The 115,343-nt window shown below is 38.2% G+C and carries 113 protein-coding genes and 3 riboswitches (2 of these 116 cut by a window edge); of the genes, 31 read left to right on the plus strand and 82 right to left on the minus strand.

Annotated features, from left to right (window positions below; genetic code table 11):
* Nucleotides 1-479 carry the 5' end (the start) of a Gfo/Idh/MocA family protein gene (locus AC0KUU_RS15365; RefSeq protein ID WP_162213700.1) on the minus strand. Its footprint begins 508 nt before the window's first position, so the window shows 479 of its 987 coding nt (coding positions 1-479); its start codon is at nucleotides 477-479; the stop codon falls past the left edge of the window.
* Between the two features lie 171 nt (nucleotides 480-650).
* Nucleotides 651-1,283: an NAD(P)-dependent oxidoreductase gene (locus tag AC0KUU_RS15370; protein WP_237074563.1), complete on the minus strand. Its 633-nt coding sequence runs from the start codon at nucleotides 1,281-1,283 to the stop codon at nucleotides 651-653.
* A gap of 424 nt (nucleotides 1,284-1,707) precedes the next feature.
* On the opposite strand from AC0KUU_RS15370, the gene AC0KUU_RS15375 reads away from it, so the two are divergent.
* The 4 genes from AC0KUU_RS15375 (at nucleotide 1,708) to AC0KUU_RS15390 (ending at nucleotide 4,827) form a co-directional block, all read left to right on the plus strand.
* Complete coding sequence (locus AC0KUU_RS15375; protein WP_013055689.1) at nucleotides 1,708-1,905, plus strand: cold-shock protein; 198 nt, start codon at nucleotides 1,708-1,710, stop codon at nucleotides 1,903-1,905.
* A gap of 131 nt (nucleotides 1,906-2,036) precedes the next feature.
* Complete coding sequence (locus tag AC0KUU_RS15380; RefSeq protein WP_237074562.1) at nucleotides 2,037-2,816, plus strand: ABC transporter ATP-binding protein; 780 nt, start codon at nucleotides 2,037-2,039, stop codon at nucleotides 2,814-2,816.
* Nucleotides 2,813-4,540 carry a putative ABC transporter permease subunit gene (locus tag AC0KUU_RS15385; RefSeq protein ID WP_322551771.1) on the plus strand — a complete coding sequence of 576 codons (1,728 nt, stop codon included), beginning with the start codon at nucleotides 2,813-2,815 and terminating at the stop codon, nucleotides 4,538-4,540. The genes AC0KUU_RS15380 and AC0KUU_RS15385 overlap by 4 nt, the downstream gene beginning before the upstream one ends.
* Before the next feature lie 152 nt (nucleotides 4,541-4,692).
* Nucleotides 4,693-4,827 carry a hypothetical protein gene (locus AC0KUU_RS15390; protein WP_255255743.1) on the plus strand — a complete coding sequence of 45 codons (135 nt, stop codon included), beginning with the start codon at nucleotides 4,693-4,695 and terminating at the stop codon, nucleotides 4,825-4,827.
* Nucleotides 4,828-4,909: 82 nt separating this feature from the next.
* Here AC0KUU_RS15390 and AC0KUU_RS15395 read toward each other — a convergent pair whose 3' ends face one another.
* The 3 genes from AC0KUU_RS15395 to AC0KUU_RS15405 form a co-directional block, all read right to left on the minus strand.
* On the minus strand, nucleotides 4,910-6,238 hold the full coding sequence (locus AC0KUU_RS15395; protein ID WP_322551770.1) for an amidohydrolase family protein: 1,329 nt from the start codon (nucleotides 6,236-6,238) through the stop codon (nucleotides 4,910-4,912).
* Nucleotides 6,239-6,743: 505 nt separating this feature from the next.
* Nucleotides 6,744-6,845: riboswitch (purine riboswitch) on the minus strand.
* 416 nt (nucleotides 6,846-7,261) lie between these two features.
* On the minus strand, nucleotides 7,262-7,828 hold the full coding sequence (locus AC0KUU_RS15400) for a DedA family protein (RefSeq protein ID WP_230183675.1): 567 nt from the start codon (nucleotides 7,826-7,828) through the stop codon (nucleotides 7,262-7,264).
* A gap of 235 nt (nucleotides 7,829-8,063) precedes the next feature.
* A complete protein-coding gene (locus AC0KUU_RS15405) occupies nucleotides 8,064-9,044 on the minus strand; it encodes a zinc-binding dehydrogenase (RefSeq protein ID WP_322551769.1) in 981 nt (326 codons plus the stop codon).
* A 161-nt stretch (nucleotides 9,045-9,205) separates the two neighbouring features.
* Between AC0KUU_RS15405 and AC0KUU_RS15410 the strand changes: the two genes are divergently transcribed.
* On the plus strand, nucleotides 9,206-10,084 hold the full coding sequence (locus AC0KUU_RS15410; RefSeq protein ID WP_322551768.1) for a LysR family transcriptional regulator: 879 nt from the start codon (nucleotides 9,206-9,208) through the stop codon (nucleotides 10,082-10,084).
* On the opposite strand, the gene AC0KUU_RS15415 is transcribed toward AC0KUU_RS15410, so the two are convergent.
* The 4 genes from AC0KUU_RS15415 to AC0KUU_RS15430 all read right to left on the minus strand — a co-directional run bounded on the left by AC0KUU_RS15415 (nucleotide 10,081) and on the right by AC0KUU_RS15430 (nucleotide 13,557).
* Nucleotides 10,081-11,112 (minus strand): AI-2E family transporter, encoded by a 1,032-nt coding sequence (locus tag AC0KUU_RS15415; RefSeq protein ID WP_028407669.1) that lies wholly within the window; start codon nucleotides 11,110-11,112, stop codon nucleotides 10,081-10,083. The genes AC0KUU_RS15410 and AC0KUU_RS15415 overlap by 4 nt on opposite strands.
* Nucleotides 11,113-11,280: 168 nt before the next feature.
* Complete coding sequence (gene bluB, locus AC0KUU_RS15420; RefSeq protein ID WP_013055676.1) at nucleotides 11,281-11,934, minus strand: 5,6-dimethylbenzimidazole synthase; 654 nt, start codon at nucleotides 11,932-11,934, stop codon at nucleotides 11,281-11,283.
* A gap of 463 nt (nucleotides 11,935-12,397) precedes the next feature.
* Nucleotides 12,398-12,817, minus strand: a complete 420-nt coding sequence (locus tag AC0KUU_RS15425; protein ID WP_043980102.1) for a hypothetical protein — start codon at nucleotides 12,815-12,817, stop codon at nucleotides 12,398-12,400.
* Between the two features lie 101 nt (nucleotides 12,818-12,918).
* A complete protein-coding gene (locus AC0KUU_RS15430; RefSeq protein WP_230183673.1) occupies nucleotides 12,919-13,557 on the minus strand; it encodes a DUF1643 domain-containing protein in 639 nt (212 codons plus the stop codon).
* A 382-nt stretch (nucleotides 13,558-13,939) separates the two neighbouring features.
* Between AC0KUU_RS15430 and trhA the strand changes: the two genes are divergently transcribed.
* Nucleotides 13,940-14,590 carry a PAQR family membrane homeostasis protein TrhA gene (gene trhA, locus AC0KUU_RS15435; protein ID WP_013055671.1) on the plus strand — a complete coding sequence of 217 codons (651 nt, stop codon included), beginning with the start codon at nucleotides 13,940-13,942 and terminating at the stop codon, nucleotides 14,588-14,590.
* A gap of 42 nt (nucleotides 14,591-14,632) precedes the next feature.
* Here trhA and AC0KUU_RS15440 read toward each other — a convergent pair whose 3' ends face one another.
* The 7 genes from AC0KUU_RS15440 to treP all read right to left on the minus strand — a co-directional run bounded on the left by AC0KUU_RS15440 (nucleotide 14,633) and on the right by treP (nucleotide 22,633).
* Nucleotides 14,633-15,820, minus strand: coding sequence for an NRAMP family divalent metal transporter (locus AC0KUU_RS15440; RefSeq protein WP_162213694.1), 1,188 nt, complete (start codon nucleotides 15,818-15,820; stop codon nucleotides 14,633-14,635).
* Nucleotides 15,821-15,829: 9 nt separating this feature from the next.
* Nucleotides 15,830-16,585 (minus strand): LamB/YcsF family protein, encoded by a 756-nt coding sequence (locus AC0KUU_RS15445; protein ID WP_097824201.1) that lies wholly within the window; start codon nucleotides 16,583-16,585, stop codon nucleotides 15,830-15,832.
* Between the two features lie 11 nt (nucleotides 16,586-16,596).
* Nucleotides 16,597-17,595 carry a 5-oxoprolinase subunit C family protein gene (locus AC0KUU_RS15450; protein ID WP_322551767.1) on the minus strand — a complete coding sequence of 333 codons (999 nt, stop codon included), beginning with the start codon at nucleotides 17,593-17,595 and terminating at the stop codon, nucleotides 16,597-16,599.
* Nucleotides 17,585-18,307, minus strand: a complete 723-nt coding sequence (pxpB, locus tag AC0KUU_RS15455) for a 5-oxoprolinase subunit PxpB (protein WP_322551766.1) — start codon at nucleotides 18,305-18,307, stop codon at nucleotides 17,585-17,587. The genes AC0KUU_RS15450 and pxpB overlap by 11 nt, the downstream gene beginning before the upstream one ends.
* Before the next feature lie 357 nt (nucleotides 18,308-18,664).
* Nucleotides 18,665-19,381 (minus strand): trehalose operon repressor, encoded by a 717-nt coding sequence (gene treR, locus AC0KUU_RS15460; RefSeq protein WP_162213692.1) that lies wholly within the window; start codon nucleotides 19,379-19,381, stop codon nucleotides 18,665-18,667.
* Nucleotides 19,382-19,468: 87 nt separating this feature from the next.
* Nucleotides 19,469-21,154 carry an alpha,alpha-phosphotrehalase gene (gene treC / locus AC0KUU_RS15465; RefSeq protein ID WP_322551765.1) on the minus strand — a complete coding sequence of 562 codons (1,686 nt, stop codon included), beginning with the start codon at nucleotides 21,152-21,154 and terminating at the stop codon, nucleotides 19,469-19,471.
* Nucleotides 21,155-21,169: 15 nt separating this feature from the next.
* Nucleotides 21,170-22,633, minus strand: coding sequence for a PTS system trehalose-specific EIIBC component (treP, locus tag AC0KUU_RS15470; protein WP_322551764.1), 1,464 nt, complete (start codon nucleotides 22,631-22,633; stop codon nucleotides 21,170-21,172).
* A 199-nt stretch (nucleotides 22,634-22,832) separates the two neighbouring features.
* On the opposite strand from treP, the gene AC0KUU_RS15475 reads away from it, so the two are divergent.
* Both AC0KUU_RS15475 and AC0KUU_RS15480 read left to right on the plus strand, forming a co-directional pair.
* The gene (locus AC0KUU_RS15475; RefSeq protein WP_080781634.1) at nucleotides 22,833-23,006 is read left to right on the plus strand and encodes a YvzF family protein; all 174 of its coding nucleotides are present in this window, start codon (nucleotides 22,833-22,835) and stop codon (nucleotides 23,004-23,006) included.
* Nucleotides 23,007-23,123: 117 nt separating this feature from the next.
* Nucleotides 23,124-23,675 (plus strand): shikimate kinase, encoded by a 552-nt coding sequence (locus AC0KUU_RS15480; RefSeq protein WP_025749688.1) that lies wholly within the window; start codon nucleotides 23,124-23,126, stop codon nucleotides 23,673-23,675.
* 74 nt (nucleotides 23,676-23,749) lie between these two features.
* On the opposite strand, the gene AC0KUU_RS15485 is transcribed toward AC0KUU_RS15480, so the two are convergent.
* Nucleotides 23,750-25,075, minus strand: a complete 1,326-nt coding sequence (locus tag AC0KUU_RS15485) for an NCS2 family permease (protein WP_028407655.1) — start codon at nucleotides 25,073-25,075, stop codon at nucleotides 23,750-23,752.
* Between the two features lie 433 nt (nucleotides 25,076-25,508).
* Complete coding sequence (locus AC0KUU_RS15490) at nucleotides 25,509-26,852, minus strand: 5'-deoxyadenosine deaminase (protein WP_043980115.1); 1,344 nt, start codon at nucleotides 26,850-26,852, stop codon at nucleotides 25,509-25,511.
* A 513-nt stretch (nucleotides 26,853-27,365) separates the two neighbouring features.
* On the opposite strand from AC0KUU_RS15490, the gene AC0KUU_RS15495 reads away from it, so the two are divergent.
* On the plus strand, nucleotides 27,366-27,944 hold the full coding sequence (locus tag AC0KUU_RS15495; RefSeq protein ID WP_255255764.1) for a YkoF family thiamine/hydroxymethylpyrimidine-binding protein: 579 nt from the start codon (nucleotides 27,366-27,368) through the stop codon (nucleotides 27,942-27,944).
* 53 nt (nucleotides 27,945-27,997) lie between these two features.
* Nucleotides 27,998-28,627: a hypothetical protein gene (locus AC0KUU_RS15500; RefSeq protein ID WP_097824209.1), complete on the plus strand. Its 630-nt coding sequence runs from the start codon at nucleotides 27,998-28,000 to the stop codon at nucleotides 28,625-28,627.
* 243 nt (nucleotides 28,628-28,870) lie between these two features.
* Nucleotides 28,871-28,970, minus strand: a riboswitch (SAM riboswitch).
* Nucleotides 28,971-29,139: 169 nt separating this feature from the next.
* On the opposite strand, the gene AC0KUU_RS15505 is transcribed toward AC0KUU_RS15500, so the two are convergent.
* From AC0KUU_RS15505 to AC0KUU_RS15555, 11 genes are all read right to left on the minus strand, one after another.
* Nucleotides 29,140-30,459 (minus strand): aspartate aminotransferase family protein, encoded by a 1,320-nt coding sequence (locus AC0KUU_RS15505; protein ID WP_322551763.1) that lies wholly within the window; start codon nucleotides 30,457-30,459, stop codon nucleotides 29,140-29,142.
* 360 nt (nucleotides 30,460-30,819) lie between these two features.
* Nucleotides 30,820-31,407, minus strand: coding sequence for a histidine phosphatase family protein (locus AC0KUU_RS15510; RefSeq protein WP_043980122.1), 588 nt, complete (start codon nucleotides 31,405-31,407; stop codon nucleotides 30,820-30,822).
* A 12-nt stretch (nucleotides 31,408-31,419) separates the two neighbouring features.
* Nucleotides 31,420-32,226, minus strand: coding sequence for an alpha/beta fold hydrolase (locus AC0KUU_RS15515; protein WP_043980124.1), 807 nt, complete (start codon nucleotides 32,224-32,226; stop codon nucleotides 31,420-31,422).
* Nucleotides 32,227-32,262: 36 nt separating this feature from the next.
* Complete coding sequence (locus AC0KUU_RS15520; protein ID WP_043980127.1) at nucleotides 32,263-32,637, minus strand: DnaJ family domain-containing protein; 375 nt, start codon at nucleotides 32,635-32,637, stop codon at nucleotides 32,263-32,265.
* 456 nt (nucleotides 32,638-33,093) lie between these two features.
* Entirely contained in the window at nucleotides 33,094-35,967 is a 2,874-nt protein-coding gene (locus AC0KUU_RS15525; RefSeq protein WP_323618481.1) for an ATP-binding protein, read from the minus strand.
* A complete protein-coding gene (locus tag AC0KUU_RS15530; RefSeq protein ID WP_025749698.1) occupies nucleotides 35,957-36,325 on the minus strand; it encodes a response regulator transcription factor in 369 nt (122 codons plus the stop codon). The genes AC0KUU_RS15525 and AC0KUU_RS15530 overlap by 11 nt, the downstream gene beginning before the upstream one ends.
* A 2-nt stretch (nucleotides 36,326-36,327) precedes the next feature.
* Nucleotides 36,328-39,576 (minus strand): hypothetical protein, encoded by a 3,249-nt coding sequence (locus AC0KUU_RS15535; RefSeq protein ID WP_322551761.1) that lies wholly within the window; start codon nucleotides 39,574-39,576, stop codon nucleotides 36,328-36,330.
* Complete coding sequence (locus tag AC0KUU_RS15540) at nucleotides 39,573-40,982, minus strand: glycosyltransferase family 2 protein (RefSeq protein WP_043980132.1); 1,410 nt, start codon at nucleotides 40,980-40,982, stop codon at nucleotides 39,573-39,575. The genes AC0KUU_RS15535 and AC0KUU_RS15540 overlap by 4 nt, the downstream gene beginning before the upstream one ends.
* Nucleotides 40,972-41,511: a HEAT repeat domain-containing protein gene (locus AC0KUU_RS15545; RefSeq protein ID WP_425203501.1), complete on the minus strand. Its 540-nt coding sequence runs from the start codon at nucleotides 41,509-41,511 to the stop codon at nucleotides 40,972-40,974. The genes AC0KUU_RS15540 and AC0KUU_RS15545 overlap by 11 nt, the downstream gene beginning before the upstream one ends.
* A gap of 41 nt (nucleotides 41,512-41,552) precedes the next feature.
* Nucleotides 41,553-42,020, minus strand: a complete 468-nt coding sequence (locus tag AC0KUU_RS15550; RefSeq protein WP_473452589.1) for a hypothetical protein — start codon at nucleotides 42,018-42,020, stop codon at nucleotides 41,553-41,555.
* Nucleotides 42,021-43,628: a GGDEF domain-containing response regulator gene (locus AC0KUU_RS15555; RefSeq protein WP_043980135.1), complete on the minus strand. Its 1,608-nt coding sequence runs from the start codon at nucleotides 43,626-43,628 to the stop codon at nucleotides 42,021-42,023.
* Nucleotides 43,629-44,114: 486 nt separating this feature from the next.
* On the opposite strand from AC0KUU_RS15555, the gene AC0KUU_RS15560 reads away from it, so the two are divergent.
* A complete protein-coding gene (locus tag AC0KUU_RS15560) occupies nucleotides 44,115-44,630 on the plus strand; it encodes a GNAT family protein (protein ID WP_013055642.1) in 516 nt (171 codons plus the stop codon).
* A 29-nt stretch (nucleotides 44,631-44,659) separates the two neighbouring features.
* On the opposite strand, the gene AC0KUU_RS15565 is transcribed toward AC0KUU_RS15560, so the two are convergent.
* From AC0KUU_RS15565 to AC0KUU_RS15645, 17 genes are all read right to left on the minus strand, one after another.
* Nucleotides 44,660-45,394 carry a sugar phosphate isomerase/epimerase family protein gene (locus tag AC0KUU_RS15565; RefSeq protein ID WP_043980137.1) on the minus strand — a complete coding sequence of 245 codons (735 nt, stop codon included), beginning with the start codon at nucleotides 45,392-45,394 and terminating at the stop codon, nucleotides 44,660-44,662.
* A 51-nt stretch (nucleotides 45,395-45,445) separates the two neighbouring features.
* Nucleotides 45,446-46,252: a carbohydrate ABC transporter permease gene (locus AC0KUU_RS15570; protein ID WP_026106517.1), complete on the minus strand. Its 807-nt coding sequence runs from the start codon at nucleotides 46,250-46,252 to the stop codon at nucleotides 45,446-45,448.
* 68 nt (nucleotides 46,253-46,320) lie between these two features.
* Nucleotides 46,321-47,175 (minus strand): carbohydrate ABC transporter permease, encoded by an 855-nt coding sequence (locus tag AC0KUU_RS15575; protein WP_013055639.1) that lies wholly within the window; start codon nucleotides 47,173-47,175, stop codon nucleotides 46,321-46,323.
* Between the two features lie 72 nt (nucleotides 47,176-47,247).
* Entirely contained in the window at nucleotides 47,248-48,525 is a 1,278-nt protein-coding gene (locus AC0KUU_RS15580; RefSeq protein ID WP_043980141.1) for an ABC transporter substrate-binding protein, read from the minus strand.
* Nucleotides 48,526-48,876: 351 nt separating this feature from the next.
* Nucleotides 48,877-49,488 (minus strand): flavin reductase family protein, encoded by a 612-nt coding sequence (locus AC0KUU_RS15585; RefSeq protein ID WP_043980143.1) that lies wholly within the window; start codon nucleotides 49,486-49,488, stop codon nucleotides 48,877-48,879.
* A gap of 413 nt (nucleotides 49,489-49,901) precedes the next feature.
* Complete coding sequence (locus AC0KUU_RS15590; protein ID WP_043980145.1) at nucleotides 49,902-51,170, minus strand: 3D domain-containing protein; 1,269 nt, start codon at nucleotides 51,168-51,170, stop codon at nucleotides 49,902-49,904.
* Nucleotides 51,171-51,609: 439 nt separating this feature from the next.
* On the minus strand, nucleotides 51,610-52,530 hold the full coding sequence (gene rbsB, locus AC0KUU_RS15595; protein ID WP_013055634.1) for a ribose ABC transporter substrate-binding protein RbsB: 921 nt from the start codon (nucleotides 52,528-52,530) through the stop codon (nucleotides 51,610-51,612).
* Nucleotides 52,531-52,541: 11 nt separating this feature from the next.
* Complete coding sequence (gene rbsC, locus AC0KUU_RS15600; protein WP_025749709.1) at nucleotides 52,542-53,501, minus strand: ribose ABC transporter permease RbsC; 960 nt, start codon at nucleotides 53,499-53,501, stop codon at nucleotides 52,542-52,544.
* A 1-nt stretch (nucleotide 53,502) separates the two neighbouring features.
* Nucleotides 53,503-54,984, minus strand: a complete 1,482-nt coding sequence (locus AC0KUU_RS15605) for a sugar ABC transporter ATP-binding protein (protein ID WP_013081941.1) — start codon at nucleotides 54,982-54,984, stop codon at nucleotides 53,503-53,505.
* Nucleotides 54,985-54,998: 14 nt separating this feature from the next.
* A complete protein-coding gene (gene rbsD, locus AC0KUU_RS15610; RefSeq protein ID WP_097824224.1) occupies nucleotides 54,999-55,388 on the minus strand; it encodes a D-ribose pyranase in 390 nt (129 codons plus the stop codon).
* Nucleotides 55,389-56,267: a ribokinase gene (rbsK, locus tag AC0KUU_RS15615; RefSeq protein ID WP_043980153.1), complete on the minus strand. Its 879-nt coding sequence runs from the start codon at nucleotides 56,265-56,267 to the stop codon at nucleotides 55,389-55,391.
* Nucleotides 56,260-57,249, minus strand: coding sequence for a LacI family DNA-binding transcriptional regulator (locus tag AC0KUU_RS15620; RefSeq protein WP_162213680.1), 990 nt, complete (start codon nucleotides 57,247-57,249; stop codon nucleotides 56,260-56,262). The genes rbsK and AC0KUU_RS15620 overlap by 8 nt, the downstream gene beginning before the upstream one ends.
* A gap of 116 nt (nucleotides 57,250-57,365) precedes the next feature.
* Nucleotides 57,366-57,791: a MarR family winged helix-turn-helix transcriptional regulator gene (locus AC0KUU_RS15625; protein ID WP_013055628.1), complete on the minus strand. Its 426-nt coding sequence runs from the start codon at nucleotides 57,789-57,791 to the stop codon at nucleotides 57,366-57,368.
* A 162-nt stretch (nucleotides 57,792-57,953) separates the two neighbouring features.
* Nucleotides 57,954-58,364, minus strand: coding sequence for a hypothetical protein (locus AC0KUU_RS15630; RefSeq protein ID WP_162213679.1), 411 nt, complete (start codon nucleotides 58,362-58,364; stop codon nucleotides 57,954-57,956).
* 8 nt (nucleotides 58,365-58,372) lie between these two features.
* Nucleotides 58,373-58,903, minus strand: coding sequence for an NAD(P)H-dependent oxidoreductase (locus AC0KUU_RS15635; protein ID WP_014461382.1), 531 nt, complete (start codon nucleotides 58,901-58,903; stop codon nucleotides 58,373-58,375).
* An 18-nt stretch (nucleotides 58,904-58,921) separates the two neighbouring features.
* The gene (locus AC0KUU_RS15640) at nucleotides 58,922-60,547 is read right to left on the minus strand and encodes a DHA2 family efflux MFS transporter permease subunit (RefSeq protein WP_013081936.1); all 1,626 of its coding nucleotides are present in this window, start codon (nucleotides 60,545-60,547) and stop codon (nucleotides 58,922-58,924) included.
* A gap of 42 nt (nucleotides 60,548-60,589) precedes the next feature.
* Nucleotides 60,590-61,228 carry a biotin/lipoyl-containing protein gene (locus AC0KUU_RS15645; RefSeq protein ID WP_013055624.1) on the minus strand — a complete coding sequence of 213 codons (639 nt, stop codon included), beginning with the start codon at nucleotides 61,226-61,228 and terminating at the stop codon, nucleotides 60,590-60,592.
* Nucleotides 61,229-61,580: 352 nt separating this feature from the next.
* Here AC0KUU_RS15645 and AC0KUU_RS15650 point away from each other — a divergent pair, with 352 nt between their 5' ends.
* Entirely contained in the window at nucleotides 61,581-62,036 is a 456-nt protein-coding gene (locus tag AC0KUU_RS15650) for a MarR family winged helix-turn-helix transcriptional regulator (RefSeq protein WP_043980161.1), read from the plus strand.
* A gap of 93 nt (nucleotides 62,037-62,129) precedes the next feature.
* Here the strand turns inward: AC0KUU_RS15650 and AC0KUU_RS15655 are convergent, their stop codons facing one another.
* The 4 genes from AC0KUU_RS15655 to AC0KUU_RS15670 all read right to left on the minus strand — a co-directional run bounded on the left by AC0KUU_RS15655 (nucleotide 62,130) and on the right by AC0KUU_RS15670 (nucleotide 65,153).
* Nucleotides 62,130-62,891 carry an SDR family oxidoreductase gene (locus tag AC0KUU_RS15655; protein WP_322551759.1) on the minus strand — a complete coding sequence of 254 codons (762 nt, stop codon included), beginning with the start codon at nucleotides 62,889-62,891 and terminating at the stop codon, nucleotides 62,130-62,132.
* A 121-nt stretch (nucleotides 62,892-63,012) separates the two neighbouring features.
* Entirely contained in the window at nucleotides 63,013-63,840 is an 828-nt protein-coding gene (locus AC0KUU_RS15660) for an aldo/keto reductase (RefSeq protein ID WP_075421316.1), read from the minus strand.
* Between the two features lie 32 nt (nucleotides 63,841-63,872).
* Complete coding sequence (locus AC0KUU_RS15665) at nucleotides 63,873-64,628, minus strand: IclR family transcriptional regulator (RefSeq protein WP_013081930.1); 756 nt, start codon at nucleotides 64,626-64,628, stop codon at nucleotides 63,873-63,875.
* 216 nt (nucleotides 64,629-64,844) lie between these two features.
* Nucleotides 64,845-65,153 (minus strand): hypothetical protein, encoded by a 309-nt coding sequence (locus AC0KUU_RS15670; protein ID WP_013055618.1) that lies wholly within the window; start codon nucleotides 65,151-65,153, stop codon nucleotides 64,845-64,847.
* 498 nt (nucleotides 65,154-65,651) lie between these two features.
* On the opposite strand from AC0KUU_RS15670, the gene AC0KUU_RS15675 reads away from it, so the two are divergent.
* Both AC0KUU_RS15675 and AC0KUU_RS15680 read left to right on the plus strand, forming a co-directional pair.
* The gene (locus AC0KUU_RS15675; protein WP_034275644.1) at nucleotides 65,652-65,987 is read left to right on the plus strand and encodes a DUF485 domain-containing protein; all 336 of its coding nucleotides are present in this window, start codon (nucleotides 65,652-65,654) and stop codon (nucleotides 65,985-65,987) included.
* Nucleotides 65,988-66,003: 16 nt separating this feature from the next.
* Nucleotides 66,004-67,554, plus strand: coding sequence for a solute symporter family protein (locus AC0KUU_RS15680; RefSeq protein ID WP_013081928.1), 1,551 nt, complete (start codon nucleotides 66,004-66,006; stop codon nucleotides 67,552-67,554).
* A 40-nt stretch (nucleotides 67,555-67,594) separates the two neighbouring features.
* Here the strand turns inward: AC0KUU_RS15680 and AC0KUU_RS15685 are convergent, their stop codons facing one another.
* Nucleotides 67,595-68,080, minus strand: coding sequence for a DUF6985 domain-containing protein (locus AC0KUU_RS15685; RefSeq protein ID WP_013055615.1), 486 nt, complete (start codon nucleotides 68,078-68,080; stop codon nucleotides 67,595-67,597).
* A gap of 125 nt (nucleotides 68,081-68,205) precedes the next feature.
* Between AC0KUU_RS15685 and AC0KUU_RS15690 the strand changes: the two genes are divergently transcribed.
* Both AC0KUU_RS15690 and AC0KUU_RS15695 read left to right on the plus strand, forming a co-directional pair.
* The gene (locus AC0KUU_RS15690; protein ID WP_322551758.1) at nucleotides 68,206-69,948 is read left to right on the plus strand and encodes an ABC transporter ATP-binding protein; all 1,743 of its coding nucleotides are present in this window, start codon (nucleotides 68,206-68,208) and stop codon (nucleotides 69,946-69,948) included.
* Nucleotides 69,949-69,964: 16 nt separating this feature from the next.
* Nucleotides 69,965-71,749 (plus strand): ABC transporter ATP-binding protein, encoded by a 1,785-nt coding sequence (locus AC0KUU_RS15695; RefSeq protein WP_322552487.1) that lies wholly within the window; start codon nucleotides 69,965-69,967, stop codon nucleotides 71,747-71,749.
* Nucleotides 71,750-72,083: 334 nt separating this feature from the next.
* Here AC0KUU_RS15695 and AC0KUU_RS15700 read toward each other — a convergent pair whose 3' ends face one another.
* Nucleotides 72,084-73,067: a zinc-binding dehydrogenase gene (locus tag AC0KUU_RS15700; protein WP_322551757.1), complete on the minus strand. Its 984-nt coding sequence runs from the start codon at nucleotides 73,065-73,067 to the stop codon at nucleotides 72,084-72,086.
* A 163-nt stretch (nucleotides 73,068-73,230) separates the two neighbouring features.
* Here AC0KUU_RS15700 and AC0KUU_RS15705 point away from each other — a divergent pair, with 163 nt between their 5' ends.
* Together AC0KUU_RS15705 and rpoN are read left to right on the plus strand one after the other, a co-directional pair.
* Entirely contained in the window at nucleotides 73,231-73,578 is a 348-nt protein-coding gene (locus AC0KUU_RS15705) for a winged helix-turn-helix transcriptional regulator (protein WP_034668472.1), read from the plus strand.
* Between the two features lie 212 nt (nucleotides 73,579-73,790).
* Nucleotides 73,791-75,128, plus strand: coding sequence for an RNA polymerase factor sigma-54 (gene rpoN / locus AC0KUU_RS15710; RefSeq protein ID WP_241771363.1), 1,338 nt, complete (start codon nucleotides 73,791-73,793; stop codon nucleotides 75,126-75,128).
* A 57-nt stretch (nucleotides 75,129-75,185) separates the two neighbouring features.
* Here rpoN and AC0KUU_RS15715 read toward each other — a convergent pair whose 3' ends face one another.
* The 3 genes from AC0KUU_RS15715 to AC0KUU_RS15725 form a co-directional block, all read right to left on the minus strand.
* Nucleotides 75,186-76,037: a class I SAM-dependent methyltransferase gene (locus tag AC0KUU_RS15715; protein WP_322551756.1), complete on the minus strand. Its 852-nt coding sequence runs from the start codon at nucleotides 76,035-76,037 to the stop codon at nucleotides 75,186-75,188.
* 97 nt (nucleotides 76,038-76,134) lie between these two features.
* Nucleotides 76,135-78,510: a YhgE/Pip domain-containing protein gene (locus AC0KUU_RS15720; protein WP_322551755.1), complete on the minus strand. Its 2,376-nt coding sequence runs from the start codon at nucleotides 78,508-78,510 to the stop codon at nucleotides 76,135-76,137.
* Nucleotides 78,511-78,697: 187 nt separating this feature from the next.
* Nucleotides 78,698-79,183, minus strand: coding sequence for a GNAT family N-acetyltransferase (locus AC0KUU_RS15725; protein WP_322551754.1), 486 nt, complete (start codon nucleotides 79,181-79,183; stop codon nucleotides 78,698-78,700).
* A 175-nt stretch (nucleotides 79,184-79,358) separates the two neighbouring features.
* Here AC0KUU_RS15725 and AC0KUU_RS15730 point away from each other — a divergent pair, with 175 nt between their 5' ends.
* Genes AC0KUU_RS15730 through AC0KUU_RS15740 form a run of 3 tightly spaced genes read left to right on the plus strand, consistent with a single transcriptional unit; the run spans nucleotide 79,359 to nucleotide 81,757 of the window.
* Entirely contained in the window at nucleotides 79,359-79,589 is a 231-nt protein-coding gene (locus tag AC0KUU_RS15730) for a FeoA family protein (protein ID WP_013055605.1), read from the plus strand.
* Entirely contained in the window at nucleotides 79,586-81,556 is a 1,971-nt protein-coding gene (gene feoB / locus AC0KUU_RS15735) for a ferrous iron transport protein B (RefSeq protein WP_043980190.1), read from the plus strand. The genes AC0KUU_RS15730 and feoB overlap by 4 nt, the downstream gene beginning before the upstream one ends.
* A gap of 15 nt (nucleotides 81,557-81,571) precedes the next feature.
* Nucleotides 81,572-81,757, plus strand: coding sequence for a FeoB-associated Cys-rich membrane protein (locus AC0KUU_RS15740; RefSeq protein WP_013081918.1), 186 nt, complete (start codon nucleotides 81,572-81,574; stop codon nucleotides 81,755-81,757).
* A gap of 43 nt (nucleotides 81,758-81,800) precedes the next feature.
* Here the strand turns inward: AC0KUU_RS15740 and AC0KUU_RS15745 are convergent, their stop codons facing one another.
* Both AC0KUU_RS15745 and AC0KUU_RS15750 read right to left on the minus strand, forming a co-directional pair.
* Nucleotides 81,801-82,124, minus strand: a complete 324-nt coding sequence (locus AC0KUU_RS15745) for a DUF3243 domain-containing protein (RefSeq protein WP_013055602.1) — start codon at nucleotides 82,122-82,124, stop codon at nucleotides 81,801-81,803.
* A gap of 16 nt (nucleotides 82,125-82,140) precedes the next feature.
* Nucleotides 82,141-82,722: a hypothetical protein gene (locus AC0KUU_RS15750; protein WP_043980198.1), complete on the minus strand. Its 582-nt coding sequence runs from the start codon at nucleotides 82,720-82,722 to the stop codon at nucleotides 82,141-82,143.
* Nucleotides 82,723-82,974: 252 nt separating this feature from the next.
* Between AC0KUU_RS15750 and AC0KUU_RS15755 the strand changes: the two genes are divergently transcribed.
* The 3 genes from AC0KUU_RS15755 (at nucleotide 82,975) to hxlB (ending at nucleotide 84,806) form a co-directional block, all read left to right on the plus strand.
* Nucleotides 82,975-83,340: a winged helix-turn-helix transcriptional regulator gene (locus AC0KUU_RS15755; protein WP_013055600.1), complete on the plus strand. Its 366-nt coding sequence runs from the start codon at nucleotides 82,975-82,977 to the stop codon at nucleotides 83,338-83,340.
* Nucleotides 83,341-83,608: 268 nt separating this feature from the next.
* Nucleotides 83,609-84,238, plus strand: coding sequence for a 3-hexulose-6-phosphate synthase (gene hxlA, locus AC0KUU_RS15760; protein WP_013055599.1), 630 nt, complete (start codon nucleotides 83,609-83,611; stop codon nucleotides 84,236-84,238).
* A gap of 10 nt (nucleotides 84,239-84,248) precedes the next feature.
* Nucleotides 84,249-84,806: a 6-phospho-3-hexuloisomerase gene (gene hxlB / locus AC0KUU_RS15765; protein ID WP_013055598.1), complete on the plus strand. Its 558-nt coding sequence runs from the start codon at nucleotides 84,249-84,251 to the stop codon at nucleotides 84,804-84,806.
* Nucleotides 84,807-84,918: 112 nt separating this feature from the next.
* On the opposite strand, the gene AC0KUU_RS15770 is transcribed toward hxlB, so the two are convergent.
* The 13 genes from AC0KUU_RS15770 to nei form a co-directional block, all read right to left on the minus strand.
* Nucleotides 84,919-85,164 carry a ferredoxin gene (locus AC0KUU_RS15770; protein ID WP_043980201.1) on the minus strand — a complete coding sequence of 82 codons (246 nt, stop codon included), beginning with the start codon at nucleotides 85,162-85,164 and terminating at the stop codon, nucleotides 84,919-84,921.
* A gap of 86 nt (nucleotides 85,165-85,250) precedes the next feature.
* The gene (locus AC0KUU_RS15775) at nucleotides 85,251-86,261 is read right to left on the minus strand and encodes an ABC transporter substrate-binding protein (RefSeq protein WP_016763180.1); all 1,011 of its coding nucleotides are present in this window, start codon (nucleotides 86,259-86,261) and stop codon (nucleotides 85,251-85,253) included.
* Nucleotides 86,258-87,001 carry an ABC transporter permease gene (locus tag AC0KUU_RS15780; RefSeq protein ID WP_322551753.1) on the minus strand — a complete coding sequence of 248 codons (744 nt, stop codon included), beginning with the start codon at nucleotides 86,999-87,001 and terminating at the stop codon, nucleotides 86,258-86,260. Before AC0KUU_RS15780 ends, AC0KUU_RS15775 begins: the two co-directional genes overlap by 4 nt.
* Complete coding sequence (locus tag AC0KUU_RS15785; RefSeq protein WP_013081911.1) at nucleotides 86,998-87,762, minus strand: ABC transporter ATP-binding protein; 765 nt, start codon at nucleotides 87,760-87,762, stop codon at nucleotides 86,998-87,000. Before AC0KUU_RS15785 ends, AC0KUU_RS15780 begins: the two co-directional genes overlap by 4 nt.
* Entirely contained in the window at nucleotides 87,755-88,426 is a 672-nt protein-coding gene (gene tenA, locus AC0KUU_RS15790) for a thiaminase II (protein ID WP_043980210.1), read from the minus strand. The genes AC0KUU_RS15785 and tenA overlap by 8 nt, the downstream gene beginning before the upstream one ends.
* A 5-nt stretch (nucleotides 88,427-88,431) precedes the next feature.
* Complete coding sequence (locus AC0KUU_RS15795) at nucleotides 88,432-89,709, minus strand: acetylornithine deacetylase (protein WP_043980211.1); 1,278 nt, start codon at nucleotides 89,707-89,709, stop codon at nucleotides 88,432-88,434.
* A 114-nt stretch (nucleotides 89,710-89,823) separates the two neighbouring features.
* Nucleotides 89,824-89,926, minus strand: a riboswitch (TPP riboswitch).
* Between the two features lie 215 nt (nucleotides 89,927-90,141).
* Complete coding sequence (locus tag AC0KUU_RS15800; RefSeq protein WP_322551752.1) at nucleotides 90,142-91,152, minus strand: MupG family TIM beta-alpha barrel fold protein; 1,011 nt, start codon at nucleotides 91,150-91,152, stop codon at nucleotides 90,142-90,144.
* Nucleotides 91,149-92,510, minus strand: coding sequence for a PTS transporter subunit EIIC (locus tag AC0KUU_RS15805; protein WP_165575519.1), 1,362 nt, complete (start codon nucleotides 92,508-92,510; stop codon nucleotides 91,149-91,151). Before AC0KUU_RS15805 ends, AC0KUU_RS15800 begins: the two co-directional genes overlap by 4 nt.
* 88 nt (nucleotides 92,511-92,598) lie before the next feature.
* On the minus strand, nucleotides 92,599-93,453 hold the full coding sequence (locus tag AC0KUU_RS15810) for a MurR/RpiR family transcriptional regulator (RefSeq protein WP_013081906.1): 855 nt from the start codon (nucleotides 93,451-93,453) through the stop codon (nucleotides 92,599-92,601).
* 12 nt (nucleotides 93,454-93,465) lie between these two features.
* Nucleotides 93,466-94,371: an N-acetylmuramic acid 6-phosphate etherase gene (murQ, locus tag AC0KUU_RS15815; RefSeq protein ID WP_043980220.1), complete on the minus strand. Its 906-nt coding sequence runs from the start codon at nucleotides 94,369-94,371 to the stop codon at nucleotides 93,466-93,468.
* Nucleotides 94,372-94,526: 155 nt separating this feature from the next.
* On the minus strand, nucleotides 94,527-95,906 hold the full coding sequence (locus tag AC0KUU_RS15820; RefSeq protein ID WP_322551751.1) for a DUF6612 family protein: 1,380 nt from the start codon (nucleotides 95,904-95,906) through the stop codon (nucleotides 94,527-94,529).
* A gap of 215 nt (nucleotides 95,907-96,121) precedes the next feature.
* Nucleotides 96,122-96,499: an FAS1-like dehydratase domain-containing protein gene (locus AC0KUU_RS15825; RefSeq protein WP_043980224.1), complete on the minus strand. Its 378-nt coding sequence runs from the start codon at nucleotides 96,497-96,499 to the stop codon at nucleotides 96,122-96,124.
* A gap of 105 nt (nucleotides 96,500-96,604) precedes the next feature.
* Nucleotides 96,605-97,423: an endonuclease VIII gene (gene nei / locus AC0KUU_RS15830; RefSeq protein WP_043980226.1), complete on the minus strand. Its 819-nt coding sequence runs from the start codon at nucleotides 97,421-97,423 to the stop codon at nucleotides 96,605-96,607.
* Between the two features lie 248 nt (nucleotides 97,424-97,671).
* Here nei and AC0KUU_RS15835 point away from each other — a divergent pair, with 248 nt between their 5' ends.
* Genes AC0KUU_RS15835 through AC0KUU_RS15845 form a run of 3 tightly spaced genes read left to right on the plus strand, consistent with a single transcriptional unit; the run spans nucleotide 97,672 to nucleotide 98,693 of the window.
* Nucleotides 97,672-97,806, plus strand: coding sequence for a DUF3231 family protein (locus AC0KUU_RS15835; RefSeq protein WP_237074541.1), 135 nt, complete (start codon nucleotides 97,672-97,674; stop codon nucleotides 97,804-97,806).
* Nucleotides 97,779-98,312, plus strand: a complete 534-nt coding sequence (locus AC0KUU_RS15840; RefSeq protein ID WP_237074540.1) for a DUF3231 family protein — start codon at nucleotides 97,779-97,781, stop codon at nucleotides 98,310-98,312. Before AC0KUU_RS15835 ends, AC0KUU_RS15840 begins: the two co-directional genes overlap by 28 nt.
* Before the next feature lie 30 nt (nucleotides 98,313-98,342).
* Nucleotides 98,343-98,693 carry a DUF3231 family protein gene (locus AC0KUU_RS15845; RefSeq protein WP_230183638.1) on the plus strand — a complete coding sequence of 117 codons (351 nt, stop codon included), beginning with the start codon at nucleotides 98,343-98,345 and terminating at the stop codon, nucleotides 98,691-98,693.
* 34 nt (nucleotides 98,694-98,727) lie between these two features.
* On the opposite strand, the gene AC0KUU_RS15850 is transcribed toward AC0KUU_RS15845, so the two are convergent.
* From AC0KUU_RS15850 to AC0KUU_RS15895, 10 genes are all read right to left on the minus strand, one after another.
* Complete coding sequence (locus tag AC0KUU_RS15850) at nucleotides 98,728-98,892, minus strand: hypothetical protein (RefSeq protein ID WP_237074539.1); 165 nt, start codon at nucleotides 98,890-98,892, stop codon at nucleotides 98,728-98,730.
* 124 nt (nucleotides 98,893-99,016) lie between these two features.
* Entirely contained in the window at nucleotides 99,017-100,033 is a 1,017-nt protein-coding gene (locus AC0KUU_RS15855) for a FecCD family ABC transporter permease (RefSeq protein WP_043980228.1), read from the minus strand.
* 5 nt (nucleotides 100,034-100,038) lie between these two features.
* A complete protein-coding gene (locus tag AC0KUU_RS15860; RefSeq protein WP_043980230.1) occupies nucleotides 100,039-101,073 on the minus strand; it encodes a FecCD family ABC transporter permease in 1,035 nt (344 codons plus the stop codon).
* Between the two features lie 80 nt (nucleotides 101,074-101,153).
* Nucleotides 101,154-102,098 carry an ABC transporter substrate-binding protein gene (locus AC0KUU_RS15865; protein ID WP_016763165.1) on the minus strand — a complete coding sequence of 315 codons (945 nt, stop codon included), beginning with the start codon at nucleotides 102,096-102,098 and terminating at the stop codon, nucleotides 101,154-101,156.
* 173 nt (nucleotides 102,099-102,271) lie between these two features.
* Nucleotides 102,272-102,931, minus strand: a complete 660-nt coding sequence (locus AC0KUU_RS15870; RefSeq protein WP_043980233.1) for an HAD family hydrolase — start codon at nucleotides 102,929-102,931, stop codon at nucleotides 102,272-102,274.
* Nucleotides 102,932-103,044: 113 nt separating this feature from the next.
* Entirely contained in the window at nucleotides 103,045-104,424 is a 1,380-nt protein-coding gene (locus tag AC0KUU_RS15875; protein WP_043980235.1) for an APC family permease, read from the minus strand.
* Nucleotides 104,425-104,723: 299 nt separating this feature from the next.
* Entirely contained in the window at nucleotides 104,724-105,680 is a 957-nt protein-coding gene (gene speB, locus AC0KUU_RS15880; protein ID WP_043980238.1) for an agmatinase, read from the minus strand.
* Between the two features lie 122 nt (nucleotides 105,681-105,802).
* Nucleotides 105,803-107,179 carry a putrescine aminotransferase gene (locus tag AC0KUU_RS15885; RefSeq protein ID WP_043980240.1) on the minus strand — a complete coding sequence of 459 codons (1,377 nt, stop codon included), beginning with the start codon at nucleotides 107,177-107,179 and terminating at the stop codon, nucleotides 105,803-105,805.
* 25 nt (nucleotides 107,180-107,204) lie between these two features.
* Complete coding sequence (locus AC0KUU_RS15890; RefSeq protein ID WP_043980243.1) at nucleotides 107,205-108,692, minus strand: aldehyde dehydrogenase family protein; 1,488 nt, start codon at nucleotides 108,690-108,692, stop codon at nucleotides 107,205-107,207.
* 135 nt (nucleotides 108,693-108,827) lie between these two features.
* Nucleotides 108,828-109,415, minus strand: a complete 588-nt coding sequence (locus tag AC0KUU_RS15895) for a TetR/AcrR family transcriptional regulator (protein WP_080781636.1) — start codon at nucleotides 109,413-109,415, stop codon at nucleotides 108,828-108,830.
* Nucleotides 109,416-110,009: 594 nt separating this feature from the next.
* Here AC0KUU_RS15895 and AC0KUU_RS15900 point away from each other — a divergent pair.
* Genes AC0KUU_RS15900 through AC0KUU_RS15910 form a run of 3 tightly spaced genes read left to right on the plus strand, consistent with a single transcriptional unit; the run spans nucleotide 110,010 to nucleotide 112,952 of the window.
* Nucleotides 110,010-110,873 carry a glycine betaine ABC transporter substrate-binding protein gene (locus AC0KUU_RS15900; RefSeq protein ID WP_043980248.1) on the plus strand — a complete coding sequence of 288 codons (864 nt, stop codon included), beginning with the start codon at nucleotides 110,010-110,012 and terminating at the stop codon, nucleotides 110,871-110,873.
* 35 nt (nucleotides 110,874-110,908) lie between these two features.
* The gene (locus AC0KUU_RS15905) at nucleotides 110,909-112,114 is read left to right on the plus strand and encodes a quaternary amine ABC transporter ATP-binding protein (RefSeq protein ID WP_043980250.1); all 1,206 of its coding nucleotides are present in this window, start codon (nucleotides 110,909-110,911) and stop codon (nucleotides 112,112-112,114) included.
* A complete protein-coding gene (locus tag AC0KUU_RS15910) occupies nucleotides 112,107-112,952 on the plus strand; it encodes an ABC transporter permease (RefSeq protein ID WP_013081885.1) in 846 nt (281 codons plus the stop codon). The genes AC0KUU_RS15905 and AC0KUU_RS15910 overlap by 8 nt, the downstream gene beginning before the upstream one ends.
* A 38-nt stretch (nucleotides 112,953-112,990) precedes the next feature.
* On the opposite strand, the gene AC0KUU_RS15915 is transcribed toward AC0KUU_RS15910, so the two are convergent.
* A complete protein-coding gene (locus AC0KUU_RS15915; protein WP_043980252.1) occupies nucleotides 112,991-113,764 on the minus strand; it encodes a class I SAM-dependent methyltransferase in 774 nt (257 codons plus the stop codon).
* Nucleotides 113,765-113,829: 65 nt separating this feature from the next.
* Nucleotides 113,830-114,948: an AbrB family transcriptional regulator gene (locus tag AC0KUU_RS15920; RefSeq protein ID WP_043980254.1), complete on the minus strand. Its 1,119-nt coding sequence runs from the start codon at nucleotides 114,946-114,948 to the stop codon at nucleotides 113,830-113,832.
* Between the two features lie 140 nt (nucleotides 114,949-115,088).
* Here AC0KUU_RS15920 and AC0KUU_RS15925 point away from each other — a divergent pair, with 140 nt between their 5' ends.
* Nucleotides 115,089-115,343: the beginning of a LysR family transcriptional regulator gene (locus tag AC0KUU_RS15925; RefSeq protein WP_043980256.1), read on the plus strand. 618 nt of this gene lie beyond the right edge of the window; only the first 255 of its 873 coding nucleotides appear in the window; it begins with the start codon at nucleotides 115,089-115,091; the stop codon falls past the right edge of the window.

The raw sequence follows: 115,343 nt of genomic DNA on the forward strand, positions 1-115,343 counted from the left end.
TTATATTTATCGTAACGAGAAGAATACTGACAGTAAGATGCAACGTATTTCCGAATTGGACCAATTTTATGTAAGTTCTCTTGAATCACTTTGAAGTTAGGAAGAAGGGTTGATTTCATCGCTTCCATTAGTAACACCTTGTGATTTTTGGCTGTTTGAATCATGCGAGTTACTTCTGTTGCATTGGCTGCGAGCGGTTTTTCACACAATACATGCTTGTTATTTTTCAAAAATAAGATAGCTTGTTCCGCATGATAAGCATTTGGAGTAGCAATATACACTGCATCAATTTCAGCACTCGCTGCCATTTCCTCTAAATCAGTAAATATATGAGGAATATCATATTTACCTGCAAATTCTTCTGCTTTTTCAATCGTTCGAGAATAAACAGCTGCCAGCTGAAAGTCGTCTACATACTGAGCTGATTCTAACAGTCGATCTGTTATCCAGTTTGTTCCTATTACACCAAAACGAATCATCTTTTCATCTCCTTTTTATCATCTATGTTGTATTGTATCGTTTTTAAAAAGAAAAACGAAGAAATAATAAAAAATCTATACCATTTTCCATTGCTTTATATTTATTTTGTTCCATAAAAAAACAGCTCACATCAAATGCAAGCTGTTTTTCAATATGACTCAAACGTAAGCTTATGCTTTTTCACCCACTACAGCAAAGCGTTCATTCACATGGTTTTTATTCTCTAACTCATCTATTAAAGCAATCGCGTAATCCGCATAGCTAATATAACTTTCATTTTGACTATTTGTGATCACATGATCTTTTCCTAATTGATAGGCTCCCGTGCGAGCACCTTCTGCATCAAAAAAGGCTGCTGGGCTTAAATAAGTCCAATTTATAGTCGACTTTTCAAGTTCTTTTAAACCTTTGCCCATGTTTGAAGCAGTTGGATAATAAGCTGCTGGAAAACCGTCTGTGCTCATTAAAGGCGCTGTTTTTTCTGCATCTACAAATAAACTTCCCGCTCCGCCCACTACTGCGAGTCGCGTTTGCACACCTTGAAATACTTTAATAAGTGATTGTATAGACTCAACGTGAAGCTGTTCGCTTCCAGGAGGTGCATTAAATGCATCTACCACAGCATCAAACTGTTCAATATCTTTTGAAGTGATGGCAAAAATATCTTTTTCCATTACGTTTGTTTGATTTTTTAGTTTAGAAGCATTTCGAACAATGGCTGTTACTTCATGTCCTCTCTGTTTTGCTTCTTCCATAATTAATTGACCTGCTTTTCCTGTTGCTCCAATAACACCAATTTTCATTTTTATTCTCTCCTTTTATTTTCGTTGTAACCAATATAGTTACATACAACACAAAAAAATTTGAGCTTTTTATAGGACTACTAATTCTTCTTAGCTCGTTGTAACCATTATAGTTACAATTCGCTCAATTTGTCAACCTCGGTATTCATTTTTTTTACGAGATAAAAGATTTTAGTGATTGCTAAAGATCCATAAAAAAATAGCTTATTTACCATTTCAAAATATATCCATATTTTCAACTTATTTTTATCTCAGAGTACTTTTTTATGAAAAAAGGTTTCTTTTTTATGAAAAAGTGTTATACTAGGTATATTATTTCTTGTTCGGTGTTAACAAATAGAAAGACTTTCTTTAAAGTGATTCTTATTGAAATTGAGCAGAGATAGTAATATATTCGTGGATTTTCCACACAGGAGGTACTACAATGGTACAAGGTAAAGTAAAATGGTTTAATGCAGAAAAAGGTTTTGGATTCATCGAAGTAGAAGGACAAGACGACGTATTCGTACACTTCTCAGCTATCCAAGGCGAAGGTTTCAAATCACTTGAAGAAGGTCAAGAAGTTACATTTGAAATCGAAGATGGAGCTCGTGGACCACAAGCTGCTAACGTTCAAAAGTAATTGATTAAGAAGCTGTCACTAATGTGACAGCTTCTTTTTATGCTCTTTTTTGGATTTTTTATTACATTTTATGAAACTTTATCCTTTTTCAGTCGTATATGATAGTAGAAAAACAAATGAGGAGGATAAAGATGCACTCTATTTCACTATTAAATGTATCTAAAAGTTACGGTTCGTACAAAGCGGTAAAAAACATTAATTTAACCGTAGAAACTGGCGAACTATTCGGCTTTTTAGGCCCTAACGGTGCAGGAAAAACAACGACTATTAAAATGATGACAGGACTATTAGAACCTTCTTCCGGCTCTATTAATGTGTGCGGAATTAATGTGTGGGAGTCCCCTGTTGAAGCAAAACAAAAAATCGCCTACGTTCCTGATCAACCTACACTTTACTTAAAACTCACCGGCATGGAATACTTACAGTTTGTCGCCTCGATTTTTAAATTATCTGCTGACGAATTCGAGAAACGCTCCACTAAATGGTTACATCTTTTTCAGCTAGAAGAACGAGCACATGAACTCATTGAAGGCTACTCACACGGCATGAAACAAAAAATCGCCTTATGCGGAGCGCTTTTACATAACCCTAAAATTATTTTTTTGGACGAACCAACTGTAGGACTTGACCCCAAAAGTGCACGAACGCTAAAGAATCTATTACGTAGGCTTTGCGATAATGGCGTAACGGTCTTTATCACTACTCATATTTTAGAAATTGCTGAACAGCTTTGTGATCGAATTGGCATTATTTTAGATGGAGAAGTTATTGCTTTAGGTTCTATGAAAGAGCTTAGAGAGCAAGCGAACAATAATCAGTCCAGTCTTGAAGACATCTTCCTCGATTTAATAGGAAATGAAGAGCAGCAAAACATTATAGAAGAACTTGCAAAAGCTGGTGAAAATCAATGATGAAACTCTTGCTCCAAACAGAAGGAAAACTACTTCTTAACCATGTTAAATCTTCTAAAAAACAAGCTTACGCCACGATTGGATTTTCTACTTTATTTATTGCTCTTATTGTGTATTTTCTGTCAAAAGGCGTATGGAGCGTGGCACCCTCTCTCTCTTTTGAGACGGTGAGCAGCTTATTTTCTTATAGCTGTTTATTGTTAATGGGCATGCTTGTCTTAATGGGAATCCCGCAGGTATTTAAAAACTTGTATTCCTCTTTAGATTTATCCTTTTTATTTACAATGCCCATTCCAACAAAACAGCTTTTTTGGGTGAAATATATTAAGAGTTTCCTTTCTACACCATTAATCATGTTTTTTCTATTTTATATACCGTTGATCGTCTACGGTATTCGAGTTCACGCTCATTTTTTATTCTATATTATTTCCTTAGCCGTTTTATTAAGTACAGCCGTGATAGGCCTTTCTATTTGTTATTTACTTAATCTCCTGTTGGTTCAACTTATTCCTGCACAAAGAGCAAACGAGCTTATGACAGCCATGAGTGCTTTATCAGGTGTTATTGTATATGTATTATTTCAACTTCCCAATTTTAGCTCTAATGGAGCACCTTTTGAAAAAGCAATAACAGCCCTTCCCTTATTTCCTAACTGGACACCTTTTTACTGGGCGAGCACAGCAATAACCTCAAGTGCTAAAGGATCTGTTCATGCTTTTTTACCCGCATTAAGTATTATGGGTTTGGCTTTTCTTAGTGTACTTTTATCTTCTTTTTTAGTAGAAAAAGGATTTAGAACTGGATGGGTTCGTTTAAGTGAAGGAAAAGCCAAAAAAAGAGCTAAAATTTCATTTAGCAAAAAATATCGAGTTCACCATCCAGTTATGGTTATTGGGTTGACAGATTGGAAAAATATAAAAAGAGATTTGCGAGAATGGCTCGTTTTTATGCCTTTTGTATTCTTTCTGATATTTCCTACCATTGGCTTTTTAAAAAGTGGAGCTACTTTAGAGAATATTATTTCTTATAAAGATAATGTATGGCTCGGTGTACAAGTTTTCTTTTTATTTTTTTACGCTCTCTTTAATGGGTCAATGTCTGCTTCTTCAATTGCACGTGAAGCAGAGACAGCATCACTTATAAAAAGTCTGCCGATTTCCAGTTGGCAACTTGCACTAGGTAAGCTGTGGATGAGCTGGTTGCTCCCTTTCATCCTGCTATCAACTATTGAAATTGTTTTAGGCTTGTTCATTCATTGGTCTGCTGTGCAAATAATCAGTGGTATTTTGCTAAAAGGAATTTTAACTATTGGGATTAGCAGTATGGGAATTTGGTTAGGTACCATTGGTGCTAAGCACAACCCTAACAACCCTCAGAACCGTCTTACATTTGGTGTGTCGATTCTCTTAGCAATTTTAGCCTATGTGTATTTATTTATTGCCCTTATTCCATTTGCTTTACTAAACCTCCCTTCTTCATTTAAAGTATTTGCAGACGAACTTGCAGGAAGTGGATTCATTGGTTTCATAGCTGGTCTAGTTTCTGAATTGCTTTCATTTAAAATGGCACATCCTACTATAACTTATCTAATAGGCATTGCTCTTATAATTATCTTTTCAATAGGCATTGCTTTTCTGATGTTAAAACTTAGTACAATACGCTTAAACAAAGGTATTCGAGTGGCAAAAGTACAATCACGTTCCACTTTGGGAAGCCAGAGCTAAACAAAACATTTATAGAGATGAGGCACATACAAGAGTATATTCGTCGAAGGAAGTTCCGAACGAAGTGGATTTTTGATGGAGAATCCACTTCGTTCGGATCTTTTCATTAGGATGATGCACGTAGGATTCATGTATATAATTGCTTCTAGCTGTTGATTGGAGGGCAAGACGCAGACTCCTGCGGGAAAAGCGAAATAGGTGAGACCCCGCAGGAGTGCAAGCGACGAGGAGGCTCACCGGCCGCCCGCGGAAAGCGAAGTCTTGAACGGAAATCAACAGCGGTGTAACAAGTAGTGATATCTATTAGATGATTTATACCATTTGTTCGTCTTTAGATTAAATTGATATAGTTATGTCTCAACCTCGTTTTTAACCAATTAAAATTTGGTTTTCCTGCCAAAGATTGGTCAAGTTCGCATCAGCGAGCCGCTGATGCGTCTCTTTTACGCTAAGCCAGCGATGCTTGTTGAAAACAAAGCGAGTTTCGGGAAGTTCAGTCCATATTTCCTGTACAGACTGCACATTTAATAGAACAAAGTTTGCTTCGTTTCCTTCTTCCACTCCATACTTTTCTTTTCCAATCAGCCGGGCTGGTATACTTGTAATCATTCGGAGCAACTGCCGCTGATCATCCGGACTTCCCATATGTGCAGCATAGGCAGTTAGTAACCCTACTTGCAGCAAGTCTGCTTTTCCAAACGGATGAAAGGGGTCGTTCACGTTATCAGATGCAGTAGCAATTGGAATCGCTGCTTTTTGTATGTCGCGAATACGCGTTACGCCTCGTCTTACAATTCCTTTATCTTCTCTTCCCTGTAAATATAAATTAGAAGCAGGTAATGTGACAACTCCAATTTTCGCCTGTTTTAAAAGATTTAAGATTTCTTTCACTTTTGCATCAGTCATTCCTGCAAGCGAGCAAAGATGCCCCACTACCACTTTTCCTTCCATATTTAATTCAATTGTTCTGTGAGCAATATTAATTATTGTATCAACAGACGGATCATCGCTTTCATCCACATGTAAGTCAAGAGATTTATTATAGGCTTGAGCCAGCGAAAATAGAGCATCAATCTCTTTTTCTGGATTTCTAGCTAAATGAGGACAGCCTCCAATCGCATCAATTTCAAGGTCGAATGCTCGTTCAATTTTATTCATCTTATGCATATCATCAATGTCTAGGTTAGAGAATAGCGGAACAACCTGCACGTCCATATACGGGCTTAATTCATCTCTCACTTCGACAGCCGCTTGTAAACTTCGAAATAAACTATCTTCTTCCATGCTGCAGTCAAAATCAATATGCGTTCGAATCGTAGTCGTACCGTTAGCTAATGCCTGTAAAGCAGTTTTTAACATTCGCTGCTTAATTTCTTCTTCTGGAAATGCCGGCAGGCTGCTGCTGTAATTTTTAATGGCTTCTTGAAGAGTTCCAGATATATTGGGCACTTGAGGAAGCGAATGAGCTTTGTCTAAATGCATATGCATATCTACAAATCCTGGTAATAGCACACGACCCTGTGCATCAAGTGACGTTTCTTTTCCTAACACGGCCGCGTGCAGCGGAAAAAACTCGTCACCTTCAAGATAGCCGTTTTGTAAAACGATAGAAGTATACATTCCATTTGAAATTTTCACTTCAAAAAGAGCGTGGTCGTGCATAATTGGCAAACGAACATTAATTAAGTGAAGCAACATAATTCCCTCCTCAATTTTTCAACTTCTTCATTTTTCATAGACCGCTTTATCTTCTCTATCATTTATTGTTTAAAGCATTAATTCGCCAAATTTCGCAAATCACCTTCTCTTTAGAGACCTTTATTTACAGAGAAAAAAGCAAGAACAAAAAAAGGAGCAGCGTCCCCACGCTGCTCATCAAAGAAAAAATGCTAGAAAATAGATAGAATATACTTCCCATGGTTAAATGAGGGCTTACAGATAAAGCTTCAGTGAGTGATTTCATGCTTTGCATCGCTATTCTCCCCAGAAAGCAATGCAGATACAAACAAGAAATTTTCATCACTCGCTCATACTGTAAATAGACACATAAGAAAAAGCCCAAACAAAGGCAGGTCTCTCAAATACAATGAGCAAAAACCTACCCGCCTGGGCTTTTATCCCTTCGGTGTCATATCCACTTCTTTTCAAAAATGAATATGTGAATCGCTTGGACCAAACTTTCTACTGACGTAAAAATGGGAACCTAGATTCACTTTTTACTCATAGTCCTATCATTTACGGTGATAAGGTAGAAACGTCTGAGCCATATTCTCAAACATATATGAGTGAACCGTATTTAGCTTTTTCTTGTCTACAAATATACTATAGGTCTTTCTGTAAGTCAACTATAAACGAATAATCTTTTTAATAAAATTATATATAGTTCGCCTTTTACAAAAGTTTACTTTTTCAAAAAGTTTGTTAAACTATCTAACACAGTAGTTGCATCTTCCTATAATCCTGCTTATACTTCGAACTACTTACATTACCTATAAAGGTCTTCGCTCTGTTGAAGACAAAAAAGCGATCTAGGGTTCCGTTTAACACATGTTAAAGGCTGGTCCGAGAGAGAGCGTACGGAGCGGTTCCGTATACATAAGGGGATAAAAGAGCCGCCTCTAAGTCGAAAACTCGGCTCAGAGGCGGCTCTTTTGAATTATGAAAACCTTAATTTAAAAACTCTCTTATTTTAAGGTAGTGCTTATTTAGGCAGATCCTTTTTTATGTATCTTTTCTCTTTTTCATCCACCAGCCTGCACCAACTATCACTCCGATTACGAGAATAACAAATATTAAACGATCAACATCATGCAAATATTTTTGGATTTTTTCAATATCTCCAAGTCCTCCTACATAGAGCAAAAAAACAAACCACGGAAAAATACCTAAGGTGCTGTATAAAACAAAGTCCCTAGATTTGATTTTACTAAGACCTGCCAAATAGGTTATATAGTTTGCGATACTGATGGGACGGGAAATCGTAATACTCCATTTTCCATATTTATGAAACCATTTTTGGGCACGTTTTATATTTTTTTCACCAAACCAGCGCTTGGTAATAGATTCAAACCTGTATCCCATAACGAACGGAATATAGTTGAATGCGATATAAATAACGGTATTAACAGCTGAAACAATAAGGATTTTCCATATTGAGAGCTGCAGCACCGAGCCAATAAGCAAAATCGATAACGTACACGGAAAAGGAATTGCCGCAGCTTCGATTGCTGTCGCAATAAAGATGCCCACTATGCCTAAATTTTGTACAAAATCAATAAACCCTTGCACCTTTTTTCTCCTTTCAATCATACAAATTTCACGTTCTTTCATCATAACTCAAACTATTCAAAATTTCACGATTTCAAAGCAATTTTACTAGTAAAAAAAGCTCATACGCACCCGTTTGCTATATTTGATTATCTTCTATCATATGCAGTTCATAAGTGAAGTAACGAAAAAAAAGAAAATAGCAGAAAAAGACTCTTTTATTAGTCGTAATAAAAGAGTCTTTTCTGTCCTGCTATTATTTAACTTTAGCAATGATTTTCCCTTTCACATGACGTTTTGAAAGCTCTTCTAATGCACTTGGCACTTCTTTTAACGAGATGATGCGCTCAATCATCGGAGCTACTTTCTTCTCTGCTACTAATGCTAAAAGCTCATCGCCCATTTTTGCTAAATCCGCTTGCGCAATCATGTCATCAATGTGGTGTGCAGCATTTAAAGCTACTTCATGATAAGAAATCACCTTTGTAAAAGGCTTTACTTTTGTATAATCAGGTGCACCAGCAATATGTGCTAAATGTCCTCTATAGGCAATCATATCTAAAGAATCCGTTGCGTTCTTTGCGCTCACCGTGTCAAGCACAGCATCTACGCCGCGGCCATTTGTCAGCTCCAATACTTTTTCCGCGACGTTTTCCTCGCGATAATCAATTACATAATCAGCTCCTAACGACTTCACATACTCATGATTATGTGCTGAAGCTGTTGAGAAAACGGTTTTTCCAGCGTTTTTAGCAAGCTGCACGCCAAAGCCTCCTACGCCTCCAGCTCCTCCATGAATTAAGATGGTTTGAATATGGTTCATTGGAAGTTTACGAAATAGTGCTTCATACGCTGTGTAACCTGCCGTAGGCAAAGCAGCAGCTTCTTCAAATGTAACAGCATCAGGAATGCGCGAAATTGAATGAGCAGTTGTAACCGCATATTCAGCATATCCGCCTTTTTTCATAAAGTCCCCGTGATAGACAACGCGGTCTCCTTTTTTCCAGTCAACTACTCCTTCTCCAACTTCCTCAATTGTCCCAGCTACATCTAAACCTAGAATGTGAGGATATGTCCAATAAGGATTTCCATTAGTAGCCGTTTTATAATCTACGGGATTAAGTCCCACTGCGTGCACTTCAACTACTACTTCCCCTTTATTTGGAAGAGGTTTTTCTATTTCTTCTACTTTCATTTCTGTCCATTTATTTTTATCTTGCAATAATAATGCTTTCACAGTCTAACTCTCCTTTTTAAATCATTTGCCTAGCGTTGCTTTTATTATTTTATCTAAAAATGATTTGCTTACTATTTTTATTTTAAAGAGAGCTTGTCTATAATACAAATTAGAAAATAAATAGATATCCATAAATAAATTTATAAGAAAGGATAGCATAAATGATTGATTTTGAATGGTATCGCAGCTTTATTAGCATTTACAAATATCGATCCGTTTCTGAAGCAGCCAGAGCGAGGATCTTAACGCAGCCGGCCATGAGTCAGCACTTAGCTGCTTTAGAAGCTGAAATAGGGGAAGCTTTATTTATCCGTGCACCGAGAAAAATGATTCCAACAGAAAAAGGTAAAGAACTGTACACGCGTATTGTCCCGTTAATTGAAAGTCTAGAAGCTGCTTCAATTGAATTAAAAATGACCGCTTCATCTCCCGACGCGCTGCCGGTCGTAAAAATTGGTTCTCCCGTAGAGTATTTTACCGAACAAGCTTTAGAAAGAATAAAAGATGCAGGCATCCGCTGCTACAGCCAGTTTGGTATTGCTTCTGTTTTGCTTGAAAAGATACAAAGCGACGAAATTGATATTGCGATTACAACCCAAAGATTGCAAATACCTGGAATTGAATATACGGTCATTGAAGAAGAAGAGTTTGTCTTAACCGTCCCTCCTTCTTTTGAAATGACAGCTAGTAAAGACGTAGAAGAGTTTTTATACAACCAGCGGTGGATTAGCTATGGTCTTGAACTTCCTATTATTAGACGTTTTTGGCGGCAGCATTTTAAAAAACGACCTGAAATTCAGCCTCATCACGTGATTCCAAATCTTCAAACGGTGTTAAAAGCCATTCAGCATCACATGGGAATCAGCCTGCTTCCCCGCTATTTAATTCAAGAAGCACTTCGAGAAAAAAAAGTAAAAATCGAACTTGAACATTTAGCAGTAAAAAATCAGATCTTTCTTGCTTATAAACTTAAGCATCGCGATCATCCTACTATTCAAAAAACGATACGCTGCTTAAAAAAAGAAACCTCTGCAGACTAGTCTGCGGAGGTTTCTTTTTTTGACAGTTGCTGGGCTGAATCTACGCCTACTAAATCTAAAAAGAAAATAAAAATAGGAATACCAAGAATTAGCCCCCATACGCCCAAGAAGTGTTCACCAAACACTAAAATGATAAACGTAATGAATGTTGGCAAGTTTGTTTTAGATGACATGAGCTTTGGATTTAATACATAGCTTTCAAGTGCGTGAAGTACTACCACCATAATTAACACAGATAGTACTTTTACACCGCCTCCTAAACTGTAAGCGATTGTACAAAGTGGAATGAGTGAAACAAATACCCCAAGAACCGGCACTAGCCCTAGTAGAAAGACCATAACGCCAAGTGCAAGCAAATTAGGAAACCCTAACACCCACAGCGCAATAACGGACAAAATGCTGTTCACAAAAGCGATAATAAACTGAACTTCTATTACCTTGCCGAAGGAATTAACAAATTTTCTCCCCAAATAGCCAGCTTCTTTGAAAAACCAGCCCAGCCTAGATTGTTCCAGTTGGACAAATAATCGGTGAATCCGCGACTTTTCAAGTAAAAAGAATAGGCTTAACAAGAGTGCTAAGAAAACTTGTGCACTTACTTTTCCAATATTAGATAAATAGCTGTATACTAAATCAATATTCTGCTGAATATTCTCTGGTGATTTGAATCTCTTTAGATTATCGATAATATAGGTGACGAATGTATTATCAGGGGGGTGTTTGTAAAAATACATCAGCTTCTGTACAAGCTCAGTAACTTGCGTCATAATAACCGGGATATATACATATCCTACAATACCAAGCGCCCCAATCAGTGCGATATAGATGACGATGAGTATAAGCGTTGAATTAAGCGGAAGCTTTCTTCTTAACGTTTGTTGAAGACGACCAATTAAAAAGGTGAAAATAAACGTAAATAACAGCAGCTGAAGCATACTTCTAATGCTGACAAGTAAAACTGTAATGATAATAAGCGTAATGATGCGAATAGTAAGTTTGTTGTGAAGCCAACTTCTTGCAATATTCATGAAACCTTCAATTCTCCTATCTCTCTTTTTCCCAAGTCATTTGTATACATATAAATAAAACGGATACGCTAGACGCTCATATCCGCTTTCGCTATATATAGTGTATCATTTAATATTCAAATTTTACTATATTTCGGCGCTTTTTAGTATGTCTTTATTTTCTCTCCGCTATTCTTTTTCATTTTCCCATACATTATGATAAATTAGCTTGTCTAAATCCCTTCTTTTTTCCCAGTTAGCTTGTTCTAAGATTGGTTTCTCAGGATATTTATCTGTATAGCCAATTGACATAAGCGCTACAGGATCAATATGAGGAGGAATATGTAAAATGTCACGTACATCATTTTTCTTATAAAAACTTACCCACCCCATTGCCAGTCCTTCTGCATATGAAGCAAGCCACATATTTTGAATCGCACACGCAGTTGACATCATATCGGTCTCTGGAATTGAGTTTCTTCCGAGAACATGAGAGCCCCCTCTTGTTGGATCACACGTTACGCAAATAGTTAACGGCGCTTCTTTTAATCCTTGAATCTTGAGCTCTAAAAAATCTTCTTTCTTTTCACCTTCATAATGAATAGCCAGTGCTCTTCTCTCTTTATCTGCTGCCCAGGCAAGTTTATTTTTCACTTCTGTATCAGATACTAATATAAAATTCCAAGGCTGCATAAACCCGACGGAAGGTCCGCTGTGAGCAGCCTGCAGAATGTTATAAACCGTTTCATTCGGAATCTCATCAGACAAAAATGTTCGTACATCTCTTCTTCCGTAAATCGCTTTGTACACCGCTTGCTTTTCGTCGTTTGTAAACGAATTCATCTTCTTCAACCTCCATTAAATTCTCTTTTTAACTATTTTTCTAAAAAACATTAAAAAAATGTGATCCAAACTTTATGTTTTCTCGTATTACTATATGAATCTATCATAAAGGAGGTTGCAAACATGTTCAACGACGTTTTAATGAACTTATTTAACGCGGTAAGCAGCATCATTAACACAATTGGATAATTTGATTGTACATATTTAGTAAGAGAGGGGGCATATTACATGCTAAACGAGGTACTTATGAACTTTTTTAACGCAGTAAGCAGTATCATCAACACAATCGGATAAAAAAAGCACAAAGAAAAGGGTAACTGCCATTACCACCGTCTTTATGCTTTGCTAGTTCAAAATCATATATTTTACAATAAAAAGAACTCTTTGATTAGGAGTTCTTTTTATTTATCCTAACATGTTCCCTTTTATTTGTATATATGCCTTGCCATTTCAACAGATTCATTTATATGTTGCAAGCATACACATAGGTCTGCAGCTCGTAGTGCAGTTCTTTTAAGTCTTCAGCTGCTTGAGTCAATAACTTCTTTCGCTGAGCTGTATACACATCTAGAATAGCTCTTTCTACTTTTACCTTTTCTTCATATAAAATGTCTAACTTATCTTCATTTCCTTCAAGGGAAATAGGCTTTAACATAGCAAATTGATAAATGGGTTGTCCATAATCCAATTTTGTTAAAATAGAACCTACTAATACATCCTCCGAGCATTCATATACGAAGTTTAACAGCGTACTTAATTCTTCTAGACGAGAAATATCCAGCTCTGCATTTTCGTTGATCACAGTCCCTATATATTGAAAGCACTCTTCTTCTAACTCATTATAAATAGTTGTGATGCGGTGCAATACTTCATTCAACTTCATAAAGTTCCCCCTTCACACACGCTTCTTGATACAACCATATGACAAAACTTGGTGTTTTATACTAACGAAAAAGCGAGGAATATAAACCTCGCTTCTTCTTTTTACCGATACATACTGGCAATGTCTTCAATAAACATAAGCGGTTCTTCTTCTGTTAGTTGTTTAATTGGAGAATAATCCTCTCCACCAAAACTTTGATCTATGTCTTCAATAAACGAAGAAACTTCTTCCGACTCTTCACGATTAGCCGGCATTTCGTATTTTTGTAATTCTGTGCGGTGCACCACGGATAAAATATGGCGAGGAAATTGCTGCTTCGTTTTTCCAAAACAGTATACCGGCTTGTGTTTCAAAAAGCGTTCTACTTCTTCTTGCCGGTTATAAATGCTTCCATGATCACCCCAAGCTACCACAACCAGTTCAGCATCTTCCACTGCTTTTTGAATATACTCACCTGCTCTTGTTCCAACAGCTTCTTCTTTTGAAAGCATGCGTAAAAACGAAACATGATCGGTTTGATAGCTGAATAAATAAACGATTTCTAAAACTCCAAATCCCCACTTTTGCGCCAGTTCTATGCATTTGGATACAGCTGTATCGTCGCTGTATTCATACGTATTTTCTGGAAATGACAAGATAAACGTAAGTTTACGTTCGTTTACTTCACTCCATTTGCATAATAGAGAGTATTTGTATGTGCCTGTTTCATCAAAAATAACTTCTTTTTTCACTGCTTCCATCCCCCTGCCTTCTTACAATCTTGTTACTTATCTATTGCAAATGAGCTAAGCAGTAATCGTAACCTTGACTGTTAAAAGTTTTATTTTATATGTATTTCAAAATCATGCCTTCATGACAACTTTTCTTCCATTTTTTCAAAAAGCAATTTTTTCTTCTATACATGCTTTTTACAGCTAGTGAATATTCACATATATATCTTTCCTCTTTTCGGCCCTCCAGTCAAAATAGATAAAATCAAAAGAATGGTCTATAATAAAGAAATAACCAATGACTTTTTCACTCATGTTTTTGACAGTTACGGATTTTTTCTCAGCAGGTATGTTCAAACCTGATCCTCTGAGAAAATAGAAGATAAATTTGTGTAAAGAAAGGATTTTGTAAATGGCTACTACACACACATTTACAAGAGGAGAAGAAATTGCAAATGCGATTACACACGGCGTTGGAGCCGTACTCAGCATTGTTGGATTAACGCTTTTAATCGTACTTTCTTCGTTAGAAGGAACGCCTTGGCATGTTATCAGTTTTACTATTTACGGAGTAACCATGCTGCTTCTCTATGTCTCCTCTACGCTTGTCCATAGTTTTCCGGAAGGTAAGGTAAAAGATCTTTTTGAGATATTTGACCACTCTTCTATTTATTTGTTTATTGCCGGTACGTACACTCCATTTTTATTTATCGCAGTAAAAGGAACCACCGGCTGGACACTTTTTGGAATTGTATGGGGCATCGCTCTTGCAGGAATTGTATTCAAAGCTTTTTTTGTAAAGAAATTCCTTTTTATTTCCACCATTCTTTACGTATTTATGGGATGGATGATTGTTTTTGCTTGGGATTCGTTAACTCAAAACATTGCCCATCAAGGAATTGTCCTTCTCGTAGTTGGAGGCGTGTTGTATACAATCGGGGCCGTTTTTTACGTATGGCGAGGATTTCGTTTTCATCATATGATTTGGCATATGTTTGTTCTTGGCGGAACCGTACTCCACTTTTTAGCAATCATTTTATATGTATTGCCTATAACCAATTAAAAAAGGGCCAGAAGGCCCTTTTTTAATTGGTTATAGAATTCCTTACCACAGTTTTGCCATTTGAGTCACAAGCGTATAGACTCCTAGCACAGCCATAATAACGACCACAAAACCGCCAAAAATGGTAAGCCAAGTCGGATGCTTGTAATCGCCTACTATCTTCTTTTTATACGCCGCTATAAGCATTGTTCCGAGTGTAATAGGTAAGATTAACCCATTTAATGCTCCAGCTAAAATAAGCAGAGTGACCGGCTGGCCAATCGTTAGGAAAACTAGGGTTGAAATCGTAATAAAGGCAATGATAATCCAGTTTTCATATTTCTCAATCCTTTTGCTGAAGGATTTAACAAAGGAAACCGATGTATATGCTGAACCAATAACTGAAGTGATAGCCGCTGCTGCCATGACGACACCGAATAATTTATAGCCAATATCCCCTGCGGCTAACTGAAAAACAGAGGCTGGTGGATTATCAGGATTCAGTTTTAACCCTTGACTCAACACACCTAATGTCGCTAAAAATAGAAAAATTCGAATGATCGAAGCAATCGTAATACCAGATACTGCTCCTCTTGTTACTTCAGGAATCGCGGCTTTTCCTTTAATTCCTGCATCTAATAAACGGTGACCTCCTGCAAATGTAATATATCCTCCTACCGTTCCTCCTACAAGAGTAACAATCGCCATTACGTCAATGTGCTCCGGCCAAAATGATTTAGAGACTGCTTCTCCTACTGGGGGAGCGGACGAAATAGCCACATACACCATTAAAATAATTAATATTCCGCCCATTAATTGAGCAAATCGATCCATTAATTTTCCGGCTTCTTTGACTAAAAAAATTGCGATAGAAATGATGGCTGTAATGACTGCACCGGCTTTAGGGGAAATACCAAATAGCGCATTGAAGCCAAGACCCGCTCCTCCTACATTTCCAATATTAAATGCTAAGCCTCCGATTACAATTAAAATAGCAATAAATAAGCCGAGACCTGGCAAAACACTGTTAGCGATATCCTGTGCTCTTTTTTCTGAAACGGCAATAATACGCCATACGTTTAGCTGAACGCCAATGTCTAATAAAATCGACAGTAAAATGACAAAACCAAAACTTGCGGCGAGTGCTTGTGTAAAGACCGTTGTTTGAGTTAAAAAACCTGGACCCACTGCTGAAGTAGCCATTAAAAATGCTGCTCCGAGCAGCACGCTCCAGTTGCGCTCTTTTTTCATGATGTCACCTCATTGTGGTTGAATAATGATTTGTTCTTCTTTTAGCTTGTCACAAATAGCTTTGGCAAATTCAACAGCATGTGCACCGTCTCCATGAATACAAACGGTATCTGCTTGAATGGGAATCTCTTCATTTTGCACAGTAAACACTTTCTTTTCTTTGACCATTTTAATTACTTGAGAAATAGCCGCTCCTTCATCTTGAATCACGGCGTTTTCAACGTTTCTCGGCGTCAGCATGCCGTTCTGTTGATAGGTTCGATCTGCAAATACTTCCTGAGACGTACGCAAGCCCATTTCGTTTCCGGCTTTAATCAATTCACTTCCAGCCAAACCATATAGAATAGCTTCCTCACTAACATTATAAACAGCTTCAGCAATAGCTTTAGCTATGTCTCGATCCCCTGCAGCCATATTATATAAAGCGCCATGAGGTTTCACATGATGAAGGGTCCCTCCTTCTGCACGTATAAAAGCTGAAAGAGCCCCCATTTGATACACCATTAAATCATAAGCTTCTCGAGGCGTAATTTTCATATATCTACGTCCAAATCCAGCTAAATCTTGCAATCCCGGGTGGGCGCCAATCGCCACATTTTCACTCAAAGCCAGCTTTACTGTTTCTCTCATAACCGAAGGATCTCCGGCATGAAAGCCACAAGCAATGTTTGCTGACGTTACATAGCGTAAAATTTTTTTATCATTTCCTAATCTATAGTTCCCAAAGCTCTCCCCTAAGTCACAGTTCAAATCAACGGTAGCCATCTTCTTCCCCCTTATATTTTCATTCGAAGTGCTCTTTTAATATGATTTATTTTCTTTTCCTGCTCCATATATAAATGCTGTGCTTCATCCAGTGAAATTGCTTGAAAAGAAATCTTTTTCCCTGGAGAAATTTGCGCCAGCGCTGAAAAATCTGCAGTTGCTACCTGTCCGATTCTAGGATATCCTCCTGTCGTTTGATGATCTGCTAATAAAACAATGGGCTGTCCTTCTTTTGGTACTTGAATCGTACCGAACGTCACAGCGCTAGAGAGCAGCTCTTTTTCTTGACCAAGGACTAATTTCTTCCCTTTTAGCCTATAGCCCATGCGGTCAGATTGAGGGGTAACGTCAAATTCTTGATTAAAGAAATGCTGTTGACTTTCTTTTGTAAACCAATCAAATTCTGCACCTTTCATCGTGCGGATAATAGGCGTCTCGTATGAAGGAAGAAGTTTAGGATGAATCGTCCAAAAAGCCTGCTGAAAAGAGCGGTCCGTTTGCTTTTTCACCAGTTTCTTTATAATTGCTTCCCCCGTTTCTGTAGGAGGGTGGCTTAATACTTCGTCCCCTGACTGTAATGCTTTACCGTGCAGCCCGCCTATCCGAGCGCGAAGTGAAGTAGATGTACTTCCCATAACTGCAGGAACATTAAAAGCACCGGAAACCGATAAATAAGAACGGCACCCTAAAGTCGGAACGCCAAACTGTAGCACGCTCCCTTTTTTCACATATAAAGACCGCCACATCTTTACGGCTTCATCATTAACAGTTGGCGATAAATCCCCTCCCGTCAGGGCAATCAAAGCATCTTGCTGAAATTCAATTTTTGGCCCCATTAACGTAATTTCAATAACCGGCTGATTTTCTTGATTTCCTACTAATAAGTTGGCAATCCTTAAAGCAACTTTGTCCATTGCCCCGCTGACAATCATGCCGTCCTTTTGATATCCATGTCTGCCGATATCTTGAATCGTTGTTAATAAACCGGGACGTATCACTTTAATACTCATCTTCATCCACCTCCTTTTGGGCTTCATATTCTGTTTCAGAAATGGAAACAAATCGGATACGATCACCTGCTTGAAGCAAGCTTGGCGAATCATTTTTGGGGTTAAATAGTGTAAGAGGAGTACGCCCGATTAACTGCCATCCTCCAGGTGTCTCAATTGGGTACACGCCGGTTTGCATTCCTGCTATGCCAACTGACCCTTTTGGGATGCTGTTTCTCGGTGATTCTTTTCTTGGAGTCGCAATTTCTTCGCTCATCCCTCCCAAGTAAGGAAAACCAGGAGCAAAGCCTAACATATACACCAAATATTCTCCATTTGTATGAATGGAGATAACTTCATCAGGCGTTAATGAATGAAAAGCGGCTACCCTCTCTAAGTCCGGGCCGCACTTTCCTCCGTAACACACCGGAATTTCAATTTGTCTAGCGACCGCTTCAGATTTTTCTTCCTGGCGGAAAAGCAGCTCTTCAATATATGTAGATATTGCTGTGTAAGGATTTCTTCTTCCTTTTTCACTCATTACCCAAGGGTCATAATAAATTGTAACTGTTGTAAAAGCCGGCACATATTCAATCATCCCCTTACATAATGATTGCTCTAGTACCTCAGTAAATTGCTGAATACGTTTATGTATGCCGAAATTAATTTCGTCTCCAAATGAAACGACAATGCCGCTGTCACCAAGAGGATAAAGTCGATAATCGTGACTCATTCCGTCTCCTCCTTTTTTACTTAGTATTGTTTGAGCAGCTCCCTTTAATGCTGTAGTTAGATACATTCATTAGAATTACTAATGGAATTGTTGTTTTCGAATAATAATTTCTTATATACCTAATAAAAAAAAGAACAATAAATCCCTATCCTGTATGGATAACATTATATAAATATAAAATAATCTTATGTTCTACTAAAACAAACTCCAAAGAAAAATTCAACCTTTTTAAAATTTTATCGTCAAAAGGATCACGTTTTTTCAATTTTCCCCATAAAAAAACTGCTTTGTTTTTTATACCAAAGCAGTTTTTTTGTAAACATGTACAAAAAGATAAAACTCATGGGCAGTGAACCATTATATACCTCTGCGGGCAAAATCTACAAAACGAAACTTATCCAGACGATGACGTGATTCCGTATATTGAAAAAGGCTTGCATCTTCTAAATACACATAGTTTCTTACTACCACAATATGTTCATAGTCTTTTAAATCTAAGTAGCACTTATCTTCGTCCGTCAGCTCGTCAACGGAAATTTCTTTTTTGGCAAAGCTTATTTTCAGCCCAAGATCTTTTTCTAAGTATTCATAAATAGAGCCTTTACATATGTCTTTTGTGAGGTGAGGAACATACTTTTTATGAAAAAAATCTTTATCTAAAATAATTTTCTCCCCATCGATTTCCCGCGCTCGAACCACTTTCCATATAAGATCTTTTTTCGTCGCCCCAAGCTGTGTGCACAGGTCTTGATCGGCCTTGACTAATTCAAACTCTTTTACAATAGTGGTCGATGTATGTCCCAGCTTTTCCGCCATTTCTTTGAAGCTAACAAGTCCTGATACTGGAAAATCAAAGCGTGATACGTCCAATACAAATGAGCCTTTTCCTTTCATTTTTTGAATGTACCCATTTTGTGAAAGTAAATTTAACGCTTTCCGTATCGTTTCACGAGACGTTTGATACTGTTCAACAAGTTCATTTTCAGAAGGAAGTTTTGTATTAGGACGCCAGTCACCGCGTTTAATTTTATCGACTAACTGTTCGTAAATGCTGATAAATTTATTTTCTTTCAATTGCCATCACCTATTTTACTTTCTATATATACCCAATTGTATAAAAAGAACGATAGATTGTCACCCATCGTTCTTTTTACTTTTTCTCTATTTTTTTAAATGATACACGATTGATTCATACGGCCGAAGGAAGACTTGCTTGAATTCCTTTGATGAATCTTCGTAGTTAGACAGCAATATTTCACTATGATATTCTTCAAAAGTTAGATTTTCTGGCAGTTCAAAAGTCGTTTCGCTGCCGTAGAAATTGTTTATAACCAACAGCTTTTCATCTGCTCCATTTCGGATATAAGCAAAAATCTGCTCGTCTTCTCCAAGAATCAATTCATAGTTTCCATAGGTGATAATCTCGTACTGCTTGCGCAGTGCAATAAGCTTTTGATAAAAATAAAAAATTGAATCTTCATCATCTAACGCTTTTTCCACATTAATTTCACGGTAGTTATCGGCTGGATTAATCCACGGCTTTCCTTTTGTAAAACCTGCATTTGGCTCATCGCTCCATTGCACCGGTGTACGGGAATTATCTCTTGATTTATGTTTTAAAATCTCCAAAATTTCATTTTCGTTCATTCCTTGTGCACGTTTTATCTCATACACATTTAATGACTCCACATCTCTATATTCATCAATAGAGGAAAACTTCGGGTTTGTCATCCCTATTTCTTCCCCTTGATAAATATAAGGTGTTCCCTGCATCAGATGAATCGTTGCAGCGAGCATTTTGGCAGATTTATTATGATAGAGTTCATCGTTTCCATAGCGGGAAACAACGCGAGGCTGATCATGGTTGCACCAAAATAGTGCATTCCATCCCCCTCCTTTATTCATCTCCCTTTGCCAAGTTGATAGAATCTCTTTTAATTTAATAAAATCAAAATCTGCTAGCGCCCACTTTTCTCCGTTTGGGTAATCGACTTTCAAATGATGAAAATTAAACGTCATGCTAAGCTCGCCCCGGTCCGGATGAGAATATTGAATACAGTGGTCAACAGTTGTCGACGACATTTCCCCAACGGTCATGCTATCATATTTTGAAAAAACTTCTTGATTCATTTCTCGCATATATTCGTGAACGCGAGGACCGTCGGTATAAAATTTCCGTCCATCTCCTGGCGCGATAGAACCATCATCATCTAAAAAGCGCTGATCTTTTGAAATTAAGTTAATAACGTCCAGACGAAATCCATCTACTCCTTTTTCAAACCAAAACGTCATCATATCGTACACGCTGCGGCGCACACGCTCATTTTCCCAGTTCAAATCCGCTTGCGTGACATCAAACAAATGCAGATAGGATTGTTCTGTCAGCTTATCATGCTCCCACGCCGAACCTCCAAATTTTGAAACCCAATTCGTCGGAGCACTTCCATCTTCTTTTTGATCTTTCCAAATATAAAAATCTCTGTACGGGTTATCTTTCGATTTTTTAGCTTCTTGAAACCATTTATGTTCAGTTGACGTATGGTTAACGACAATATCCATGATGATTTTAAGATCCCGCTTATGCGCTTCTGTTATTAAACGATCGAAGTCCTCCATTGTTCCGTATTCTTCTTGAATAACAAAATAATTACTTATATCATATCCATTATCCCGCTGCGGCGATTTATAAATTGGCGTTAGCCATACAACGTCTACGCCAAGCTTTTTCAAATAATCTAGCTTTTCAATAATACCAGCTATATCACCCACGCCGTTGCCAGTCGTATCGTAAAAGCTTTTAGGATAAATTTGATAGACAACCGATTTTTTCCACCAAGGTTCTTGCATCTTTAACACCACCATTTAATTCTTTGGATTATGTTGAAACGATTCTGTAGCCGCGCCAGTTGATGTAACGGTTGATTTTTTCTGAAGCTTTCCAAGCGTTAACGTTAAAAGAAACGGCACCACAATTACGATTACCATTCCAATAATAAAAGCTGGCCAGCTCTGTGGAACAATTGATAACGGAGCAGGGATACCCCCAATTCCCACCGATGCTGCTTTCACTCCTGCCACGGATATGACGACCCCTGCAATAGCTGAACCAATCACTGCAGAAATAAAAGCAAATCTAAAGCGTAAATTCACACCAAACATTGCAGGTTCCGTAATGCCAAGCCACGCTGAAATCCCTGACGTTAAAGACAGTCCTTTTAATTTCTCATCATTTTTTGAAAGAATCATTATCGCAAAAGCCGCAGAGCCTTGTGCAATATTAGATAATGCTACCATTGGCCATAAGAACGTACTTCCCACACTTCCAATCAGCTGTAAATCTACGGCTAAAAATGTATGGTGCATGCCCGTAATAACAAGGGGAGCATATAAGCCGCCGTATACAAGTCCTCCAATAAATGGAGCCGTTTCAAACAGCCATACAACTGCACCTGTAATCACATTTCCTATTGCAAATGTAATCGGACCAATCACAATAAAAGCGAGAAACCCTGTTACTAAAAGAGCTACAGGCGCTACAATTAAAAGCTGAAAACCATCCGGTATTCGTTTTCGTAAAAACAATTCGATTTTTGCTAACACAAACGAAGCAGCTAACACAGGTAAAACCTGTCCTTGATAGCCGACTTTCTCAACGTGCAGGCCAAATAAATTCCACGTATCGATGCTCCCTTTTTTTAATGCTTCTCCATAAGACCAGGCATTTAGCAAATCAGGATGGACCAGCATGAGCCCAAGAACAATTCCAAATAAAGGGCTTCCTCCAAAACGCGTAACAGCTGACCATCCAATAAGAGCCGGCAAAAAGGCAAAAGCCGTATTGGCAATTAAATTAATCATGCTCGCAAAGTCTTTCCACTGTGTATGAACATCTACGATTGATTTATCATCGTAAAAAATTCCTGCTCCTGTTAATACATTATTTATTCCCATTAATAAACCCGCGGTTACGATGGCCGGTAAAATAGGAATAAAAATGTCAGCTAATGTTTTTATTGCACGCTGCAGCGGATTTAAGTTTTTAGCCGCTTCGTTTTTCACTTCTTCTTTTGATAGTTCGCCTATCCCTGTAAGCGCCACCATTTCTTTGTATACTTTATCGACCGTGCCTTGACCAATGACAACTTGAAACTGGCCGTTTGTAGAAAAAGATCCTTTTACTAATTCGTGCTCATCTAGCATACGTTGATTGACTTTACCTTCATCTTTTAAAACAAGTCGAAGGCGCGTTACACAATGCGTTGCAGCAGAAATATTTTCTTTTCCGCCAACGGCTTCTACAATGCGTTCCACAGATTCTCGATTCATGTCTTTTCCCCCTTGTTTCCGTTTTCATTTTACTCCTGTATTTCCTATCCCCCAGATAAATCTCACCGCAAACCTGTATATACAAGTTTTATGCTTTTATTCTAACCTGTATATACAGGTTCGTCAACAAAAATAAAATTACTTCTTTTTCATTTCATGATATAGTCAAAAAGCAAAGTATATGGAAGGAGACGTTACAATGCTGCAAGTAAGATTAATGGGAAAACAAGAAGAAATTAATGAAGCAATCAAACAGTTTGAACAGAACTACCATATAGAACATCAGTCAAAAGAATATACGCGAAGCGCTAATCCAAAGTACGAGCGCAAAAAAGATACTCGGGTGTATCTTTCCATGCATCCTAAAAAATAATTTCCGGTTTATTTCAGAGAAGAATAGTAGCTTTTACAAACTAAAGGATTTATATTATAATTTCAGTATTTACTATAACATCCGATTTGTATTTAAAAATCAGAAAGAGGCTTAAAAATGGCATATAACGACATATCTCTTAGAGAGAAAAGTATTGTATTTATCGGCTTTATGGGGGTAGGAAAAACAACTATTGGAGAAATGGTTGCCAAAAAATTGTATAGAGATTTTGTTGATATAGATCAAGAAATCGAAAGAGAATTTAATATGCCTACTTCTCAGATTTTTAAAGAGCACGGTGAAACTTTCTTCAGACAAAAAGAAAAAGAAGTAATAAATCGACTTTCACAGCAGCGTTTAAAAATCATTTCTTTAGGGGGAGGCGCTTTTTTACAAGAAGAAATTCAAGAGATTTGTTTATCTAACTGCATCGTATTCTTTTTAGATTTATCTTGGGATTCTTGGAAAGAACGCATTAGTTTAATTATTGATAGCCGCCCTGTTTTACAAGGAAGAAGCTTAGAAGATATTGAAAAGCTATTTTACGATCGTCAAGCTATCTATTCCAATCACCATTCGAAAGTTGAAACTGATAATTTAGATATTGAAGAAGTAGCTAACTATATCGTTGATTCATTAAAAACAGCTTGGGACATTTATCAACCTTAATGAAATAAAAATTCGTTCCCTTAACAAGCCTTTACAAAAAAAGACGTAGCTTAATGCTACGTCTTTTTTCATCCCTAATGCGAACTCATATAAAAATTGATAAAAAAGGCAATTGTGATCACATACATCATCCAATGAATTTCGCGACGGCGTCCTGTAAACAGTTTAATCGCTGTGTATGAAATGAAGCCGAATGCTAAACCTTCTGCAATGCTGTAGGTTAACGGCATCATGACAATTGTTAAGAAAGCGGGAACAACTTCAGTAAAGTCGTCGAAGTTAACGTTTCGAATGTCACTCAGCATAAGCGAACCAATAATAATGAGTGCCGGAGCAGTAGCAACGCTTGGGATAAATTGAATGAGCGGTGCAAAAAACAAGGTAAATATAAATAAGATGGCAACCGTTAATGCCTTTAAGCCGGTACGCCCTCCTTCTGCAATACCTGTTGCATTTTCAATATACGTATTTAACGCAGTGCTTCCAAAAATAGCACTCGCCATTGTACCGATTGAATCCGCTGCAAGCGCGCGATTTAAACCTGGAATTTTACCGTTTTTATCTACCAAGTTTGCTTTTTTAGATAATCCAATCAATGTCGCTAGCGTATCAAATAATTCTACGATGGTGAAAGAAAATACAACTGAAAAAATGCCGTAGGCAACTGCACCCTTTAAATCCATTTGAAAAAATGTTTCTCCAACGCTTGGCGGCGTAGCTGAAAAGACGTCTTTCAAGGAATGAGGAACTGCTTGTACTCCTACAATCATCGCTAATATTGTCGTAGCAAAAATACTTATAATGAGAGCGCCTTTTACATTTTTAGCCATCAGTACAGCTGCTAATATCAGCCCAAAAATAGCCAGTAAGGGACCTTTATCCATGACATTTCCAAGCCCTACAAAAGTAGACTCGTTTGCCACAACTAATCCAGCGTTTTTCAAACCGATAAACGCAACAAAAAGACCAATTCCAACTGCTATGGAAGACTTTAATACGTTCGGAATGGCATCAATAATCTTTCCGCGTATTCCTGTTACCGTTAAAACAAAAAATAAGACCCCGGATATAAAAACTGCTCCAAGTGCCGTTTGCCATGACAATCCTTGCCCTAATACTACTGAATACGTAAAAAACGCATTTAAACCCATCCCTGGACCGGTTACAATCGGGAAATTTGCCCATAGAGCCATCAGTAACGTACTAAATACAATGGCATAAATGGTAGCTGCAAGCGCCGCTTCGCGGGGGATACCCGCGTCAGACATGATAATGGGGTTGACAATTACCATATAACTGACCGTCATAAAAGTTGTAAGTCCTGCTAGTATTTCTTGTTTTGGTGTTGTGTTGCGCTCTGATAGTTTAAACAAGCGCTCTAATATTCCGTTACGCTCCAACACGCGCGCCTCCCTACTTCTAAAAAAAATAAAAAATCCTACCTATTCAAATGTCCTAAAAAAGACACGATTTAGGAGGATTTTACGTTGCAAAGTAAAATCTTTTGTCCTATTATAGTCTTAATTTGTAGATATGCAAAGGTAGAAAACGCTATCATTATAAAAATTTTTATCTTCCGTTAGTTTGGAATTTTGAAAATTTATTTCTCTTATCTTTTTAGTCTGTTGCAAGAGTACTCTTTTTACTCATTTATACAAAAAAGAGATTAAGACATCACTAAATAAATCCATTCTCAAGACAAATAAACAGATGAAACCTACGTTCACCTTGACAACAAAAAAACTCGAATTATTAATCAATAACTCCGATTAATAATTCGAGTTTTACTTTTGCTAAAATACTTTTATTCCAGCCTCTTCTTTGTTTTACATCTTATGAAATCAAAAGCGGGATTCTTTTTAAAAGACGATCAATCGAATGATTTGCTTCTTTCAATACAATTCCTTGGTCAATTGTTTTTAACACGCGATTTTCCATCACAATTTCTCCATCAACCATCGTTAATTCTACATCTCCTCGCGTTGCTGAATACACAACTCTGGAAATAGGGTCTACGCCGTAAGATGGAAAAGTATGAAGCTGATTTAAATTTAAAATAGCAAGATCCGCTTTTTTCCCGACCTCTAAACTTCCAATTTCTTTTTCAAGCCCGACTGCTTTCGCTCCGCCGATTGTAGCCATTTCTAGCACGTGCTTTGCATTCATGGCCGTTGGTCCGTGCGAGGGTTTATGAATCGTAGCGGCCAGCCTCATTTCGTTGAACATATCCAAATTATTATTACAAGGAGCACCGTCAGCGCCAAGACTTAAAAATACACCTTGCTCTAATAAACCGGGCACATCTGCGATTCCCGATGCAAGTTTTAAGTTTGAGCCTGGGCAATGACTAACTTTTACTCCTTGATTCTTAATAATTTGCTTTTCTTGATCATTTAGCCACACACAGTGCGCTAAAATAAGGCGTTCATTGGCTAATCCTAAATGATCTAAGTACATGATATTTCTCATACCCGTTTCAGCTTCTACGATGCGAATTTCTTCTTGGTTCTCAGAAGCATGAGTATGTACATGGACATTATATGCAGCTGATAAATGGCTCACTTCACGCAGCAAATCTTCCGTACACGACAGCACAAATCTTGGGGAGAATGCGTATCGAATACGACTGTTATTTGAATTATGCCATTTTTCAAGCAGCTCTACACTTTCTTTGATCGAGTCAGCCGTTGTCTCCTGCAGAGCTTTTGGCAGATCATCGCCTTTTTTATCCATCATTACTTTTCCTGCAAGAGCTCGGATTCCACTTTGAGATATAGCTTGAAAAGCAGAGTCCGTATGATGAACAGTTTCCATATCTACAATTGTTGTAGTCCCGCTCTGAATGAGTTCGCCGATCCCTAACAGCGCTGAATAATAGATAGATTCTTCATCATGTGAAGCTTCAAGCGGCCATATTTTCTTCTTTAGCCAGTCTAGCAGCTCTAAATCATCTGCTTGCCCTCTAAAAAGCGTTTGACATAAATGGATATGAGTATGTATAAAGCCCGGCACAATCGTTTTATTTGCTGCGTCAATGACTTTATCTACCTTTTCCGGATGCAGGTTTTTCCCGATTGCTGCAATACGATTTCCAACAATATAAAGGTCACCGTAAATAATATCATTCTTCTCATTCATCGTAATAATCTCTGCATTTTTAATTAATGTGTGCGTCATACCTTCTTTCCCCTCTTTCGTAACATCTATCTATTTCTAGCTCAAGCCGAACACTAACATCTTCAAGCAATCTTTCTTACACTGTTCTTAAATATATATGGTGCATGCTCTGAGTTGAATAAGTGTAGGTAACCTCATGCGCGATAGAGAGTTTGGGTAAAAAAAATTCCTAGCTGATTATACAGCTAGGAGGTTGGATTTATGATAAAATCCCAAGTCCCTTTTTCAAGAGGTTATACGAAATCGCAGGAGAATAATGTGATCTTGTATTTATAATATGGTGTTTTCAGTCTATATACCAGCTTTTTGTCAGAAGTTCTAACATTGTTTTTTTATTCTTTTTTATTATGTAACTTTTCTTAACACCCTTATTTTTCATGTTATGCAATTTATTTTCGTTTCTTCTATGTAATATTTCCTAAAAATAAAGAATCTATCTTCTGTTTCTATACAAAACAGAAAAGTTATTTTATGATTTGTATGATTAAAAAACTACAAATCTATATTTTAGGGGTGATTAACTTGGAAAAAATAAATGTTGGCTGCCGTTTTACGCTTTCCGTTATGAGTGATAACTTTATCGATATTATTTTAGGCGCACTAAACGAAGTGGATATGTCTAAAGTTCAGCGAAAAACGGACCGTGTTAGTACGTTTATTGAAGGAAGTGCTAAAGACGTATTTGAAGTTGTGCAAGCCGTTTATAAAAGTGCTGGAAAATCAGGAAAGCATATTGTGCTGAATGCCACGTTTTCAACAGGGCAGCACGAAGAATATTTTGAAGAAAGAAAAATAAAACCAAAAGAAAACATATCTTCAAACCAACAGCTTTGTGCTTCGTTCCCTGTATCCACTCAATTTTCTTTGTATCCATTAGATACGCCGCATTATGTAGACATCATCAAAAGCGGAATTGGCGCAGTTAAACAACAGGGAGTATTTGCCGAAACCGTGCCTTTTGCAACAGCTTTAGAAGGAGATGTGAACAAAGTATTCGCTTCTCTATACGAATGTTTTATGAAGTCTGTACAGCAAGCTCGTGTCGTGATGACAGTTAATATGTCAGCACACAGTCCTTCTTCAAAACGATAAATTACTTCGTATCTATTTATAAAGATAGAATACTAGAAAGGATTTATATAAATATGGCTACAAAAAGAACGTTTTTTTCTTTTTTTCTGATAAGTGCGTTATTATGTCTATTAGTCGTGCCAAACTCTGTTATGGCTAGTGAAAAACCTGCACATTTAACGGTTGCTTCTTACACGCAGTTCTTGAAAGCGCAAAGTGATAAAAGTTCACTGTATGAATTTTCAAAACTGTCGCGTCAACAAAAACAAAAAGTTGTACAATCACTAAAGGATCCATCTCTGTTAAAAATGGATATTGAAGAGACTAGCGGCACGGTCGAAGCTGCAAGTACAGCAGCATACGGAGCAAGAACGGCTTCACCTTTATTCAAAACAGCAGCTTATACGGCTTCTTATAAAGCGGCTGGATTTACAACAACAAAACTAACGGTGTATGTAGACTATTACACAAAAAACTCATCGGTGACTTCAGTCAAAAGTGTACGAGGCGTTGTCACGAAAAATGTAAACCCCCTTGTGTCTATTTCAAAAAAGAGCTCAAAATCTTGGGTGCAAAATAATCGAGCCTACGGGCGAATTGACTGGCAGTGGAAAATTGCAGCTAAAAATGCCGGAATCAAAAGACAAACTGCTTACGGTACAGCTTCCGGCGCTTCAGGCGGATCAACAGCTACAGTTAATTGATAAAGAGGAATAAATAATGAAAAAAATGATGTGGTGGATTGTTGGTATTACGATTGGGGTACTTTTACTAGGAATTATGGTAGGTTATTTATCATTTTACAGCATATAAAAACAGCAGGTAATTTCGCCTGCTGTTTTTTATCTAAATGTCATCTTCTTGTCATAAAATTAAAACCTCCACTTACAGTGTCTAAGTGCCTGTAAGAAGAGGTTGGGATCACAATTGTTAGTAAGCCTGGTCTCTTCTTATCTTTCAAGCACTGCTTGTGGGAGTTGGCACGGTTCTATAAAGTCCGTTGCCGAGGTTTCACAGGGCCTATCCCTCCACCTCTCTTGATAAGAAGTTTGTCGAATTTTGTTGATAATTGTTGATAAGATAAATATTATGTTACATGCTGCACAAACAGATGTCAACTACTTTTCAGAAAATTGTTTTCCCTCTAAAACTATGATATCGCTACCATTACTATGACAACTAGGTTACAAATATATAATTTTTTTATATTTTTTTATCACGCTTTTACAGCTGACTTTTTCTCAAAGGAAGTGATAGCCTCATCTAGCATACGAATGCCGGCATCTATCTGTTCTTTTGTTACAGTAAGCGGAGGTACCATGCGAATAACTTCACTTACATTTCCGCAAAAATAAAATAACACACCTTTTTCTAAAGCTAAGTCTAAAATCTCGAATAAGGCGTCTCCATCGCCTTCTCCCGTATCCGGATTAACAATTTCAATTCCAATCATAAGTCCTAAACCACGGATATCCCCAATAATTGAATGTTTGTCCTTTAAAAGATGCAGCTTTTCTAACGCATAAGCGCCCATTTTTTTCGTGTTATCCAGCAGTTGTTCTTCTTTCATCACTTCAAGAGTTGCAAGTGCTGCTGAACATCCAATAGGATTTCCTCCAAATGTTGTACTATGTGTGCCAAGGGGCCACTGCTTCATTAATTCTTGAGAAGCTACCGTTGCACTAAGCGGAATTCCAGAAGCAATTCCTTTTGCTATAGCCATAATATCTGGCACGACATCAAACGTTTGTCCAGCAAACCATTCGCCGGTACGGCCAAATCCTGTTTGCACTTCATCGAAAATAAGTAATATTCCGTGACGATCACAAATCTCTCTTAACTTCTTCATCCAACTTTTCGGAGGAATAATATAGCCGCCTTCTCCTAATACTGGTTCCAAAATAACGGCCGCCACTTCTTCAGGCGTGACTTGGTGCTTAAAGAGTATTTCAAAATCTTTTTCAAGCTTTTCAGTAAAGTACACATCGCTGTCTAGCTCCGCAGGGCACTCTTTTGGATTCGCATATGGAATTTGATACGTCAGTCCTGAAGGCTGCTGAAATTGTCTATATTTGCTTTTCGAGGTTGTAACACTTAAAGCTCCCATCGAGCGGCCATGAAAACACCCTAAAAAAGAAATAACATACGGACGCTTTGTGACATGTCTCGCTAATTTCAAGGCTCCTTCAATTGCTTCGGTGCCACTATTTCCAAAGAAAAAGCAGTCTAAATTGCCCGGCGTTACTTTTCCTAACTCATCGGCTAACTTTAGTATCGATTCGTACATAATAACACCTGAAGGACCGTGCAATAATTGATCTGCTCCGTCTTTGATTGCTTTTACTACTTTCGGATGTCTGTGTCCTACATTAGTCGTAGCGATTCCGGAAGTAAAATCGAGATATTCTTTACCATCCAATCCATAATAATAGCATCCTTCTTCTTTCACAACGGGCAAATTCGGATGGTCTTTAGCCATCGTCGGTGCTAGCAATTCAGGCATTCTTTCAAATAAGTGACTCCAATCTTTTGACATACTACATCCTCCTTGAAATTATACAAATCAATTAATCTTATTCCGAAATATAGTTACTTATTAAACAATATTAGGAAATTCAGTTATACTAAACGCTTTAATAGAATAGTAATAAAACTTATTTTACTATGCATTTTTATTAAAATCAATTGTATAAATATTTATATATGAAATTAATATGCGGGGTCTCATCCCTTCCGCTTTTCCCGCAGGAGTCTTCGCCTTGTCCCCCAATCAACAGCTAGAAGTACTTACATATATGAAACCTACGTTCACCATCACCATAAAAAAATCCGAACGATTAATCGTTCGGATTTCCCCTTAACTAAAATACTACTGCCACAGCCTCTTTAAGTATATTTATTCAAGATGTTTGGCATCATTGATCGTTTCAAGACGCCATTTTCCACTTTCATAAGCAAAAGTTGTAATCGATGTATTTTGTAAAACAGTAGTCCCTGTTCCTTGTTCTCCGCTTGTTACATGATGAATGAATGTATTAATTGCTGCCCCGTGACTAACAACTGCTACTTTCTTTCCGATAGACTTCTTCATAATTTCCGTTAACCGCTGAACCATCCGTTCTTGAGCCGCTTCGAGTGTTTCGATATTATATAAAGGCTCTTCTCCCCAATTTGTCGCATAGTTTGGCACAAGCTCATGCAGAACTTCTACGTTCTTTGATTCTAGTTCTCCAAAAGAGCGCTCACGCAGCTGCTCACAAACTTCCATTTTCTTTACTTTAGCAGCAGCTGCAATTTCCCTAGCGGTCTCCTGCGCGCGAAGCAAATCGCTTGTATAGATTACATCAATATGGATATCTCGAAAACGTTCCGCTACGCGTTTAGCTTGTTGCTTTCCCGCTTCGTTGAGCGGAATATCAGCATGCCCTTGAATAAGTTTGTTTTTATTCCAATCTGTTTGGCCGTGTCTAATTAAATAAAGCATCGTAATCCCCCTTTAATCCCGTTTTAAAAATTGATAGACAGCTTTATCAACCTCTGAGCTTTCATGTAAATCTGAATGTGCTTCATGAAACGTGTGGAGATGAATGTGTTCGGTGAACTCTTGCAGTCCGTACGCACTTTCTACTGTTACCACTCCATCTGTCTTATCTCCCACATCTCCTGCTCCTGAAAAAACGTCGATTTCTTTTGAGAAATCTTGACGACTTTCGTACAGCTTGTTTAACGCTATAGAGTGAAAAGCTAAATCACGAGCACCCATAGATTCAATATGATTGCGTGCATGAGGATACATCTCCATTAATTCCTGATAATCTAATCCTTGAATTGGCGATCCTAACGTAACTAACTTTTGAATATACTGAGGGTTAGACAAACTAACAGCTGCTGCTGTTACTCCTCCCATACTATGTCCAACTAAATCAACAGAAGATGCTTTATATGTATCACGTACATCTTGCATAATAGCTTCAATCCATTTTTGCTGCTGTGCAATACTGGCATCTGGCTTTTTAAAGACGATATGAATAAGCGGAAGTTTTCCCTCTTTTGCTTTCATAATGTGCTTCCACTGAATAGCTCCATCTTTTTGAACAACGCAGTAAGCTACTTTAGTTCCCCATCCGTTTTGTTCAAATCGTTTAATCATTTTCCCTAAGCTTTTTTGACTGCCTAAATAGCCATGAATAAATAAAACCGGCACATTTTTCGATTGGGCACCTCGTTTTATTTGTGGGGCAAAAATATAAAAACAAAGCGAAATAAATAGTATGATACTAATCAATAAAATTAACAGCCGCAAGTTCTCACCCTCCGATCGTCTGGTTCATTACACTCATTAATAAAAAAATTTGGAGTAAATTTTATTCTGATACGTCCTGTAAGCTGCAGAACTTGTCATCTTTTTCTTGTCAACGAGCTGCTCAAAGCGCAAACGCTTTTCCGTAAGCATCTCTGTTAGCCTTTGTTCTTCATTAGCATCCGTGCATATAGAAATCAATTCTTCTATTGTAGCCATATCTCGTTTCAGCTCTTGTTCATCCGTTATCATGTTTGCATTTTTTAATATCCTATACGCTTGGCGCAGTTCTTCAGGTATATGTGATAAATCTTCTAACTTTAATGGTTTTCCTTCCCCAGGCAGCTTATCAAAGTCACCGTCTTTTATTGCTTGTCTAATTCTTTCTTCAGCAATTATATACGCAATATCCAAGGAAAGACCTCCTTTAAGCAAATATAAAATTCAATCTTACCTTCTATATAAAAGATGTATAATAAACACAGCTTTTATAACCGTATTTTTTATTATACTATGATTATAAAATTTGAACTACCTTCACTTCTTGGATAGACTATTCTCTCTTTGTAAAATAATTTCCAGAGCTTCACTCCTTTCACTATCAAACTTTCTTGAGCAGTTTCTTAATTAGCTGAAATTCAATGAACGATTCTCCATCAGGTTTTGTTATCTTATCTTACTATATTTATACAAAAAAGCCTCCTTACGCATGTAAGGAGGTGGAAAAAGGTAATTCTAAGGTCATCATGTTATGCCTACTTTCTATAAAACCACATTTTGAGAGCGTTTTCAATGTTTTTTTATATTACTTTGCTAATTTTCTTTTCGTTTAATGAGGCTCCGTAAATATAACGAAGCCTCACCAAATTTCTACTCTTCTTTATCTGATGGAATCATAATTTCTCCTTCGTGCTCTTGTTTTTTCAAAAGCAGCTGGAGAATCGTTTTGGATAATTTACTAGGCTGATAGGGTTTAATCAGAAACTCACACACTCCAAGCTCTAACCCTTTGCTTCTTTCGTCTAAAGCAGATGAGATTAAAATAGGAATCTTTTCTGTCTCTGTATTTTCTTTGAGCTGTCTTAAAACATCCCAGCCGTCTAACTTATTTTTTCCTAACATAATATCTAGAACAACCACTTCAGGCTTTTGCTGATGAATAGAGTTTAATGCGTCTTCTCCATTGTTAAAATACCGAACGTGAAAGCCGCTTTCTTTTAATTCTACCTGTAAAAGCGTCGCTAAACTTTTATCATCTTCTACAATCACTACGCTTTTACGGCTATCATTCGTATTTATCATCTCTTCATCGTACTGAACTTCATATAGAAGCGGGAGAACAACCGTGAATGTTGTTCCTTTTTTCCATTCCGATTGTACAGTAATGTCTCCGCCATGAGCTTTTACAATTTCTTTTACAATTGCTAATCCTAGACCTGTTCCGCCAATTTTGCGCATATCGGAGTTATCTACTCTGTAGAATTTGGTAAACAATTGACCTAGCGCTTTATTTGGTATACCAATCCCTTCATCTTGAATATCAATATAAACAGCGTGTTCCTTTTGATACACTTTAACTGTAACGTTCCCTCCATCGGGGGAATATTTCACTGCATTACTAATTACATTATTAAACAATTGCAGCAGCTTATCTTTATCTCCCATTACTGTAAAATGCTCTTGATCGGAAATCATATCAAATTCGTGCTTACTTGTTTGTATTTTCTGGACCTCAATCACCTGCTTAATAAGCGGCAGAATGTCTTGATACTTTTTATCGTAGGTTTGTTTCCCCGCTTCCATTCTTTGGACGTCCAGAAAATCGTTGATTAAAGATGTTAACCGCTGTGCTTCCTGATAAATAGTAGTTAAGTACTTCTTCTGTCTTTCTTCTTTTAATGTTTTGTTTAGCATAAGCTCAGTGAACCCTAATACACTTGCTAAAGGTGTGCGCAGTTCGTGACTCACAGTGCTTACAAATTCCGACTTCATCTGATCAACTTCAAATTCTTTCGTAATATCCCGATGAACGAACAATACGCCAAACATCTGACGGTTTCGATATACGTATTCGCTATAAACTTTTATAACTTTTCGCTTACCTTCCGTGTGCAGGTAATAAACAAAAGACTTTTCTACTTGCTCTCCCTTACAAATGGCTTCAACGTATTGTCTCAGCTGCTGTATATTTTCGACTTTTTGAGAAAGAGCATCTAGCCATTGATTGCAAGAGAGCTGAAGAAGCCCGCTTTGATGCTCATATTGAAACAATTCGCTAGTCTTCGTATTCACTTGTAGAATCGTACCGCTTGTATCTACAAGCTGCATTCCTTCTTGAATCGAATTTAAAATATCTTGAGATAGCAATCGGTCATGCTCAGACTCTTCGTAAATATAAATTTTTTCAAGGGCAATCGTAATTTGTTTTGCCAGTATTTCAAATGTCTGTAATTCATGTTCTGTGTATTTATCCGCGTAGCGGCTGTAAAACATATAGGCTAGCATATCTCCCTGTGAAGAGAGCACCGGTACGATAACATCATACAAATAAAACGTTTGCTGATGATATAGGCGCTCATGTTCTATACACTCTCTTTTTACTACCATACATTTTTTCGTCTTTTGCACATGATCAACGTAATTATTATGAAGATTTGCCACCATCTGTTGAACACTTGATGAAGATAGACCAAATGAAGCATGTGTCTTTTCATCGGCTAGCATAATAAACCCGTGATCAGCTTTCATCACCCGGCTCATATTTGTGACAGCACTCGTGAGAACCTCTTGCTTGTGAAGAGAATTTGTTAGTCCATGCACAAATAAATTGCGCAATTCTAACTCCCCTTCTCGTTCCTTGGTCAATTCTAACGCGTGCTGAAGTTCATCTTGCTGACTGTGCAATTCATCTTGCTGTGCAATCAGCTCCTCATTTTGAGCCGTTAACTCCTGTTCATTATTTTGCAAAGTCGATACCATTTTGTAAAAGGCTTGAGATAGCATACCAATTTCATCTCTTCTATGTTCATCAAATGTCATAGGCATTTCTTTTCCGGCAGCAATTTCGCTTGCCGTATATGCGAGCTGACTCAGCGGCTTTACAAACTTATTTAGCAGTACCCGTGTAAGCAATAATAAAATGACCACTGTAAACGCTAAAAATAAAATAAAGAGCGTTTGACTTTTCTGCATGTCACTCGACGTATCATCGTACTGTGTATTTAAGTCTTTAGTTAATTCCTTTTGGTAGTCATCAAGTTCTTTTTGCATTTGTTCTATTGATTTAGAAGCAGCCTTCCGCTCAGGACTAGAGCGGACTCCTTCAATACCTTTTTTGTCGTAAATATCTTTAAAATAAGGAAGCGTTTGATTAAAATACGTGTTTAGCATCACCGTCGCTTCATTTACAAACGTACGCTCACGTCTATCTGCGGCTAGACCTGAAAGTCGATCAAGATTTTCTTCGATAATTTTTTGCTGACTTGCAGCCTCGTTATACATATCCTCTGAATCAAATGCAATAAACCCACGAGCCTGCAAAAAAGCCTTGTTCATTGATTTATCAATTGTAGATAGCAGCTGTGCCTTTTCCCGTACTTGTGCCCTGTACTGGGCATAATCAGCTGTAATTTCTTTTTGCCGTACAACAAGTACAGTTGAACCCGCCGCAAAAGCAAGTAAAAGGATACTTGCTAAGAGGATGAACTGGATTGAGATACTTTTTCGTTTTAGTTTATTGTTCATCTAAAATTTCCTCGACACGTTCGGCTAGCAATAGGGGACTAAACGGCTTAGACATAAAATACGCAGCCCCTGCTTCTAACACTCGGCTTTGATCAGCAGCTTGATTCTTAGCTGAAAGCATCAATACTTTTGTATGGCGCTTATCTTTCATTTCTTTCAGCTGTTGAATGACTTCAAGCCCGGTGAACACGGGCATCATATAATCCAAAATAATTAAGTCAAAATCACGTTCTTTAATAAATTCCAAAGCTTCTTCGCCATTTTCTGCTTCCGTCACATCATGTCCTTCATCTTCAAGGGTATCTACCACTAACATACGAAGCACTTCTTCATCTTCTGCTAATAAAATTTTTGCCATTGTTATTCCTCCGCTTGTAGTCGTCCATACGTTTTTTGCAATATGAAGTAGGACGGCTTTATTCGTTCATGAAAAGTTGGATACTCCCAATTTCTCCACTTATATAAGTAAAAATCTTTTAATAAAAGTTCTCCTTTTTTCTGAGTCGGAAACGTATCTTCTACGTCATTGCTCTTCTTATTAACAGCTACGACTCCCACTTGAATCCCTTTTATTTTCTCGCTGGATTCTAATCCTTTTTTGGACCAAATATCTCCCATTATTTCTTTTTGACTCGGGTCTTTTACATTTAAAAGCGCCCAAGGAATGCGAAGTTCAGCAATTCCACTTGATTCATTTACTTTAAAATCTGCTAGCGAATCAAATGATGAAGAGTTAGGATTGCTGTTTCCTTCTTGGAGCTTCCCAGTTTCATAGGCGTCAAAAGGAATGGTTCTCTTGTTTTTCCCCTCTCCAATCGCTAACTCTTTGTTAAGGGCGAGCCTGATTGGATTAAACATGCCGTTGTCTTTCGTATCGGTTCCTTTTACGGCCGGAATCATTTGAAGCTGATGAGCATATGAAAAATAATACGTATCGTAATAGCTGTCTATCCATAAATGACTGTCTTCTTTCCCGTTTAATTCTGCTACAAAATCAATTCCTTTTGTTTTTAAGGAAGGAATTTGAGGAATCTTTGACTGTCCCTGATTGTTAATCGTGTTAAACAAGAAATAAAGCTTTTGATCTTCCAGTTCTTTTGCACTCACTTGTAGATATAGATAACCTTCATCACTTGTAATGTTCAATGCTTTTAACTTTTTAGACGGCTTATATACCGACTTGCTGTTCAGCTTTTTCCAATCATCTGATTTACCGTCTACTTTGACTTTCAGCTTCGTTCCTGGATCAAAACTCAGCAGTCCAAAATGCTGCTCTCCCGTTTGCAAATTCGTCCAAAATGGCCTTCGGTTCGGATTGTCGTACTCCATCGTATTCCACGTTCGCTTAAACCATTCATCTTGCCATGTAAAGACCATACCGCCAGCCATTTTTTCTTCGACAATGTCTTCGTATAAGCGTGACAGAATCTTTCCTTGTTCTTGTTCCGTGTGAAAGCCTTGATCCCACCCGTATACGTTTCTATGGGTGAGTCCTCGCGAAGCCGGAATGCCAAATTCAGCAACAAGAACGGGCATATGATGAACTTCTTTCATATTTTGCAAATAGCCTGCGTAGTTATTTTTCTCTCCTCGATGATCTCGATAAGCGAGATAACGAGGTTCATAGTTTAAAAAGTCAGGATAGTACGGATAAATATGATAAGAGGCAAATAAGCCCGGCTCAAATTTTTTAGTTGTGTGAATTAAATTAGGATTAACGGACACTTTATCTTCGTCTTCAGAAGGTTCATATGGATGAGTAAGCAAATCCGTCGTCACCCAGTTCGTAAAGCTCATAGGCCGCTGCCAATCATATTTATCCTGCTCATAGGAAATTGTTTTTTCCATAAGCTGAGCAAGCCAAATTTCAAAAGGGTTGCCTTTTTCGGTATAGATGTACTGCCCTTTAAAATCTTTCATTCCTTTATGTTTTTCATTTGTCGAAAGAGCTACCGTGGGATCCCATTCAACTCCTATAATCCATCCTAAAACATAAGGAGACACGTCTGCTGTGTACGTTCCGCTTGCATGTCCCGTCCACTTTGGCAGTGTTGCCTTTCCGTGAATAACGTTTACAATCCTTTTCATTTCAGCTTCAAATTCTTTTGTATTTTCCTTTGCAAAAGCATCTTGTGAATCATAGAAAACTTCTTCATTTACCCATACTCCATGAAAAAGATAAATGGGTTCTTTGGCTTTTTGATTATACTCAGCAAGCGCTTCATAAAAGGCGGGAGGATGAATGGTGTATACGCGGATTGAGTTGGCATTCATCTTTCCAATTTCTTTAAACCAGCGCAAATATTCTTCTTTCGAAATAGCAGTCTCACCGGGGAAATATCCTGGCTTACTAATGCCCATATTTACTCCTTTAATCAGCAAATCTTGCCACTTGCCATTTTGATAAACTTGCAAATAATCTTTTCCTACTTTCCCTGCTACTTTACGGTCAGCATCTTCATAGATTTCCATATTTTCATTAAAAGTAACAGAAGCAGGCTGAGATTCATTTTGCTGTTGATCTATGATCTTATTCATAAGAGACAGATAAACAGTCCAGTAAAAAGAAGACTCATCTTCTTTTCCGATTTTCTCTGTCCATTTCTTCCACACCGGGTAAAAAGAGGTTTGATAAATGGAAGGTACTTCTCCTTGATCTGCAAAATCTCCTGCAAAGTAATAGGTATCATATCGCTCTTTATTATGATGAACGACTGCTGGTATGGACAAAGGGATACCATTTTCCTTTAGCTTGTTTTCTCCTTCAGAATCCAAGTGAAAGACAAACTGAGCCTGCACATCACTTTTTTGCTGGGGTGTAATTACGTCAAACCAATATTGATAAGCAGATTCATCCTGTAAATTTAATGTTTTCTTTCCTTGTTTTGTATATTGAAACCATACTGGATTTTCTTTTAATTCTTTTTCCGTTATAATAACGAGCTTATTGGATTCATTAACGAATAATAAGCCTTTTCCTGTAAGGCTCCACTCTTTGTTGTACTGCTTTTTGTAAGCACTTTTCACCCAAGCAGGAACTTCTTCACTGCCGAATTCCTCAAAGTAGCGACCAATCCAGCCAGACCACGTAACATTGTACAATTCATACAGTTCTTTGCGAACGTCTAAAGAAGTAGGGCTTCCAAATGTATTAAACTCTCCAATCAGCGTGTTTGTACGTCCATTCAGCGCTTTCTTAACGTAGCTCACGTCTTCAGAAGTCATGCCGCCATACACCAATTGAGAGCGATCTCCTCTTTTAGCTTTTACGCCTAAATCTTCTTTGTATACACCATACGTGTCGGTGATATAAATCATATCTGCAGAGTTTGTTTTTGGCAGAGATTTAATGCTGTATGTTTTATCTCCTTTTGGGTAAAACCCTGCATAATCTTTTGAGATTTCATAAGGCTTCCCGTCTTTGCGTACTTTCGCTTGATTCAGCATCCACATTAAGCCTTGATGCTCTCGAAACGTTTGATCTGGCACTGTTTTATCAATAACAAGCATATTCAAATCAGTTGGTTTCTTTAGCTGCCAAATAAGAAATGGAGAAGCCGTTATCGCCATAACCAAAATAATGCCGCCGATTAATAACCATTTTTTCATTGTGAAACTCCTTTTCGCTGCATGTCTCCCCAGCCTTTTTTATTGCGAATAACATCCAACAATCCATGACAGCGCCATATAACAGTTAGTGGGCGATACCAAAAGGATTCAGTCAGGGAAAAGACAAATAGCTTAGCAATATCGGATACTTTTGGATATTTACGAAGGCTCCACTCTTCTAGCAAAACGGCCGCCATTGAATAAAGAGAACCATATACAACCATTAAAAGAAAAAGCAAATAAGCAAATTCTACATAAATCCCGCCTACAACTAGAGAAATAACAATAAACAAATAGCCTAACATTTCCATGACCGGTCCGATTAGTTCAATAAACACAAAATAAGGCATAGAAATCATTCCGATGCTTCCGTATTTCGGATTAAACAGCATCTCTTTATGCTTCCAAAGACTATCAAATAAACCGCGGTGCCAGCGGTTCCGCTGTCTTCGCAAATATTTGATTTCATCGGGTGCTTCTGTCCAGCATACGGGATCTGGAATATAAACAATTTGATTGTTGGTTTTTTTCTGTTTAATCAGTCGGTGCAGGCGAACAACAAGCTCCATGTCTTCGCCGACCGTGTGAGAATAACCCCCAGCTTCAATCACCCAGCGTTTAGAAAATACGCCAAATGCTCCTGACACAATAAGCAATAAATTATGGCGACTGAGACCAATGCGTCCCATAAGAAATGCACGTAAATATTCAATAATCTGCATCACAACAAGCGGCTGTGTATCAAGTCCAATCGATACGACCGCACCGTTTTCGATTTTACATCCATTTGCAATTCGAATACTTCCCCCTGAAGCAATTACTTCTCCGTCTGAATCAATAATTGGCTTCATAACTTTTAAAAAAGCATCTCTTTCTAACACTGAATCGCCATCGATCGAACAAAAATAAGGATAGTTGGATAAATTAATTCCTGCATTTAATGCATCTGATTTTCCCCCATTTTGTTTATCGACTACATATAAATAATCGTATAATTTAGAACGATATACAGCTTTTACTTCTTTCGTCTCTACTTGCTTTCTCACAACTCGATTCATTTTCACAAGAGAAAACTCCTCGATTAGCTTTTCTAACGTATCATCTGAAGATCCGTCGTTTACTACAATTACTTCATATTCCGGATATTCAATTCCAAGCAGCGAACGCACGCTTCCAATAATCCCGACAGATTCGTTATAAGCGGGAACTAATATAGATAACGGTGTTGTATAGCTAACCGCAAGCAAATCTTCATAAGGTTCTTCATCATTTAATTGATATTGCTTTCGCAGTTGAAAAGCAGAGATGATAAACATCATAAAATAAAAACAAAGCACAAAAATCATATAAGCAAATACAGCCCATCCGCAAATGGACAATAAAAGATGCCAAACACTATTCCACAACCGTAACTCCTCCTTTTTCAAGCCATTCTGCTGCCATATCTTTCGAAAACTTGTCATCAGTCGTTTTGTATACTTGAACTAAGTATTCTTTACCTGTTGGGATTTTCATCATTGACTGAGCAGCATTCGAACGCACAAGAAAATGAGAATCTTTTAGTGACTGCTCAAGAAGTGACAATCCCTTCTCATCTCTCGTTTTGCCTATTAGTTTTGTAGCCATCATTCTTTCTTGCCAAATACCTGACTGAAGATGGTTCGTGAGCTCCTCTATTCTTAATGGAAAAGATAAAGCATTAAGTGATTTCAATGTACGAATTCGCAGTTCTTCTGATGAACTTTTCATGTGCATTTTTAAGAAATCTATATACTCTAACTTATGATTGATACCGATCATATCGATAAGAGGCAGCTGAATTTCTTCTTGTAGATTTTCAAATTTATTAATAAATTGCTGAAACTGCTCACTGTTCATAGTTCCAAACAAAGAGCGGTACATAAATTCAGACAGCGGTCTAGAAGCGTTTGTCATGTATACAACAAACTCAGGGCGGTTCAGCTTAACTAAAATTTTTAAAATTTGATTTTTTTCAGCCGCTGTACTATTTTTTTCTCATACATTTCTACTAATTGGTCTGTTAGCGTAGTTAGACCAAAATCTTCAATAGCATAAAGGGCATTCATTCTGACACTCCATCTAGAATGATGCAGCTCTTTTTTATATTTGGGTGTAAAAACCTTCTCCGCATAGAGCGTGATGTTATTTAGAATTTCATCGCCTTGTACAGCTGTAGAAAAACCGCTCAATAGTTCCTCTACACCCGCCAGCTCTATTCTATTTTTAGGCTCTAACCGATGTTCTTCATCTTTTCTGTATAAATAAATAAAAAGAGATTCTTTCATACTATCTTTATAGAATTCTACTTTTGCTCGAAAAGCGTTTAAACGCGCTTTTTGAATAAGTAAATAACTCAGAAAACAGACTAAAAGCAATAGCAATCCGCCAAATAAGACATATACCACTTGAATTGACATCGCCATTTATTTCACCTTCTTCATTAAATGACGCACGCGCGCTTCAAGCTCCATTAACTTAAATGGCTTTGTCATGTAATCGTCTGCCCCAAGTTCTAATGCTCTTTGAATATCTTGTTCGCTGTTTCTTGATGTAAGCATAATAACCGTATACTGATCGTAACGTTTATTCTGTCTTAATTTTTGCAGCACTTCTAAGCCATCCATTTTAGGCATCATTCCGTCTAAAATAACAAAGTACTGATCGCTAGAATGAATCCATTGAGACTCAAAAAATTCAATGCCATCTTTGAACACTTCTATTTTCACTTCATAGCGATCTCCTACATCAATCTTACTTAAAAGCTCTTTCAGCATCGTTCGAATGATAGAATCATCATCAATAATAGCCATACGAAGCGTTCGCTTTTTAACCAGCTTGCTTTGAGAAGAAGCTACAATTTTTTGACGTCCTGATTCCTTCGCTATATATAATGCCTCATCAGCTTGATGAAGAGCTTTTTCTAACGGCCATTCAGTGTTATGAACTTCTACAACTCCGCCGGAAAAGCTGCAATAAAACGAATTGCTTTGATGTGTGAACACTTTTTCCACAAAGAAATCCAACAGTCTATTTAATACTGTTTCTGCCTCTTTTATATTGGTTTTTGGCAGTAAAAGAATAAATTCTTCGCCTCCATATCTAAAAATGTAATCTGTTGGACGAATTTCATGCTTCATATACTCTACAAATGCTTGCAGCACACGGTCTCCCATAAGATGTCCATATCGATCATTTATTCTCTTAAAGAAATCTAAATCTAAAATCGCTAAACAAAAAGGATCTTTTAAGCGGTCGTAGCTGGATAGCTGCTGACTGTAGATTTCTTTTAAATACGTTCGGTTATAGGCTCCTGTTAATTCATCAAACATTAAATAGGAGTTAAACATCTGCTTTCGTTCAATATGGTGACCAATTCGAAGTAGACTTTCTTCCATATCGAGAGGTTTAACAAAAAAATCATCGGCCCCTAATTTAAAAGCCTTCAAACGCGTCTCTCTTTGATTATCAACGCTCATCATGACAATGGGGACGAACAGTTGCTTTGTTTTATCACGTAAAAATGAAAGAATGTCAAAGCCTGTACAGTCTTTCATATGTACATCAACAACAAAACAATCCGGCTTTAATTCGTAAAAAGCCGTAATGGCTTTTTCTTTAGAGGCAGTTGCTAATACGTACCACCCTTGTTTTTCAAACTGTTCTTTTAAATACATCAGCATTGAAAGATCATCATCCACAAGTAAAACATTCGCTGTTTGTTCACTAATTTCTATCGGTTTATTTATGTCTTCTACGGATTGAATTTCATCTTGATAACAAATTTTAATAATATCTAATAAAAATGTATTCAACTCCGCGTAACCCCAGGTTTTTTTCTGATTTTTTTCAACAGCTTCCATTAACTCGCGGGAACGATCTCCTAAATAATTCAGTCCAATGGTTGCAGACGTTCCAGAAATTGAATGCAAAAAGCGGTACACTTCTTCATGAGGTATTTCTTCATTTTGATCGGTCCACTCTTGCAGCTGCTTGCGGACATTAGCTAATAATGCAATTTGATATTTATCCATCTTATACACCCTTTGTTCGATATAGTTAACACTTACCCCATATTACTCCATCCATTTTTCTATAATATTTTGTAAGTAAATGAAATATTTTCTTACTTGTATTTTAAGTATGTTTTTTCCAAATGAAAAGCAATTCCTTTTTAACCATACTTTTCCTTCAATGATTTTACTTTAAAATGATTCTTTTTTCACCCATTATTTTTTCTACCCAATAAGTAAAATGACCTGTTATCTTCTTTATAAATAGACCTACAACCTTATTGACAAAATTAATGAGTCTTTGTTACCCTTATACACGTTGTGAAAAATTTAAAAGTGAATGCTAAGGAAAGCAGCCGTTTTGATGAATAATCAATCAAATCAGGTTCTTTCCTTTTTATATTTTTACTAAGGTAGATACTTTGCTAAATAAAGTTTCGCTTTATACACCGTGTCCTCTTTGTCATAGGCGCACTTAGACCGAAAACAGACGGAAAGGAGTATAAAATGTTTACTCAGCTTACAGAAAAAAACCAGAATGCAGAAGAACTAAAAGAAACACTTGATGATTTAGAGTTTCAGCTATTTCGCATGCAGGATAATTTAAAAGAAATTGCTAAAAAGTATGAAGTTATTGGTGTCGATCAGCCTGAAGATAATCAGTTAGTTATTGTATCGGCACAAAATGACGGAAACGCATGTAAAATTATGCTAAATGAATGTACAAAAGCCTATAGAGGGGCTTGGGATTTTGCCATCGATGGCGTATATGAAGATAATCACACGATTTTTATTGGTGACATTAAAGGGCCCGCTAATAAGGGATATGGCTCTGTATGTATGAATTATTTAAAAGAAGTAGCGGTTGATCAAAATGTTCATGTCATTAAAGGCGATATCGCTGAGCGCGATTGGGATCATCTCGAAAGATTGATTCATTTTTATGAAAAACATAACTTTGAGGTGAATATTGATTATACGAATAAGTGCGGAGAAATTGAGTGGACTCCAGCTTATCAATAAAAAACGAACAGACGCTGTCTGTTCGTTTTTTATTTGATATATGCTAAGCTTTTTTTAATGCTGCTAAGTGGACTTTCTATACAGTGATCTTGTTCAACGATCCACCATTTTACGCCTGCTCTATGTCCTTCTTGCATTACACCCTTTACATCTACTCCTCCGGTACCAAGAGGAGCAAAAAACTGCTCGCCGTCTGTTGTCATATCTTTTAAATGAATAAAAGGCGTACGATTTTGATAATGCTGCATCCACTCCACTGGATCTTCACCTGCTTTAGTCAGCCAATAAATGTCCAGTTCTACGTTTACCTCAGTTTCTTCTAAGATTGTTTGGAGAGCTGACTTTCCAGTTGACAATTTCTTCAGCTCAAAATCATGATGATGATAGCTAAACGACATACCTTCTTTTTTACAATACGTATCAATATCATTTAAAGAATCAATAAGCACGTGATATCCTTTTTCAGTTTGACGTTCAGGCATTAAATAAGGACAAACAATATGTGAATTTCCAACTTGCTGTTCAAAGTGAATCACTTGCTCTAAATTAGATTCTAATTGTTCAAGCGGCACATGACTAGAAGCCGGCTTCAGCTGTAAATCCGTTAACCATGCTTTTACTTCTTTTGCTGTATATCCTTCGTACCCTGCAAATTCTACCCCTTGATATCCTAAAGCAGCTACTTTTTGAAGCGTTCCTTTAAAATCTTTTTTCATTTCTTCACGCAGCGTATAAAGCTGAACTCCTACAGGTATTTCTCCCATCTTCTCTCCCCCTGTTCATTGAGAAAGCTCCTATAATAGGAGCTTCTGCTTTTATTTTACTGCACTTCCAAGCATTCCTGAAATAAAATGACGCTGAAGTGCCAGGAAGAAGACAATGATTGGAATGGTTGCAATTGTTACTCCCATCATTACTTGACCGTAATCAATAATCGATAAGCCAATTAAGCTTGAAAGAGCAACTGGTAATGTAGCCATTTCGTTAGATGTAGTCGCAACTAAAGGCCACATAAAGTTATTCCACTGTGTCATAAATAAGAAAATAGCTGCTGCAGCCATAGCAGGCTTCATAGAAGGAAGCACAATAGTTAAAAAGATTCTCATCTCTCCAGCTCCGTCCAAACGAGCTGCTTCAATAAGTTCCGTTGGAAAAGCTAAAAAGTTCTGACGTAATAAAAAGATAGCAAACGGAAAACACAGCTGCGGAACAATAAGTGCAAAATACGTGTCAAGCAAATTAAAATTCGACATCAGCTGAAAAAGTGGAATGAGCGTTGCTTGATATGGAATCATCATAGACAATAAAAGCGTAGTGAAAATTGCGTTTCGGCCTTTGAATTCAAATTTAGATAGCGCATATGCAGCTGTGGAGCAGACCATTAAAGCTACAATCACATACACGACTGAAACAAATACTGAGTTAAAAAAGACGCGCCCTAAATCAATTGAAGCATTTAAATTTTGTAGATTTGTCATAAATTGATCGCCAGGCTTCAGCGTTGGAGGGTTTGTAAACATTTTTCCTGATTCATTCGTAGCGCCGATAAACATCCAGTAAAAAGGAAAAATTGAGATAATCGTAAACAGCCCAAGCAAGCTGTATAGTCCTATTTTACGCATGATGTGCCTTTTCTTTTTGACCTTAGGAACGGTAACTACTGCGGTTGCTTCTACTCTCTCTAATACACTCATGATTTATCACCCGTAAATTTAAATTGGAAGAACGTTAAAATACCAACTAATAATACAACAACGTACGCAATGGCCGATGCATATCCAAAATCAAAGTATTTAAAGCCATTTTGATAAATATATAAGCCTAGCGTCATAGTAGAATCAGCAGGGCCGCCTTTTGTTAAGTTAAAAGGTTCGTCAAACAATTGAAGCGTGCCAATTGTTGATAAAATAGTAGCAAACAAGATAACGGGTTTTAATTGTGGAACCGTTACGTGGAAAAACTTTTGAATACGATTTGCTCCATCTAAATCAGCTGCTTCGTAAACTTCATGAGATAAACTTTGAAGAGCTGCTAGAAAAATAACCATGTTATAACCTGTCCATCTCCAAGTCATCGCAACGATGATTGAGACTTTAGCCCAAAATGGATCTCCCAGCCACTGAATGGCATCGATACCGAAAAACCCTAAAATAGTATTCATAATTCCTTCATCTTGAAGAATGATTGAAAACAAAATAGAGTAGGCAACTAGTGACGTTACTGCCGGCAAGAAAAATGAAACTCGGAAAAAACCTTTTAGTCTTAAAAGCTGACTGTTTAACGCGTTAGCTAGTACAAGAGCTAATAAAATCATAACGGGTACTTGAACGATTAAAATAATCCCCGTATTCCCAAGCGCTTTCCAGAAAATATCATCTCCGAGCAAACGTGTATAGTTTGATAACCCGGTAAATACATACTTTCCGCCTTCCATACTCTGAAAGCTTAAAACAAACGATGAAAAAATAGGGTAGATTGTAAACAGCGCGAACAGCAAAAGTGCTGGAGCAATAAATAAGTAAGGCAACGATTTATTTGTCTTCATGATGACCTCCTAGTACCGCAAGAAGAAGAGATAGAAGGCAATTTTCCATAAATCACCTTCTATGCTTCTTGATTATTTTTTAATTCGGTTTTCTAAGCGTTTTTGAGCTGCTTCAAGCGAGTCTGTAACACCCTTACCATTTGTTACTTCTGACACAGCTTTGACTGCTTCACTGTTTGCAACTGAGTAATTGCCCGTAAAATTAACCGGTTTAATATCTTTCATTTCATCTGCGAATGTTTTCCAAATCGTCTGATTGTTAAAGTACTCATCTTGTGCAGTGAATAATTTTGAAGAGTATACGGTATTTAATGATGGGAATAATCCGCCCTTCATCGCTTCTTCTTGAACTTTATCCGTTGTTGAGAAATACTCCATAAATTTGTACGCTTCATCTGCTTTTTGACTAGTTGCTGAAATCACATAGTTGCTTCCGCCTAAGTTAGAAGCACGGTTACCTCCTTCTTCAAACGAAGGTAATAAAAACACTCCCCATTTTCCTTTTAAATCCGGAGCCTGCTGTGTAATAGAACCGGATAGCCAAGCACCGGATGGTGAACTTGCTACTTTACCTTCTGCTAAGGCACTGATTGAAGCATCCCAGCCCACTGTATTTTTAACAATGCCTGCTTCTTTTAACTTCTTATTTAACTCCATTGCTTTTTTCGCTTCTTTAGAAGTTAAATTTAGCTTTCCTTTGTTATTAAAGTAGAACGTACCTTGCTGTGTCAGCGTCATTCGGAATAAGCCATCGTCATTATTAAAATCTAAACCTAGTAAATCAACGCCAACTTTTTCTTTAATTTTCTTACCAGCTGCAATATAATCATCCCATGTTTTGATACTGTTTGGATCTACGCCTGCTTTTTCAAAGTAATCTGTGCGATAGAATACGCCTGTTGGACCTGCATCAAACGGGAAGCCGTACATATCTCCATTCTTTGATAAAAGGGCTCTCTTAAATTCAGGAAACTTATCTTCTTGCTTATCAAATCCTTTTTTAGATAGGTTTAAAAATGCTTTTGGAAATGCATCTAAATATCCTTGGAAACGATCGTCTTCTACTAATACAATATCAGGAAGGCCTTTTCCGCCAGCTTGCAATCCTGTTGTTAGTTTTGAATAAACGTCTTCACGTCCCATATCCACTACTTTTAATTTAAAACCTGGATTCTCTTTTTGATATTCTGCTGCTGCTTTCTTTAATACCGGTACGTTAATATTCCAAGCCCATGCAACAACTTCTTTTCCACCGCTACCACTTGTTTCATTAGCGGCCTTTCCTCCGCATCCTGCAAGTACTAGGGTTAAAATGAGTGCAAAACTGATTAAACTAAACCAACGTTTCAATGAATACCCCTCCTATAATCTTGTCTCCTAGTGTGGCAAGTTTTTTTGTAAACGCTCATGACTCTTTTTCGAGAGAATTATTGAAAAATAATTCTGTATATTGAAAGCGTATACAATTTACTTAATCTAAATTATATGAATGAATACCCTTTTCCTCAATGGTAAATATAAAAGGCAAAAACCTTACATTTTTGCCTTTTTCTAAATTGATTTTGTTATTATGGTTTCTATTAACTTTTTCGTTCATGAAAAAAAGCGAATGTACTGTCATTGTTGAAACAGAACACAATCGCTTATTTAAAAAAATCCAATGTATACTATTTTTTTGCTACATAAGTAACACTTTCTTGCTTATTTAGGACGTTCTAAGGAAAATAATTGCCCCAATTTACTATAGTTAGAACCCGCAAGTCGGCTGACTGGCTTCACACGTTCTGCAGAAACGCGATCGTTTTCTATCACTTTTTCACTAATATGAAACATCACAACTTCACCGATAAACAAATCTGAGCTGTATGCCTCATCCGTTCCTAATGGCACAATTTGGTGAAGCTTACATTCCATCCGAATGCTGGCTTCTTGAATTCCGGGAACCTGCACTTTTTTGCTCGGTGCTAGCGTTAACCCTGTTTCTTCGACTTCACTGACGGAAGAAGGATAAGAAGATGCCGCTTGATTCACCTGTTCCACTAAGTTTTCGTCTACAAGATGAACTACAAATTCTTTAGATGAACTAATATTTTTGGCCGTATCTTTCGTCATTTGACCTTCACTTCTCGAAACTGAAATGGCAATCAGCGGAGGCTCTGCCGCAACTACATTAAAGAAACTAAACGGTGCGGCATTCACTACACCGTCATCATTTTGACTTGTAACAAACGCAATCGGCCGGGGAATGACGACCCCTGTTAACAAATGATAATTGTCTTTTACACTTTGTACCGCTGGATCGACTATCTTCATTTTACCTACTCCTTTTCTTCCATTTACTTTATTGTATGGTAACGAAAAGAGTATAGATTAGCTAGCAACTTGCTCACTAAATATGCAAAAAAGAGATTGAGACATAACTACATCCATCTAATCCGAAGACGAACAAATGGGAGTAATGAGCTGGTATCGATCACTTGTGACACCGCTGTTGATTTCCATGTAAGGCTTCGCTTTCCACGGGCGACCGATGAGCCTCCTCGTCGATTACGGGCCTGCGGGGTCTCATCACTTCCTCTTTTCCCTCAGGAGTCTTCGCCTTCCTCTCCAATCAACAGCTAGAAGCAACTAACTAGATGAAACCTACGTTCACTACAACAATGAAAAAATCCGAACGATTCATCGTTCGGATTTTCCTGCAACTAAAATATTTTCAGCTTATTTCTTTAATTTAACACCGTAATTTTCACTGTACGACGTCCAAATGCTTTTGCAGCTGACTCGGAAGGTACTAATACGTCAATTCGATATCCTTTAATCGCACCGCCCGTATCACCTGCTGTTGCCACTCCGTATCCTTCTACGTATACTTTTGAACCTAATGGAATAACGGATGGATCTACCGCAATAATTTTATGAGTGCCTGAACTCACATTTTGTCCAGTGGCTGTTACGCCGCTACACCCTGCACAATTAGCTGTATAAGCTGTTGCTTCTACATACATTTCTTTTCCAGAATGCTTTTGTGTGCTTTCTTCTTTTTTCGTTTCTTTTGCTTCTGAAGAAACGGTTGCTTTCTTCTCTGTAGCTGCAGCTGTTTTTACTTCTTGTTTTGGCTCTGTTTTTACTTCTTTTTTAGCTGTTGCCAGTTCAGCTTGACGCTTTGCTTCTGCATCAGCCTCAGCCTTTTCAGCTGCCTGCTGTTTTGCCACTTGCTCAGCTTGCTTTTGAGCTGCTTCTTTTTCTTTTGCAATCTTATCTTGAATGCCTGTTAATTCAGACTGAAGGTTTGCTTTTTCTGAAGAAGCTGCATCAATTTCATTTACGACCGTGCTGTACTTTTCCTGCATAGTTGTTAACGTTGCTGTTTGTTTGGCAACGTTTTTATCTAATTCAGCTTGTTTAGCCGCTAAGCTACCTTTTGCTGCTTTTAATACTTTTTCTTGCTTATCAATTTCTTTTTTATCTTTTTCAATTTGATCTAAATCATTTTGATGCTGCTTTAAAATATCATTATCTGCTGACAATAACGTTGTGACAGCACCCATACGTGCAACAAAATCTCCAAAGTTATCAGCATTCATTAATGTATCAATAACAACGCTTGTTTTATCGTCTTGCTGTAAAGCAACTAATCGATTTTCAATAATATCTTTACGACTTAACACTTTTTCCTGAAGCAAAACGATTTCTTTTTTCTTTTTCTCAATCATTTTGTTCGCTTCTGAAATCTGCTTTTCAGTCGATGCTAACTCTTTTTTATTGCTAGAGATTACTGTATGTAATGAATTTAATTGTGATTGAATGTTTTGAACATCTGAATTGATAGACTGTTTCTCTTTCTCTTTTTGTTGAACAGCCTTTTCTGTTTCTTTAATTTTATTTTCAGTACTCTGGAGCGCTTCTTCATTCGATTGGGCGTGAGTCTCTGTGATGCCGGTCATGAAGAAAATTCCTGTGACTGCTGCAAGAGTCATACGCTTAAAAATTTTCATAAAGTAATAGTCCCCTTTCCTCATAGACATAGTTATACCATAAAAAACTATCTGTTTATGTTACAATACAGTTAAAAGTTTCCCATAATCTGTATAACCAAGAATCTCTTTCTGGGAATTCATCACCAAAATCCCTTGATAGAGAGGTTTACTGTTTATTAAAAAAGATATATTTTTGTCATAAACAGGGCAAAATCACTCTTTAAAAATAGAAATAAACGCTTATTATTACAGGTATATTACAAATTTTTCACAGAAAATTATGTGTTTTAGCGTCTTTTTTCGGTGTTTTTTACTTTTTATTACATAAATTCCACCTACATAATTCCTACACTATTTATAAAGTTGTGACTTTTTCACTTCTTTTTTACACTTTATATACATAAAAAGACGCCCATAAATCAAATGAGCGTCTTTTTTCTACACACGTATAAAACCATTATTTGTCAGATGTTACTAGTTTTAAAGGCACTGGAATTTGCTTATCTACCTTTTTGCCTTGAAGAACATTTTTAGCAGACTTTACGGCAAGTTTGCCGATTAAAACAGGCTGCTGGGCTACAGTTGCTCCTAGCTTCCCTTCTTTTACCGCTTTAATTGCATCGTCGTTTCCATCAAACCCTACTACTAGCACATCTTTTCCTGAGCTGTTAATCGCTTGAATAGCTCCTAATGCCATTTCATCATTATGAGCAAATACGGCTTTGATACCAGGATTTCCTTGAAGAACATTCTCCATAACGTTTAAGCCTTTTGTACGGTCAAAATCAGCCGACTGTTTAGCCGTAATATCTAGCTTTTGATCCGCAACGTTGTGGAACCCTTTTCCTCGTTCACGAGTTGCTGAAGCTCCCGGCACGCCTTCAAGTTCTGCTACTTGAGCTTTTTCCCCTACTTTTTTCACAATGTAATCAGCAGCCATTTGACCACCTTTTACATTATCTGAAGCTACTAGGGTTTCTACTTTTCCTTTTTCTGCTGAACGATCTAGTGTAATAACTGGAATACCTACATTATTAGCCGATTGTACAGCTGTTGAAATAGCAGCTGAATCCGTTGGGTTAATAAGCAGAATGTTAACACCTTGCTGCATTAAATCTTCTACATCGTTAATTTGTTTTGCTGAATCATTTTGAGCATCTACTACAACTACTTCCATGCCCAGTTTTTTTGCTTCTTTTTGTACCCCTTCTTTTAGCGAAACAAAGAACGGATTGTTTAATGTAGAAACGGATAAACCAATTTTAATATCTTTTAAATTTTTACTTTCAGATGGTTTCGCCCACTCAGGAGGCTGAAGTGAACAAGCCCCTAACAGTAATAATGAAAATGATAATAGCACGAGCCAAATTTTCTTCATGTTTTTCCCTCCTAAGCTGACTTTTTGCGATCAATTAATACCGCGATTAAAATAACAATTCCTTTTACGACCATTTGGTAAAAGGACGAAACGCCGAGTAAGTTTAAGCCGTTGTTTAACGTTCCGATAATCAGCGCACCAATTAACGTTCCAACAATGCGTCCACGTCCTCCAGAAAGGCTTGTTCCACCCAGTACTACTGCAGCGATAGCATCTAACTCGTAAGACGTACCTGCCGTTGGCTGAGCAGAGTTCAAACGAGAAGTCAAAATCGCTCCTGATAGCGCTGCCAATAATCCTGCTAGTGAGTAGATCATAACCTTAACTTTTGGTACTTTAATTCCTGAAATAAATGCTGCTTTTTCATTTCCTCCGATTGCATATGTTCTACGGCCAAACGGCGTTTTATGCAAAATCACCCATAGGACAGCAAATGCTAGTACCATCGTAATTGCCGGAACAGGAATACCTAGAAAATAGCCGCGGCCAAATAACTGGAAGTAATAGTTTTCGCCTAACCCCGTAATCGGATTTCCATCTGTATAAACAAGCGTTAACCCTCTAAAAATTGTCATCGTCGCTAGCGTTGCAATAAACGGCGCCATTTTTCCTTTTGTAATAAGCAAGCCGTTAATCATACCCATTACAGCTCCTAACACACATCCTATTAAAATAGCTAAAATAGGATCTACACCTGACACAATCATACCTGCCATTAACGCACTTGATAAAGCAAGTATAGAGCCAACCGATAAATCAATTCCGCCTGTTAAAATGACAAACGTCATACCGAATGCAATTAAGGCATTAATGGCTACTTGACGCAGCAAGTTTAAAATATTTAAAGGTTCTAAAAAGCTTGGATTTAAAATCGATACAATGACAATAAGAATAAATAGACCTAGTAACGGACCTAGCTTTTGCATCACGTTATCAACGCGATTTTCTTTTATCGCTGTGTTTGCTTTCATTTTACTGACCTCCTGTTGCAAATGTCATAATTTTTTCTTGAGTTGCTTCTTCACTTGTCAGTTCACCTGTTATTTTCCCTTCATGTACAACCAAAATGCGATCGCTCATGCCCAGTACCTCTGGAAGCTCTGAAGACACCATGATAATAGCCACGCCTCTGTCTGTCAGTTCATTCATAAGCTGATAAATTTCACGCTTTGCCCCGACGTCAACTCCTCGAGTTGGTTCATCTAAAATCAGCACTTTTGGTCCAATGCCAATCCACTTGGCAATAACTACTTTTTGCTGATTTCCTCCCGATAAGTTACCCGCACTCGTCTCAGACGACTCAGTTTTGATCGTTAAACGTTTAATAAGTAAATCTACAAATTGCTGCTCGCTTTTTTGTTCAATAAAGCCTTTTGGCGAAAAGCTGAATAGACTTGGAAGCGCAATATTTTCTCGAATAGAAAAATCCAGGACGAGCCCTTCTGTTTTACGATCTTCTGTAATGAACCCGAGACCTAATTTAATGGCTTGGTCGGGCTTTGTGATACTGACCCGTTTGCCATTTAATATAATTTCGCCTTTTTCTAACGGATCAAGCCCGAAGATAGCGCGCATAATTTCGGTTCTGCCAGCTCCCATTAGCCCCGCAACACCGACAATTTCTCCTGATCGCACTGAAAAATGAACGTCTTGAAATACACCTTTTCTCTCCAAGCCTTTTGCTTCAAATACAACGTCTCCCTTAGGAGATGTCCTAGCAGGAAATCGATCCGTTAGCTCTCTTCCTACCATTTTGCGAACAACATCATCGAAGCTGGTTTCTGGAATCGGCTTTTTGTCTACCGTCTGTCCGTCACGCATGACCGTAATGGAATCACAAATAGCGAAAATCTCTTCCATACGATGTGAAATATAGACAATCGATACACCTTGTTTTCGCAGCGCATTAATTACGTCAAATAACTTTTGAATTTCTCTTTCAGTAAGCGCTGCGGTTGGCTCATCCATGATAATGACCTTTGCATTCGTCATCAGTGCTTTGGCTATCTCAATCATTTGCTGCTGTCCGACAGAACAAAGTCCCGCTTCTTGATCAAGAGGAATGGTCACAGCTAATTTTTCAAACTGCTTCTTTGCTAACGCTTTCATTTCTTTTGTTTTTAAAAAACCTAAAGGCGTTTTTAATTCTTTGCCGATAAATAAGTTCTCAAGCACCGTCATTTCAGGCCAAACGTTCAGCTCTTGATGAATAAAGGTAACTCCGTTTTGTTCTGCTTCTTTTGGGTTTTGAAAATACGTCTCTTTGCCATCAATCAGAATCTGCCCTTCATCTTTTTTATGAAGGCCGGTTAAAATATTCATCAGCGTAGATTTCCCCGCTCCATTTTCCCCCATTAGTGCGTGAACTTCACCTTCATGTAATTCAAAATCCACGCCCCTTAGTACACGGTTTGCTCCAAAGGCTTTATGAATCCCTCTCATTGCAATATGCATGCTGTTCACCTCTTTTAAAAAATAACTCCCGCTTGTAAAATGCAGTTTGCATAAGGAGTTGCTTCTCCTGTACGAATCACAACTTTCGCTTTGCTTGTCAGCATTTTTAATTGTTCATGCGATACTTCTTCTACTAAGATGTTTTGCTTCTCCATCAACTCGTAAGCCTTTTGATTTCTTTCTTTCATTTCAGAAGCAATCACTATTTTTTCTGTAGCCATATCTTCTAACACAGCTACTACTACATCTTTAAAGCTAGGCACCCCTAGCTTTAAAGATAAATCAATTTTAGGCACGTCACTCGGAACAGGTAACCCTGCATCTGCAATGACAATAGTGTCTGTATGACCTAGATCTGTTAGTATTTTCGTAATATGACTGTTAATCATTCCGTGACGTTTCATTTACAGACTCTCCTCCACTTCTTTGCGAGTCGGCATACCGCCTTGCGCACCAAATTTAGTGACGGATAGCGAAGCTGCCCGATTAGCAAACTGAATTCCTTTTTCAAAACCCATTCCTTCGGCAAGTGCCACAGCAAGCGCTGCGTTAAATGTATCTCCTGCTCCTGTTGTATCAATCGTTTCTACTTGATAAGAAGGAACCAATACTTCTTTCTTGCCGTTAAAATAGCGCACACCTTGTTTTCCTTCTGTAATAAACAATTTATTTGGATACTGTTTTAATACTTCTTCTTTTTCTTTTCCTTCAAATAAAAGCTCTGCTTCATGTTCATTTGGAGTGATGTAAGAAACTTGTTCAATCACTTCTGCTTTTAATGGTCTTGCAGGCGCTGGATTTAACAAAAGCGGTACTTTAAGTTCCTGACAAAGCTCAGCAACATATTCAACCGTTTCTTCTGGAATCTCTTGCTGAATAAGTACGATATCCGCTTCTTTAATTTTTTCTTTTGCTTTTTCCACGTAGTCTGGAGTAATATAATCGTTTGCTCCTTTGACAACTACAATGCTGTTATCTCCTTCAGCGAGTATAATGTGCGCTGTTCCGCTATCTGAATCTGTAACCGGTTTCACATTTTTCACGGATACACCGTTTGATTTGAAATTCTCCAGAATTGCTTTTCCGTAATGATCTTCGCCCACACACCCAATCATACTCACATCAGCTCCAAGACGGGCTGCTGCAACAGCTTGGTTCGCTCCTTTTCCTCCGGGAACAGTTTTGAATGATTCTCCTAACACTGTTTCTCCAGCTCCAGGACGAATATTTGATGTTACTACTAAATCCATTGATGAACTTCCAATCACAGTTACTTTAGCCATGTTCCTCAACCTTTCGTGTCGTATTTCGTTCAATAAACGTAACGGGTAGTTGTACTTGCTTTTGAATTAAAGGTTCTTTCTTAATGCATTTTATTAACAGACCTGCTGCTTGCTTGCCCATTTCATAAGCAGGCTGACGAATTGTAGACAGCGCTGGAAACGAAAAGCGGCTTTGCGGAATATCATCAAAACCAATTACTTGTAGATCATCAGGCACGCTTTTTTCTAATCGAAACGCCTCGTGTAAAACGGCTGTGGCTACAATGTCATTACTTGCAATAATCCCGTCCGTTTCAGGGTACTTTTGAAAGATTTCCTTTGCCCATTTCTGCGCATCGTCAAACGCTAGAGAATTTGTATTTAATACGTAAAAGTCTGCATCAGACTGACTCAAAACAGACAGAGAGCCTTGAAAACGTTCCTGGGCAGGCTTTACATTTACTGGACCTTTGATAAGTGTAATTCTTTTACTTCCTCTTTTGATTATTTCTTCTGCAGCAAGCTTTCCACCCTCAAAACCATCAGCATAAACGGATGGATACTGTTCAGAACTTCTATCTAAAAACACGACGGGAAATGTAAGACCTTCATATAGTTTCTGAGCTAGACTTGTTGTTGCCGTGATCATCCCTACTACATGGTTTTGCGTAAACGTTTGGAGATAGGTTAATTCTTTCTCTAACTGCTCATCACTATTGCCAAGAATTAAACGAAATCCATGGCTATGTACTTCATCTTCTATTCCGCGTGCAAGCTGAGGGAAAAAAGGGTTTGTAATGTCTGGAAGCAAGAGACCAATCAAACGAGATTCACGTGTATAAAGCGAACGGGCTACCTCGTTAGGGCTGTAGTTTAATTTTTGAATTGTATTCATTACTCGCACACGCGTGTCTTCTTTTACATATCCTGTACTGTTTAAAACGCGCGAAACGGTCGCAACGGACACGCCTGCTTCTTTTGCTACATCACGAATTGTTACCACTTTATTTCCCTCCTTTCATATATGTAACCGTTTACACAAATAATAACATGGAAAAGTGAAGTTGACAATCTTTTTATTAAAAAAAATCACTTCATTAAGAAGTGATTTTTCTTTCATTAGATATTAGCGTCTAGTTTCTTAAATAATTTCAAAAATTGCTCTTGATCTTTCGGTTCATAGCAAGAAAAGAAATGAGCAATCATCTTTTGCACAATTTCATTTGCTTCTTCAATCACTTGTTCACCTTTAGCTGTTAACTCAATGTTTACTTTGCGGCGATCCTCTTTAGAGTGATAGCGTGAAACTAACTCTAAGTCTATTAAACGATTAATAACAGGAGTAATCGCACTAGGCTTGACGCGCATCTCTTCTGCCAGCTTGGTTACCCCAATGTGACTGCACTTACCGATAATTAATAAGATATGATATTGAAAAGGTGTAATCCCTTGTGAAAGTAACCTTTCTTTTATCTCTGTCATTACCTTTTTGTTAAGGGATATCGAAATTCTCTGGACCTCTTCAATAAATGTGAGCTGTTCCATGTTTTGACGTCCCCTTTCTTATAATCAGGGAGTCGATGTTAACATGTCAGCCCCCTGCTGCACTCCAAGCGAAACCTAGCCTGGGGAGAGCGGCTGGTTTCGCAGAATGCTTATAACCTATTTTCTATCTATTTTATTCCGTACTATTATAATAGAAGAAACTCATTCACTATCGTTTTTCTTAAACGATCTTAAAGCCTTACGAAAAGCGTCATCATTCATAACGTCACGTTCTTCTTTTGTAAAAACCGTGTTGTCTTTTTCGCCTTCTCTAAACTTTTGCAGCACTTGACGATACATATCATCGTTCATGACATCTTTTTCTTTCTTATATCTAGATGTTCTTGTTTCCGTCTTGGCCTGCGGCTCTTTTGGCTCTTCTTTTGGTGCTTCAGGTTTTTTTTCTGCCACTTTTTTCTCTTCTACTTTTGGCTCTTTAGGAGCATTTGAAGCAGCCGCTTCTTTTTTAGGTGGAACTGTACGCTGGCGCTTAGAAGATGATGCTTTAGCATTCATTGTAATAATTAGTACAACCAGAATCACAGCTACAACGATCAGTAAAATACCTAACATACTGTCACCTACTGTCCTTGTGTCATTCGTTTAGTCACTTGAACAACACGTTCTCCTAACGCTTTACCTAGCGCTTGGTCGTTCTCTGTTAATAATTCGTCACCTTCGATTGGACAAGTAATTCCCACACCGTAATAAGTACCGTACAGCGCATTTTCTGGAATGTTACCTGGTAAGCCAGCGATAACCATTCCTTGATGAAGCATAGGTGTAATTAAATTTAAAAGCGTTGCTTCTAAGCCACCGTGCGTTGTAGCTGTTGTACAGAACACCGCACCTACTTTATCAATTAATTTACCTTCTGCCCATAAATAACCTAATTTATCAATCCACGTTTTTAACCCTGAACTGATTGTTCCAAAATGCCCTGGGCAGCCCCAAATAATAGCATCCATTTCAGGCAGTTCACGTACATCTGCTTCTTCTACATGCTTTACATATACAGTTGCTTCTCCAGACAGCTCAGCGCCAGAAGCAATCGCTTTTGCTAATGCCTCTGTATGTCCGCCTTCACTATCATATACGATACAAATTTTCATCCTTTATCCCTCCGTTGCTTATGAGTTCATATCTTTTGGTGCCGGTAACATACGAATATCGTCTGTTGTTTCTTTTTCTGTCTCTTCTACTTCTACTACTGCATCTTTACGAACATCACGTAGGAAGAAACTTAAAATCAATCCAATAATGGCAATAATAACTGTCCAATAAAACGCATCGTTAATTCCTTGTACAGTTGCTTGCGCTTGAACTTTTCCAGCTAATGTTGTTAAAGCTTGTTTTTGCGCCTCTGTTTGAGAAAGGTGAAGCGTTTGAGCAATCTTTTGCACAAATGCCTGGAAGTTATTCATAAAGAATGGATCGGATGTAGTCATGGAACTGCTCATTTCATTCACATGATATGTTGTGCGATTTGTAAAGATTGTAGTCATTAAACTGATACCGATTGAACCACTCACCTGACGAAGCGTGTTCGCCATTGATGTACCATGGCTGCTTAATTTTGCCGGCAGCTGATTTAAACCAGCCGTCATAATTGGCATCATCAATAATGACATACCGAATGCACGGATCATATAAATAATAACAATATGACTAAACGGTGTTTCAAGCGTTAATTTTGTAAATTCAAATGTTGTCACAACCGTAATCAACATCCCGACAATCCCTAGTGGACGCGGCCCTAATTTATCAAACAGCGTACCAGAAATTGGTGACATAACTAACATAACAAGTGCACCAGGCAAGATTAATAAACCTGAATCAAATGCTGAATAGCCACGAATATTTTGCAAGTAAATTGGCAATAAGAACATACCAGCATACATGCTAATTGTGATGGCAATACTAATGATATTAGATAATGAGAAAATACTGTATTTAAATACTCTCACATCAAGTAATGGACTCTTAAGTCGAAGCTGCTGCACGACAAAGATGATTAATAAGACAATACCGCCAATCATCGTTGACAATACAACTGAATCCGTCCAGCCATCGTTTCCAGCTTCACTGAAGCCGTATAGAAGTAAAGCCATACCTGCAAGAGATGTAAACACAGAGATTAGATCTACTTTTACATTTTGAGGTGGTTTAATATCTTTTAATTTAAAAGCTGCAATAATAAGTACGAGCGCACCTAGTGGCACCATTCCCGTAAATAAAATGTGCCAGTCATAGTTTTGAATAACCCATCCTGAAAGCGTCGGTCCAATTGCCGGAGCGAACATCATGGCTAAACCAAAGATACCCATTCCTTTTCCGCGCATATGAGGAGGGAAAATAAATACGATAATGGTCATAACTAGAGGTGCTAGCACTCCGCCTCCGACTGCTTGAACCAGACGTCCGATTAGCATAATCGAGAAAGTCGGCGCAATTCCGCAGATAAGTGCCCCTATTGTAAAGCAGGCCATTGCAAATAAGAATAAGCGACGAACTCCAAAACGTTCAATTAAATAGGCTGATAATGGAATAAGTGCACCATTTACAAGCATATATCCTGTAAGCAACCACTGTGCCGTATTAGCCGTAACGCCAAACTCTGTAATCAGATGCGGGATCGCAACATTTAGCAGCGTTTGGTTTAAAATTGCTAAGAACAATCCAAGCATAAGTACGACTAGCAGCGGAATATGCTTTTTAACTGAGCTTTCCTCTGGTTGTATCGTGTTTGCTGACATCAGTTCCTTCCTCCTTTCTTCTCTTCTTAATCATGTACGGTCTTAGTTTTTAGAGATTTTAACTTCTGCGTTCATACCTGGTAGTACGTTTTCAGAGTAGTTAGAAATAGAGATTTTAACAGGAACTGTTTGTGATACTTTCGTATAGTTGCCGTCTGAATTAGAACTTGGCATTAATGAGAAAATTGAGTTTGTTGCATAACCGATCTCTTCTACTTTTCCATCGATTGTTGTTTTAGTATCTCCGTCAACTGTTACATCAACGTCATCGCCAGCTTCAATATCTTTTAATTTGTCTTCTTTAATGTTTGCAATGATGAATAAGTTATTCATATCTACTTCGCTAGCAATTTGTTGACCAGCTTGAACCATTTGATTTTCTTTTACCTGTGTTTTGATGATTTTACCGTCTTCTGGTACTGTAACTGTTTTTTCTCCATCTTCTGATTGGATTTTAGCTACCTCATCATCTTTTGAAACATCTTTACCTTCTTCAACGTTCCAGCTTGCTACTTTACCTGCCGCTGGCGCTACTACTGTATAAAGGTCGCCGGACACTTTTGCATTGTCTGTGGATACATAATTAGATTTTTGAATATAATAGTATCCCCCACCAATAATTAAAGCTAATACTACAATAATTCCGATAAAGTTCATTAAAATTAAACGCCCTCTTGACATTTATTTTACCTCCTTAATATTTCATTCAGTTAAGTATTACGCTAGATAACTTTATCACAAAGATATTTAGTTGTAAATAACTTTGATTTTAATTTATTTTTAAAACTAAACATTTATGTTTCATAAAGTTTTCCCGACTGAATACTTTACTACATCTTTAACTGAAATACAACTTAAAAGTTTTGGTTTCTTTACAAGTACTTTACTTTACTTTAAAGTTAGATATATAAGCATAGGGTTATACACAAAAACAGCTTCTTTTTTTGGAACAAACTCCCTATATACATAAACCACAATAGGTAACTAGCAGCAATTGTTTAACACCTATAATGATAAAGAAAAGGTGATTATAATGGATCAGCAGTTAATAGATAAACTAGAAAAACTTGACCAAGTTAAAACCTCATTATTTGAACTCAAGCGAAAGCTCTTGGAAGATAAAATCAGTGAGCAGCCCTATAATTTGACCATTACGAAATTTTTAATTCTAAAATTCATTGGAGTCAGCTCTAAACGTATGGTAGCCGAAATTTCTTCAAATCTAAAGCTAACCTCCGGGGCTACTACCATTTTATTAAATCAATTAGAAGCTGATGCACTCATTAAGCGCGTACGTGACCAAAAAGACCGCCGAATTGTATGGATATCCTTAACAGAGGCTGGCGAAACATTAGTGAACTATGTAATTGAGCAGCGGAATTTATTTTGGCAAGACATGCTTTTTGCTCTAACTCCTGAAGAACAGGATGAGTACCTCCGCATGCTTGAAAAAATGGAAAAACGAATTAGACAAACTGTAGATCGTTAATGCTAAAAAGCGTGTGTTCATTTATTTTATGGACACACGCTTTTTATGACCCGCTACTATTGACGAGTTTAGTAAGCTTTTTGTTTGCTGTCTTTAAAATTCAGGATTATTTTTCAAAAATCCACTCCAAGCCTGTGCTGTAGCTTTCTCAATTTCTTCTTTGGAAGCATGAAGCCTCTTAGCGCTGTCTCCATAGCCAATTTCGATTTTACCTTTTTTCAATTCTTCAAATATCGAATCGGCAAAGTCATCAAGCGGTGCTCCAAATGTATGAAGTCCCGGTCCTCCCAAATCCGTGTTCACGGCTGGAGGAAGAATTTCTATCACTTCGGTATTTGTTTCTTCTAATTGATGTCTTAGACTAATCGTAAACGACCTTAATGCCGCTTTTGTTGCGCTGTAGATTGGCACCCATGCTCCAGGTGTTAAAGACAGCCCGGAAGTAACGTTAATAACCGCAGCACCTTCTTGCTGAACGAAATGAGGAATCAATAACGACGTTAAATGAATAGGAGCACTTACATTACTCATTAGTTCTTTTTCGTAATACTGCCACTCTTTGTGCATGTGTAAAAGATTTACGCGCTGCTGAATGCCTGCATTATTCACAATAACATTTAATTTCGGGAATCTTTCAGTCGCCCATTTTACTAGCTCTACTCTGCTTTCTTCTATTGATACATCGCACACTTTTGTATGTAATGAAGGGAATTTTTCTTTTGCTTCTTGCAGCTTTGACTCCCTTCTTCCACAAATAATAACTTCATTTCCTTCATTTAAAAACCGTTCTGCAAGCGACAACCCAATTCCTGACGCTCCGCCCGTAATTAAAATAGTGTTTCCTGACATCTTCATTACTTTTCCTCCTCGTTCAACCATCACATTTATTTTTTAATAAACAAAGCGCTACTGCATGAATGACAATAGCGCTTTGTTTATTATTTATCTTACAAGACGTTTTAGTCTTGCTTTAAAATTAAAAGTCAAAGTTATCCGGATCGGGACCTACGCGATGATTTTGATTTAATGCGTTAATTTTTTCAACTTCATCTGCATTTAATTCAAAATCAAATACGTCTGCATTTTGGATAATACGATGTTCTTTTGTTGACTTAGGAATAGTTACTACTTCGTTTTGCAAGTCCCAACGTAAGATAACTTGAGCAGTTGATTTTCCGTGCTTTTCAGCAATTTGAGTTAACACTTCGTTATCAAGCAGCTCACCTTGTGCAAGCGGTGACCATGCTTCCACTTGGATTCCTTGTTTTTTGCAGTATTCACGCACTTCTGTTTGTGTTAAAAGTGGATGAAATTCGATTTGGTTTACCATCGGCTTGACTTCTGCATCTGCAATCAAGTCTTCTAAATGATGTACTTGGAAATTCGATACGCCGATTGCACGAATTTTCCCGTCTTTATAAAGCTTTTCAAGTGCTTTCCACGTATCTTTATACTTACCTTCAACTGGCCAGTGAATTAAGTATAAATCTAAATATTCAAGCCCTAGCTTGTTTAAGCTTGTTTCAAACGCTTGAATAGTTGTGTCATATCCTTGATCTGCATTCCACACTTTTGATGTAACAAACAGTTCTTCGCGAGAAACACCTGATTCTTTGATCGCTTGTCCCACGCCTTCTTCATTTTCATAAATTTTAGCCGTATCAATGCTTTTATATCCAGCTTTGATTGCATATTTAACTGAATCTACAACTTCTTGACCATCTTCTACTTTATAAACACCTAAACCTAACCAAGGCATTTTAACGCCGTTTGCTAAGGTCGTAGTTGACTGTAAGTTTTCCATGTTGCTGTTCATCCCCTTTTTTTACTATTGAATTATTCGTAAAGAGTAATTGCTTGTGAAATTTGTTCTGCGCACTGTTTAACAAGTGCAGCATGTTCTTCGTCTTTCTCTTGTGAAATACGAAAGGATGGACCTGATAAAGCAATAGCCGCCATTATTTTTCCTTTTCTGAAAATAGGGGCTGCAATACAGCGAACGCCCGGCTCCCGTTCTTCATCGTCGACAGCATATCCTCTTTCCTTACTTAAAGCTAAATCAGCTTCAAGCTCGTCCAGCTCGGTGATCGTTCGATCTGTATAAGCTTCAAGCGAAAGTTCATGAAGAATAGATTTTTGTACGCTGTCCTCTTGATAAGCAAGAATACACTTTCCAATAGCATTTGCATGAAGCGGCTTTTTATTTCCTACTTCAGAATGCGTACGAGTGCTATATTGCCCGTTAACCACCTGAGTTGTAACCATTTGTTTATGATGGAGAATTCCCGCATAAATGGTCTCTTTGGTCTCTTCACTCAGCTTCTGCATAGCAGGAACAGAGAGCCAATTCATTTCATAGTTCGTATGCATCGTATTTTGCACGAGTGCCAGCACCAGTTGCGGTGAAACCGTATAGCGGTTAGACGGGTTTCTTACAATAAATCCGTTTTGCTCAAGCGTGCTCACAAGACGATACATCGTACTCTTATTAAAACCGAGCGCTTCCATCATTTCTGGAATAGTCATATTCGGACGGTTTAAAAGCAAAGAGAAGATATCTAATCCTTTTTTTAAAGTTCCAACCTCGGACATGCCCTTCTTCCTCCTTTTATCCGAACAACAATTTTATTATAAAACAAAGCTCTTTATCGTATCAAATAAGGAAACTACACTAAGTTATTTTCCCTATATAAGAGAATACATAACGTAATTGTTCTTCTTAATCTATTCCACTGTTTTTTCTATTTAAACATAAAAAAAGTCTTAACAATAGAATTTTTTTACATTTTTTGAAATTAGTTTTGCTTTTCACTCGTTAACTTCTTCAAATCGCTTCAGCTGCTCCAGCTGATTTTCCTTTTTCATAATTTCTTTCTGACGCTCACCTAGTAAATCGAAATGAGGATAGCCGGATCGATTATCAATATACTTAGCGGGAATACCGTACTTTTTTCCCCACTTAATCAGCTTATTTAAGTCACTGCAACCTACTTTTGTTACGGTAGTTGCATGTGGAAAACGCTCATCAAGCCAATAATGAGTTAAAAACGCGATCTCTCCTCGCTTAACAGCTGCTTTCCATGCGTTTAGTTCCGGGCGTTTAATTCCAAATGCCATTCTTTCACCTTTTCTCTTTTATATAAGTAGTCACATGATTTGTTTACTATAAAGAAAAAATATCATTCATATAGAAATCTTTCATAATATCTTGTCTATTTATAACCATCTCTAAATAATAGCTTATTTTCTCAACCTGTTTCCTCTCTAAGCATTATTGTGTGCTTATGATTCTATCATCATCTTCTTTTCTTTTTCAAAAGATCAAACAAACAAATAATGTTTAAATAATAAAGAAAAGCCTTATATATATAAGAAACTAAGGATTAATTTCAACATTTCTTTTGCGAATGATTTTTCCTTTGTATTAAATGTTGTTCTTTTTTTATTATGTCAGTATGCATTTATTACGAACCTTCAGTATATTAAAAAACCTACACAGTTACCATTCTCACAAAAAGACAGAATTTACTTTTTATTCCGAAAATAATATAATTCAAGTGATATGAAGCTTTTCGCTTCATCTATTTATTATCAAAGGGGGAATTCCGCTTGGCGATGAATGAAAATTCTTTAAAGAAGGTAAACAATGCTTCTTCCTCTCCTGATTACACAGAAATTGTACAGTCTGCTTCATTTCAAAAGCTTTTGAAACAAAAACGCAATTTTATTTTACCGCTCTCTCTGTTTTTTCTTGCTTTTTATTTTACCTTGCCTATCTTAACGGCTTACACAACCGTCCTAAACAAACCAGCTTTTGCTTCTATGACCTGGGCGTGGGTATTTGCTTTTGCACAGTTTGTGATGACCTGGACCCTATGCATTCTATACACAAAAAGAGCCTCGAAATTCGATGAACTTGTTGACACGATTAAAAAAGAAGCTGCAAATTAAATAGGGGGTTAAATCAATGAACGTACTAGCTTTTTCACTTTTTTTAGCCATTGTAGGTCTTACGCTAATCATTACGTATGCGGCATCCAAGCGGACAAAAACGACCAGTGACTTTTATACAGCAGATGGAAGTTTAACCGGCTGGCAAAACGGTATGGCAATTGCCGGAGATTATATGTCTGCTGCATCATTTTTAGGCATAGCTGGAATGGTAGCGCTTTCTGGATTTGACGGTTTTTTTTACAGCATCGGCTTTTTAGTTGCCTACCTGGTTGTGTTATACATTGTAGCTGAACCCCTTCGCAACTTAGGAAAGTACACGATGGCAGATATGATAGCAGCTCGTTTTAACGAAAAGAAAGTGCGGGGAGTTGCTGCGTTAAACACGATCACCATTTCCATTTTTTATATGATTGCGCAGCTTGTTGGAGCAGGAGCATTAATTCATTTATTACTTGGTCTAGATTACGTGTACTCTGTCTTGATTGTCGGCGTCTTGATGACGGTTTACGTTGTATTTGGAGGAATGACAGCGACTAGCTGGGTGCAGATTGTCAAAGCCTTGCTTCTGATGATTGGCACGTTCATTATTTCCATTATCGTATTTTCAAAATTTGATTTTAGCTTAGCTAAAATGTTTTCCGAGATGAAAACTGCAACTCCTCTTGGTGACGGCTTTTTAAATCCAGGAAATAAATTCAAAAATCCGCTGGACATGATTTCGTTGAATTTAGCTCTTGTTCTTGGTACAGCAGGCCTGCCTCATATCCTTATTCGTTTCTTCACAGTAAAAGATGCCATCACCGCAAGAAAGTCTGTTATTTATGCAACGTGGATCATTGGCGTTTTTTACATTATGACAATCTTTTTAGGATTCGGTGCTGCTGCTTTTGTAGGATATGATGATATTATCAAAGCAAATGCAGCAGGAAATATGGCGGCTCCTCTGCTCGCTCAAGTTCTTGGCGGAGACTTTCTTTTTGCGTTCGTTTCAGCTGTAGCATTTGCTACAATTTTAGCTGTTGTAGCTGGACTGGTGCTCTCAGCAGCTTCAGCATTCGCGCACGACTTCTATAGTCATATTCTGCGTAAAGGAGCTGCTACTGAAAAAGAACAGGTAGTGGCTGCACGATGGGCTTCTATTGGGGTATCCATTTTATCTATTATTCTTGCATTATTTGCTCAAAACATGAACGTGGCATTTTTAGTGGCACTTGCGTTTGCGGTAGCAGCGAGCGCTAACTTGCCAATTATTCTTCTCACTATTTTTTGGAAACGTTTTAATACAGCAGGAGCAGTCACTGGCATGCTGGTTGGACTATTCAGCTCCCTGTTTTTAGTTGCCATTAGTCCTAACGTATGGGCACCTGAGCCGGGAGCTGCTATCTTTGTAGGTGAACCGCTCATTACGCTAACAAACCCTGGTATTATCTCTATTCCTCTAGGCTTCTTAGCTGCTTTTATAGGAACACTTCTTTCGTCTAAAAAAGCAGACGAAAAGAAATTTGATGAGATTTTAGTAAAAGCAAATACAGGTATGGGAATCGAAGAGCCCGTCAAGCATTAATGCCAAAAAGCCTTGAAGCAGGTTGCTTCAAGGCTTTTTACTAGAATAAATCTTCTTGTAAACCAATAGCGGAAATTTGTTCATTTCTAAACTTTACAGCTAACATATGCTCTTCTTCCCACGTACATTCAAAAAACAAACCAAGTTCTCTTGTATCATGAGGTGCTTCAGGAACAAAGATTTGAATACACTCAACTAAAAACCCGATGTCTTTTCGCTTTTTTACATTCGGAACTAATAAGTCTACCACGTCTTTTTCAACTTGAGTTCTGTATTCATCTCGCACCTGTTGATAATAATCAAAAAGAGCTTTTTCCGTCCTCTTTAACAATAATTCACCTTGAAGCCAAAATGCTTGAAAGGCCTCTTCTTGTCGTTTTTGAAATGGCTTCTCTTTATCTCCATCAATTGTCAGCAACACCTGTTGTTTTTGTCCAAAGAAAGTGACCTGTTTTTCTCCAACCCAGGCCGAGTCATATAACAAAGATCCAAAAAGCGGATGATGTACTCGTAATGTTTGATTCATTGCATACCTGACCCCTCAAAAAGTGGATTTCTGCTTGCATTGGCGTATAATAAATGGTGCTTGAAACAAACTTCTAAACTTATTCTATGTTACCATATTTTTTACAGAAAGGAGTGCCACAATGTGTGAATACAATTAAATCTTTGTACCCTTACTTAAAACCTTACAAATGGCTCGCGCTGTTTGCCCCGCTATTGATGGTAATTGAAGTGTTAGCTGACCTTCTTCAGCCTACTATTATGCAGCATATCATTGATTATGGCATTGCAAACAACGATCAAACATATGTTATCACTCGAAGTATCCTTATGCTTATGTTAGCAGTCATTGGCTTAGCTGCCGGTATCGTCTGCGCCATCCTTAGCACAAAAGCGGCAGTAAATTTTTCTACCGATATTCGGAAATCGCTTTTTGAAAAAATTGAAAACCTCTCAAACAGCAACAGAGACAAACTAGGGACTGGTCACTTAATTACCGTCATGACAAATGATGTAACGAGTGTTCAAAACGCATTGAATATGACGCTAAAAGTATTAGTTAGAGGTCCTTTACTTTTTGCAGGAAGTATTGTGATCGTGTTATTAACCGCTCGTTCTTTGTTTCCTATTATCGTCGTGGTCGTCCCTATTTTATTTTTATGCATTTGGTTTGTGATCACGAAAGCTGGAAAACTTTTTAAAAAAGTTCAGCAAAGCGTTGATCATGTAAATACAAAAGTCCAAGAAAATTTATCAGGGATGCGTGTAGTAAAAGCGTATGTAAGAGAATCGTATGAAATCAATCAGTTTAAAGAAGCAAACAGTTCCTTGACGCGAGCTAATATGAGTGCTGTTCAGCTTATTTCGCTTTTAATGCCCGTTATTTTATTTGTCGTAAATATCGGAATGGTAGCTACTCTATGGCTGGGAGGACTTCAAGTCGAAGCAGGAAAAATTGAAGCAGGTGTGATTTTAGCTTTTATTAATTACTTAACGATTATTTTAAACGGACTTATGTCAAGCAGCATGGTGCTGATGCAAATTACACGCGCATTCCCTTCAGCTGAACGAATCGATTCTGTTTTAAAAACAAAAATAGACATCCCTCCAGCAAACTCTGCTGCTCAAATCAACAGACTTAAAGGTGATCTATCGTTTCAAAACGTTACATACAGCTATAGTAAAAATGGCGAAAACGTATTAAAAGATATTTCGTTCACTGCTAGACACGGGGAAACCATTGGCATTATCGGCTCTACTGGAAGCGGGAAGTCGACGCTTGCAAAACTTATTTCCCGCTTATATGATCCTGATGACGGCGAAATCTTCGTAGATGGAAAAAACCTTACGGACTATGACGTAAAAGTGCTTCGCTCATCCATTGGATTTATTCCTCAAAAAGCTACGCTGTTTACCGGCACGATTGATATGAATATTCGAATGGGAAAAGATCAGGCTTCTTCCTCAGAAATTGAAGATGCTGCGGATTTTGCATGCGCAACGGAGTTTATTGAAAAACTTCCAGAAAGATATGAGTATCCTTTAACGCGAGGAGCAACCAATTTATCAGGAGGGCAAAAGCAGCGTCTTTCAATCGCGCGTGCATTTGTTAGAAAGCCCGCTATCCTAGTCATCGATGATGCAACTTCGGCATTAGACGCTGTCTCAGAAGCGCAGGTACTAAAACATTTAAAAGAAGAGTTTGCTGATGCGACCGTTATCATTATTGCTTCTAAAATTTCGTCTCTTCTCCACGCTGATCATATTATCGTCATGGATGAAGGCAAAATTGCTGAACAAGGGACTCATGAAGAATTGCTTCGTTATCGCTCTCTTTATTACGACATTTACCTTGCACAAGGCGGAAAAGAGGTGTTGCCTAGTGAATAACCAAGGTAAAAATCAAATGAGCTCTATTCGCGGCCCTAGAGGAATGATGAAAGGCCCTGTAGTTAAGCCAAAAAATGCAAAAAAAACACTGTACAGAATCTGGTCATATATGGGGAAACGAAAACCTCCGCTTGCGGCTGCGATAATCTTAGTTATTGTGACTTCCCTGCTTAATTTACTAGGCCCTTATTTAATTGGAGTTATTATTGATGAGCATATTATTCCTAAAGATATCAGCGGAACGATACGAATGTCCCTTATTCTTGCAGGAATTTATATTACGACATCTTTGTTAACATGGCTGCAAACCTATTTAATGGTGAACGTTTCGTTTACGACTATTGGAATGCTTCGACAAGATTTATTTGCAAAGCTTCAGACTCTCTCCCTTCGCTTTTTTGACAAACGAGCTCACGGAGAGTTAATGAGCAGAGTCACAAATGATATTGATAATCTAAACAGCGCTCTGAGTCAAAGCGTTATTCAGGCTCTGTCCTCTATTTTGTCTTTAGTCGGCATTACCATTGCGATGTTCTCGCTCAACTGGATTCTTGCCATTATCACGCTGATTGTTATTCCCTTGATGGTTATAATCGTTCGACAAATATTAAAACGCAGCAGTGAAAATTTTGTCAAACGCCAAAAAGACTTAGGTGAGCTAAACGGCTTTGTAGAAGAAGCAATCTCTGGAGGAGAAGTTGTTACGCTTTTTAGTAAGGAAAAAGACTTTTTAACTATTTTTAATGAACGAAATGAACAGCTGAGAAGTTCAGCAACAAAAGCGGAAACATTTTCAGGCTTTTTAGGTCCTGTCACAAACTTTATTAACAACTTAGGCTTAGCACTAGTGATCGGAGCGGGCGCATTTATGGCTGTTCAAGGTAGCGTTACAGTTGGGATGATCGCTTCATTTGTTAACTACTCACGTCAGTTCTCTCGCCCAATCAGTCAAATGGCAAACTTAGTAAACACCATTCTTTCGGCTATTGCCGGCGCAGAGCGCGTGTTTGCGATTATGGATGAGCAGCCGGACGTCACAAACAAGCCAAACGCTCTTTCTGTTACAAAATTTGCAGGAGACGTTGCTTTTGAGAACGTATCATTTGGCTATAACGATGAAAAAATGATTTTAAAAAATGTTACACTGACAGCAAAAAAAGGTGAAATGGTTGCTTTGGTCGGTCCCACAGGTTCTGGTAAAACAACCATCATTAACTTGCTCACACGATTTTATGACATCTCAAACGGAGACATTAAAATTGACGGACGTTCCATCAGTGACTATAACATCCATGATTTACGAAACCGAATCGGCATTGTTCTTCAAGATACCTATTTATTTTCCGGTACGATTGCGGATAACATTCGATTTGGTCGGTTAGATGCCAGCGACGAAGAAGTGAAAAGCGCAGCTAAAATGGCCAATGCTCATTCGTTTATCAAACATTTGCCGCAGCAATACAATACCGCGATTTCAGCTGGCGGAGGAAATTTAAGTGAAGGTCAAAAGCAGCTTTTATCGATTGCTCGAGCCATGCTTTCTGACTGTGATATTTTAATTTTAGACGAAGCTACTTCCAACATTGATACAAAAACAGAAATTGATATTCAACGAGGAATGAGTAATCTATTAAAAGGAAAAACAAGCTTTGTCATTGCCCACCGCCTTAAAACGATTGAAAATGCAGATCAAATTCTTGTCTTAAAAGACGGACAAATTATTGAAGAAGGAAATCATCGCGAGCTGCTAGAAAAACAAGGGTTTTATCACCAACTCTATACGCAGCAGTTTACGATTTAAAAGAGGTAAAATAAAAAGTCTGTTAGTTTAAAGAAGGTCTGAACGAGTAATCGTTCGGACCTTTTCATTGTGCTGGTAAACGTAGGGTTCATCTAGTTAGCTGCTTCTAGCTGTTGATTGGAGGGCAAAGCGAAGACTCTTGCGGGAACAGCGGAAGGGATGAGACCCCCAGGAGCGCAAGCAACGAGGAGGCTCATCAGCCGGCCGCGGAAAGCGAAGCCTTGCACGGAAATCAACAGCGGTGTAATAAATGGTCGATACGAGCTCCTTTATTCCATTTGTTTGTCTTTAGATTGAATTGATGTAGTTATGTCTCAATCTCTTTTTCGTTCTATCATTTATCTATTACAGCTACAATTTTCCCTTTTACTCGACGAGTCGCCAGTTCATCTAATGCTGCTGGCACTTCTTCTAGTGAAATGACTTTTTCCACGAGTGCATTTAGCGTATTTTCTTGTAAAAGCAAAAGCATTTTATTTCCCATCTCAGCAAGTTTTTGCTGTTCTTTTACGTTATTAGACTGATGTACACTCCCTAATGCAACTTGATGAAACGATAGTGGGTGCGCAAACGAAATCGCATCGTTTACATTAGGCGGTCCTGCGATGAATGCAATTTGACCATTAAAAGCAAGAGCCTTTACCGACTCGTCTGCATTGTCTCGTCCAACGGTATCCAAGACTAAATCTACACCGATTCCATCGGTAAGATCCAGCACTTTTTTCACAAAGTCTTCTTTACGGTAGTCGATTACATAATCAGCACCTAAACTTTTTACAAACTCATGATTGGCAGAAGATGCGGTTGTGAGCACTGTAAGGCCTGCATTTTTGGCAAGCTGAATGGTAAATCCTCCAACCCCTCCAGCACCTGCGTGAATTAAAATTGTTTGTCCTTTTGAAGCGTTCATTTTGTGAAACAATGCTTGATATGCTGTATATCCCGCACATGGAATAGCCGCAGCGTCTTCGAATGAAACCCCTTGCGGAATAAGAGAAACTGTGTGGGCTGTTGTCACTCCGTATTGTGCAAACCCGCCTTTTTTTGATAAATCGCTATGATATACAACGCGGTCTCCGACTTTGACAGCTGTGACTTCTTCTCCCACTTCCTCGACAACGCCCGCTGAATCAAGTCCTAATACGTGAGGATATGTCCAACTAGGATTACCGCTGTTTCCTGTTTTATAATCTACAGGGTTCAAAGCAGTAGCTTTAATTTTAACTAAAATTTCACCTTTAGCTGGATGTGGCTTTTGGATATTTCCGACTTTCATCTCACTTACTTTCCCTTTGCCTTCTAGCAGTAAAGCTTTCATCAAGATCCCCCCTTTTACATTTCTTCCTTCAATTAAAAGTTCTTTTTCAGTATAATAAATACATGTTGTTTACAAAAGACGGCACTTTCATGTAACCAGGTACCTTCCCGGTAACCTAGGTCTATGGATATTAAATTATTATATCCATATTTCATATCTGTTTATGAATGGAGGATTAACGGTGAAAGCACCCCACTATAATGTACCTGTTGAAGCAACGCTTGAAGTAATCGGCGGGAAATGGAAAGTCGTTATTTTATGCTTATTAAAAGAAGGTGAAAAACGTTTTAGTGAACTTCAGCGAGCTATGCCTGCTATTACCAAAAAAATGCTGTCTCAACAGCTAAAAGAATTAGAAAAAGACGGTGTGGTTAATAGAAAAGTATACAATGAAGTTCCTCCTAAAGTAGAGTACTCACTCAGTGAAGAAGGCGAAACCTTACGAGAAATTTTAAATATGATGTGCGCATGGGGAGATAGAAGAATGGGAAACACCCCAAATTGCAGCTAAGTTCTCCTAGCGGCTCTGTTAAAACAAACGAATAGCTATTGCCAGGAGCTATTCGTTTTTGTTTTATCTATTCTCCTACTCTTTCTTGCAATTAGCCCCTGTGTAAGAACATCTGACAACACTATAGAATTCTTTCGCATTTTCAGCTATGATGATGTCGAACGATGCAGCCAGAATTGTCGAAATAAAACTCAAGAATGATAGGTGATTCAATGATGCAATTAGGTTTAGATTTATCCCAAAAACAACTATTAAAATTGGCCATGACACCTGAATTACGTCAGTCTATCAACATTTTAAATTATTCTACGGCCGATTTAGTTCATTATCTTCATCAGCAAGTCAATGAAAATCCTGTGATTAAACTGTCTGCTGGCGACTCTCAGCAAAAAGATTCATTTGATACTCGAGAACAGCGTTCATATTCAAAAGGTTATACCGATGACGATTATAATCCGTTTAATTATATATCTGATCAAACTGTGACATTAGAGAGTCATTTATTAGAGCAGCTGTCTATGCTAAATCATTTACACTCACACCAAAAACACATCGTTCAATTTCTAATTGGAAACTTAAATAAAAACGGCTTTTTAGCAATTGAGCCAAAATTGGCAGCCGAACTGCTGAATGTTTCAATTAACGAAGTCAACGATATGATTCACGTTTTACAAAGCTTTGATCCGATTGGCGTGGGCGCTCAAAATTTTGTCGATTCACTACTTATTCAAATTAAGGCCAAAAAGTCAAAGCCTCCTCTTTTATACGACGTGGTAAAACACGATATTGAAGATATTGCTAACAAAAAATATCGGAACATTTCAAAAAAATACTCTATTTCGATGCGTGAAGTACAAGAAATTGTTGACTGCTTGCGGACATTAAATCCTCGTCCAGCAGGAGATTTCCACGTCCCGCTTACAAAGTACATCTCGCCTGATGTAACGGTACAAAAAGTTGACGGCCGCTATCATGTTATTCTTCATAGCGAGCTGCTTCCGCCCATCGAAATTAACGGCACCTATCAAAAGCTGGTTCATCGCTCTGCATGCGTAACAACCGATCGATACGTACAGGAAAAAATTCATGAAGCTACTTGGCTAATCAATAGTATTGAGCAGCGTAATGCGACGATTTACAACGTGTCCAAAGCCATTGTGGAACATCAGCAAGATTTTTTTGAAATGGGTATTTCGGGGCTAAAGCCGCTTAACTTAAAAGATATTGCTCAAAAAATAGACTGTCACGAATCAACGGTAAGTCGTGCGACTAACGGAAAGTATATTCAAACGCCACGCGGGCTGTTTGAGTTAAAATACTTTTTCACCAATTCTTTAGAGCGAACTGATGGCGAACAAAGCAATTCTACTGCCTTTATAAAAGAAAAAATCAAAACATTAATTGCCGAAGAAAATAAATTAAAACCTCTTTCAGATCAAAAGCTCATGTCTCTTCTTTCCAGCGAAGGAATTCAGATTTCAAGAAGAACAGTAGCTAAATACCGTGAAGAAGCAGGAATTGAAAGTTCTTCTAAGCGGCGACGATTTTAATATTGCTTATTCTAAATTACAGCTTTATCCCTACTAAAAAGAACCCGTTGATTTTACTCAACGGGTTCTTTTTATCGGTTTCCAATAAATAAAAGCCATATGATATTGATACGTATATTCATATGTGCCATTTATTTTCTTTACATGCTGTAAAATAATCTTCTCAGTTTCTAACTTGTCAATATCTTTAGAAAGCACCTTTGTCGAGTTCTTCTTGATGAGATCTTCGTACATCTCATAAGTTACCGTTTTGGTTATAGGAACCAGCTTACAATCTGCGTAAATACCCAGTTCATATAAAATATTTAGTAAGTCAATATATTCCTTACGGCGCCATTTAATCTCGTACCCAAGCTTTCTATGTAACTCCACGTAGTGAGGCTTTTCTGGACCCGTTGACATGCCTATAACCGCCAAACGATTAGCCGAATCGTTCATATTTAAGAGACCATCGACAATATTATGCATACGGTAAAAACAGTTTATTCCTACTACGGCATCGTAGTTATCTGTTAGACGCTCATACTCCCATTTACCTTCTATGAACTTTAGATTAGAGCGGGCATCTGATTGCGTTTGTAAGTAGCGAATAATGCTTGGCGAACAATCCATACACGTAAGTTCTTTTACATAATCAGCAATCGAAAACGTATAATTTCCCCAGCCAGGGCCAATTTCCATAACAGAGTCATTTGGATTCAAAAAAGCAAGAAGTTCTTGTTGAAGCTGTTTTACTACAGGGTCATTTACTGAATTAAAAGACATTTTCTCTAAATACTGCTGCCAAAATTCATCTTCAGCTCGGTCGTTTATCATCCGTTCCGATATTGAACCGTCCCATTCTTTCAGCCCTTCCTGCCACTTTTTTACACGATCACTTTCATATACCGAAAATTTTGTAAGCTGCATGCATTCACGTTCCCCTCTTTTATACGTAAACCTATACTATCATAAAGAAAAAGAGAGTTCCTTTTTAAACTGGAACTCTCTTTTTATATTAGTTAAATTATGCTGCTGCCTCTTCCTCTGTGTGATGCTTCTCTTTTCTGGCATTGATATAAAACATTATCAATGAAAGAGTGATGAAGATTGCTGCAAAGATTCCAAGTACGCCAGCCTGATGCCATACATAGCCGAAATCATCACCAATTGAGATGATTTCACGGAAACCGCGAATTGCATAGGTCATAGGCAAGTACGGATTAATTGCCTGGAAGAATTCCGGCACAAGTGCTTTAGGGAATGTACCTGCACTGCCGCCAATTTGAAGCAGCAGAATAATGAAGGCTAAATACTGCCCTACTTTTCCTAACCCTGTTGTTAAGAACAAGATAAGTGTAAAGAACGTCACACCTGTAATCATGGTAAAGATATAGAAGTGCCAAATGCTTGTTACGTTTAGATGCAAGCCCCATAGAAGAGCTGTAACAGCAATCGCTGCCTGCAGCATACCTACAATAGTGATGACACTAAACTTACTTAAGAACCACGAAATGCCTGATGTCGGTCGAATTGATGGCTCTTTCATTGGATATACCGCTGAGAACATTAACGTTCCCGCAAACAAGCCAATACATAAGATGTATGGAGCTAATCCGACACCGTACTTATCTACGTTGTTTTGTTTATCTGATTTTAAATCCGTTGGATTTGAAAACATGCTATATGTTTTATCATCCGCTTTAACATCTTTTGCATCTTTTGCACCATCTGCTAAAGATGAATGAAGCTCGCTTGTTCCATCTGATAATTTAGATGAACCATCATATAGTTTGGACGAACCATTTGTTAACTCTTTAGAACCATTTGCTAATTTGGTTGCCCCGTTTTCTAGCTGTGTTAAACCATTTGCTAGCGCTGCGCTTCCTTGTTCAGACTTCTTAAGTCCATCCACAATTTGCTGCTGCCCGTCAGCAAGCTTTCCAGCTCCTGTATGAGCGTCAGCAATACCGCTGTTTAGCTCTGCAAATTTGCTGTTGAACTGCTTTTCTCCGTCTGCTAGTTTAACAGCACCGTTGTATAATTGAGTTTGGGCATTATATAATTTTGTCTGGCCATTGTACAGCTGACTTTGTCCATCAGCAATTTTATTAATAGCGCTTTGAATATCTTCTCCGCCTTTAGAGAGCTTTTGAAGCGCTGCTGATAACTCTTGCACTTTATCTACTTTTGCTTTTAGCTGCTCTGCTTTTTGCTGCTGTTCATCCATAAACTGCTGAGACGTGAGTTTTTTAATTCCTGCAATCAGCGTTTGTTTTTGCTCATCAGGAATGGACTCGTTGCTGTTAATGCTGTCAATGAGGGCTTGCTGCTGCTGTTCAAACTCTGCTTTTTTTGAATCAACCTGCTGTTTAATCTGCGTAATTTCCTGTTCCGCTTGATTAATTTGCTGCGTAACGCTGCTCACTTCAGCGTCCACTTGATTTAAGCCGCTTGTAAACTGCGGTAGTTTCCCTTGAAGTGTCTTTGTTCCTTCATTGAGCTGCTGTGTTGCTCCTTGCAGTTTTGCAGTTCCGTCTTGTAGTTGTCCTAATCCATTACTAAGCTTTCCCGCACCTGTTTCAAGTTCTTTAGAAGCCGCATAAAGCTGTCCGCTCCCACTTTCTAACTTTCCTAAACCGCTGTTTAGACTGCCTAAGTTTTCATTAATCTTATCCGCACCGTTTAGGAGCTTAGCTGCACCTGCATTTAAATCTGTTGCTCCTTTTCGTGCATCCGTTAACCCACTTGCCAATTTAGCTGTACCGTCTTCGAATGTAACCGTGCTGTCTGCTAATTTCTTCATGTTATCTCGCAGCGTTTTTGAGCCATTTTCGAGCTCTCCTGCACCGTCACTTGCTTTTTGAAGACCGTCCGCTACTTGCTTAAAGCTGTCAAATACCGTTTCAGCATACTGCTTTGTGACTGCTTCTTTAATCTGATCATTGATTTTAGCCACTGCATTTGAGCTAATTTGAGCGCCTGAATAGTTCTTTCCGGCATTTGTATGATAGATAAATTTCATTTTTTTAGGATCTTTATCCATTAATGTTGTTGCATTTTTGGAGAAATTCTTTGGAATTTCTAAAACTAAATAGTAGTCCTCATTTTTTAGGCCTTCTAACGCTTTTTCTTTGTTCGTAAATTTCCAGTCAAATTTATCATTTTTCTTTAAATCATCAACAAAATCACGACCGACATTCAATTTCTTTCCATCTAACGTAGCACCTTTATCTTCATTTACCACTGCAACTGGAATTTGATCTGTTTTTCCATATGGATCCCAGTAAGCAGATAAAAAGATGACATTATAAAGTAATGGAACAAATAACAATCCGCAAATCACAACAATAGTCATTGGTTTGGAAAAGATTTTTTTCCATTCTCCTTTAATCATATTCATGTTTTTTAGCCTCCAATAATCCTTACTTCCGCCTGACTGTTTGACCGAAAAACATTTTCGGTCATTAAGTTCTGATTAATGTTACCATATTCACAAGAATAAGGTCAATCGTTATTCTGTAATTAAAAGCTGATTTTAGCAGAAAGTTTAAAATCAGCTTTTTTAAGATAACGTTCATGCTATAGGCTTAAATCATTAACTTCATCCGCATCGTTTTTAACAAGTGCCCTTCAAATTCATCATCAAATTCATCCACGAGCTGGAAACCTTTTGATTGATAAAAAGCACGGCCTATTCCGTTTTCCCTTTCTACGTTAATGTAAACGATTTTTAATTCCTTCGAGCGCTTCATTCCTTTTTCTAACAATTGCGAACCGATTCCTTTTCCTTGATAAGCAGGAAGTATATAGATAGATCCTAGTTCTATTTCCCCTTTGTTTTGTAGTCGGAAAAAGTTAGCGTACCCTACGATTTTCTCATCAATAGTTGCTACATAAATGAACGAATTGCGCAAGCGCCACAGCAGCCTTTTATTGGAGTATGCTTCTGAAAGAAACCGATTCTGAACGCTTCTAGGAATAATCCCTTCATATGTATCATACCAGCTCATCTTTGCGACGTATTGAACAGACGTAATATCTTCTTTTCTCATTTTGCGAATGATTACCTCCACTCACATCCCTCCTGACAATTTGCTGCTAAAATCGTACATAATTTCACCTGAAAAATATAGTTATAAATATATATTTTTAATTGTAACGCTCTAGAAGCATTGATTGATTTTAGAACCTTATGTATAATCGAGATAGATACAAATTGAAAATGATTATCATTAACAGGAGTGCTGAATGATGAATTTAACTACCGTGAGTATTGGCGACAAAGTAAAAGTTAAAAACATTGAATTTTTAGATAGATCATTAGAACGCCGCCTTCTTTCTTTTGGAGTAAAAAAAGGCTGCGAACTGTGCATGAAGCAAAAAACCATCTTAGGGGGACCTTGTATTATTGAATGTCAAGGTCAAATGATTAGCATCCGAAAACGCGATGCGGCTAAAATTGAGGTTGAGACAGCATGAGTACAATTGCACTTTTAGGAAATCCAAACACAGGAAAAACTTCTTTATTCAATATATTAACAGATTCCTATGAATACGTAGGAAATTGGAGCGGTGTAACCGTTGAAAAGAAAGTTGGGTCTATTAAAAAGCAAAACAGCCAGCTGGTTGATTTGCCGGGTGTGTATGATTTTACTCCTCTTTCTTCAGATGAAGCAGTGGTAACTAACTTTTTGTTAACCGGAGAATTTAACAGTATGCTGAATATTGTAGACGCTTCTCAGTTTGAAAGAAGCATGCACCTCACTATTCAAGCATTGGAATATGGAAAGCCATTAGTAATCGGCTTAAATATGATTGATGTAGCGGAAAAACGTGGATTAACTTTTCATTTGGAAAAGCTTAGCAAATCATTACATATTCCGGTTTCTGCAATTATTGCCCGCAATGGAAAAGGAATTAATGAGCTTCTCTCCACTTTGAAGCAAGATTTAAAAGCCCCTTCATTTCAATTAAATTACGGGGAAACCGCTGAACAAGCAATTCATATGATTCAAACAAAAGCGGATGTCAGCAGATGGATTGCCATTCAATTTTTAGCGGAAAATAGCGTAATCGAATCAACATTAAAAGAAAAAACGAGTTACTCAGAGCTGCTTGAGCTTCGAAAAGCGGCTGCACAAAAATTAACCAAGCCGCTTAGCGAGCATTTCTTCGACGTGCGTACAGCATTTATTGAACGCATTTCCAGCGAGTGTATCATAAAGGGCAGCGAAACACCTCTAACCTTCACAGATCGAATCGATCGAATTGTGACGCATAAGTGGCTTGGTCTCCCTATTTTTCTTGGCTTAATGTATTTGATTTTTAATATTACGTTTACTTGGATTGGCGTTCCTCTTTCTGATAAACTGGACGGTTTTTTTGGCGGAACGCTTAGTAAAGGCGCTGATTCTCTTCTAACTGCAGCTGGTGCCGCTCCATTTATTCATGATTTAATTGTGGACGGCATCATCGCAGGCGTAGGCGGCGTACTAGTATTTGTACCACAAATTTTTGTCCTGTTCTTTTTCATTTCACTGCTTGAAGATTCAGGATACATGGCTCGAATTGCTGTAGTAATGGATCGTATCATGGAATTTTTCGGTTTGAACGGAAAAGCATTTATTCCGATGATTATTAGCTTTGGATGTAACGTACCAGGGATCATGGCCGCGCGTACAATTGAACAGCGAAAAGAGCGCCTTATGACCATTTTAGTAAATCCATTTATGAGCTGCTCAGCACGCCTTCCTGTATACGCTTTGTTTGTAGGTGCGTTTTTTGTACAAAACGGAGCAGCTGTGGTGTTTTCTATGTACTTGCTTGGCATTATTTTAGCACTTGTTGTAACGAAAATTTTATCAGTAACGCTTCTTAAAGACGAACAATCAACTTTTATTGTTGAACTTCCTCCTTACCGCGTACCTCAAGCCAAGACTCTTTGGAGAAGCACGTGGGAAAAAGGCCGAAATTTCGTCCGAAAAGCAGGTACGGTTATTTTAGCTGGCTCTGTATTTATCTGGCTATCATCTTACGCTGGCCCTGGCGGTTTTGGAGTAGATATGGAAAATAGCTTTATGGCTATTATTGGAGGTGCTATCGCTCCGCTATTTATACCTTTAGGTTTTGCGACATGGCAAGCTGTAGCATCACTGATTACAGGCTTCCTAGCAAAAGAAGTGGTTGTTTCGACTATGAGCATCATTTATAAAGTACAAGAAGGACAGCTTGGCGACACAATGAAGACATTCTTTACACCGCTAACAGCCTATACGTTTATGGTGTTTGTTCTTCTTTATGTTCCGTGTCTAGCAACCGTCGCTGTTATTCGACGAGAAACCGGCTCATTGAAATGGACAGCATTTGCTGTGGCCTACCCTTTGGTTGTCGCTTATCTCGTAGCTTTGCTTGTACACACTATTGGAAAAGTACTTGGTTTTTCTTAAAAGGAGTGAATAACATTGATTATTAACATTTTAATTGGGGTTTTGATATTTGGATATGCTCTTTATCATATGACAAAATTCTTCCGCAAGAGTACTCAGGGAAAATGTGCAAGCTGCGCACAGCAATCTTCTTGTGCAACGGATGATTGCGGTATTGACTGGGATAAAACGATTCAAGAGGCTCAAAATCAATCATCTTAATACATTAAAAAAGCATCCTGATAGATGGGATGCTTTTTTAATGTTACGCAACTAGTTTTAAAATGAGATGAGAAAGGACTTCCTTTTCCTCTTCACTGCTGACTTTCCATAACTCATGAAGGACTTTTTCTTCTCGGTTTCGAGGCTCCTCATTTTTGGCTAAATAGCTAGCCACTTTTTTTGTAGCGGCCGTTAATTGTTCCTCACTTAACCCGAGCTTTTTACCGACATGAACTTTTTGACTTAAATAATCGGTAAACGTATCAAAGTTCTGCAAAATTGCTTCTTTTTTCTCCGTCCCTAAATTATCTGCCGTTTCTTCAATTTTATTCATGTCTTTTGTAGTTCCTTCATTCATTTGACTCACAGTTAACATCTCCCTTTTAGTGAATAGACTGGTATGTTCTTTCACGCTCAGCTTCTGGTTTTTCGTCTGGCGTCATCTTTTCCTTACTTATTTCAGAAGTTGCATCTTTCACTTTTTCACCAATTTGCTGTAAATCACTTTTAGCATCTTCTACCGTCGATTTTGCATCATGCGTAACGCTTTTCACATCTTCTGCTTGCTTAAAGAAATCTTCATTTACACGCTCGTACAAATGTTTAGCATCATTAATTGCATCTTTTAAAAGATTCGATGCGTTTTTCATTTGCTGCACCATTTTTTCTTTTGTTTCTTGAGGGTTCTCTTTTACTTGATTAATCATGTTTGCAGAAGAGTCCTTTAATGTAACGGCTCTTCTTTTAACAGATGAGCGAGTTTTATTATCAAGTAATGTTATACATCCACCCACAACTGCCCCGACAACAACACCTTTTACTAGCTTGCTGCTACAGCTTTTTCCAGTGCTAACAGCAGTAGTGCTATTAGCTGTCTGTGGATTGTTATTGATTCCTACGTCGTTATTAATGCCTGCGCTGTTGCTTAAAGCAGGGTTTTGTAATTCAGATCGGCTTCTTTCCATTTTTACTGCCTCCTTTAGCATTGTTATTGAGTGATTTCCCATCTTTTTTTATATTTAAACAATTGAACACAAAAAACATGACTAAAGGCCACCTTTTTGCTCCCACTAGTCAAGAATAACTATGTATTAAAAAAGCTCCCCTTTTTTAACGGAAAAGCGCAAGCCGGATTTTTGTAAAAGGATTGTCAGCACCGGTATAATAAGAAGTACTTTAAAATAAATTTTATACTATTGGTCATAGGGGTGAAGCAATTGAGCCAGCTTAATAAGGAATTTAACTGTGAAAAAGAATTAACGCTTGCTATTATCGGTGGGAAATGGAAGATGCTGATACTATGGCACTTAGGACGTGAAGGAACAAAACGGTTCGGGGAACTAAAATCGCTTATTCCTGATATTACGCCGCGTATGCTGGTTAACCAGCTGCGGGAACTGGAAGAAGATCTAATTGTTAACCGTAAAGTTTATCCTGTCGTACCACCTAAAGTCGAATACTCACTTACAAAAGAAGGAGAAAGTTTAATGCCCATTTTGACAGCCATGTATGATTGGGGTAAAAATTACCGTGATACAGTGCTGATCAATCAAGAACAAAAGGCGGAAACGTTGATTAAATGATGGAAACTACTCCTTCTATTCCATAGTTTTTATTTTTTTATGCGGATGATGTTACTCAACATCATCCGCATTTTTAATAAAGATTAAGCGGTTACAAGACTGATATGTCCATTAGTATACTTCTGTATACTATCATTCCCCACACTATTTGTGGGAAAAGTGCGTACTTTTAAGAACCTCAAACTGCGGGTACAATAACTACACCAGCTGCTTTATATGTAAAAAAGCACAAAAGGTATTTATACATTTCTGTAAGGAGTGGAGTAGAATGGAATTACAATTAGCATTAGATCTTGTTAATATCTCTCAAGCAAAAGAGGTAGTAAAAGAAGTTGAAGAACATATTGATATCGTGGAAATCGGTACGCCCGTTGTAATCAATGAAGGGCTTCGCGCCGTTAAAGAAATTAAAGAAGCATTTCCTAATTTAAAAGTATTAGCTGACCTAAAAATTATGGATGCAGCTGGCTATGAAGTACAGCAAGCTTCTCAAGCTGGAGCAGACATCATTACCATCTTAGGTGTTGCTGAAGATATGTCAATTAAAGGTGCAGTTGAAGAAGCCAAAAAACAAGGTAAAAAAATTCTAGTCGATATGATTGGGGTAAAAGATATTAAAGGACGCGCAAAAGAGCTAGACGAATTTGGCGTTGACTATATCTGTGTACACACAGGATACGACCTTCAAGCTGTTGGTCAAAACTCTTTTGAAGATTTAGTAACAATCAAAAGCGTTGTAAAAAATGCAAAAACAGCCGTTGCTGGCGGAATTAAATTAGAATCTTTACCTGAAGTAGTAAAAGCACAGCCTGATCTTGTTATCGTTGGCGGAGGAATCACGAGCCAAGACGATAAAAAATCAGTTGCTTCTCAAATGAAAGAGCTTATTACAAATTAAGGAGCTTTCTATGCAGACGAGCGAACATTTAAAAACAGTTATGAATGAGCTTTTACAAACAACAGCTCTAATCGCTGATGATGAAGCTGAGCAGCTTGTAAATGGCATCATCTCATCTAAAAAAGTGTTTGTCACTGGAGCAGGCCGTTCAGGTCTTATGGGCAAGTCGTTTGCTATGCGTATGATGCATATGGGCATTGATGCTTATGTCATTGGAGAAACCGTGACGTCCACTTTCACGCAGGATGATTTATTAATCATCGGATCAGGTTCTGGGGAGACGAAGAGCTTGATTCCTATCGCTCAAAAAGCAAAAGAACTTGGAGGAAAAGTTGGAGTAGTCACAATTTCTCCCGACTCCACGCTTGGCAAGCTGGCTGACTTTATCGTGAAGCTGCCTGGTGCTCCTAAGGATCAAGAACAAAGCAGTTATCAAACAGTACAGCCTATGGCATCATTGTTTGAACAAACGCTTCTTCTCTTTTACGATGCGCTGATTCTTCGCTTCATGGAGAAGAAAGAACTTGATACCCATACAATGTACGGAAAGCATGCAAATTTAGAATAAAAAAAGGTCTTGCTCTAGGCAAGACCTTTTTTGTTTTGAAACTTTCTATTTCACCAAATATTTATTTATCGCATAACTAAATGTACTTTATCGTTAACTTTTTTCAAAAACCCTATTCGAATTTTGTTGCATCTCCATAAAAGGGCTGCTCTGCAACTTTAATCGAGTCTGTTGGGCATCCTTCGTACGCTTCCATCATCTCATCTTGCTGATGTTCAGGAACCTCTTTTATTCCTTCGTTGTTATCTAACACAGCATAAGCAAGACCTTCTGAATCATAATCATAAAGATCTGGTGCGCTCCCTCCACATGCTCCGCAAGCAATACATGTTTCCTTATCTACCATCGTAAAAGCCATAAAAAAACCTCCTTTACCTTTTCACTTTCTCTTTCAGAAAGTTACGTTCAGTATAAGAAGGTTTTTTTAAATTCGTCTTAAATTATTTACTTAGATTCTCCGATATTCTCAAACATTTCATCTACATTTGGCTTTTTCTTAATTAATCCTGACTCTTTTAACCAGTCCACATTTGACTGCCATGATTCTTTCGTTTGACTGCCAAATCCGTGTTCAGACTTCATTTTCGGAAGTAAAATATTTAAACTTTTTGTTTCCACGTCTTTTTCAAGAGGGAAGTTTGATTTATCTTGGTTATCTAATAGAATTTGAAGTGATTCTTTTGGATGCTTCTCTGTGTACTCATATCCTTTTGTCGCGGCACGCCAAAACGCTTTAATCGTATCAGAATCTTTTGCCCATGTTTGATCCCCAGTAACTGCCACTAGCTCATAGTAAGATGGTACGCCGTAATCCGAAGGATCAATGTCAACCGTTTTGTATCCTTTTTTGTGAAGCAATGGTACTTCATGATTAATATATGCCCCTATTACGGCATCTACTTTTTTACTAATCAGCGATGAATTTAACTCAAATCCTACGTCTACTAGTTTGACTTTATTCGGATCTCCTCCATCGCTTTTCACCATTTTCTTTAGAACAGATTCACTTAATGGTGTTCCGCTGTAGCCTACTACTTTTCCTTCTAAATCTTTAGGACGCTTAATACCGCTATCTTTCAGCGCCACAACTCGGTTCAACGGAGACCTTACGATTGCTCCTACCGACTTTACCGGCACATCTTCATTTGCTCGTGCCATTGCTACATCAGGCTGATAATAAAGGCCGAGCGTAACTTTCCCCGCAGCTGCTAAATTAAGCGAGTCTGTTGGATTAGCAGGAAACTGTACTTTTACATTCAGCCCTTCTTTTTTGAAATATCCTTTTTCTTGTGCAGCGTAAATGAAGCTGTGCACTGCATTTGGATACCAATCAAGCATAATTGTAACGTCTTTTAATTTTTTACTGTCACCAGCTTTATTTTCCTTGTTCTGACCACAAGCAGCGAGCATCAAAACAAGCATCAGGCTTAAGCCAATTACAAACCATTTTTTCATTCTGTTTTCCTCCACTTTAATGAACGTTTTTCAAAACCTACTACAATAATAAAGAATAAAATACCAAGCGCAGATAAAATTACAATTGGTGCAAATACACCAGCTGCATCAAACTGTGTCATCATACGACGACTGAAATATCCTAAGCCTGCTTGTGCACCTAACCATTCGCCAATGGCAGCACCTATTATACTAAAGGTAACCGCTACTTTGAGCCCTGAATAAAAATGAGGCAGTGCAGAAGGAATGTTCAACTTAAAGAAAATATCTTTTTTTGTTGCTCCCATCGTTAACATGAGTTCTTTTAACTCTTTGTTTGTGGAACGAAGCCCGTCAAACGTGCTAACGGTAATGGGAAAAAACGTAATTAATACGGTCACAATCACTTTGCTCCAAATGGAGTAGCCAAACCAGAGAACAAATACAGGAGCAACGGCAATGGTCGGAATCATTTGTGACGCAATAATAAGCGGATAGAAAGCACGCTCAATAAGCGAGCTCCAATTCATCCACACGGCCAGCAGAACCCCTAGCACAACGGATATAACCAGCCCAATTATGACAATAGATAACGTAGCTGGTAAATGCTTAAACAATAAATCCATTCGCAAATCCCAAAGCTTCGTTAAAATACCGGTGGGCGTTGGTAAAATAAACGGATAGTTTACAATGCGTGCTCCAATTTCCCAAGCAGCCAGTAAAATGACTACTAATATCACTGAAGCTCCGTACTTTTTCATGTGTTCACCTTCGATCTAAGCTGTTCAATTAAATAATCTTTTACGTCAAGCACACGCTGTTGATTCAAATCTTTTTGCGTTCGAGGTCTGCTAAGCGGCACTTGAATCTCTTCAAGATGACTTACCGGCTTGTCTGAAAAGATAAAAATACGATCTGATAAAAAAAGCGCTTCGTTTACGTCATGAGTGATAAATAAGATGGTGTGCTTACGCTTTTGCCATTGTTCAAGCAGCCATTCTTGCATCGACAAACGCGTAATGGCATCAAGCGCACTGAAAGGCTCATCTAAAAGCAGTACGTTAGAACCGCTTAATACCGTTCGCAGAAAAGAAACACGCTGCTTCATCCCTCCAGATAAATCACTTGGAAAACGATTTTCATACCCTTTTAAACCAAACTCTTCGAGCAGCTGAGATACTTGCCTATGAGCACTTGCTTTTGACACATTGTGAAGCTCAAGCGGCAGCGCTGCATTGTCTAAAATCGTACGCCACGGAAGAAGCAAATCTTGCTGCGGCATGTAGCCTACTTTTCCAAGCCGCTTTTCATAAGACTGTCCGTTAATCACGATATCGCCTTCACTCTGCTGTTCAAGACCTGTAATGAGACGAAACAACGTACTTTTCCCAGAACCGCTCGCTCCAACGATACTGACAAACTCGCCTTCTTTCACGTCTAAGTTTAATGATGTTAAAATCGGTTGATCACCGTTTTTGTACGTAAAACTGACGTTTTGAAAAGATAACACAGACTTATTCATGAATTGGCCACATCGCTTCGTTATAAGCCATATCCCAGAACATATACTCAAAACGCGTTGTATTTAAGAAAATTTCTTCGAGCTTTTCTAACTCCGCTTCTGATTTGTCTGCAGTAAGTGAGTCGAATAAATTAATACACCATGTCGCTAGTTCTCCAAATTCTTCTGAGCTGTACATTTCAATCCACTCACGATAAAACTCATTGTTAGCTCCAGGCTTTTCACTGAGTTCTTTTCCTATTTCCCAATAGCTCCACATACAAGGCAAAAGAGCCGCCACTAATTCAGCTAATGTTCCGCTTTGACCAACGTGCAGCATATAGTGTGTGTATGCAAGCGTTGTAGGAGATGGCTGCGCTTTTTCTAATTCTTTTTCGCTGATTTCAAATTTCTTGGCATACTCACGGTGCAGGCTCATTTCTTCGTTTAATGTAGAATCCAAAAGTGCAGCAAATTTCCCCATCGTTTGAACATCAGTAGCTTTCATGGCTCCAATCGCAAATAATTTGGCATAATCAATTAGGTAAAGGTAATCTTGAATCATGTAAAAGCGAAACTTCTCCTTTTCAAGCGTTCCGTCTCCCATTCCCTGTACAAAGGGATGATTATGATTTTGACGCCAAATAGGCTGCAGCTTTTCGTATAATCGTTCACTAAATTTCATGATGATCACTCCTTATGCGTATGCAGCCACGTATAAATGAACTGCACCATCACTTTTGTATATTGAATAAGCTGATTCATATCTAATTGTTCATTCACAGCATGTGCATTTGCTAAATTTCCCGGACCGTAAATAGCTGCCGGAATTCCCGCATCAGCTAGCCAACCGCCATCTGTTACGCTAGTTGACACATCGATTGGGGGCTTTTTCCCTTCAATTTGTTCATGAGTATTTGCAAGAAGCTGTACTCCAGCATGATTTTCATCAATTTCTAATGACGGGAAGATTTCTCCTCTGTCTTCAATCATTGATGTGCCTCCCCATTCAAAGGTTGGCAGGTTATCTTTTAACCATGGATCTGCTTTTGCAATAGCTAAAATGTATTCTTCCACTTCTTTTGATACTTGGTCGTATGATTCATTGGGATAATAGTGAACGGTGATCCACAGCCTGCATTCATCTGCAATAAACGCAGCATGCCTTCCCCCTTCGATTACTGCTGGATTAATCGTATTTGTTCCCGGCAAAAATCCTGGATAGCTTTTTGTAACAGCCCAGTGGCGCTCCAATTCTTGCAGCCCTCCGATCACTTTTGCCATCTTCTCAATAGCACTCGCAGCTAACAGACCTCCTCCAGCATGAATCATACTTCGGCGTGTACCGTCATGATAGGTTTTACTGCTTTTTATCGTAATCCATCCCGTGATCACTCCGCCTTGACCTTGAATATGTAAATCACTCGTATCAGCAACAAGCGCAAAGTCAGCTGTATATCCTTTCTGACAGCATTGCAGCGTACCTGCCTCTCCCACTTCTTCTCCTACAACGGATTCAAAAATCAAGTCTCCCGGCAGTTCGATTCCTGCTTCTGTTAAAAGCTGGACTGCAAATAATGCTCCTGCCAAGCCGCCTTTCATATCAGCAACTCCGCGTCCGATTATCATGTTGTCTTTTACCACAGCTTCAAACGGATTTGTCTCCCACTTTTCATTTTCTTGTACCTCAGCTACATCCATATGCCCGTTAATAATTAAGCTTTGATAGTCAGCTGATTTTTTCCCTTTTAGCGTGCCCACTACAATAGGATCGTTGCAATATAAATCCCACATATCGATGGAAAAACCGCAGCTTTTAAGGAAATCTGCTACGTAACGCTGCGCTTCATGAGAATTTCGTGCAGGAGGCGCCGGCGTTTTATATGAAACAAGCGTTTTTACTAACTGGATTAGCTCCCCTTTGCGCTCCTCTACCTGTTTGACAATCAAATCAATTGTTTCTTCCATGTATGACACCTTCCTTTACGCATAAAAAAACACTTCTTTCGCAGGAAAGAAGTGTTTTTGTTTATATACAAAAAATTATTATAACGAGTTCGTAAGGAAATACCATACAAAACATCCATTACAATACCTCTTTCCTACGCTAGTATTACCTAGTTCAGGTTATAAGGGTTAAGACTTCTCGTCTCTCTCAGCTTAGAAAGCACCCCTAGTGGCGTTGTATCTCTATAAAATTAAACGATTATCATATGTTTACCTGTAATAGTTTTATCATAGTAAAGCGTTTTATTCAATAGAAAGGTTCATGATTCAGCAATGAAAATAGTTTCCTTTTTAGTAAAATAAAAAGCACACACCTTTTTTAAGCAGTGTGTGCTCTTTACTTTTATAAGCTTACTAGTTAGCGGCTTTTTTAAAAATACGCGGTTTTTCCATTTAGACAGTGACAAGCTCAAGTTTTTGCCCCGGTCTCACTAACGAAAGCAGCTCATGATCTTCTTCTATTACATACCCAACCACATTCACATTAGCATTTGCAGGCAAATTCGTTTTAGCTATTTGAACCTCTCCTCTGTAACGTCCGTAGCCATCATTGTCCATTGTAATTGCTCCCTTTCTGCGCTCTACTGTATGAAATGGCGGCACTGGTTTTACAGATCGAGTATCAACTAAACGCAGAACGTCTTTTGATACATCCGGACGCACGCTGTACGTTCCCTCTATATGAGGTGAACGAATGCGCAGCGGAATAATACGGCTTTCTTGATATTGAACCAAACGCTTTAATAAACTTGAACCGGCGCATGGATCTCCAATATAAACCTCTGCTACTCCGCATCCGTATAAATCTACTGCAGAGGTAAAAGGACATCTATTACGGTCTGTTTCTCTAGTAGGAAGACCTTGATAAATAGGGCCTCTTTTTTCGTCTTCTCCAGGAATATAAGCGCAGACTGGAATCCGAAGTTCATTAAATAAATCTGTCTGCTGTTGAAAAAACGTTTCTTCAAGCCCTGTTTCAGGCCGCGGATAAAAATTATGCCATGCAAGCAGCTGATGATGATGAAGACCTGCAGATAAGAGTGCTTCAATTTCTTGTTTGGATAACGTACTTGCATTAACAGCAATATAAAATTCATTCGCAAGCGAAAGAGTTTCTTCTGCGCTAAAGCCATCGTCTAGTCTAATACCAGATACGCCAAGTGAAGATAGCGACATAAGGCTTTCAATACCTAAATGAACTGGCGTATGCTTAGATACGTCTGCATACACGCTTATTCCACAATCTCTAGCCACATGAAGCAAGTCTTTTGCCCGTTCAGCCAAATCTCCTTTTTCTTCTGGAATGTGAAGCGAAGTGAATGCACGTGTGACGCCGCACTCACTCGCTTCTATTAATTTTTCGGGGGCATCACTATCATTTAAATAAAACGAAATACCGATCATTCAAACTCCCTCGCCATTTCATCGTTAAATCCAAAGAAATAGGTACAAACAAAGCCTGCTGTATAAGCAACAACTAATCCAAGTAAATAAAGAAGAATTTGATGCGCATGAACTAAAAACGTAAGCGGTAAACCTGATACCCCCACCGCTACAGTTGCAATATGAAAGTGCGCCTGAAATGCTCCGCCGATTCCAGCTCCGAGACAAGCGGTTAAGAATGGACGCCCTAAAGGAAGTGTGACTCCAAAAATAAGCGGCTCTCCGATTCCAAGCAGCCCTGAAGGAAGAGCGCCTCCAATTGCTCGCTTTAAACGTTTTTTCTTCGTTTTGATATAAATAGCAAAAGCGGCACCTACCTGACCGGCTCCGCCCATTGCTAGTATAGGAAGAAGCGGATCATCTCCAATTGAATTGATAAGCTCTAAATGAACAGGAGTAAGACCTTGATGCAGTCCTGTAATGACAAGCGGCAAGAACGTTGCTCCTAAAACAAAGCCTGCTACAACTCCTCCAACCTCTAAAACTCCTAAAAGGCCTTTTGTGATTCCATCTGAAATCAAACCTCCGATTGGCATGAACACTACATACGTAATAATGCCTGTAATTAACACCGTAACGGTCGGTGTAATAATAATATCCAGTGACTGAGGGACAAATTTACGCACTCGTTTTTCCACTACGGCCATAAAGATTGCTGCAAGCAATACGCCTATTAAGCCGCCCCGTCCCGGCAAAAGTGCTTCACCAAAAAGTTTAATATCAGCTACGGCAGGATTAATGACTAAAATACCGGCTAAGCCTCCTAGAGCCGGCGAACCACCAAATTCTTTTGCCGCATTAATACCTACTAAAATACCAAGATAAGCAAATAAACCGCTTCCGATAACGGTTAAAAGAATAGCAATCTGTGAATCTGCCGGAAGCCACTTCGCTTGAACAGCTGCTTTTGTCACTCCGGTGATAAGTCCAGATGCTACAAGAGCAGGTATTAACGGAATAAAAATACTCGCAATTCGGCGAAGCAAGAGCTTAAACGGAGTTGCATTTTTTTCTTTCAGCTCTGATTTCCGCTGAGCCGCACGATTTTCTAAATTAATACCGCCAGATTCATCAATTAACTTTCCAAATTCCTCTGTTACTTTGTTTACTTTTCCAGGACCAATAATGATTTGCAGCGTTTCTTCTTCAACTAATCCAAGTACGCCTTCAAGCTTTCGTATATCTGCCTTTTTTACAATTGAATCATCTTTTACAGTCACGCGCAGCCGAGTCATACAATGCGTATACGCTTCAATATTTGATGCTCCCCCAAGCATCTCCAAAATAACCTTTGCTAATTGATGATTATCTACAGACATGTTAATCCCCCTTTGTATTTTCCTCTTAGATGGACACGGTACTGAGGAAACAGACCACAAAATCCCCTTTTGTAATCGTTTTCTTTTTTTATTTCTTAGTTTTCAAAAACTGAATGGCATCCCTTGTTTTATCAATATACTCAATCGTCTGGTCATACTGCTGCGCTGCAATACTTAAAAATAACACATCAATCACATAAAGCTGGGCTAAACGAGACGATGTAGCTGCGCTTCGAAACGGCGCTTCTTGAGAATAAGACGTATACAAACAAATATCAGCTAAAGACGAAACGGTAGACTGTCCGTACTTGGTTAAGCTAATCGTCTTTACTCCGCGATTTTTAGCTAAAGATAAGACATTGCTTACTTCAGGAGTCTCCCCTGAAAAAGAGATGCCCACAACTACATCGTCTTTACTTGCATTTGCGATAAGTGTAGCTGCTAGATGGCTATCTGCAAAAGCAGTCGCATTTTTATTAATTCGAAGAAATTTTTGCTGCGCATCCATAGCAATAATATGTGAAGCACCGATTCCAAAAAAATGAATGTTTTTAGCTTCAATCAGCGCCAAAACAGCCCGCTCTGCTTCTTTGTAATTCACAAGCTCGGCCGTATCACTTAGACTTTGAATGCTGTTGCTTGCCGTTTTTTTGACAATAGATTGAATCGTTTCATTTGTTTCAATATCGCGGTATCCTTGCTCCGTATCTCTAGCTAAATCACCGGCTACTCTTACCTTTAATTCTTGAAACCCGCTAACCCCGATAGATTTACACAAACGAATAACAGCAGCACTGCTCGCATTCGCTAGTCTACCTAGTTCCCCAGCCGTACTGTTTACCACAGTATGCGGGTTGTTTAAAATATATTCAGCAATTTTCCTCTCCGAATCAGGAAGCTTAGCCACCGTGTTTTTAATCATTGTTAATCCGCCTGTTGACATCGTTTCTCTCCTTTATACGTAATGTTCAATCGCTTTTCTCACATAACCGTCCGCATTATTAAGTAACATCTTCGCGGTGTCATAATTTTCATTTGTTTTGATCATAACCACTGCTGTTTTTACCTCATTATTTGCTTCTTCAAGCGTTCGACTTGCTTGCTCATAAGAAACACCCATAATTTTACAAATAATACCTATTGCTCGTTCTTTAAGCTTTTCATTACTCACATGAACATCTATCATTAAGTTTTCATACGCTTTTCCTACTTTGATCATAGCCGCTGTAGAAATCATGTTGAGAATCATTTTATGAGCGCTTGCTGCTTTTAACCTTGTGGAACCTGTTAGCACTTCCGGACCTACTACCACCTCAATACTATGGTCCGCTTCTTTTCCAATAAGAGAATTACCATTGCAAGACAGCGCCACCGTTTTAGCTTTTACAGATTTTGCATATCTTAATGCACCAATCACATAAGGAGTGCGTCCGCTTGCAGCAATTCCAATGACTGTGTCTCGTTCATTCAAATGAATTTTTTGTAAATCTGCTGCTCCCAATTCTTCGTTATCTTCAGCACCTTCAACTGCTTTAACAAATGCTTTTTCTCCTCCAGCCATCAATCCCTGTACCTGATTGGGATTGGTACTGAAAGTAGGCGGGCATTCAACAGCATCCAATACTCCCAGCCTCCCGCTTGTTCCTGCTCCGACATAAATAAGCCGGCCTTCCTTTTGAAACGATTCACTTACAAATTCAACTGCCACCTCTACGTCTGGAAGTACTTTTTGTACAGCCAGCGCCACTTTTTGATCTTCTTTATTCATTATGTTTAAAATTTCCTTTGTACTAGCTGTATCTATCTTCATTGTGTGTTCGTTTTGGGACTCTGTTGTTAATAACGTAAGCTGTTCATTCATCTTTTGGGCTCCTTTTTCATCATATAGTGAAGTTATGGCTATTATAATTTGTTTGAAATATAATTTCAATAATTTATTTTATTTTTTAAAATTATATTTTAAAAAACACAAAAAAAGACTTCAGGCATATAGCTAAAATCTTTTTTTATGTCTATTTATGATTGTTGAGCAAATGTTAACAGATACTCATCTTGCATTAAAACTTCGTAATCTTGTTCACCATTTCTTACGACGTGTACAGGGACTGTTTTTGCAGGAAGTAATTCAACTGGCTCACGATAGCGTTTTGCCACTCCGTTAATAAGTTCGTTTACTAACTGCTCGTTACTCAGCTCACCCGCCTGATATTTTTCTGCAAGTGGTGTCATGACTTCCGCTAATACACTTGCATCGTTAAATCCTTGAATTTCGACTTGTACGACGTACGCATCATCTTCATCACTATACGCTGCATCTTTAATTTTATATTTTGTAGATGAAAGAGCTTTTAGAAAAGCGCTGCTTACTTCGTTTAACTGCTCGTCGGTTATATTTGAGCTCAATGATGATAAAGCACCTTTAAAATTCGTTTCAAAAAACTCTACAAACGAACTCTTTTGGAACTCCCCTTTTTCTTTCACCTGTTTCTTATCTTGCTGATTCGGATGTTTAGCAACAAATTGATCTGTATTTTGATAAACAGTTGCTTGAATTAAAGCATCCACGTATTGTCCTGCTTCCTTGGCATAGGCAGCTTGCTTTTCCTTACTTGGCGTTTCGGTGCTGCTATCTTTAGAAGCAGCAGCGGCTTTTGCTTCCACTTTTGGTTTTGTTACATTGTCTAATTGGTTATATGTATACGTATACGTTTGCTTAGACTTTGAGTTTTCTGTTTTCCCGTCTACTTTAACTGAATACGACTGATTTTTTACTACTTTCTTTATTTGCTTCGTTTCTTTATCAATTGTCACAACAAGCGAAAAATCTTTTCCCTTAATTTGGTCAAGGTCTACAGCGGTATCGCTGCCTTGATTTGTTATTTTATAATAAGCTTTAGCATCACCTGCTACAATTTTTTGCTTTTTGTCTTTGTCTCCGTTAAATGTTAATACATACTCTTTGTCTTTTTCGGTGACGTCAAATTCATTTGGAAGATTTTTATCATATTTTTGATAGTAGCGTATTGGATTTTGTTGAAGCTCCATAGCGTTATTAATTAAAGCCGCAACGTACTTTTTTTCTTCTCCCTGTACTTTTGTGCTTTCTTCTCCAGCCACAGCTAGCGTTTCATCACCATCATGATACACCTTCAATTCTTCGCCGTTCATTTTTTTGTTAATGTAACCTGCTTTACTTTTAAAATCAAACTCTTGTACTCCGTTTACTTGGTAATCAGAGGATCCTTCTTCTTTTCCAGTGACCTTCACTTGAACATTTTTCACCTTTTCTTGTGCTTCTTTCACGTCACCCGTTAATTCCTCTGAAGACGGCATCCCACATGCCGAAAGCAATAGAGCGAATGATAGTGCTAAGCCTGTATTCATTATTTTTTTCATATAAGAAACTCCTTTTTAAATATTTTTCCAAAAATAAGAATCTATGTACTTAGTAAATACACATTTTTACCATTTGCGAAACTCAACTTTACTAAATTACCATATTTACATTTAAATGGTAACCAACAAAAGCAGGAAATTGCATAATAAAAAAGTCACGAATCCGTGACTTTTCTAACAACATTCATAACTTATTTTTTGTTAGCGTTTTCATTTTAATCTCTAATAACTCCATTACTTGTCCCTATCAGTACTTCTTTACCTTGTTGATTTCGATACACTGATTTGATTTTCACTTTTTTAAAACCATCTGCTTTTTCTACTTCAGTTAATATGCATTCACAGGTAACTGTATCTCCTGCAAAAACTGGACGAAGAAATTCACTCACCATTTCTCTTGCAATGTAGTTTAAGTCTCCTCCTATTTTTGTCCCAATACTAGCAGTCATAAGTCCATGCACCATTATCCGCCCTTTTTCGTCACGTTCTATATGATGTTTGCCCCGGTCCCCAGTCATCTCCGCAAACTGCATGATTTCTTCCTCTTGAAACGTTCTTTGCCACGTAAATGTATCTCCTGTTTTACATTCCATCTTATCCCTCCCCTTAAGATTATGACTTTACTTTTTAACTATATCACAAAAAATGAACAGTCATTCATTCCCACATTAAAAAAATAGCAGAATAAATATATCCTGCTATTTTTGACAAGTAGGACAGTAATAAAGCCTTCTAGAAGCAGCTTGCACTTTTAAGATAGGCGTGCCGTCAATTCGGCAAGCTTCTCCTTCACGGTTAAAAACCCAGTGGCGGTATTCAGAGCGCTTTTGGCCTTTCTTTTTTAACGTTTCAGCAAGCTTTACATCATTTGTAATGCCACCTGTTTCATAGGACCGTTTGACAAGAGAAATGGTTGCTTCAGCTGCCTTTTTAAGCTGTTCTTCCGTGCAGTCTACCGGACGAGCTGCAGGATTAATTCCCGCTACAAATAAGATTTCACTGCGCAAATAATTTCCAATCCCCGCTATAAAGCTTTGGTCTAGCAGCAGTGACGCCCATTTTCTGCGGTAAAATGACTTAGAGTAAAAGCGATCTAAAAGCTCATCTGCCGTTACTTCTTCACTTAAAATATCCGGACCTACTCTTGATACAAAAGGATGAGCAGAAACTTCTTCATCACGCAATACTTCAATATCAGAAGCGCTATAGAGCAGCGCTGATTTTTTTTCATTATGAATAGCAAGACGCAGCTGTCTGTTTGTAGATGGATAATTGTAAGATGAACGTACATACCATTTTCCATAAAGCTGATTATGTGAATAAATGGTATAGCCATTGTCAAAACGAATAAGCATAGCCTTCCCTTTTGTATCTACCCTTTTAATACGAGCACCCGTTAATACTTCTTCGTAATGCTGTAAAGATGGAAAAGCAAACCATATCTCTCTAACGGGAAGACTAATAATCGCTTTTTCCACTTCATCGGCTGCTCGTCTAATTTCTGGACCTTCTGGCATATAATGAAACTCCTTTCTTGCCTAACTTTCTTCATTTATTATTTCGGTTTTATTTCTGCTTTGCAAGAAAGAAGCGGTTGAACTCTTCTTTTCCTAAAAGAACCTTTAAATTATGCATGACGGTTACTCTTATAGTAAAATGTTGATACCTTTTTTACTTTCTATAGTGTTTATCTTACTTCCTTTGACTTATACTAGTTGATAACCTTTTAGAAACTTGTTATTTATCTATATATGAGGAGTTTATTATGAACAATCAATCATTTTCTCCACTATCAGCCGCCGAGATGGCTGTTATTTGGAAGCAATATATGAACGATAAAGCAATTTCTTGTATGCTAAAGCAATTTCTTGTATGCTTAAACATTTTCTGTGTCATGTAGACGATTTAGATATTCAAAAAGCGATTCAAGGTACACTGCACATCACAACAAAAAACAGTGATGCGCTCACTGCTATCTTTTTAAAAGAAAATATGCCAATCCCGCTAGGTTTCGGCGAAGAAGACCTTAATGTTGAAGCTCCAAAATTATTTTCGGATTCTTTTTATTTGCTTTATTTGAAGCATATTTCAAATATCCTTCTGCTATCAGCAACTACGGGCGTCGATGTTGCCGCAAGAAGTGATGTACGATCTTTTTTTCGCAGCTTGCTATTAAAAGCAGAAAAGCTTAATCAAACGATTACAGATTTGCTGTTAGAAAAACAAATTTTTATAGAGCTTCCTCCTATTCCTATTGCAGATGCGTCTGATATGAACGATAAAGAACTTTTCTTAGGAAGCTATTTTGATGAAAAGCGGCCGTTAACGGTCATCGAAATTTCTCATATCGTGTCAAGCATACAGACGAACTTAATTGCAAAGGATTTAATTTTAGGGTTTGCTTAAACAGCTCCTTCTCAGGAAATTCAAGCTTTTTTGTTAAAAGGTAGAGAGCAGGTACAGCAGCACATTGAATCCCTGTCACAACCGCTAATGGTAGAAAACATACCGGTCACAATGAAGTGGGATTACGGAGTAGAAAAGTCTTCCGTTCCTCCATTTTCAGAAAAACTCATGATGTTTCACCTGGCTGCGATGATTACTGAAAATGTACGTGGATACGGGCTGGCGATGTCAACGAGCCCGCGTTTAGATCTCGCTTTAAACTATACAAACTTCACGAATGAAATTTTGGAATACGCCAAAGAAGTATCAAGAATAAGCATTGAACAAGGATGGCTAGAAGAGCCTCCGCATATTCCATTCCCAAAAATTCATTTGGAATAAAAATGAGATTGGGACATAACGAAATGAACCCAATCTAAAGACGAGCAATGAGTTGGACTGCTTGTGACACCACTGTTGATTTCCGTGCAAGGCTTCGCTTTCCGCGGGCGCCCGCTGAGCCTCCTCGTCGCTTGCGCTCCTGCGGGGTCTCACCTGTTGCGCTTTTCCCGCAGGAGTCTTCGCCTTGCTCTACAAACAACAGCTAGAAGCACCTGCATATATGAAACCTACGTTCATCATGATTACAAAAAAAAACGAACTATTCATCCATTTTTGATGAATAGTTCGTGTTTAACTTTAACTACACTACTTTTGTCACAGCCTCATTTTTTAGATTCTCTCCACAGTAAATAAAGAAAATACGGAGCGCCGATAATGCCAATGATTAATCCAGCCGGAATTTCAACCGGAGGAGCAATTCCTCTCCCAATTAAATCTGCTGCTAGTACAAACAAAGCGCCAAGCAAAGCGGCTGTAGGAATCAATTTTTTGTGTCTCGGTCCCACTAACCGTTTGGCCACATGAGGAATAATAAGCCCTACAAAGCCAATTGTGCCAACCACCGATACAACCGCAGCCGTCATTGCCACTGCGCTTGCCAGCAATACTAGACGAATTAACTCTACTCTAGCCCCTAGTCCTCGAGCCACTTCATCACCTAAATGAATTAAATCTAACCGAGCAGCTAACAGCCAAATCAACGGTACTAATATAACGACCCAGGGAAGTAAACCAATTAATTGATCCCATGTTCTTCCCCATAAGCTGCCGCTCAGCCAAATCAGTGCCGCATTTACGTTTGGATTTGCTTTTGAAATTAACAAGTGAATACCGGATGAACAAAAAGCGCTGACTGCTACACCTATTAATGCAAATCGAATAGGTTCTACTCCTTTTTTATAAGCAAGCAAATAGACGATTACAAAGACAAGCGAGCCTCCTGCAAACGCAGCGACAGATAAAACAGATGGGCTTGCTAAAGGCAGTAAAATAGTGACTGCAACAGCTGCTAATCCTGATCCGCTTGATAGACCTAATGTATCTGGACTAGCGAGCGGATTTCTCATAATGGACTGTACGACGACTCCGGACACAGCTAGGCCGACTCCTGTTAAAATAGCCAGCAAAATACGAGGCAGACGAAATTCTACTAAAATGGACGTCAAGTCAGGATCGCCAATACCAATAAAAGACGTAATAATGTCTAGAGGAGGTATGTTAATGTCTCCTAAGCTAAGGCTTATCACACTCAGCGCTATAATTAAGACAGAAAGAATGATAAACAGGCCGACAGACTTGAATCGAGATGGCTGCTTTTTTGTTTTATTGACAGTCTGCATATAACTCATGCCTTCCTTTCTGTTTTTTTGCGTCTCGCTAAGTAAATAAAGTACGGCGTTCCGAGCAATGCTGTTACTGCACCTACAGGAGTCTCATACGGGTATGTAATAAATCGTGATAATACGTCTGCTAGCAGCAATAAAGATGCACCAAGCAGCGCGCTCATTGGCAAAACGAACCGGTAATCTACACCTATTAAATAGCGTACCATATGAGGAACAACAAGCCCTACAAAGCCAATGGGACCCGCAATTGCCACCGAAACACCTGCTAATACAATCACAACAACTGCAGTGAACGCTCTAATGGCAAAGACTCGCTGCCCGAGTCCTCTAGCTACGTCATCTCCTAAAGACAATAAAGAAGACGCTCTTCCCAGACCAAACGCAATAAGCAGGCCCGCGATGCTAAAAGGAACCAATACATGAACATGTCCCCAATCTCGCCCAATAACTGAACCGGTGAGCCAGAACATAACGCCTTCTGTTTTGCTTTCATTAAAAATCAGCAGCGTTTGCGTGAGAGACATAAGCATACCTTGTATAGCAACACCTGTTAAAGCAAGCTTTACATCACTGTCGCCTCCTTTAATCAACGAACTCATGACATAAACAATAACAGCAGCAAATGCGCCTCCTAAAAATGCACCAAATACCCCGCCAATCATGCTTACACTAGGCACTAAAACCGTTAAAAATACCATTGCCGCTGATGCGCCGGCATTAATACCAAAAATACCAGGAGAAGCTAATGGATTTCTAGTTAATGCTTGCATCAACGCTCCAGCGACAGCCAAATTAGCGCCAACAAATGCCGTTACCAATAAGCGAGGCAGACGGACAGTTTGAATAATAGACTGTTCTTTTGATCCGTCAAAATTTAGTATAGCTTGCTTAATCGTTCCAAAAGAAATATGTATAGAACCGATGGAAATAGATAAAAACATTGAAATCAGTAAAAGAATAATAACCGCAAGAAAAATAGCTATTATACGAAGCGGAGATTTGTTTCTTTTGGATAAGCCGTGAACAGCTTTCATAGTAGAATGCGCCTCCTTCCATTTGAAAGTTCATTAAAAAGAAAAAAAACAATCCCGCTGGATTGTTCTTTTCTTCGTTATTATTTGCCTTCAAATAATAACTTTTCTGCTTCATCTGCAATACCATTTGCACCTTGTACACTTCGGCGAAGAGACCATTTAAATACATCAACTTCATACACTTGATTATTTTTAACCGCTTTTAGCTCTTTCCATAATGGCTGTTTTGCTAAAGGCGTATGACCTTTTTCATTTCGCATAACAATGAGTTTGTCCGGATCTGCTTTTACAAGTTGTTCCATTGTCATTTTTACACTGTACTCTTTTGTAGGATCTGTTAATGCATTTTTGAAGCCTAATTGCTCAAGAACACCCGTTGTAAAGAAATTTGAAGTTCTAGCATTAATATTACCATTTGCATCAGCGATAACAAGTACATTGCCCGGATTTTTTGGTGCTTTTGCTTTTAAATCCTTCATTTTTTGCTTATGCTCTTCTACCACTTTTTCAACTTTTGCTTTCTTGCCAACCGCTTCTCCTACTTTTAACTCTGTATTTAGTAAATCATCGTAATTAGCATTTAAGTTTTTTAACTCAATCGTTGGCGCAATTTTCGATAATTCTTTGTATACATTTTTATGACGTTCTGAATCGGCGATAATCAAATCGGGCTTCAGCAGTTTAATCGATTCCAAGCTTGGCTGCGCTCGCGTGCCAACTGATTTGTATCCTTTGATTTCTTTTAGTACATCTTTATCAATAAGCTGTTCTGCTTTATCATCATCAGCTACTCCTACAGGTTTGATACCAGCATCTAACAATGCATCAATAAAGCCTAACTCTAATACGACTACTCGCTTTGGATTCTCTTTTACCTTTGTCTCTCCAAGCTCATGCTTGACCACTCTTGTTTTTTCACTTTTTTCATCAGCTGAATTTCCCTTATTCGTGCTGCTGCAGCCGATAAGCATTCCGATTGCTAGCATTGTAATAAAAGCCAGCAGTCCTATTTTTTTCTTATTCAAATGTCATTCCTCCTGCTTGTATCTTTATGTAGATAATCGACTCTTGAAACTGATAATCGTTATCATTATATCAGTTTTATCTATTTAAACAAGCTGATTCGTTATTTTTTAATTAAAAAAATTATATCTATTCTATAAAAAAAGAAAGGACGCAGCAGGAGCGTCCTTTCTTTTTAATCTTCAATACAAAGATACTGAATCACTTCTTTTAAACTTTTCTCTTTCATCGATTCGATGTGTAAGTGATATCTTTCGAACGACAGATGTTTAGTTAACGGATTTGGTACAATCACACAGCGCAAGCCTGCTGCCATAGCAGCTTTTGCTCCATTAGAAGAATCTTCAAATGCCAAAGCTTCAGAGGGCTCTACTCCTAGCTTTTCAATTACATTTCGGTAAAGAGCCGGATCTGGCTTCACTTTTTCTACATCATCGCGCGTTTGAATGACTTCAAAATAGTGCAGCAAATCTAGCTCTTTTAAAAAAGCTGTTACCCAGTCGCGATATGAGCTGCTTGCTAAACCAATTTTCAATCCAAGTTCTTTTGCTTCTGCCAAGTACTCCGCTACACCTTCTCGGGCTACTAATAATTTCATTTTTTCTTGATGACGTCTTAACGATTCTTGAGCTAGTTCCTCTTTTGTGAACTCATTGTTAAACTGCTGAAGCAAGTAATCGTAAAGTGCCGTAGCATCCGTTCCCACATAAGAAGCAAACGTTGCAATCGGTAGATCTACTCCCCTGTCTTCTAACATTTCTCGGTATACCTCATACCACACTGATTCTGTATCAATAATTAATCCATCAAAATCAAACACAACTGCTTTAATCATAATTTACCTACCTTTTTCTATCTTATCGTTCTTACATAGTAACACGTTCAAAATGCGTAATCCATAAATGTGGCTTCCTTAATAAGATAGGCTTAAACAGGTAGTTTCTATCCTTACTTTTCTCCGACTTTCATCAAAGGTGACATTTCTTCTGTTTCCTTAAACTCAATGGAAGACAGCTGCCTTCTAAAACCTTTCGTTGCATACGCTAAATAAACCAAACCAGCAATCCCCCAGCCAATACCAAGTAAAAAGGAGTTGCGCTCCAAGTTAAGCCATAAAACGCCAATCGCTGCTGCTCCTAATAGTGGCATAACAATGTATGACCAAAATCCCTTAGCCGACCGGTGCTGCTTTTGATGAACAGCATAGTGCGCAATAACCGAAATATTAACAAAAGAAAACGCAATGAGTGCTCCAAAATTAATAAATGACGTAGCTGTTGCCAGACTGAAGAAAATAGCACTTGCTGATACAACTCCGACTAATACAATATTTCGCGAAGGGGTGCGCAGCTTAGGATGAACATAACCAAAAAATGACTGAGGTAAAATTCGATCGCGTCCCATTACGTATAATAAACGCGAAACGCTTGCATGCGATGACATGCCTGATGATAATGTTCCTGCAATTCCTCCAGCTAAAAAGACAATTTGAAACAGCGTACCGCTCACATACATAGCAATTTCAGGAGCCGCAGCGTCTGGATGCTTGAATCCTTCTAACGTTGGAAAAACCGCTTGAATAAAATAAGATGTCACGGTAAACATGACTCCTCCGATTAACGCAACTAAAAAAATAGCTTGCGGAATCGTTTTTTTAGGATTAGGCGTTTCTTCTGATAACATAGCCACTGCATCAAATCCTAAATAGGAAAAACACATAAGTGTGGCTCCCGCTATTAGCCCTGATGACGTCATGTTCTGATTAAAGAAAGGCTTCATAGAAAAAAGAGTACCTTCCCCCATTCCTCCTAGCAAGGCTTTGATTGAAACAGCAACAAACAATACTAAAATCGTCATTTGAAATATAACAAGAAACGTATTGAAATTGGCGGTGAAATTAACGCTTCGTAAATTTAGCAGCGTAACGATAATGACGAAGCTGACAACCCAAATCCACGATGGTACCGAAGGAAAAATAGATGATAAATAAATTTGAAAAATAAGTGCGTTAACCATCGGTAAAAAGAGATAATCCATTAGTGCAGACCAGCCAACTAAGAATCCTAAATGTGGATTGATTGTCTTTTGCGTATATGTATAAGCTGACCCTGCATTTGGAAACACTTGAATCATCTTTTTGTAGCTTACTGCCGTGAGAAGCATCCCGACAAGGGCTATGATATAAGACGTGGGAACGTGTCCATTCGTCATATCAGACGCAATCCCAAACGTATCAAACACTACCATCGGAGTCATATATCCGATCCCCATTAATACAATCTGCCATAATTTCAACGACCTTTTTAATGTTACTGTTTCATGTTTCATTTATCTTCCCCCTTCTATTTATTAAGAACATTCTGACAATTAAATCCATAAATGCCTGTATTTAATTTCTTTATATAAAAATGAATGACTTTCATTCATTTTTATATAAAGAGTAGTTACATTTACTATAGCAAATATATGATTTATTTCTTTAAGTTGGTAAGGGTTGCTAACAACCTATCTTTTTCTTTTATCATATTACGAAAGCGCTTTATTTTAAATAGCTATATGTTCCTAATCTCCTGCTATATCAACGCAGAAATACCCTCTGAATAAGAGGGATTTCTGCTTACAAGCCGTTATTCAATCATCGTATCCAATGACTCTCTTTTCGTTTTCACTGCAACTAAACTAGCAAAATCATGAATGATTGTAGCTGCAAGCAACGAGGTTATCTGAGTTGGATCATAAGAAGGCAGCACTTCCACCAGGTCAAATCCAACATAGTTAAATTCCGCCAGAGAACGGATCATTTTCAGCGTTTCTCTGCTGCTGAATCCGCCTACTTCAAGCGTTCCTGTTCCTGGTGCACAAGAAGGATCAACAAAATCAATATCAAACGTTAAAAAGCACGGAGTATCTCCAATCGCTGTCTTCATTTGCTCTAAAATCACTGAGAATCCTTGATGTTCAAGCTCCCCGGCCGTTACTACATGATAACCGAGGTCTTTGCTTTCTTGAACATCTCCCGGATGATTTAATGTTCCTCTGATACCAATTTGAAAGACCTTCTTTGGATCTACTAGCCCTTCTTCATATGCGCGTATAAAAGGAGATCCGTGCCAATATTTTTCATCGTAATACGTATCCCACGTGTCTGTATGAGAATCAAAATGAATCATAGCCACTGGACCATATCTTTTAGCAGCAGCACGAAGGCTTGCCAAGGTAATCGAATGATCTCCTCCAATTCCAATTGGAACAATTCCCCTATCCATAAGAGTGCCTACCGCTTCTTCCATTAATTCATAGCTTCTGTGAATATTATGCGGAATCACGGGCACATCACCAATATCGATAGCATTTGTATCATCGAATGGATATACGTCGTGTACCGGATGATAAGGAAACAGCGTCATGGAAGCTTGCCGAATTGCCTGAGGTGCAAAGCGCGCACCTACTCTGAAAGATGCTGCCGTATCAAACGGCATCCCTACTAGCCCTACTTTTGCATTTTCTCTTTCCGCTGGCAGCCTCATAAATGAGCCCGTTGTACAAAATTCTGGTTTGACATCTGGGGACAATGGATATTTCATAATTCACTCCTCCGTTTCAATGATTTCAGTTAGTCGCTAGGCATTTCCACTACTAAAATCATTGAAAGCAATACGGGAATAAGAAACCTTTGCCGACTCATATTCATTGCTCCTTGTTACATTTATTGGTGGTTCAGCTCATTTAATACTTTTTCAAATATAGAAATGACTTGATCTACTTCTTCCGCTGAAATAGTCAACGGTGGCTCAATACGAATTGTTTTAGAGTTTACAAGCGTGCCGGCTACTAGAATCCCTTCATCAAACATACCTTTAGAAAGCGCGTAGCCAATTTCATCTTGGTGAAACTCAATTCCAATCATTAAACCTTGCCCTCTGATTTCAAGTACTTTATCTCCATGTTTTTCAGCTGCTTTCTTTAAACCAGCAAGGAAATATTCTCCCAGCTCTTTTGCACGGTTTGGCAGCTGTTCTTCAATCAACACGTTAATGGTTGCAATAGCGGCTGCGCAGGCAAGCGGGTTGCCTCCAAACGTTGTTGTGTGCATAAACGGATTATCAAAGAAGCTTGAAAACACTTTTTCTTTTGCTACAACCGCGCCAGCAGGCATAACTCCTCCTCCAAACGCTTTAGCAAGACATAAAATATCGGGTACAACATCGTATAGTTCTGATGCAAACATTTCACCGGTACGTCCCATACCTGTTTGAACTTCATCAAAAATTAAGATAGCGTCGTACTCATCACATAGTGCACGCACTTCTTTTAAATAATTTTCAGGAGGAAGAATAATGCCGCCTTCTCCTTGAATTGGTTCTAATAAAACAGCTGCCACATCTTCCCCTACAAGCGCGCACGTTTCAAATGTTTTACGCATCATGTCAATATCACCAAACGGCACGTGACGGAAACCTGGAATTAACGGCAGAAATGGTTTACGGAACATTCCTTTTGCCGTACCTGATAAAGAACCTAGACTTTTTCCGTGAAAAGAACGTGTTGTGGAAATAAACGTTGTTCGATCACTATACATTTTCGCTAATTTTAAAGCGGCTTCTACACTTTCTGTTCCGCTGTTTGTGAAAAAGGAATACTTCAAATCACCCGGTGTAATATCTGCTAAAATTTTCGCAAGCATCGCACGAAGTGGATCTAATAAGTCTTGGCTATGGAGCGCTTGACGCTGAAGCTGATCTTGAACAGCTTTGACTACTTTAGGATGGCGGTGCCCCACGTTATAAATTCCAAATCCGCCCAAACAATCAATGTATTTTTTACCGTTTACATCCGTAAAACAAGAGCCTTCATCTGACCATTCCACAGCTGCAAACTGCGTATCCACCGTTACTGTTTTGCGATATTCTAAAAAGCCTGGGTTAACATGCTCACGAAATCCGTCTACTGTTTCTTTCGTAATCCACTGTGCTTCTTCAGCTGAAACTTCGCTTTTTTCAATAAGTCCCAGCACTTTGTTGATATATTCGTTTACTTCACCATATGCTTTGTTTACCTCTTGATTTTTCGTCACTGTATTCATTTTAATATCGCTCCTTCTCTACTTTTTAATTTTTAAACCAGCCGATTGGCTCTACTTGTAAATTAATATTAATTTGTTTTACTTCTTGAAATTCTTCCAATCCAAACGTGCCCAGCCCTCGACCAATTCCGCTCTGCTTATATCCGCCCCAAGGCGCTTCGTTAAATGTAAAATGATATGTGTTTACCCAAGTGATGCCCGCACGCAGCTTTTTAATCACCCGAAGAGCTTTTGCGCCGTTGTTTGTAAACACACTGCCTGCCAAACCATATTCCGTATCATTTGCAAGTTTAATAGCTTCTTTTTCGTCTTTAAACGTTTGAATAACAACAACGGGTCCAAAGATTTCATCTTGCACAATTTTCATATTTGACGTAACGTTACTAAAAACCGTAGGTTCTACAAAGAATCCTTTTTCCAATCCACTGCTGGTGATTCGATTGCCTCCGCATACAAGGCGGGCGCCTTCTTGCTTTCCAATTTCGATGTACTTTAATACTTTTTTCATATGTTCTTCACTTACAAGAGGGCCCATTTCAATCTCTTGATTCATTCCATTTCCTACTTTAATTTTTTGAGCACGCTCTGCAAAACGTTCAATAAATTTCTCAGCGATGCTTTCTTCTACTAAAATACGAGAACCTGCAGCGCAAATTTGGCCGCTCCCTGCAAAAATTCCAAATAAGGCATAATCTACAGCTGTTTCAAAATCAGCGTCAGCAAATATAATGTTCGGTGACTTTCCTCCAAGTTCTAAAGAGACTTTCGTTACATTCTCCGCTGCTTGACGCATGATGTGTTTTCCAGTTACCGTTCCGCCCGTAAAGGAAATCTTATCAACACGCTTATCTTGAATAAGCGTATTTCCTACAGTATCTCCAGCTCCCATAACAAGGTTTGCTACTCCTTTTGGCAATCCTACGCTTTCTAAAATCTCAAAAAGTTTTGTAGGAGTAACCGGTGTCACTTCAGAAGGTTTAAATACAATCGTATTTCCTGCAGCTAAAGCAGGTGCAATTTTCCACACGCTCATCAACAGCGGATAATTCCAAGGTACAATCAGTCCGCACACCCCAATTGGTTCTTTTATAACCATTGCTTGCATAGGTGCAGGAACACTGTACGTTTGACCGTCTGGCTTTGTAATTAATCCAGCGTAATATCTAAAACAAGCAGCTGCATCTTCCACATCAGCCTCAGCCTCGCGATATGGCTTTCCGTTATCCATTGTTTCTAGCGCTGCTAATTCCTCTTTCGCTTCTTCAAGCTTATCGGCAATTTTAAATAAGATAGCTGCTCTTTCAGACGCAGAAGTCTCAGACCAACTTCCGCTGTCAAAGGCTTCCCGTGCAGCTTCAATTGCTGCTTTCATATCTTCTGCGCTGCCTTCTGCAGCATATCCAATTACTTCACCTGTCGCTGGGTTAACAGTAGGACGTTGCTTCTCTGCTTTTTTCCACTCTCCGTTTATGTACATATTTAAAGTTAACGTTTTAACGGCTGTACGATCCATAAGATACCTCCTTATTAAATAACGACTGATTGTCAGTCATTTTAAACTTTTAAAAACTTATAATTCTGATAATTAATTATATAGTTTGAATGAATGTCAGTCATTTTGATAGGTGTAATATCAGCAGCGCTAATATTACACGGATGGCACAAGAGAACGCTTTAAGAATTGAAAAAGTTCTTCCTTTGATTGCTCAAGTGTGACATCTTGCTCTCGCCCGATATAAAAAAGTTCCGCAGCATTTTCAATCAAATTGATCATCGTTTTAGCTGTCCATTTAACGTTAAGCTGCTTAATGACTTCTTCCTTTCTAACAGCCTCGTTTAATACCTCTTCAAACCAGTTGTAATAAGGTAAGTAAATAGCTTCCCATGTTTCTAATGAATAGTCAAAAGCGAGCCCCGAATAGCATAAAACAAGAACATCTCTATATTCATCAGTTGTTTTATACGTTTCGTCAATCATTACCTCTAATGTACTTAAAAAATTCGTTGCTGTTTTAGCTCTTTCTTTAATTTTTTCAAGCGACAAAGAAAGTAAGTTTTCTGCAATCGCAGGAACAAGGGCATTTTTGGATCTGAAATAAAGATAAAAAGTTCCTTGAGCTACGCCTGCACGCTTTACAATGTCTGAAATTGACGTTTTATCAAGCCCCTTTTCAGATATAACTTCAATCGCTGCCTGTAAGATTTTATCGTATTTTTCACTTGTGCTTGTAACCAACTCTTTCCCTCCACCTATAAAATGAATGACTTTCATTCATTTTACTATAAGCAACACAAATTATGCAAGATAAAATTTTCTGAATCTTTAAATTTAATTAAAAAATTGGTCGCATGCCGCCTTCAAAATATTTTTTTATTTTATCATTTTACCCTCGTTCTTTTTATATGTCTCACTGTTATTTCTCTTCCTTTCACCATCCAAAGTAAAAGCTGATACAACGCTCTTTAAGCAACTATTTTTCTGAAAAAGTATCTTTAGTAGAAAGATACTTTTCTGCGTTTATTTATAAAGCTTTATCGCTTAATTACTCTTCACTCGAAGTTGACGGAGTAAAAAAAAGAGTGGTAACATGTAAAACTGATTCTACAGTCACTTATTTTATCCATTTATTTCCCATAATTTCTCTTAACTACGATGTACATTTTTAGCTAAAAATAACTTTATAACGCCAAAAAATCACCCACTCTATTTCACATTTTATATTTTCTATGTTTACCACCTAAAAAAACCGGGTATACACTTCGTTGTGTTTAGCACTCGTTCTACATATCAGTCAGATTGATTTAAAACTTTATAAAGGAGTTACATTGCATGAAGAAACTATTGTTAATCAGCATGATTTGTTTTCTTCTAGTTATTACTTCGGCTTGCGGCAACGGTAATGGCGCATTTAAAGATAAAAAAACCATTACCATCGGCATGAATAACTATACTGAAAACATCGCCTACACGTACGTATGGAAACAGATTTTAGAAGATCGAGGCTACAAGGTTAGAACTGTTTTCTTAGAGAAAGCCGGTGTTTGGGTAGGAACGGCCAATGACGATATTGATATTTCGTTTGCACCATGGCTGCCTACAACAGATGCGCCTTTTTACAAAAAGTATAAAGATCAAGTGAACATCGAAGACCCTTGGCTAAAAAACGCGCGCTTAGGATTCGCAGTTCCCTCCTATATGAAAGATGTGAACACAACGGAAGACCTTGCTAAGGTTGCTTCTGATGTCGATAACAAAGTAATTGGAATTGACCCAGGCTCCAGTATTAATGGATTAGCCGAACAGGCGTTAAAGGATTATGACCTTAAAAGCTATACGCTTGTAAAATCGTCTGAGGCAGCTATGCTCAGTGAACTGCGCAAAGCCTATGATGCCAAAAAACCAATTGTTGTTACTATGTGGAATCCTCACTGGGCTTTTGCAGACTTTGATATCAAATACTTAAAAGATCCTAAAAATTCGTTTGGAGACCCTGACAACATTTACACAATGACAAGCAAGGAATTTAAAAAGACAAATCCTCAAGTCATAAAATGGATGAATAATGCACAGATGAATGATAAATTAATCAGTCCTCTTCTATCACAAGTTGAAAAATCTTCGAATCCTGAAGAAGCAGCGCAAGAATGGGTAAAAAAGCATAAAAAGCTAGTTGACAGTTGGACAAAAGATTAATGGACGTAAAAGAAAACAACAATTGAGGTGGACATATGGAACACGTAAAATTAAAAGTACAAAATATAACCAAAGTGTTTGGTAAGAATCCGTCAAAAGCGATTGATTTACTTCAAAAAGGAAAAACAAAAAAAGAAATTCTAGAAGAAACAGGAATGACAATAGGGGTTAATCAAGCAAACTTCGAAATCAAATCCGGTGAAATCTTCGTTATTATGGGCCTGTCTGGAAGTGGTAAATCCACTTTAGTTCGTATGTTTAATCGCCTTGTTGAACCAACATCTGGATCCCTTATTTTAGACGGTGACGATGTAGTAAAAATGAACAAAGATGAACTCCGCGACATGCGCCGAAAAAAAATGAGCATGGTTTTTCAAAACTTTGCCCTATTCCCTCACCGTACGGTTCTTGATAACACAGAATACGGACTAGAAGTTCAAGGTACACCAAAAGACGAACGTGAAAAGAAAGCAAAAGAAGCGCTTGAATTAGTAGGTTTGAAAGGGTACGAAAATCAATACCCTGGTGAACTGAGCGGCGGTATGCAGCAGCGTGTCGGACTGGCCCGAGCACTTGCCAATGACCCTGATATTTTATTAATGGATGAAGCATTCAGTGCACTAGATCCGCTTATTCGTAAAGACATGCAAGATTTCTTACTGGAGCTTCAAGAAAAAATGGAACGTACAATCATTTTTATTACCCATGATCTTGATGAAGCTCTTCGAATCGGAGATCGCATCGTTTTAATGAAAGACGGCAGTGTTGTTCAGGTAGGAACACCTGAAGAAATTATGACAAACCCTGCCAATGATTATGTTGAGCGCTTTGTGGAAGACGTTAATGTAGCTAAAGTATACACAGCTGAAAGCGTGATGAACCGTGCCGAATCTATTACCGTAGACCGAGGTCCGCGCGTGGCTCTTAAAATTATGCAAGAAGCTGGTTATTCAAGCATCTACGTCGTAGACAAGAAAAAAACTCTTTTAGGAGTTGTAACTGCAGATGATATTAGCCGTGCCATTAAACAAAATAAACTGACAGCAGACGTATTAGATACGGATATTCCAACTGTTACAACAGATACGCTACTAGAAAACCTGTACGACAAAATGGTTATCAGCCGCTTTCCACTACCGGTTGTAGATGAAAACCATCGTCTGCGCGGCATCATTAAAAAAGAACGAGTGATTGAAGCACTCGCCGGTACTGATAGTAATGAGGTGAACGTAAATGAATAGTATTCCTAAAATTCCTGTTGGCAATTGGATTGACCATTTTGTCACGTTTTTAAATGATAATATCAAAGGGTTTTTTGATGTTATTTCAGCTATTGTCGATGGTATTGTAAGTTTTATTGTACTAGTGCTAACCTTTCCACCCGCATTAATTTTAATCTTAATTGTCGGAATCATTGCTTGGTTTTCAAGTAAAAAATGGTCATTTACTATTTTATCGATGATTGGCCTGTTATTTATTCTTAATCTTGGCTACTGGCAAGAAACCATGGACACACTAGCTCTCGTTTTAACAAGCGTACTGATTTCGATTATAGTAGGAATTCCGCTTGGCATTTGGGCATCTCAAAGCGAAAAGACGGCTCGAATTATTACGCCAATCTTAGACTTTATGCAAACAATGCCCGCATTTGTTTATTTGATTCCAGCACTTTTCTTTTTTGGAATCGGTGTGGTACCAGGTGTTATCTCATCTGTTATCTTTGCAATGCCTCCGACGATTCGTTTAACGAACCTAGGTATTCGCGAAGTACCCGCTGACCTAGTAGAAGCAGCAAATGCCTACGGTTCAACAACAAAACAAAAATTATTTAAAGTACAGCTTCCATTAGCCACAAAAACAATCATGGCCGGAATTAACCAAAGCATCATGCTATCTCTTTCAATGGTTGTTATTGCCTCTCTTGTAGGTGCTCCGGGACTTGGTGCGGAAGTATATCGTGCAGTTTCTCGACTTGAAGTCGGCACGGGCTTTGAAGCTGGAATTTCAATCGTTATTTTAGCGATTATTTTAGATCGTATTACGCAATATTTTGGAAATCGTTCAAACCAACGAGCATAAGTAAAAAAAGAAGCCAACTCCGATGAGTTGGCCTCTTTTTATTTATTTTTGTAACACGCTACAAAGATTGCTTCTCCTTGAAACGATTCAATTCTTTGTTGATTTGTTTTGATGTCGAAAAATTGCTTAAATCCGCTTGGTATATTCAGCATATATTGAGTAAGCTCACGCTTTGTCTCTTCCGAAACATTCATCATCCCGCACCAGTCATCAAATAAAAAGCGCTTTGGAAAAGTTGTCAGCACTTCTGTACGGAATCCTTGCATTTCAAGCATAGAAAGCCACTCTGTTTTTTTATAGGCACGATAATGGCTTGGATCTCTTGTCTTTTCAACTCGATTATAAAACTCGTCATAAGCATTCACTTCCGGTGCTACATTATCAATGAGCAAGAACTGTCCGCCTGGCTTTAACACTCGGTACACCTCTTTGATGAACTGTTTAATATTAGGAAAATGGTGCGGTGCAATTCTGCACGTTACCGTATCAAACTCGTCATCTTGAAATGGCATATCTTCAGCATCTCCTTGAACAAACGATACATTTTCATAACCATTTTCTTTAATGAAGCCTTCAGCACTTTGCAGCATTTGAGGAGTTAAGTCAAAAGCCGTTACTTCTTGAAAAACAGGTGCTAGCTTATTTGCCACGTGTCCTCCTCCTGTTGCTACATCAAGCAGCTTTCCTCCTCTATTTTCTTCAGCAATTTCCGCTAAAATAGCTAAATCTTTGCCTTTCGCATGACCTTTACTTTTGACGTACTTTCCAGCATTCCCCCCGAACTGACTGACCACCATTTCTTTATTACTCATCTATTCTCCCCCCATTTTTCTCTTTAAAACTCTCTATTACTTTGCCTAGTGCATTCACATATTTATTATGAAACGTGTGAATGTATTCTTTTTCTTTCTCCCCATTGATGAAACATGCGAAACAGCGGAGGAAGAAGCAGCCAAATGGTTAAAATTCGAAGCACTTGGACCGCTACTACCAACGTCGAATCGGCTTGCAGTACAATTGATGTTGTTGCCATTTCTGCAATGCCTCCAGGAGCAAACGCTAAAATAGACGTAATAAGCCCGATTCCAGTTATTTTGGAGACTGCTAGTGCACAAACAAACATAGCAGCGATCAAACCGATTGTATTAATAAGCGCAACAACTATAATTTTTCTCACGCCAATAAACATTTCTTTATGAAAGCGAGAACCAATACTTGACGCGATAAAAATTTGCGATAAAATCATAACAGAATGAGGCCAGTATGCTTGAAGATTATATCCCGCGTACGATGAAGCAGCTGTTTGAACAATCGCAACAGTAAGCATTCCCCCTACTAACCAAGGAGCAGGAAATTTTAGTTTTTTTCCTATATAATAGCCTACTACTGCTGTAACGATTAAAACGCCTGTCCATAGCAGTGATTCCCACCCAAAAATACTTGGAGTAGCTGACACTGCATGCCGACCTGTATTACTTCCCCAATAGACCACAAATAAAGGAACAGCAAGCACAACTAAAAACACGCGCATTGTTTGAATAATGCTTACAATTGCCGTATTGGCCCCTACCTCTTCAGCCATGCCTGGCATTGCGCTCATTCCTCCAGGAGTCGTGCCGAAAAAGCTTGTTAATAAGTCTGTGGAACTGAACTTCCATAGCAAATAACCGGATAAAAGAGAAAAAACAACGGACAGCAAAAGCATGATCGTAATGGTGGACCAGTGAGATTGAAACGTAGTTAATACAGACAAGTTAATCTTCTGACCTAATTCAATCCCTAAAATACACTGTCCTGCGTACAGCCAATATTTTGGAATACCTTTTTTGCTTGTTTGAGATAAAAAACGCGGCTTTCGGAAAGCTAGAATAGCAGCTAAAATGAGGGTCCCAAGCATCCAGCCAATGGATAAACCTGTTAACGATAAAAGAAATCCTCCTATGCTTGTTAATAAAATAAAAAATATAGATTGTAAAAAAATAATTCTTGCGTTCATATCTACTTCCTTCCTTCTACAAGGCTTTTCTTTCTTACACCGAACATTCCTCTTCTTAACTATAGTATAATTTTAGAGATAATTAAAATATCGAAATTTTATTATAAACCATTCATTTTTTTTATTCCTGGAGGGATAGTATGGACGATCGAGATTGGCTTATTCTACAAGTGTTGTATCGAGAAAAAAACATTACAAAAGCAGCCAAGGAGCTGTTTATCTCTCAGCCTGCGCTTACGCATAGACTGCAGCAGATGGAGAAGGAATTTCATGTTCAGATTGTGAACAGAGGACGCCGCGGCGTTCAATTTACACCACAGGGGGAATATTTAGTGAAGTGTGCAGAAGAAATGCTGCTCACGCTTCAAAAAATAAAAGAAAATGTGTTAAACATG

This window comes from Priestia sp. ST2, from assembly GCF_055810735.1.

Bases quoted from the DNA above. Each gene is read 5' to 3' on its own strand.
- AC0KUU_RS15370 (WP_237074563.1), bottom strand. From the start codon at position 1,283: ATGAAAATTGGTGTTATTGGAGCAACAGGAAAAGCAGGTCAATTAATT.
- AC0KUU_RS15375 (WP_013055689.1), top strand. From the start codon at position 1,708: ATGGTACAAGGTAAAGTAAAATGGTTTAATGCAGAAAAAGGTTTTGGA.
- AC0KUU_RS15380 (WP_237074562.1), top strand. From the start codon at position 2,037: ATGCACTCTATTTCACTATTAAATGTATCTAAAAGTTACGGTTCGTAC.
- AC0KUU_RS15385 (WP_322551771.1), top strand. From the start codon at position 2,813: ATGATGAAACTCTTGCTCCAAACAGAAGGAAAACTACTTCTTAACCAT.
- AC0KUU_RS15395 (WP_322551770.1), bottom strand. From the start codon at position 6,238: ATGTTGCTTCACTTAATTAATGTTCGTTTGCCAATTATGCACGACCAC.
- AC0KUU_RS15410 (WP_322551768.1), top strand. From the start codon at position 9,206: ATGATTGATTTTGAATGGTATCGCAGCTTTATTAGCATTTACAAATAT.
- AC0KUU_RS15415 (WP_028407669.1), bottom strand. From the start codon at position 11,112: ATGAATATTGCAAGAAGTTGGCTTCACAACAAACTTACTATTCGCATC.
- bluB (WP_013055676.1), bottom strand. From the start codon at position 11,934: ATGAATTCGTTTACAAACGACGAAAAGCAAGCGGTGTACAAAGCGATT.
- AC0KUU_RS15425 (WP_043980102.1), bottom strand. From the start codon at position 12,817: ATGAAGTTGAATGAAGTATTGCACCGCATCACAACTATTTATAATGAG.
- AC0KUU_RS15430 (WP_230183673.1), bottom strand. From the start codon at position 13,557: ATGGAAGCAGTGAAAAAAGAAGTTATTTTTGATGAAACAGGCACATAC.
- trhA (WP_013055671.1), top strand. From the start codon at position 13,940: ATGGCTACTACACACACATTTACAAGAGGAGAAGAAATTGCAAATGCG.
- AC0KUU_RS15440 (WP_162213694.1), bottom strand. From the start codon at position 15,820: ATGAAAAAAGAGCGCAACTGGAGCGTGCTGCTCGGAGCAGCATTTTTA.
- AC0KUU_RS15445 (WP_097824201.1), bottom strand. From the start codon at position 16,585: ATGGCTACCGTTGATTTGAACTGTGACTTAGGGGAGAGCTTTGGGAAC.
- AC0KUU_RS15450 (WP_322551767.1), bottom strand. From the start codon at position 17,595: ATGAGTATTAAAGTGATACGTCCCGGTTTATTAACAACGATTCAAGAT.
- pxpB (WP_322551766.1), bottom strand. From the start codon at position 18,307: ATGAGTCACGATTATCGACTTTATCCTCTTGGTGACAGCGGCATTGTC.
- treC (WP_322551765.1), bottom strand. From the start codon at position 21,154: ATGCAAGAACCTTGGTGGAAAAAATCGGTTGTCTATCAAATTTATCCT.
- treP (WP_322551764.1), bottom strand. From the start codon at position 22,633: ATGAATCGAGAATCTGTGGAACGCATTGTAGAAGCCGTTGGCGGAAAA.
- AC0KUU_RS15475 (WP_080781634.1), top strand. From the start codon at position 22,833: ATGCTGCAAGTAAGATTAATGGGAAAACAAGAAGAAATTAATGAAGCA.
- AC0KUU_RS15480 (WP_025749688.1), top strand. From the start codon at position 23,124: ATGGCATATAACGACATATCTCTTAGAGAGAAAAGTATTGTATTTATC.
- AC0KUU_RS15490 (WP_043980115.1), bottom strand. From the start codon at position 26,852: ATGACGCACACATTAATTAAAAATGCAGAGATTATTACGATGAATGAG.
- AC0KUU_RS15500 (WP_097824209.1), top strand. From the start codon at position 27,998: ATGGCTACAAAAAGAACGTTTTTTTCTTTTTTTCTGATAAGTGCGTTA.
- AC0KUU_RS15505 (WP_322551763.1), bottom strand. From the start codon at position 30,459: ATGTCAAAAGATTGGAGTCACTTATTTGAAAGAATGCCTGAATTGCTA.
- AC0KUU_RS15510 (WP_043980122.1), bottom strand. From the start codon at position 31,407: ATGCTTTATTTAATTAGACACGGCCAAACAGATTGGAATAAAAACAAA.
- AC0KUU_RS15525 (WP_323618481.1), bottom strand. From the start codon at position 35,967: ATGAACAATAAACTAAAACGAAAAAGTATCTCAATCCAGTTCATCCTC.
- AC0KUU_RS15530 (WP_025749698.1), bottom strand. From the start codon at position 36,325: ATGGCAAAAATTTTATTAGCAGAAGATGAAGAAGTGCTTCGTATGTTA.
- AC0KUU_RS15535 (WP_322551761.1), bottom strand. From the start codon at position 39,576: ATGAAAAAATGGTTATTAATCGGCGGCATTATTTTGGTTATGGCGATA.
- AC0KUU_RS15545 (WP_425203501.1), bottom strand. From the start codon at position 41,511: ATGACAAACGCTTCTAGACCGCTGTCTGAATTTATGTACCGCTCTTTG.
- AC0KUU_RS15550 (WP_473452589.1), bottom strand. From the start codon at position 42,020: ATGGCGATGTCAATTCAAGTGGTATATGTCTTATTTGGCGGATTGCTA.
- AC0KUU_RS15555 (WP_043980135.1), bottom strand. From the start codon at position 43,628: ATGGATAAATATCAAATTGCATTATTAGCTAATGTCCGCAAGCAGCTG.
- AC0KUU_RS15560 (WP_013055642.1), top strand. From the start codon at position 44,115: ATGTTTACTCAGCTTACAGAAAAAAACCAGAATGCAGAAGAACTAAAA.
- AC0KUU_RS15565 (WP_043980137.1), bottom strand. From the start codon at position 45,394: ATGGGAGAAATACCTGTAGGAGTTCAGCTTTATACGCTGCGTGAAGAA.
- AC0KUU_RS15570 (WP_026106517.1), bottom strand. From the start codon at position 46,252: ATGCGTAAAATAGGACTATACAGCTTGCTTGGGCTGTTTACGATTATC.
- AC0KUU_RS15575 (WP_013055639.1), bottom strand. From the start codon at position 47,175: ATGAAGACAAATAAATCGTTGCCTTACTTATTTATTGCTCCAGCACTT.
- AC0KUU_RS15585 (WP_043980143.1), bottom strand. From the start codon at position 49,488: ATGAAGATAGTCGATCCAGCGGTACAAAGTGTAAAAGACAATTATCAT.
- AC0KUU_RS15590 (WP_043980145.1), bottom strand. From the start codon at position 51,170: ATGAAAATTTTTAAGCGTATGACTCTTGCAGCAGTCACAGGAATTTTC.
- rbsB (WP_013055634.1), bottom strand. From the start codon at position 52,530: ATGAAGAAAATTTGGCTCGTGCTATTATCATTTTCATTATTACTGTTA.
- rbsC (WP_025749709.1), bottom strand. From the start codon at position 53,501: ATGAAAGCAAACACAGCGATAAAAGAAAATCGCGTTGATAACGTGATG.
- AC0KUU_RS15605 (WP_013081941.1), bottom strand. From the start codon at position 54,984: ATGCATATTGCAATGAGAGGGATTCATAAAGCCTTTGGAGCAAACCGT.
- rbsD (WP_097824224.1), bottom strand. From the start codon at position 55,388: ATGAAACGTCACGGAATGATTAACAGTCATATTACGAAAATACTAACA.
- rbsK (WP_043980153.1), bottom strand. From the start codon at position 56,267: ATGGCTAAAGTAACTGTGATTGGAAGTTCATCAATGGATTTAGTAGTA.
- AC0KUU_RS15625 (WP_013055628.1), bottom strand. From the start codon at position 57,791: ATGGAACAGCTCACATTTATTGAAGAGGTCCAGAGAATTTCGATATCC.
- AC0KUU_RS15630 (WP_162213679.1), bottom strand. From the start codon at position 58,364: ATGTTAGGTATTTTACTGATCGTTGTAGCTGTGATTCTGGTTGTACTA.
- AC0KUU_RS15635 (WP_014461382.1), bottom strand. From the start codon at position 58,903: ATGAAAATTTGTATCGTATATGATAGTGAAGGCGGACATACAGAGGCA.
- AC0KUU_RS15640 (WP_013081936.1), bottom strand. From the start codon at position 60,547: ATGTCAGCAAACACGATACAACCAGAGGAAAGCTCAGTTAAAAAGCAT.
- AC0KUU_RS15645 (WP_013055624.1), bottom strand. From the start codon at position 61,228: ATGTCAAGAGGGCGTTTAATTTTAATGAACTTTATCGGAATTATTGTA.
- AC0KUU_RS15650 (WP_043980161.1), top strand. From the start codon at position 61,581: ATGGATCAGCAGTTAATAGATAAACTAGAAAAACTTGACCAAGTTAAA.
- AC0KUU_RS15655 (WP_322551759.1), bottom strand. From the start codon at position 62,891: ATGAAGATGTCAGGAAACACTATTTTAATTACGGGCGGAGCGTCAGGA.
- AC0KUU_RS15660 (WP_075421316.1), bottom strand. From the start codon at position 63,840: ATGGAAAACTTACAGTCAACTACGACCTTAGCAAACGGCGTTAAAATG.
- AC0KUU_RS15665 (WP_013081930.1), bottom strand. From the start codon at position 64,628: ATGTCCGAGGTTGGAACTTTAAAAAAAGGATTAGATATCTTCTCTTTG.
- AC0KUU_RS15670 (WP_013055618.1), bottom strand. From the start codon at position 65,153: ATGGCATTTGGAATTAAACGCCCGGAACTAAACGCATGGAAAGCAGCT.
- AC0KUU_RS15675 (WP_034275644.1), top strand. From the start codon at position 65,652: ATGAATGAAAATTCTTTAAAGAAGGTAAACAATGCTTCTTCCTCTCCT.
- AC0KUU_RS15680 (WP_013081928.1), top strand. From the start codon at position 66,004: ATGAACGTACTAGCTTTTTCACTTTTTTTAGCCATTGTAGGTCTTACG.
- AC0KUU_RS15685 (WP_013055615.1), bottom strand. From the start codon at position 68,080: ATGAATCAAACATTACGAGTACATCATCCGCTTTTTGGATCTTTGTTA.
- AC0KUU_RS15695 (WP_322552487.1), top strand. From the start codon at position 69,965: ATGAGCTCTATTCGCGGCCCTAGAGGAATGATGAAAGGCCCTGTAGTT.
- AC0KUU_RS15700 (WP_322551757.1), bottom strand. From the start codon at position 73,067: ATGAAAGCTTTACTGCTAGAAGGCAAAGGGAAAGTAAGTGAGATGAAA.
- AC0KUU_RS15705 (WP_034668472.1), top strand. From the start codon at position 73,231: ATGAATGGAGGATTAACGGTGAAAGCACCCCACTATAATGTACCTGTT.
- rpoN (WP_241771363.1), top strand. From the start codon at position 73,791: ATGATGCAATTAGGTTTAGATTTATCCCAAAAACAACTATTAAAATTG.
- AC0KUU_RS15715 (WP_322551756.1), bottom strand. From the start codon at position 76,037: ATGCAGCTTACAAAATTTTCGGTATATGAAAGTGATCGTGTAAAAAAG.
- AC0KUU_RS15720 (WP_322551755.1), bottom strand. From the start codon at position 78,510: ATGAATATGATTAAAGGAGAATGGAAAAAAATCTTTTCCAAACCAATG.
- AC0KUU_RS15730 (WP_013055605.1), top strand. From the start codon at position 79,359: ATGATGAATTTAACTACCGTGAGTATTGGCGACAAAGTAAAAGTTAAA.
- feoB (WP_043980190.1), top strand. From the start codon at position 79,586: ATGAGTACAATTGCACTTTTAGGAAATCCAAACACAGGAAAAACTTCT.
- AC0KUU_RS15750 (WP_043980198.1), bottom strand. From the start codon at position 82,722: ATGGAAAGAAGCCGATCTGAATTACAAAACCCTGCTTTAAGCAACAGC.
- hxlA (WP_013055599.1), top strand. From the start codon at position 83,609: ATGGAATTACAATTAGCATTAGATCTTGTTAATATCTCTCAAGCAAAA.
- hxlB (WP_013055598.1), top strand. From the start codon at position 84,249: ATGCAGACGAGCGAACATTTAAAAACAGTTATGAATGAGCTTTTACAA.
- AC0KUU_RS15770 (WP_043980201.1), bottom strand. From the start codon at position 85,164: ATGGCTTTTACGATGGTAGATAAGGAAACATGTATTGCTTGCGGAGCA.
- AC0KUU_RS15775 (WP_016763180.1), bottom strand. From the start codon at position 86,261: ATGAAAAAATGGTTTGTAATTGGCTTAAGCCTGATGCTTGTTTTGATG.
- AC0KUU_RS15780 (WP_322551753.1), bottom strand. From the start codon at position 87,001: ATGAAAAAGTACGGAGCTTCAGTGATATTAGTAGTCATTTTACTGGCT.
- AC0KUU_RS15785 (WP_013081911.1), bottom strand. From the start codon at position 87,762: ATGAATAAGTCTGTGTTATCTTTTCAAAACGTCAGTTTTACGTACAAA.
- tenA (WP_043980210.1), bottom strand. From the start codon at position 88,426: ATGAAATTTAGTGAACGATTATACGAAAAGCTGCAGCCTATTTGGCGT.
- AC0KUU_RS15795 (WP_043980211.1), bottom strand. From the start codon at position 89,709: ATGGAAGAAACAATTGATTTGATTGTCAAACAGGTAGAGGAGCGCAAA.
- AC0KUU_RS15800 (WP_322551752.1), bottom strand. From the start codon at position 91,152: ATGATCGGTATTTCGTTTTATTTAAATGATAGTGATGCCCCCGAAAAA.
- AC0KUU_RS15805 (WP_165575519.1), bottom strand. From the start codon at position 92,510: ATGTCTGTAGATAATCATCAATTAGCAAAGGTTATTTTGGAGATGCTT.
- AC0KUU_RS15810 (WP_013081906.1), bottom strand. From the start codon at position 93,453: ATGTCAACAGGCGGATTAACAATGATTAAAAACACGGTGGCTAAGCTT.
- murQ (WP_043980220.1), bottom strand. From the start codon at position 94,371: ATGAATGAACAGCTTACGTTATTAACAACAGAGTCCCAAAACGAACAC.
- AC0KUU_RS15820 (WP_322551751.1), bottom strand. From the start codon at position 95,906: ATGAAAAAAATAATGAATACAGGCTTAGCACTATCATTCGCTCTATTG.
- AC0KUU_RS15825 (WP_043980224.1), bottom strand. From the start codon at position 96,499: ATGGAATGTAAAACAGGAGATACATTTACGTGGCAAAGAACGTTTCAA.
- nei (WP_043980226.1), bottom strand. From the start codon at position 97,423: ATGCCAGAAGGTCCAGAAATTAGACGAGCAGCCGATGAAGTGGAAAAA.
- AC0KUU_RS15835 (WP_237074541.1), top strand. From the start codon at position 97,672: ATGAACAATCAATCATTTTCTCCACTATCAGCCGCCGAGATGGCTGTT.
- AC0KUU_RS15840 (WP_237074540.1), top strand. From the start codon at position 97,779: ATGCTTAAACATTTTCTGTGTCATGTAGACGATTTAGATATTCAAAAA.
- AC0KUU_RS15855 (WP_043980228.1), bottom strand. From the start codon at position 100,033: ATGCAGACTGTCAATAAAACAAAAAAGCAGCCATCTCGATTCAAGTCT.
- AC0KUU_RS15860 (WP_043980230.1), bottom strand. From the start codon at position 101,073: ATGAAAGCTGTTCACGGCTTATCCAAAAGAAACAAATCTCCGCTTCGT.
- AC0KUU_RS15870 (WP_043980233.1), bottom strand. From the start codon at position 102,931: ATGATTAAAGCAGTTGTGTTTGATTTTGATGGATTAATTATTGATACA.
- AC0KUU_RS15875 (WP_043980235.1), bottom strand. From the start codon at position 104,424: ATGAAACATGAAACAGTAACATTAAAAAGGTCGTTGAAATTATGGCAG.
- speB (WP_043980238.1), bottom strand. From the start codon at position 105,680: ATGAAATATCCATTGTCCCCAGATGTCAAACCAGAATTTTGTACAACG.
- AC0KUU_RS15885 (WP_043980240.1), bottom strand. From the start codon at position 107,179: ATGAATACAGTGACGAAAAATCAAGAGGTAAACAAAGCATATGGTGAA.
- AC0KUU_RS15890 (WP_043980243.1), bottom strand. From the start codon at position 108,692: ATGGATCGTACAGCCGTTAAAACGTTAACTTTAAATATGTACATAAAC.
- AC0KUU_RS15900 (WP_043980248.1), top strand. From the start codon at position 110,010: ATGAAGAAACTATTGTTAATCAGCATGATTTGTTTTCTTCTAGTTATT.
- AC0KUU_RS15905 (WP_043980250.1), top strand. From the start codon at position 110,909: ATGGAACACGTAAAATTAAAAGTACAAAATATAACCAAAGTGTTTGGT.
- AC0KUU_RS15910 (WP_013081885.1), top strand. From the start codon at position 112,107: ATGAATAGTATTCCTAAAATTCCTGTTGGCAATTGGATTGACCATTTT.
- AC0KUU_RS15915 (WP_043980252.1), bottom strand. From the start codon at position 113,764: ATGAGTAATAAAGAAATGGTGGTCAGTCAGTTCGGGGGGAATGCTGGA.
- AC0KUU_RS15920 (WP_043980254.1), bottom strand. From the start codon at position 114,948: ATGAACGCAAGAATTATTTTTTTACAATCTATATTTTTTATTTTATTA.